The following is a 113195-nucleotide window of genomic DNA, read 5'->3' on the forward strand; positions in this document are numbered from 1 at the left end:
GGAGCGAAAAGCTTAACATTAACGAATATTTTAAAAGAGGCTAGTCGAAACAAAGGTATTCATATGGTAGGTGTCATCGATAGCCACGCTCCAGCCGTACAAGAAGAAATAAAACAATTAATCACTGAGGGCAAGGCAGAAGAATTAAAAGATGGTGGAATTCGCTTTGAAAAGGTAACGCTATTATTAGGATCGGAAATTGAGGTATACGATGAATACTGCAAAGGGCCAATTCATGTTCTGGCGTTTTTTCCAACTCTTCGGAAGATAGGTGCTTTTTCTGAATGGTTAACAACGAAGATGAAAAATATTACGCTGAGCTCCCAGCGCTATTATGGGACTGGGAAAGAGCTTCAGTACAAGGTAAAGGAATTGTCAGGCATATTTATTCCTGCACATGTGTTCACACCATTTAAAAGTATGTATGGTAAGGGTGTTAACCAGTCGTTGACAGAAGTGTTTGATCCTGACTTAATTGATGGGATCGAGCTTGGATTAAGTTCGGACACTCAAATGGCTGATCAGATAGAAGAGCTTCATGATTTCACGTTTGTATCAAATTCTGATGCACATTCTTTAGCGAAAATTGCACGTGAATACCAGGAAATTCGTATGGAGGAAGCCTCTTTTAAGGAATTTTATTGGGCATTGCACCATGTGAATGGTCGGGAGATAGTACAAAACTTTGGCATGAACCCGCAATTAGGAAAATACCATACAACGGTCTGCAGCAACTGTTTAGAACCGGTAGCTTATAAAACGAAGCAATGTCCAAGCTGTGGTTCTAAGAAAATTATCAATGGCGTGTTTGATCGAATCCAAGAATTAGCAAATGCCACCACAACAAGGAAGCGGCCACCCTATCTATACCAGGTTCCTTTAGAGTATCTACCATCACTTGGTCCAAAAACGTTTCAAAAATTACTGGAGCGTTTTCAAACAGAAATGAATGTCATACATTATGCTTCACTTGAAGAATTAAAACAAGCAGTACCTGAAAAACTAGCAATAGCTATTACGGAAATGAGAGAAGGAAAATTGACGATTAAAGCAGGTGGCGGAGGAAAGTATGGAAGTATTACACATGCAGATTAATTGTTTTTTCTAAAGGAAATATAATCCCTATTAAAAAATAAACATTTTGGTATTTTTAATTGGAATTCTTCATAGTTTTTAATAATAGATCATCTTTAGTTGAATGGAGGATTCCGATGTACCAAAAAAGAACTCTAGTATTTAATCATGTAAAAGAACATGCAGCAATTTATATTTTTATGATCATACTGTTTTTAACAGGTGTAATTTTTGGTGCAATAATAGTTAACAGCATGAATCCCGTACAGAAGCTGGATTTATTTTTTTATTTGGAACGATTCTTTGGTCAAATCGCTGATAACCAACAAATTGAGAATAGTGAGATATTGAAAAGCAGTTTTTTTTATCATGCTAAATATCTACTATTACTATTTATCCTTGGTTTATCTGTGATCGGCTTGCCAATTGTTTGGATATTAATATTTTTGAAGGGATTAGTAGTTGGATTTTCAGTGGGATTTATTGTTAACCAGCTTGGACTGCAGGGGCTATTCCTAGCATCATTATCGATTGCACCACAAAATATTATAATAATTCCAATCTATATATTGGCAGGCAGTTTATCGATGATTTTCTCATTAACGTTACTCGGTAAATTATTTTCACACAAATTTACACAGCCAATTTTGCAGCCGTTTGGCAGATATATTACGATGTTTGCCCTATTACTGGCAGGTTCGTTGATTGCTGCTGGTCTGGAGGCATTTGTGGCGAATGAAGCAATGGAAACTCTAATTCAATCCCTTTATAAATAATAATAATTATTATATAATATATAATATCGAATTTAGATTATAATAATTATACTTTGACATGTTTTTCAAGTGTGCATATAATGAAGATGGGGATATGAGGGAGGAGACTTGCCATGGAACATCGAATTGAGCGAATAAAGAAGCATCTCCATGCACAAAGCTACAAGCTGACTCCACAACGGGAAGCGACGGTTAGAGTTTTACTAGAGCGTGAAGAAGATCATTTAAGTGCAGAGGATGTATACTTACTTGTAAAAGAAAAAGCACCGGAAATTGGACTTGCAACCGTTTATCGCACATTAGAATTATTATCGGAATTGAAAATTGTAGATAAAATAAACTTCGGTGATGGTGTTTCAAGGTATGACCTGCGTAAAGAGGGCGCTGAGCATTTTCACCATCATTTGGTCTGCATTGAATGCGGATCCGTCGAAGAAATTGTTGATGATTTATTAGGAGATGTTGAGAAGATTGTTGAAAATGATTGGGGTTTTCAGGTAAAAGACCACCGCTTGACATTTCATGGAATCTGCAAACAATGTCAAAAAGTAGCTGTCAAAACCACATGATGCCTAAAGCATTAAGTTGCCTTTTTTCGATTGAGGAAGAAAGGCTTTTTTATTTTCTTTATTTGTTAACTAATTAATAAACTAGTATAAAATAGCCTTATTTAATTCATTTACAAATGGATGAATATGGGTTATTTTGATGATGGAGACTTTTTAAGATAAAGTTGTCCATATTTATGTATATTGTTACTCTTTTTTGGCATATCTTTTAATAGTGTTGGGAAATGGAAAGGGGATATGCCGAATGAGAAGGATGGTATGGGACACCATAAAGGTTTTTATAATTTTTGTAGCATGTACATTTTTATTTTATTTCGGGTTGCGCATCATGCATAACGAGTATGAACAATATCATCGTTATGATTCACCTGAGGGTCCTTCTGTAAAAGTTTTTAATGCAGATCAAAGTTTTATAGATCGATTGAACTTATTTTTTCGATTGGGAGAGTAATAACCATGCTGAAGCCTGCATTGACAGATTTTCTTCATTACTTGCAAGTAGAAAGAGGATTGTCTGATAATACATTAAAGTCGTATAATAGGGACTTAAGTAAATACCTGAACTATATAGAAAAGGTAATACAAAAAACAACATGGAACAATGTCGTCCGAAGTGATATTATCGGTTTTTTATTTATGTTAAAAGACGATGGAAAGGCTGCAGCTACAATCGCACGCACAATTTCATCCATTCGGTTATTCCATCGATTTTTAATCAATGAGCAATTGGTTGATCGGGATGCTAGTCTACATATAGAAACACCCAAAAAGGAAAGAAAATTGCCTGATACACTATCAACGAAAGATGTGGAATCGTTATTAGCAATTAGCGGAAATTCACCGCTTCATATTCGAAATAAGGCAATGCTTGAACTATTATATGCTACTGGCCTGCGAGTAACAGAATTAATTTCTTTAAAAGTTAGTGATCTGCATTTGACGATGGGATTTATCCGATGTTTTGGAAAGGGTTCTAAGGAGCGGATTGTTCCCTTGGGAGATGTAGCCAAAAAGGCAGTAGAGGATTATTTGCAGTATGCCCGGGAGAATTTACTTAAAAATGGAGCAGAAGATACATTGTTTGTAAATCGGCATGGCACAGCACTAACAAGACAAGGCTTTTGGAAAATTCTTAAATTAATTGCAAAAGATGCCGGGATTAAGAAAAGAATAACACCACATACATTAAGACATTCTTTTGCAACGCATTTGCTGGAAAATGGAGCTGATTTGCGCTCAGTTCAGGAAATGCTTGGACATTCCGACATATCTACAACACAAATATATACACATGTATCTAAAACTAGATTGAAAGATGTTTATACGTCATTTCATCCGAGGGCATAGTATATTTATATTTTTAGTTGTCTGACATCATACAACATAGTAAGATAGACATATTACAGTAAGAAATAGGAAATATAAATACGGGAGGTATTAGCAATGAAAAAATTTAAACGAGTATTTTTAGTTGTCATGGATTCTGTTGGAATTGGTGAAGCACCAGATGCAGAGAAATTTAATGATAAAGGTGCAGATACATTAGGGCATATTGCAGAACACATGAATGGTCTTGACATGCCAAATATGGCTAAGCTCGGATTAAGCAATATCAGACAAATTAAAGGTGTTGAAAAGCAATCCAAACCAATGGCTTATTATACTAAAATGCAAGAAGCATCAAATGGTAAAGATACAATGACGGGTCATTGGGAGATTATGGGCTTAAACATTCAGCAGCCATTCAGAACATTTCCAGATGGTTTTCCAAATGAATTAATCGATGAGTTAGAAGCAAAAACCGGCCGAAAAATAATTGGTAATAAACCAGCTTCAGGTACAGCGATACTTGATGAGCTAGGTGAGGAGCATATGAAAACGGGAGCGTTAATCGTTTACACATCTGCGGATTCCGTGCTGCAAATCGCTGCACACGAGGAAGTTGTACCAATTGAAGAATTGTACCAAATCTGCGAGACAGCACGTAAGCTTACTTTAGATGAAAAATACATGGTGGGCCGTGTAATTGCCAGACCGTTTGTAGGAAAACCTGATGCATTCGAACGTACTGCGAACAGACATGACTATGCATTAAAGCCTTTTGGCCGCACTGTAATGAATGAGTTAAAAGATGCAAATTATGACGTTATTGCCTTAGGTAAAATTTCTGATATATATGATGGTGAAGGTGTTACAAAAGCCATACGTACAAAGGATAACGAAGATGGAATGACAAAACTAGCAGACAGTATGGAAAAAGACTTTCAAGGAATTAGCTTTTTAAATTTAGTTGATTTTGATGCGAAATATGGCCATCGCCGTGATCCAGAAGGGTATGGTAAAGCATTAGAAACTTATGATGCCAGGCTTCCAGAAGTCTTAAACAAATTAACTGATGATGATTTATTAATTATTACAGCAGATCATGGAAATGACCCAATCCATTATGGGACAGATCATACAAGAGAGTATGTGCCACTTCTTGTATACCACACGAACATAGATGAAGGCAGTCAGCTGGAAATTAGAGAGACATTTGCAGATATAGGGGCAACTATTGCGGATAACTTTGACGTAAATATGCCCGAACATGGGAAAAGCTTTTTAAATGAAATTAGTTAAGAGAGGATGAATATATGATGCAAACAGAAATAAGAGAAGCAAGTACATTTATACAGGATAAAATAACAACTTCTCCGGCAATTGGTTTAATCCTTGGGTCGGGGCTCGGGGTATTGGCAGAAAAAATAGAGGACCCAGTTACGATTTCCTATAAGGAAATACCGCATTTTCCTGTTTCGACTGTCTCTGGTCATAAGGGGCAGCTTGTTGCAGGTAAGCTTGAAGGAAAACAGGTTATTGCAATGCAAGGACGTTTTCATTTTTATGAAGGATATTCAATGAAGCAGGTTACCTTTCCTGTTCGTGTCATGAAAGAACTTGGGGCGGAGTCTATTATTGTGACGAATGCGGCAGGTGGAATAAACAAAGACTTTAACCCGGGAGACCTAATGCTCATTACTGATCACATTAACAACATGGGAACAAATCCGTTAATTGGACCAAATGATGCGGAATTAGGCGTCCGTTTTCCAGATATGTCACAAGTATATAATGCTTCCTATACTGACCATGCTGAAAAATGTGCAAAAGATTTAGGTATTACGATTCAAAAAGGCGTGTATGTTGGGAACACGGGTCCTACATATGAAACTCCAGCAGAAATTAAAATGCTGCGGACTTTAGGCGGGGATGCTGTAGGTATGTCGACAGTACCTGAAGTGACAGTCGCTGGCCATGCAGGTCTTAAAGTGTTGGGAATTTCCTGTATCTCGAATATGGCTGCAGGTATTCTCGATCAACCATTAACACATACCGAAGTAATAGAAACAACCGAAAAAGTTAAAGAAGACTTTCTAAAATTTGTAAAGGAAATTATCAGAACGCTACCACAATAGAGAAAAAAAGGTGATAAAAATGAGAATGTACGACATCATTGAAAAAAAACGTGATGGATTAGAATTGACGAAAGAGGAAATTACGTACTTTATAAACGGATATACTTCAGGCGATATACCCGATTATCAAGTCAGTTCATTATTAATGGCAATTTACTTTCAGGATATGACAGAGGAAGAACGTGCATTATTAACAACATCAATGGTGAATTCAGGGGATACTATTGATCTTTCCGCCATTTCAGGAATTAAGGTTGATAAGCACTCAACAGGTGGTGTAGGTGATACAACAACATTAATTCTTGCGCCGCTTGTAGCGTCATTAGGAGTTCCCGTTGCAAAAATGAGCGGAAGGGGTCTTGGCCATACTGGTGGAACAATAGATAAATTAGAAGCTGTCCCAGGATTCCACGTTGAAATAACAAGTAATGAATTTATGGATTTAGTAAACAAAAATAAAGTCGCTGTTATCGGACAAACAGGTAATTTAACACCTGCGGATAAAAAACTGTATAGTTTACGAGATGTTACGGCAACGGTAAGCTCGATTCCATTAATTGCTAGTTCTATCATGAGTAAGAAAATCGCTGCAGGTGCTGATGCAATTGTTTTGGATGTCAAGACAGGAGCAGGAGCATTCATGAAAGATTTAGATGACGCTAAAAAATTAGCTAATGCGATGGTATCTATCGGCAATCGGGTTGGCAGAAATACAATGGCCGTTATCTCTGACATGAGTCAGCCACTGGGAAATGCAATTGGGAATGCATTAGAGGTAAGGGAAGCTATTGACACGTTACAAGGAAAAGGACCAGAGGATTTAACAGAACTTTGTTTAACATTGGGAAGCCAAATGGTTGTCTTGGCAAATAAGGCAGATAGCATTGACGAAGCAAGAAACAAATTAAAGGAAAATTTGACGAACGGCAAGGCATTTGAACAATTTAAGATTTTCCTTGAATCACAGGGAGGCGATTCAAGTGTGGCAGATAAGCCTGAATCACTGCCACAGGCAAAATATAAAGTAGAACTTAAAGCTAAGCAATCAGGAACAATCGCAGAAATTGTTGCTGATGATGTAGGAACTGCAGCTATGATGTTAGGTGCTGGGAGAGCTACTAAAGAATCTGTGATTGACCTTGCAGTAGGAATTGTTCTTCATAAAAAAATTGGTGATCATGTAAATGAAGGAGAAACATTACTTACGATACATGCAAATCAGGATTCCATAGAAGAAGTAAAAGATAAATTGTATGCTAGTATAACGATATCAGATGAGCAGGTTACCGCTCCACCGTTAATATACGATACAGTTACAAAATAGAATAGATTGACCAAAAAGGCGCACAATTATGTGTGCCTTTTTTACAGGTAATTTTTGTTATAAAAATAAGCGAAATGGTAATCCTAAAGTTATATTGACTTTTGGAGGTAAGGGTATGAAAAAATACGTATTAATTTTCAGCATGGTTTTATCTTTACTATTCGTTACAGCAATCCCTGTGTTAGGTGATGAAAAAAATGAGGGTGATGCTAATCAATTAAATCTTGCACCGAATGCAAAATCAGCGATACTTATTGAACGTGATACCGGAAAGCTGTTATATGATAAAAATGCTCACGAAAAACTTCCCCCGGCAAGCATGACTAAAATTATGACACTGCTATTGATTATGGAAGCAATTGACCAAGGTAATTTAAAACTAGATGAGAAAATTCGTGTTAGTGAACGTGCTGCATCTATGGGAGGGTCCCAAATATTTCTTGAAGCTGGAGAAGAAATGACAGTAGATGATTTGTTAAAGGGTGTTGCTATTGCCTCAGGAAATGATGCAAGCGTTGCCTTGGCTGAAAGAATAGCTGGAAGCGAAGAAGCCTTTGTTAAAAAAATGAATGATAAAGCAAAAGAATTAAAACTTAAAAATACACACTTTCAAAATACGACAGGCCTGCCTGCTGAAGATCACTACAGTACCGCATATGACATGGCAATTATGGCCAAAGAATTATTAAAATACGAAACTATAACTAATTACACATCAAAATATGAAGATTATTTAAGAAAAGGAACAGAAGACGAATTTTGGCTGGTCAATACAAATAAATTAGTCAAATTTTATCCCGGTGTTGATGGATTAAAAACAGGGTACACAAATGAAGCAAAATATTGTTTGACAGCAACAGCGGAAAAAGAAAATATGCGGGTTGTTGCAGTAGTAATGGGGGCAAAAACACCAAAGGAACGAAATGCAATGGTTAGCCAAATGTTAGATTACGCCTACAACCATTTTGCAACCAAAAAGTTGTTTGTAAAAGGACAGAAAATAACAAAGTTAAAGCTGTTAAAAGCTGAAAATAACAATGTGAATGTTGTGGCATCAGAATCAATTAGTACCCTTTTTAAGAAAGGTGATCCACCTAAAAATATTACCACATCAATTGAGCTTAAAGAGAATATGACTCTTCCTATGAAGAAGGGAGATGAGGTTGGAGTTCTTATCGTTAGGAAAGGAGGAAATGTTCTGTCAAAAACACCGTTAACAATTGATAAGGATATGACACAAGCATCTTTTTTCACATTATTTAAGCGTACAATTCAAGATATGGTGAAATATCACTAATTTGAACAAGTTTAGTCGAATTTTTTCTTCTTTTGTCAGGCGAGCAGGAATTGGCCTCTTAAATCAAGAATTAATCACATACACCGAATTGCGAGGAGGAGTATAAATGGGTCTTTCAGCTTTGTTTGATGTTAAAGAAGATGTCCTGATTGTAAGGCTGTCTGGCGAGTTAGATCATCATGAGTCAGAGGCATTACGTAATGAATGGAAAGAAAAGATGTATAGAAACCCTGTAAAGAATGTTGTGCTGAACCTTGAAGCTGTATCTTTTATGGATAGTTCCGGTTTAGGTGTCATATTAGGAAGGTATAAAGAAGTGCTGCAATTAGGCGGAGAGCTGGTGGTCTGTTCTGTTTCACCACCAGTAAACCGTTTATTTGAAATGTCAGGGTTATTTAAAATTGTTCGTCTGGAGGAGAATGAACATTATGCATTAGTTACTTTGGGGGTGGCTTCATGAAAAATGAAATGTCCGTGGAATTTTCTAGTGTCAGTGAGAATGAATCGTTTGCAAGAGTGACAGTAGCGGCTTTTGTTACACAATTAGATCCAACCATGGATGAGCTAACTGAGATTAAAACTGTTGTTTCAGAAGCAGTTACAAACGCTATTATACATGGTTACAACAATGAGCCCAACCACAGGGTCACAATCAAATGCACCATCCAGGATGAAGATTTTGAATTAACGATAAAAGATACAGGTATTGGAATAGGTAATGTTGAAGAAGCACGACAACCGTTGTATACATCTAAACCAGAATTGGAAAGGTCTGGAATGGGCTTCACTATTATTGAAAATTTTATGGATTCCGTTAATGTTATCTCATCACCCAATGCTGGAACAACGGTACACATGACAAAACAATTGACGAAAAATAAAACGGTTTGTAAGTAGAGGGATGCCTATGGATGTAAATGTAAAGCATCTCAACCGAAAGAAACCCTTAACCGATGAGCAGGTAAAAGAATTTATCTATAAAAGTCAACAGGGTGATAAAGAAGCCCGTGACTTTTTAGTTGAAAAAAATATTCGTCTTGTTTGGTCTGTTGTTCAACGATTTATAAACCGTGGGTATGACCCGGATGACTTGTTTCAAATAGGTAGTATTGGGTTAATAAAATCAATCGATAAATTTGATCTATCGTATGATGTTCGTTTTTCTACGTACGCTGTACCAATGATCATTGGCGAAATCCAAAGATTTATTCGGGACGACGGGAGTATAAAGGTCAGTCGTTCTTTAAAAGAAATCGGGAATAAAATACGAAAGAAAAAGGATGAATTAACGAAACAGCTTGGAAGATCTCCAACAATTAATGAAATAGCAGATGGCTTGGAGATCTCACCTGAGGAAGTAGTCCTTGCGCAAGAAGCCTCCAAATCACCACATTCAATTCATGAAACTGTTTTTGAAAATGATGGTGACCCAATAACTTTGTTAGACCAGATTGCCGATCAGGATACCAGATGGTTCGATAAAATAACATTACAGGAGGCTATCAGAGACTTAAGCGAGAGAGAAAGGCTAATCGTATATTTACGCTATTACAAGGATAAAACACAATCTGAGGTGGCAGAGAGACTTGGTATATCACAAGTACAGGTATCCCGTCTTGAGAAAAAAATTTTACATGATATGAAAGAAAAAATGGATACGTAAAGCCAATAGTGCTTGTTAAATCATCACATTATAGTGATGATTTTTGTTTTTTTCGTGATAAAAAATAATATAAAACAAATACTAATTAATGAAAGTCATAGGAGAGGATGTGATCCACATGAGTGAGATTGTTTATTTGCGAATGAAGAAAAATGTGGAATTGACCGGATTGCAGACAGTCCAGCTCCGACACATTGCCCTACTATCAACCATTTCAAACCATAAGCATGACTTAGAAAAAATTACGTTATATCGTATTTCTAAAGAAGATCGGAATATTGTAATTATCGACAGCTTTTTGGTAATTGATCATTTAAATCGCTTATACCCCGATTTAGAGTTTCAGCTATTAGGGCCAAACCAAACAATCATACGGATTACAAAGCAAAAGAAGGCACCATCGATAATAATAGTATCATTTGTTTGGCTTCTATTATTTATTGGTACCGCAATGACCATTATGAACTTCCATTATGATGTTAGTATGCAGGAAGTACAGCAAAAACTGCATTATTTATTAACAGGTGAATATGATGAATATCCATTGTGGATTCAAATACCATATTCATTTGGTCTGGGAATAGGGATGCTGTTATTTTTCAACCATTGGTTTAAAAAGCGATTCAACGAGGAACCAAGCCCACTTGAAGTTGAGATCTTCAATTACCAGCAGGATCTTGACCAATATGTCAGCTATTATGAGAATAAATTAAATGATAACAAACCTATTCATTAATCTGGCCGAATTTATTATAGGGTTTGCAGGAGGACTTGCTGTCGGGGGCGGTTTTGTAGCTTTTTTAACAGTTTTAGGAATCATCCCCAGATTAATTCAATTAAGCAAAACACATCGTTTGCTTCACGTTTATGGAGCATGTGTCATTGTTGGTTCAATATTTGGAACATATATTTCATTTACAAATATAACCTGGAATCAGCCTATTGTAATTTTAATACTATGGGGTGGTCTGCACGGAATATTTAACGGTATGCTTGCAGCGGCATTAACAGAGATTTTAAATGTATTTCCATTATTATCTAAACGCATTGGATTAGATGGACACTTATTGTGGTTATTAATGGCGATATTTTTTGGGAAAATAGCTGGATCGTTGTTTCAATGGATGTATTTTGTAAAGTGATCAGGGTTTAGACTGGAGTGAAAGATATTGAAAACAAAAGATAAAAGTCCAATTTCACCTAATATAAATGAAACAGAAGCATATATGAAAGAAAGGGTCGGGGTTAATACATCATTTGATCTCGGTTTTCGGGAAATCATAATTTTAAAAAATAAGGTTCAACTGTATTATTTGACGGGTCTGTGTGATTCATCCATTATTCTGCAAATATTAAAGGTACTAGTAGAAATAAATGATAATGAGAGAAATAAAAATAAGATTCCGGAGATTATCGAAAACAGGCTGATTCATCAGCAGGTAAACCGTATAAAATCAATGGATGAAGCGGTTGATCAAATGCTCTCAGGGCTAATTGTCGTATTTGTAAATGGAGAAAGAGAAGCGTTTGTCATCGATGTCCGTCATTATCCTGGCAGAACACCAGAAGAACCTGATACGGAACACGTTGTGCGTGGATCCAGAGATGGCTACACGGAAAATATTATTGAAAATACAGCACTGACGAGAAGAAGGATACGTGATGCAAGATTACGTCATGAAATGTTAAAGGTTGGGGAGCGTTCCAAAACAGATGTATGTGTATGCTATCTGCAAGATGTGGTTGATGAAGGTCTAGTTAAGTTAATTAAGAAAAAAATAAGAGAAGTAGAGATTGACGGCATCACGATGACGGATAAAACACTTGAAGAATTTATGATTAAGCGAAAATGGAACCCATATCCAATGGTAAGGTACACGGAAAGACCAGACGTTGCTGCTCATCATATTTTAGAGGGACACGTACTAATTATTGTTGATACATCACCAAGTGTTATCATTTTGCCAACAACTTTTTTTCATCATGTTCAACATGCAGAGGAATATCGACAGGCACCTTCAATTGGAACATTTATTCGCTGGACACGTTTTTTAGCGATATTAGCGTCAATATTTTTATTGCCCTTTTGGCTTTTGTTCGCAATGGATCCTAGTCTTTTACCGAAGGAACTTTCCTTTATTGGTCCAAATGACGAAGGGAATATTCCGATATTTATTCAGATTATATTAGGGGACCTCGGTGTTGAATTTTTAAGGATGGCAGCTATTCATACCCCTACTCCATTATCAACGGCGATGGGATTAATTGCTGCCGTATTAATTGGTCAGATCGCAATTGATGTGGGAATGCTTAGTCCAGAAGTGATTTTGTATGTATCCATAAGTGCAATTGGTTCTTATGTAACACCAAGTTATGAATTAAGTGTTGCGAATAAATTAATTCGGCTCATTTTAATATTGCTGACAGCAGCATTTGGATTATACGGTTTTGCGATTGGGTTTACATTGTATATTTTATTTCTGGCGAATTTAAAATCGTTAAGAACACCATATCTATGGCCGTTTATTCCATTTAATGGGAAAGCAATTCTGCATATACTGTGTCGAATTCCAGTACCATATTCTAATACCCGTCCAAGTATAGTACACCCTAAAAATGACTATCGTCAGCCAATTAAGAAATAATTACATTGGGACAAACTCGTATTTAGAGTTTGTCCTTTCGTTTTTTGTCACATTATGATAGAGTATTTTTAATTATTCGATATAGAGAGTTGGAACCAACAATGATCATAAATAATCATCCTTTTCAAGTAAACCAGAGGGGTCATTTAGAAATAGGCGGTATAGATACAATTGACCTGGCAAAGAAATACGGTACCCCATTGTATGTATATGACGTTTCTATCATTCGTGACAACTGTAAATCGTTTGTTAATACATTTAACGAACTAGATGTTCAAGCACAAGTTGCGTATGCGAGCAAGGCTTTTTCTTCGATTGCTATGCTGCAAGTAGTTAATCAGGAAGGCTTAAGTTTGGATGTTGTATCCGAAGGTGAATTATTTACAGCCCTGCAGGCAAATTTCCCACCTGAGAAGATTCATGTTCACGGAAATAACAAAAGTGTTCAGGAACTATCGATGGCAATCGAAAGCAATGTTGGGTGTATTGTTGTTGACAATTTTTATGAGATTGAATTGTTAGATCGTCTATTGAGAAGCTATAACAAGAAAATAGATGTCCTAATGCGGGTAACTCCGGGTATTGTGTCTAAAACGCATCAATATATTATGACAGGTAACGAGGATTCAAAATTTGGCTTTAATTTACAAAATGGACAAGCTGATAAAGCATTCGAACTATTGCACAACCATGAGCATATTCGGTTCAAAGGGCTGCACTGCCATATTGGTTCGCAAATTTTTGAGACGGATCGTTTCAAGACAGCAACTGACATGCTGTTTAAGCAACTGTCGAAATGGAAAAGTCTAGATAACTATGTACCGGAAGTTCTTAATTTAGGCGGAGGTTTTGGTATACGCTATACAGTAAATGATAAGCCTTTACAATTAAAAAATTATGTTGAAGCTTTGGTGTCTGCAGTTAAGCTGCATGCAGACGAACTCCATATACCAATGCCAGAGATCTGGATTGAACCAGGCCGTTCGATAGCGGGTAATGCGGGGATAACGCTATACACGGTTGGATCGATGAAGAAAATTCCGGGAATACGGGATTATATTTCTGTTGATGGAGGTATGACAGATAATTTAAGGCCCGCATTGTATCAGGCAAAATATGAAGGGGTAATTGCGAATAAAGCTAATCAGGCTGCTATACAAACTGTATCTGTTGCGGGGAAATGCTGTGAATCAGGAGATATGCTAATCAAGGACTTACCAGTACCTGATGTTGAAAATGGAGATATTTTTGCTGTGTTTTCTACAGGTGCTTATGGGTATTCTATGGCGAATCATTATAACCGATTTCCCAATCCAGCGGTTGTATTTGCGGAAAATGGCAAAGACAAATTAGTCGTTCGCAGGGAAACCTATCATGATGTAGTCAAAAATGATTTGTCCTATGAATAAATAGTTGAAAACGTATCTAGTTCTTTTAATAAACTTAAGAAAATGGTAAGATAAAATGGAACTTCTTCAGTATGATCCCTTTGATGCGGGTTTATTGCCCAAGGGACTAACTGGGATTTAACAAAAATTAAAAGGGGTCCTGAATTATGACAAAAAAAGGATACATTGTAATGGAGAATGGAAATAAAATTGAATTTGATCTTTACCCAGAAGCAGCACCTAATACAGTTGATAACTTTGAAAAACTGGCAAATGATAATTTTTATGACGGTCTAACATTTCATCGGGTAATTGACGGTTTTGTTAGTCAAGGTGGTTGTCCAAATGGAAATGGTACTGGTTCAGCAGGGTATACAATTAAATGCGAAACGGATGGGAACCCGCACAAGCATGTAGAGGGTACATTATCAATGGCACACGCGGGTAAAGACACTGGAAGCTGTCAATTTTTCATCGTTCATGAACCGCAGCCGCACTTAAATGGAGTTCATACAGTATTTGGACAAGTTACATCAGGTATGGACTATGTCAAAGCAATGCATAACGGAGACGTTATGAAAGAATTAAAAGTTTTTGAAGCATAATACTATACCAATTGCTTTGGGACGTGTTTTATGGATACATATTTAATAGCATATCTTATACTATTGATAGCACCTGTCAGTACAGTTATTCATGAACTCGGACATATAATTGGAGCAAAATTGGTAAAAGCAGATTCCGTAACTCTTTCGATTGGTTCAGGAAAAAGTGTCTGTAAGTTTAACATTAAACGGCTTCATATTAGGCTGCATGCTTTATACTTTATAGGTGGCATTGCATATAGTGAAAGAAGTATCCCATATAAAACTGGGGAAATTATTTGGATAACATTATGTGGGCCAGTGTTTAATGGGATTTTTGCAATGCTCGTGTCTGTTTTATTCGATTTAACAAACGGATTCTATCAGTTGCTTGTTTTATTTAATTGCTGGCTGGCAATTGTAAATATTATTCCATTTAGACTAAAGGAAAAGCAGTCTGACGGATATACAATTATCCAAACAATCTCCAAGAGAAAAATAAAGAACAAACAGTAGTATGACATGTGCAAAGTCTGTTAATGCTGATAAAGGATGAAAAAGTTTTGAGCCAACGTAAAAAAAATTGGATATTATTTACCATATTACTTATTGCAGGGATAACATGGGGAATTATATATTGGAATGTATTTGTTTTTGATTAAACCGATTTGACAAATGTGGCGTGATAGGGCATAAATATATATACAACTCTCACGGGGATAAATTTATAAATGGTACAATGGTAAGACAAAATATTGGTTAATAGTTGTTGGATGTATCTTTCTTTTATCCATGGTTGGTAAGCTATTTTCTTAATGAGGGGTATCTATGTTAATTCGTTATAAAAAGAATCTGGAAAAAATTGCAATGGGATTATTATCTTTTATGCCTGAAGAAAAAGATGTAAAAAAGTTGCAGCAAACAATAAAAGAATATGAAACAAATCCTGACTGGCATCTCTATTTGTGGAAAGATGACGACATATTAGGTGCAATCGGATTACGAATAGAAGATGGCATTAATGCAGTAATTCAACATATATCTGTTAATCCATCACACCGAAACTCGGGGATTGGCAAAAAAATGGTTGGTGAAGTCAACAGGCTTTATAATGATAAATATGCTGTCTGTGCTGACGATATAACCCAGCAGTTTTACAGTAAGTGTGATGAAAATGAAGATAAAGATTAATAAACAAAAGTCCAGCCCTATTAACTAAAGGGCTGGTTTTTTGTGAAAAATGCGGATAGTTTTCCATCAATTTCAAATCATTGCCGCCGCTTACAAAACTACATCCAAGCAGCACCAACGATAATGAGAAGAATAAACAATACGACGATTAACGCAAATCCACCGCCATAATTACCACCCATAATGAAATTCCTCCTTTTCATCTTTACGAATAAATGTTTAGTAACATTTATCTTACGTTAATAACTTATGTTGAAAATGTCTATAATGTATAGGCGATTATGACAAGGAATTTATTTTTTAAATTTATTTGTTTCTATTTGATGGTAATGTGAATGGGAGTATATATTTTTTGAAGGGAAGAAATGAAAATGAATCAAGCCTATCATGTAAAAATAGATTCTTTTGAGGGACCGCTTGATTTATTATTGCATTTAATCAACCGATATGAAATTGATATTTATGACATCCCTGTCGCTCAAATTACAGAACAGTATATGCAATATATACATACAATGCAACACTTAGAGTTGAACATAGCAAGTGAATATCTTGTAATGGCAGCTACATTACTCGCAATTAAAAGTCAGATGCTGCTCCCAAAGCAAGAAATTGACGAAGAATTCGATGACTATGATGAGGATCCAAGGGAAGAACTAATGCATCGCTTAATTGAATACCGAAAATATAAGGAAGCAGCAGATCATTTAAAGGAAAAGGAAAATGATGCGAATCAAATTTTTACAAGACCTCCAGTTGTTTTTGACGAAATCGAAATGAAGCATCCAGTAATACAGGGGGATATTTCGATTTATGATATGCTTGGGGCTCTAGGGAAAATGCTTGAGCGAAAAAAATGGACACAACCACTGGATACCAAAATCAAACGAGTGGAAGTATCGATTGAACAGCGGATGTCTGAAGTTGTGAAAATTGTCAAAGCATCTAAACAGGGGATAACGTTTGACCGGCTTTTTTCAGAACGAACACGCTCTCATATCGTAGTCACCTTCATGGCATTACTAGAATTGATGAAGGATGCTCAGGTATACTGTAAACAAGAAAAACATTTTGAGGAATTATACGTATTTTATTTGGAGGATTAGAAGTGAGAATTACAGAGCTAAAAGCTGTTGTTGAAGGATTATTGTTTGCTAGCGGGGATGAAGGTATGACAATCAAACAATTATCCCGTATTTTAGAAGCTAATGATTCAACGGTTGAACATTTATTGGATGAATTAAAGTATGATTATGAACATACGGAACGTGGTATTATGATCATGCAATCTCATCATGTATTTCATCTGACAACAAAACCGGAACATAGTAGCTATTTTAAAAAATTATTAGAAACACCGCAAACCACACGGATGTCTCAGGCTGCATTGGAAACACTAGCAATTATTGCCTATCAGCAGCCAATTACGAGGACGGAAATTGAAGATATACGGGGGGTTAAAAGTGATAGACCCGTACAAACACTAGTATCCAGATCATTAATAGAAGAAATTGGGAGAAGAGAAGGAGCGGGAAGACCAATCCTATTTGGAACCACTAGAGAGTTTTTAACATATTTTGGACTTACTTCATTGGAGGAATTACCGCCATTGCCTGAAAATATGGATAAAGATGACATTGAACAAGAAGCAGATTTGTTTTTTGAAAAATTTAATCAGATTGATAGTGATATAAAATAAGTAAGAGCCCTGCAAAATATTGCGGGCTTTTTAATTTGGGCTTTTTACAAATAATATGGATAGTAAAATGCGTCATAGACTTTTTATGATTTTCTTTGCACCGCAGTTCCGTATATACACACGCTGTCACTTACATAGGCATATGTTACATGGAGGTGATTTTATGGAAAAGAGTAAACAATCATATCTGCATGAGCTTGTTCGGTGGGGGGATGAGACTAAAAACACGTTAAAGAATTCCTCTACCTCAGAAGACGTTTGTGACTATTGGTCTAATGAACTTGAAAGCTGGCAAAGAGAGGTAAAAGCTTTTATAAATACGGAAGGAAACGAGGAAGGATTTTTATTATTACGTAATGATGGACAGCAGTTATATAATCAAATAAAAAACGTGATCAATTCAAGACAACAAAACAATAGCGTCGGATATGGACAGCATAAGCTACCGCCATTGCCTTACGATTATAGCGCTCTTGAACCATATATAAGCAAAGAAATAATGGAATTGCATCATAATGTCCATCATCAAGCATATGTTGATGGACTAAATAAAGCTGAAAAAGCACTTTACGATGCAAAAAATAATAAAGAAATGAAACATTGGTTAAGGGAACAAGCATTTAATGGTTCCGGTCATAACCTCCATACAATATTCTGGTACAACATGACACCAAACTCCGGTAAAAAGCCGATAGGAGAAATTGCTAAAAGAATAAACCAGGATTTTGGTTCTTGGAGATCGTTTAAGGATATGTTTACGAAAGCTGCTGCGTCGGTTGAGGGAGTAGGATGGGCGGTTTTAGCATGGAATCCAAGGAGTGGCAGATTAGTAATACAAACATTCGAGAAACACCAACAATTTCAATACGCAGACATTATTCCTCTTTTAGTATTAGATGTTTGGGAACATGCTTATTATCTGCAATATAAAACGGATAGAAATGCATATATAACAAATTGGTGGAACGTAGTAAATTGGAAGGATGTAAATAATAGATATGTAGAAGCTAAAAAAATTATTTGGCCACTCTATTAATAGATTACGTGTTGTTTAGGCTTCCTTTCGTATGAAACTTTTGCTTTGACAAAAATATAAATTCATATTGATAGTTGTCCCGCATAATATATACAGACACAATATCTGCGGGAGGAAGCCCACTATGCGTTTTTATGTAATTACTATGTTGGCAGTTTTACTGTTTAGTATTTTTCACCCAACAATTGGACATGCCAAGCCAAGTGTTTCAGCGAATAATGCTGTATTAATCGAACAATCTTCGGGAAGAGTACTGTTTGAAAAAAATGCCCATGAAAAACGTCCAATAGCCAGTATCACAAAAATAATGACAGCAATCATAGCGATTGAATCCGGAAAAATGAACGAGATGGTGACAACGAGTAAACGAGCAGTGTACGCTGGTGGGTCATCCATTTATTTAGAACAAGGTGAAAAAATGAAACTAAAAGACCTTGTTTACGGCTTAATGCTCCGTTCGGGAAATGATGCAGCCGTTTCCATTGCCGAACATGTTGGGGGAAGTGTTGAAGGATTTAATTATTTAATGAATGAAAAAGCTAAATGGTTAGGGATGTCAAACACACACTTTGACAATCCACATGGCTTAGATTCTGAACAGCATTATTCAACCGCATATGATATGGCACTATTAATGAAATATGCCATGACCAACAAGGTTTTTAAAAAAATTACCGGCACCTCTTCCTATAAAGCAGAGACAAGACAATATGCATGGCGAAATAAAAATAAACTTCTTACCACTTATTATGAGTATTGTACAGGAGGAAAAACAGGCTTTACAAAAATATCCGGAAGAACATTGGTTTCTACGGCGCATAAAAATAATATGAATCTTATAGCCGTAACCTTAAATGCTCCGGATGACTGGAATGATCATATCGGTATGTTTGAGTGGGGTTATGATAACTTTAAAATGACATCGGTATTGAAAAAAGGGGCAAAAACTTATCAGCTTAATGGTACAGACAAGACTGCGGTTGGATATATTCAACACAATTTTACCTATCCTCTGCAAAAAGATGAGTTAGGCACAATTGAAAAGAAAATATATATAGTGCAAAACAGTAGTCAATTAGATGATCCTATTATCGGTAAAACGATTTTCTATTTAAATGAAAATCCTATTAATGCGCTCCCTATTTTTAATCAAGAGCAGCAAGAACAAACGGATGGATTGTTTATGGAAATAATGTCGGTATTTAAAAAGATAATTGGGCTGAGTTAATATGGTTAATATTATTTGGGCATTAATGGCGATTATAGGTGTTATTTATGCAATGATTAATGGAACAATGGATCAGGTGAATAAGGCTTTATTTAAAAGTGCAGATGAGGCAGTAACCATCTCTATTGGATTAATCAGTATTCTCGTATTTTGGCTCGGTATTATGAAGGTAGCGGAAAAAGCAGGGATTTTACATATGCTAGCAAGAATATTTCGACCTGTTGTTTTAAAATTGTTCCCAGATATTCCAAAAGATCATCCGGCGATAGGGTATATACTGTCCAATTTTACCGCCAATATGTTTGGTTTAGGAAATGCAGCAACTCCGATGGGAATTAAGGCAATGGAACAAATGAAACAATTAAGTGGTACTGATACAGCATCAAGGTCGATGATAACCTTTTTGGCATTAAATACCTCCAGTTTAACAATTATTCCAACGACTGTTATTGCTATTCGAATGCATTATAATTCTGCATCACCAACTGAAATTGTAGGTACAACAATCGTAGCAACAGTTATTTCAACCTTGGGTGCAATCGTACTTGACAGATTCTTTCATTATAGAAGTCTTAGGAGGGAGTAAAGATGGCTGTAATTTCTTTAATCAGCACATGGTTAATACCGTGTTTTATATTACTCGTTCTTATTGTAGCTTCATGGAAACGTATACCCACATACGAAATATTTGTAGAAGGGGGGAAAGAAGGTGTCAAAATGGCATTTACTTTACTTCCCTTTTTAGTAGGTATGATTGTTTCCATATCTATATTGCGTGCATCGGGTGCTTTAGATGCTTTTGTTGGATTACTTTCTCCGTTATTGAGTTACTTCGGTGTACCTCCAGATATCGTACCACTTGCACTAGTAAGACCGATATCTGGAACCGCAGCATTGGGTGTTACGACTGAGATAATCGATTCATACGGACCAGACTCTTTTGTTGGAAGGTTAGCTTCAACCATGCAAGGAAGTACAGATACAACATTATACATTTTGACCGTTTATTTTGGGGCTGTCGGAATAAAGAAAATGAGGTATGCATTAAAGGTTGGACTATTAGCAGACTTAATTGGTATAATAGCCTCGATTGTAATAGTAACAATTATATTTGGACAATCGTAAAAGTAGCGTTAACGTTAGGTTAACGATTAAGAAGTGCAGAAACGGCTTTGAACATTGATATAATGCGATTTATAAAAATGTAAATTGGTTTAAAATCACACTAGTTTATGGTGGTAATACACAAGTAATAGACAAAATTGTCAAATTAAATCAACTGCTTTTAGTAATTCATTAATGTTTTTATGTGTGTAAACTTTATCTGTAATGTCTTGTGAGGAATGACCCATGATTTTCTTTATAGATAATTTGTTTGCCCCTGCATTATCCATTAATGTTGCAAATGTATGACGACAATCGTGGGCTTTATGTTCCATAGTTAAGGTTTTCATTAATGGCTTCCATCGATCTTTACGAAAGCTATTGTAAGTAATTTTATTTTTTCTGGAATTAACAAACAAATACTTATTATTTTTATCCATTCGTTTTTCTATAAGCGGAAGGATTTTTTTATTAATAGGGATTATCCTGTCTATACCGGCATCTGTTTTAATGCCTCCAGACATGTATCTCTCTGTTAAATTTATATTTTCGTTTTCAATCAAAATTAATTCTCCTGGCCGCAACCCTGTATAAATCATTATAAGAGCCATATCGGTGTTTTCTTGACTCTCTAGACTATTCCATAGTTTTTCAATTTGAATATCAGAGAATGGTTCCCTATCGCTTTCAGTATTATCTTTTGGTAACGTAACAAAATTTGCATAATTTTTATCAGTAATGTCATTCTCTAATGCAAACTTAAATAATTGGCCATAAAGAGTTTTTGTAATTGACTTAGTACTGTGAGATTTGTCCATATTGTCAATGATTGCTTGCATATGCGATTTTCTTATGTCGATAAATTTCATTCTATGTAGCGATTCTGATAGATTGAATCCAGATTTATATCCTCTCGTTACAGGTTTTTCTCTAAACTTATCTTTGCTCCATAACTCATATATTTCAGCAAAAGTAATTCTTTTAGAATCAATATCATATGGGTCTTTATTATAATCAGCGAGCGCAATCATTGCTTCAGGTCTTGATTTATAATATCCTATAGTCTTGTATTTCTGTTTTACCTTACCTGTTTTCTCATTAATTTCCCAACCAATTGTTACTCTAGCACCATATTGTTTTCTTCTTTTGCCAGATAATTTAAAAACCGATCCGTATCCATTCGGATTTTTCATTTATATCACCATCTTTATTTAATATCTTTATGAATTGATAAGGGATCTAAATATAAAACGTGATCATTGTCAATTCTCGCTTGAGTCCCATATTTATCTCGATAATACTTTAAACTTTCTTCAAGAAATTCTTCAGTAACATTATAATGTTTCAGCAATTTCAAACCTTGATCTACATCCTTTTTTAAAAGGATAAATAAAACTTCTTAATGGTACCAATCGTTTAAATGCCCACTGCCTAGCACGTTTTTCTTGTTTTCTATTTATTAAGTCTGACTGATCAATTATATCTCCAATCGTTGTAAGGTGGTGTCCAATTTCCTCAGCTAGAACGCATGCTTTTTCGGTTGATGATTTAATTCCTTTGTTGATCCATATGACATTATTTCCGTACAGCCCTTTAATTCTTTTTCTCATATTTTTTTCTTGCACCTCTATATTTAGTGCTGTTGCTTCAGACTGTAACCTTTCGTACATCTAATTGCCCCCTTAATAATTTATTAATTTCTTTTTGATTTTAAGTATTTCTTGAAATTCTCTATTTCCTCTAGTTCATCTTCTGTCCAGTCTTCACCATCGTGATGTGCTGCAATTGTTTCTATTTTTTCTAGGCCACCATCTTCAATAATTTGACTTTTTTTAAGTCCAAAATGATCAGCGATCTTCTGAATTGTCCCCATTCTAGGTTGCTTGGTACCCTTCTCCCATGTAGAAACGGCTTTATCTGAAACGCCTGCTATATCTGCTAACTCTTGTTGAGTTAAATCATGTCTTTCTCTTAAGATCTTTAAATTTTCACTAATTCCCATAATTTTCTCCCTCTATTTAATTTCTATTATAAGTAGATTATATTCCACATGTCGAAAAATTTCAACAACAAAAGTAGAATTTTTTCGAACTTTTGTTGTTGACATTCTACTTTTAGTAGATTATTATTGACGTACAAACTTAACTGCGAGGTGATAAAAACATGGGAATGACTCTTAAACAAGCTAGACATCTGACTGATTTGAGCCAAGAGAAACTAGCTGATTTACTTGGTGTTCATCGACATACCTATATGAAATGGGAAAGGAACCCTGATGAGATGACCATAGGTGAGGCAAAACATTTTTCAAAAGTTACAGGTATCCCAATAGATGATATAAATTTTTTTGATATCCACTCTACTTTAAGTAGAAGTATGAGGGGTGTTGCAAATGAGTCTTGATACAACTAGGGAAATTCAAAGCATAAAAGTATCTGAGGCAGCTAAGCTAATCGGTAAATCTGAACAGTTTGTGAGGATTGGATTGCAACAGAAAATTCTACCATTTGGAGTAGCAATTCAGATGTCATCTAAGTGGACATATCACATTTCACCAAAGTTACTTAATGAATACATAGGAGGTGAAACAAAATGAACGCAAATGAGGCAAGGGAGCTGTCCTATAAAAATGCAAGTAAAGCTGCAGAGAAAGATCTAGAACAAGCAATAGATTATGTCAATGATGCAGTAAAACAAGCTGCAATCGTTGGTGAATATGCTGCAAGTGTAACAATTATCGAAAACAACTTATGGGAAGATCATCACTTGATGATTCGATTGCGGAATCACTTTAGGGAAAAAGGATATATTGTTGAGTTTCGCAGAAATTTACGGGATGAAACAATTATCAATATTGCTTGGGATGCATTTTAGGAGGTGAAACAAATGCACTGCACACATGAAAATAGCGCGGCAATTGAAATTGGTGGAACAGATGAAGTAATAACGATCTGTCACGATTGCGGACAAGAGCTATAAGGAGGTGAAACCAAATGACACATGAAGAACTATCCAATGAAGAATTAATCCAATTATTTAAATATGCTGCACAAGAATTAATTACTAATGGCGGTGGACACGCAAGATCGTACTATTACGAAACTGAGGAAGCTGTATTGGAACGGATGAAGGAAGATGAATGACTTAATCAAGGAACTTAAGGTGATCAACCGCGAGTTACGCGAAGGTGAGGCTTCTGAAAATGTTGCTTATATCGAAGAACTCATGGAAGCAAAATGGCAGGTTGAAAGTCAAATTTTAGGGATGGTGGATTAAATGATCAAAGAAAAAATGGAACAAAAGCAGGAACAAAAATTAAAACAAAACGCTGCCTTTTTCAGAGCAAGCCATGCAGGTGTTGTACGTGAGATTGCATTAAATAGTGGTGGAACTGGTGATTTACGCAAAGAAATTTCTTCTGCAGAAGCAAAGCGTATGAAGCGTAAACGTAAGTTGGCGAAACAAAGTCGTCGGAGAAATCGATAGGGAGGGTGCTGATAAATGGTCGAAATCAACAAACGTAAAGCAGAGCATCATCAGGCTGTAGAAATAAGTAAACGAATTGTAGAATTGTTCGTCGAAAACAATCTTACAATCCGCCAAGCTAAAACAGCATTAAATGAAGCTAAAAAGTCCCTTGCAGATGTAACTATTCATCCTAAATAGATCCGTCAATTTTGATAGTTAAGACAGGAGGGATGCAAAGTGGACGGTGAAAAAGAAACCTCCGGAATTTTCATTTCAGAAAAAGAATTAGATCGTCGTATAAAAACAACTAATAGAAACCTATATATTTCTTTAATTGCATTATTGTTTGCTGTTAGTGCTTTTATAGTTACAGTTATTTATTTTGTCAAATGTGTATAAATACTAAATCCAAGCGCTAACAGACTGATAAAAACGGCACACCATGAAATTATTTTCGTGTGTAAAAGTTCGGATTTACCCCACATTGCTTTTTTGCCGTAATTAGTAATTGTGTACCAATCACTGTATGTAGCAAATGGAAAACCATTAACTTCTGTCCAACCATTTTCTATTCGAAGTACATAATTATTTTCTACTATATAGTCCAGATGTTTATATTTTTCACTAATTTTCACTTTACCAAAGACGGAAGCAATCCAAAGTCTTATAAAGATTGAAAAACCCAAATTAGAACCTCCCTTCATCAATCATTCTAGCAGAAGGGAGAGAAAAAGGAGGAAGAAAATTGAATCAACTAGTTTTTATTCAGGACAAGCAGGTTGTAACTGATAGTTTGACAGTTGCAGAAGTATTCGAAAAAAACCATAAGGAAGTTTTAAGAGATATTCGGAACCTTGAATGCAGTGATGAATTTTCACAGCGCAATTTTGCGCCGTCAACTTATAAAAATGATCGTGGCCGAGAATATGAATGTTACGTAATGAAACAAGATGGCTTTTCATTTTTAGTTATGGGATACACCGGAAAAAAGGCAGCATACTTTAAAGAACAATACATCAACGAATTTAATCATATGCGTCAGCAATTAACGGGGACAAGGGTACTTAGTGAAAGAGAACAGCGTATAGAAAGCATGAAATTAACCTTAGATACAGCCCAACGTCAGGACAAAATGGATAGCCGATTAAATTCACTAGAATCGAAGATCGAGGAACAAATCACACTTGATCATGGCGAACAAAGACGATTTCAAAAAGGTGTAGCTAATCGAGTTTATAGCTTTACAGAGGATCAGGATGAAATCAGAAAATTATTTCGTGAATTATACCGGGACATTAAAGACCGGTTCGGTGTTTCTTCATACAAAGATGTTAAGCGTAAAGATTTACAAATTGCTCTTAAATATATCGAAAACTGGATCCCGAGGCAGGTGTCATAGATGAAGCTGCACAATCATTTTTTGAAAGATGATATAAGCAAAGCCAGTGAAGAATATTGGAGGGCAATGGAGGCACTTTCCAATACTATGACTCTTATGAACCAGGGTAGAATTTCAGAAGCTAAGCACGTGTCAATTGGCATAACAAAGGCTTTACATGAACAAGAAAAACTTACTGATAAGAAAAGACAATCGGTGAAAGAAAAAAATCTATCAAATATAGAATCATTGATTGAAGAATTAGAAGCTAAAGGAGTTCATATTCGGGTTGTTAGAGGATTACACCATGAACAGTAAAAGATTTCAAACGATAAAAATTAATGTTTTGTTCATCTTAACTATTATTTTTGTGCTATACGCCTTAATCACATCTGGAGGGAGGTCATGGTGAATGTACACCATAAAAGATTTTACTATGAATCTAATAGGTCCATTTATAGTAGTGTTGCCATTTGTCGTGATTTTATCGTAAAAAAAGTAGACCTGCTACATGGAAGCAGATCTACAGAAATTGTAAACAAACTAAGTTTATCTTATTTAACTGAATATAGCAAGGACTAGTTGGTCCCTGCTTAGTGAGTAGGAGCAGGTGTTTTATCCCCCCTTCAAAATTTTGCTTTCTTACTGTTCCTACTTACTAAGGGTGGATCAACACCCAATAACAGCGCGTTCGTCAAACCTGCTGGAATCGTGAGACAGAAAGGAGGGAGTACATATGCCGACAGGTCTTGTATTTCAAGAATACGGAGATCCAATTGCCACCGGTTGGAAGGGTTGGATTGAAAATGCTGCAGGTGCTGTTGTAGTTTTTGTGAAATTAGATGGTCGAGTGGTAAAGGATTGGTGATCTTAGAAATTAAAAGACCCACTGTTTAGCGGACAGTGGGTCAGTAAAGATAGTTTGGGACTTTTAAGAATTCAGTTACATTTTAATCCATTTTAATGAATGTGACAAGGAGGGGAGATATAGCCTTGGAGCAAACAGCAATTTACGACTACTTAGGTATTGAACAAGATCCACTCTATTTGAAGTTATCGCAATTGAATCAAAGGTAAAAGTATAAAAATTGGTGGGTTATATGTATGTCTAAATTACGCGGGCATTTACGAGGTTGTAACACAAACTTCTCATGATGGTTTTTATGAAATCGCAAGATGTTATGACTTTATTTGTAAATTACTATCCATTAGTCAAGGTGACAATTATGTTAAATAAACATCGTGTATTACTTCCAAAGTGGATTTTTACGGAATCCACTAATGATAAGGAATTAAATAAACTTGTTCTAAATTATATGTGTCGGTATCCAGATTATGTTTTTAGATATATTGAAAATGGATTTGCAATATGCGAAAGAATTGAAACAAAATAATCGGAGGTTTTTACATGAATAAAGACATTGAATACATTCACTCAGATAAATACGGTGAAGCACTAAAGGTAGCTAAAAAGTTTACTGGTAATGGGAATTTAAGACCATTGTTAACATTCGTGCAGCATAACAAAAATGGATCTATTGTAGCTACAGATTCAAGGAGAGCAATAAGGATTTCAAATATTCATGGTTTTGATGAAACACATTTAATACATCCCCACACAGTTGAGTTCGCAAAAGGTAAGTTTCCAGAAACAGCAAAGCTTTTTGATGATACCAAGGGTGAAACTACCATTCAATTAAATAGGTTTCAGATTAAAGTATGGCTGCAAATGCACAAGTCTATTAATCAATTAATCAAAAAAGCTTTTGGTAGATATTCAAATGTGTCTTTAGAGCTAGGTGAAGAAATTAATTTCAGAATTAAGGGAGAGAACGAAGTTGCTTTTAAACTTCCTTATGATCAATACAGTAAACCTAATCCAAAAAATAGCATATAACCAGGAGTATTTAAGGGACGCATTAGAAGCTCATGTAATCATGGAATCACAATACGTAAATATTGTAATAAAAAAAGAAAATGGTCCATTTTTGTTGGACAACGAAAATAACGTTGAGGTTATTGTTTTACCAATTAGAACTAAATGAGAATGGAGGTATAACAGTGGCTAGATATCGTCAAATACACATTGAATTTTGGCAAGATGGCTTTGTTTTGGACCTAACACCTGAGGAAAAGTATTTTTACTTGTACCTAATGACCAATAGCAAAACTACGCAATGCGGCATTTATGAATTACCAAAACGAATTATTCAAACAGAAACAGGTTACAACGGAGAAACAGTTGAAAAATTACTACAAAGATTCATTGAATATAGGAAGATAGATTATTGTGAATCAACAAGAGAAATCATGCTATTAAATTGGATTAAATTTAACTGGATTAACTCAGTAAAGGTTCTATCACTTATAGACAAAGAACTAAAAAATGTAAAAAATCATGATTTCATAAAAACGTTCATTAGCCTATGTAAAGAATATGAATACAGTATTGATACCCTATCCATACTTCAAGAACACAATTTTGAGGTGCAAAATAACAAACCTAGCAATAACAATGGTTCAATAAGGTATTCATACGGTATGGATAGTCTTTCTATAGACCTAGGGGAAGAAAGAGAAATAGAAAGAGAACTAGAAGTAGAAGAAGAAAGAGAAGAAGAAAGAGAACTAATACCTTTTGTCGAGATAATAAATTATCTCAACGATGCATCTGGGAAAAATTATCGTTCTTCTACCAAGAAAACAAAAAACTTAATTAAAGCGAGATGGAATGAAGGTTTTGCCTTTGATGATTTTAAAAAGGTCATTGATATTAAAATTTCTGAATGGAAATATGATCAAAATATGAGTAAATATATTCGACCTGAAACACTATTTGGAAATAAATTCGAAGGCTATTTGAACCAAAACACCAAAATAATTGACGAGTATGACAATTTGTTTTAGGAGGTCAGGACATTGCAAAACATAAAGGATATAGGCATATTAAAAAGCTTAAGAATTGAACATGTTGGTGAACGAATCTGTGAAACTTGTAATGCTCCTGTACCTATCTATCAAAAAGATGGTGAAGAAATTAGCAAGTGTATGAACTGCGAAAACATCAATCTTTCAACACGTGAAACAGAAGGATATGAACCACCTAAACGCAGGTCATTAGTGCAACGAGTGAAGGCAATTGAATATATACCAGATGAATTAGAAGACGTAACTTTTGAAGACTATGTACCCAAAACAGGATCTCAAAAACAAGCCAAACAATTAGTACTTGATTTCCTAAAAGGGGATTATAAGGCATTGCTTTTCCAAGGTGATCCCGGTACCGGTAAATCCCATTTATTCAGATGTGCTGCTAGGGAATTATCAAAGCAAAAAATTAACTGGGAAGAAAATGGGCGTATTTATCAAGTAAATAAAACAGTCTTATTTGCAAAAGTTCCCGAATTAATGAAGTTGATCCAAAGCACGTACAGAAATCGAAATGGACTAAATGAGAATACCATCCTAAAAACAATTACAAATGCTGACGTTCTCATACTCGATGAGATTGCTGGTGAACGCTCTAAGGCTGATTCAGTTGGATTTGAAACATGGAGTGGAGATATTCTTTATCAAATACTGGACCACCGGCAAGGAAAAGCGAATCTTTACAATCTCAATTATCAAAGTGCTGAAGTGAAAGAAAAATATGGCATAACACATGGAAAACGGATATTAAGCCGAATGTCATCACAGGCAAAAATATTAAAAGTCGAAGGACCAGATCATCGAATGCAAGGAGTGGATTAACATGTGGCGGGGAATGAAAAGTGTTATGGAATTTGACCCAAAAGATTCACAACAAAAGACAGAAAGCAAATGGCTGGAATGGAATCGGCACAAATCGGCTGTTGCAGATAAGGCTGTTCCAAATGCAGAGCAAACACAGGCTTATTTGAGAAAGTATGACATGGTGTGAACACATTAACCGGTAATGCGCCAATTCTGCCGCAAAAGAAAAGCAGGATATTATTCGATGATAAAGATATTGATTTCGGATTTCCGGTATGGCAAGAAAAACAAATCATTGAATTATGGAATCAGAATAAAAGCATTGTTTATATAGCAAAAACTGTCAGGCGCAATCCTCATGAAATATTCTTCGCACTCTATGAAGCGCAGATAGATGGAAAGGTATCGAACATTGGACGAGCATTTATGCAGAGCAGCACATTATTAGTTCCTGGAAAGGAGCAGTTGAATAAATGACTGAAAAACAAGCATACAGAGAGTTGGAACGGTGTTTAAATACCAACAAGACTATTAGCATACCAAAACTAAAGCATTTGTTAAAAATGCTAGAAATGGATATAAACGCCATCAAGAGTATTCATAATTTGCGATGTCAGAATAAGCGATTACGGGAGAAATTGAGGAGGTTGAAAGGATGAATAAATGCGTTGAATGTAAAAGTGCTATTGCAACTCATTGGAGCAATTACTTGTGTGAGGAATGTTTTCGTGAATTTCTTCGGGATGATAAAGAGAAGGTAGATGCTAACAAAATTGAAAGTAATAAGCTCTAATGGAATTTCTAGTAGTCATGTTACTGGTTGGGTTGTTTCTGGTATTGGCGTTGATTGATCAGTGAACATTAGAACAAAAAAGCGAAGTAAGGGAGGTAGGAAAATGCCAAATAAATATGGTGAAAAGGATTGGTTAGACACTGCATTGCCGTTGATAAATAGTTTGGAAATTGTAGATAAAGATGCTGATGGAGAAATACTTTATTACGCTCTAATTGAAGGTACAGAGGAAAACAAAGAAATATTGAGACGGGCAGGAGTAACGTTGCAAGAAATTGATGGTGCCACTGGCGATGAAGGACAAATAGATTTAACACATTTTATTTGGGAGTTTGCAGGATGGTTTAATGGCGAAAAATTTGTCAGAGAGAAACCATTTGATGATATGTGATTTATGTCGCATTTTGATTAAAATCCGTCATTAGGAGGTGTGGTAGTGATCAATCAAATACTTCAGGGTGATAGCTTAACAGTTTTAAAAACTCTTCCTGATCAATCAATTCAAACTTGTATAACAAGTCCACCCTATTATGGTCTACGTGATTACGGAGTAGACGGGCAGATTGGTTTAGAGAGAACTGTTACTGAATATGTCGAAAATCTAGTATTTCTTTTCAGGGAAGTAAAACGCTTATTAAAAGATGATGGTACCTTGTGGCTTAACCTAGGAGACAGTTATGCAGGGAGTGGAAAAGGTGCATGGAAAGAAAAAAATAAACAAAAACATCATTATGTTCCGGATCCTGAAAGTCCACAAGTCAAAATAAAACATGATGGGTTTAAACCAAAAGATTTAATTGGGATTCCGTGGAGAGTAGCTCTTGCATTACAAGAAGATGGTTGGTATTTAAGATCAGACATTATCTGGAATAAACCTAATGCAATGCCGGAAAGTGTAACAGATCGTCCTACCAAATCGCACGAATATATATTTTTATTAAGTAAATCGCCTAATTATAACTATGATCATGAATCTATAAAAGAATCTGCGATTTATGGAACACAAGATGTTAGAGGTTCTAATGGTGCATTTGGACCGCAACAGAATTACAGAAGGTCAGACAAGCCAAGAGGTTCATTTGATGGTAAGCATGGCAGTGAATCATTCAGAGCGATTAGGGATACAAGAAATAAAAGATCAGTTTGGACAGTAACAACGAAACCATTCAAACATGCACATTTTGCAACATTTCCTTTAGATTTGATTGAACCTAGTGTTTTAGCTGGATCTCGAGAGAATGACCTGATACTTGATCCATTCTTTGGTTCTGGAACAACAGGGCTTGCTGCATTAGAGCATAATAGAAATTTTGTGGGTATTGAGTTGAATCCAGAGTATATAAAGATAGCTAAGAAACGTTTGGCAGCAGTACAAATGAGTTTTATTTAACCATTTAAGAAAGGGGAGTTTACACATGAATGAACAAGAAAAAGCACAACTCAAATATGATGCTGCAATAGCCTTGAAAAACGGCAACCTTGATGAAAATACTTTGAATTATTTTATCGAAAAAGCTTATCACATTGGTCATAATGCTGGAGAAGTGAAAAAGATTGAACGTGTTGAGGAATTGACTAAAGAAAACTGTCGTTATAGTCAAACCTTGATAGATATAGAAGATAACTTGGACGAGGCATTAGAACTAGTTGATCCTGATGATAAGGACGATTGCATTCAAATTTCCGTAGATCTTATTCAGAAAATATGGGTATTGAAAGGAGAACCAGACAATAAGTGAACGGTTGGAACGTATAAAAAAGAAAAATGAAATTAAAAATCAGTTTGGAGTAAGGATAGGTCAGCGAGATATAGATTACCTTATCCAACAAGCAGAAAGAGCCGAAGAACGCCCAAGATTTAGAAGATATGGATAAGCAGTTGGCTAGTGAACAGAAACGTGTTGAGGAATTGGAAAACAACCTGCATATTACCAACGAATCATGGAAAGACGAAGTTTCCAAGAGGGTGCGTTTACGTGAAGCATTAGAATTTTATGCAGATACCAGAAGCTATGATCCTAGACCGCACATCAAATTCGATCGAGGTAAAATAGCACGTCAAGCATTGGAGGGTGACGAATGAGTAAATCTATCAATCAATTATGTATAATTTGCAAATAGTAGATTTATATGCTGCTAAGTATTATTCAGAACATCCGAGGGTTGAATTAAGGAAATATATTCGACTGGATATACGGAAATCTGATATATAGATAACCTAATTGAGCGTTTTATAAATAAATTAATAACTTTATAGTCAGCAGGATTAAAAAGCGCTTAGAAAGGCTTGAAATTGTATTTTTACATTGGGGGCTGAATAATGAGATTAAAACCCGTTCCAGTAGAAATAGAAAAGGGAAAAATTAACGTTGATATTGATCTTGAAGAAGGAAAAACCCCGTTTATTGTCGTATACTGTCAAGGAGAGGCAAAAATTACCTTTTTACCTGAACATGGGGAAACGAAAGTAGTTACTCACCAAGGAAAGGTGAAGCGGGTTAAGTTTGACGAGGGGGAAGATTTTTGATTTTTGATTACGAAGTAGAGGATATACTTAATATCCTCTTACTAATTTTAGTTATATCTAGTTTTGTTACCCATTCTATCCATTATGTTAGTTCAAAGGCAAGCAGACAAATTATGAATAATTCTAGAAAAACAATAGCACAAAAAACTTATTATTTTTTTTTACCAGCTTTTGAAACTGTTACTGTAGATCGAATGGATAAAATTAGAAAGTATATATCAGATAGCAATGAAAAAGAGGTAAAAAATTTTAAAGTAGGAGTAAATAGTGAATTAGATAGGATTACACATTTTGCCCCAATGGCCGTAATTATTACTTTGTTGATAACTGCATTTTTAGCAATATTTAGCAATATAATCCCAGTTGCGAACACTTGGACTAACAGTATTCTTAATCATGCTATTAATATAAAAGTTAGCGAACTAGAAATTGAGGGAAATTCTAAAAGTGAAATATCCGATTCCTTATTGAACTCTGAAGAATTCAAACTTGCACCTGAATTCGGAGAGCGAGTTTCTAATGTTATTGAGAGGATGATTAAAAACACTTTAGGCATTAACTTTGAAATGTTTTTATTTCTAGCAATGGTACTTGGTTTATATTGGATTGTACATCAATTCAGGCTATCTAAATTATTAAAAATAAAGTATATATTGAATGAATTTAAGTTTGATGAGGGGGAAGATTTTGAAGAAAATAGAAGAAAGTTTAGATAAACTTGGGTTGGTCATACAAAAACACGAGGAAGTTTTTGACATAATAATCGAGGATCAAAAGAGTAAACATAAAATAATACCAGATGAAACATTTATTACTCTCATGATGTTTAGGAAAATTGCAGAAAGATTAGATGCGATATTTGTTTTATTGGAAAATAAGTCTGAAAATGCTGCTCGATCAATTAGCAGGAATTTAATAGAAAATTTTTTATATTTTATTTATGTGATAGATTCAAGGGATAGATATAAAACTAGAGCATTATCCTATTATTTTTCAAATTTAAAGGATCAAATTAATTTATCATATTTATTGTTATCAAAAGGTCAAAAGGGGAGGAAAATAAGGGACTATTTAAATACAGAAAACGGAGATAATGAAATTCTAATTAATAAGGCTAAGAGGGCAAAGGAGCATTATCAAAATTGCATAAATAGTGATAAGTATATAAATATAAAAGTTGAATGGAATAGATTTAATAAAAATGGAATTAAATATCCTAATTGGTATAGCTTATCAAACGGACCCAAAAATCTAAGAGAGCTAGCAGGTCGTTGCGGTTACGAAGTGGAATACGAACTTTTATACGGGATATATTCTCGACAAGTGCATTCTGCCAATGTAATGGATCAATTTGAAAACGTAAATGGTTTAGCAGGAATAAGAAACCTAAGAATGTATGTAAACCCTACACTTGAATTGATCTTTCCGTTGCGGTTAGGTATAGAATCTTTGAAAAGGTTCATTGAATTTTTTGAAATGGATGATGAAATAAATATAGAACAATGGGAAAAAAATTATATCTAATAGTTCTACCAGCCAACTGGAGGACACTGAATGACAGCGAAACAGCTGCCGTTTGGTGTCCTTTTTATATTCTAGGAGGGATTCAATTGATTATAGCTTTTCAAATCATTTTACTATTTATCGTATTTGTATCGTTTGCAGGGATTATAAGCGAACGGAATAACAAGAAATCACAAGACAATTTTTCGTTCATTTGTGCTATCAGTATTGCAGCATTTATCGCTAGCGTGTTGTGGTTGTGATGGCATGGACCGGACTAACCGAACGGGATATGAGAGAAGCTGCCGAATGGAAAGAGTACGCGAATAATCCGTAATCAGTTGAAGAAGATGAATTTTTAAGTAAAAAGCAAGTCTATCAAATGCGTTGGAAGGTTGATCAATATAGACAAGACAAAAGGACAGGCGTTATTCATCCAATAAACAGAAGTGACTACATGAAGCAATTATTTAAGGAAGCAGAACAAGTAAATAAAGAAAGGGTGTAGTTTATGCAAATGGCGTTTAAATTACCAGAGATTGATAGAGATGCAACACGGGCTGCAGTTGAGTCGGCATTGGAAACATATCAAATGTATCTGTTAATGGATCTGGAGGAACTTCAACCTAAGATAACTTCATCATTTAATCTTGTACCAGTTGTACCAAATAATCAGTTCCATTCCACCACAGAAGATATCGCTATCAAGAAAATGGATCAAGAGAAAAAGCGAAAAGAATATGTAAAGAAGATCCAGAAAGCTGTTAATCGATTAGGTTACCAGGAACGTTCAATTATCATTAATCGCTATTTAAAGAATGATGATGTATATGACTATGAGGTATATAATGACCTAGGGTTTAGTGAACGTAAATATTACCGGATTAAGGCTAGAGCATTTTACAAACTAGCGTTTATCTTACGTATAGAGATTTATAAGCAAGAAGGTGAAGCAAGTTGAATTTCGTACAACCGATTCGAGATCCCGAAGTCATTAGGGAAATAAAACGATATTTAAAGGAACAAAATGAACGGAATTATATGTTGTTTGTTACGGGGATTAATTCAGGGCTACGAATATCAGACATTCTTCCGTTAAGAGTGTCTGATGCGAAAAAGTCTTATTTCAAAATCACGGAAAGGAAAACTAAAAAGGATAAGTACTTAGACATGACTCCACAGTTACAAAGAGAATTTAAACAATATATTATTGGTAAAGAAGACCATGAACACCTATTCAAAAGTAGAGAAGGGATTAACAAACCAATTGGTAGAAGTATGGCATACAAGATACTACGTAAAACAGCAGCTCATGTAAATTTAATTGATATTGGTACACATACATTAAGAAAAACATTTGGCTATCACATGTATAAACAAACAGGAGATGTGGCTTTACTCCAAAAGATACTTAATCATTCAGATCCTTCATTTACACTTCGGTATATCGGAATCGACCAAGATGCCATGAACAAGGCTATAAAAGACTTTAAAATATAAGCTCATCCATTCCTGGAGGGCTTTTTTATTTTTCATTATTTCTATAAGTTATCCATAATAAATATACGTGTAACTCATTTTAGTAGAATGTGGTAAAATTAGTAGCAGCAAAGGGTTTAGCCTTTCGGCTAATTCACCAGTATATAAGATATGGATAATTGATTAAAAATAGAGAGGGGTTGGTTAAGTAATGGAAGATAATCTAAGAAAACAATATTCCAATCTAAAAGGAGATTATCAACTACTTTGTGAAGAAATAATAAAACAGCTAAAGGAACTAATTAGGGAATCCGACCAAAAAGTTAATATTGCGGTTCCGATTGAATATAGAGTCAAACAATGGGATTCTGTTATTGGGAAAATTGAAAAATATCAATTAGATATAGATGATATAGCGGATATTAATGATCTTGCTGGAATTAGGATTACTGTTCTTTTTAGAAGAGATGTTGTGTCGGCAGAAAATATTATCGATGAGAATTTTGTAATACATAGAAAAGAAGATACAGAAAAAAGGTTATCAGAGAACCAGTTTGGATATGGATCAATCCATTATGAAGTATCTTTACCTGAGGAATGGACGGAGCTGCCCTCGTTAAATAAATTAAAAGGAAAAAAGGTAGAAATTCAATTACGTACTGTATCTCAACATACATGGGCAGCATCATCACACATATTGCAATATAAAAAGGAACAAGATGTTCCAATTCCCTTAAGACGGTCTATAAATAGGGTAGCGGCGTTATTGGAGACAGTAGATTTAGAATTTGAACGTTTATTAGTTGAAAGAGAAGATTATAAACAGGATATGGTTGATGACGTAAAAGCCAAATTGAATGTAGAATCATTAAGGAATGCATTATTATCAGAGTTTCCAAGAAATGAAGACTCTAATGAGCCTTATTCCGAGCTTTTAGAACTACTATCTAATTTTAATATTAATAATTTGGAAGAATTAAATAGTCTAATAACCAATTACAAAGAAGAAGTTTTGGCAAAAGAGTTGCATCAGTTAACAAGCAGAAAGAAAGCTTTAGATAATGGAGAGGAAGTAGTTGGAACTACCGTAGAAAGAACAAAAAAAGGTGTATTTTTTACTTATCTAGGTCTTGTGAGGAATTTGTTAGAAGAAAAATTTGGAGATAATGCGGTCGGTAAAGCTGTAAATAATATTGAGGGCTTAACAAATTTTAATAGGAGAAAAAAAATGGCAGACAAATGACAGAAATAAAGCAGAGCATAAATATATATATAAGTTACTATGGTATTAATAGGAAATGTAAAAAAAAGCAACCACCATCACTGGCTGCTTTTTTAATTCCCGAAATTTTTTAGTGCATCCCAATTTAAGAATGAATTAATATTAAAGGTATCCATATTGGGGAACACAAAAAGTAATAAATATAAAAATAATGATATAAGAGTAATTTCAATTAATTTCCCTAAAGCTTTTTCTTTCATAGATATTTCCTCCTTATTTACTATATTCGATATTAATCTTGTAAATTCCTGTTACTTTTGCAGGAAATTGGTATTATGCGTCGAATATAGTTATAAAAAGATAAGGAGGATGGTTTATGGGTTCATATAAAATTGATGAGGATATCTTAGAACTTTTAAAAAACAATAGGGAAGTATGGTCAGATAGGCACGACTATACACTTAAAAAAATTCTCGAAAGATACTTCGAAAAAATTGATTTTCTCTATCCTAAGCAATATATAAACAATGAAGGTGGCAATTCAGCTACAATTTTTTATATATTCGTAGATAAAAAGCTGTTTACAGTTGTCGGAAATCAAGGGAGTTTCGCTTTGGATTATATCGGCGAAAATTTAAAGGGCATTCAATTTAGAGAAAGTAGACATCATGAGAAATTTGAACTTGAGTTAAAATTTGAGGAAACAACTATTAATCTAAGTAGCGAGGACTGTAACGGAAGTTGGGCAGAAGACTTTAAAGGGCTTGCACAAAATATTTTTAAATATTTGACTGCTGCTTAATATGTGATTAGTTTACTCTAAGACATCTCACTGAGGTGTCTTTTTTATGTAATATAATTTTGTTTAATTAGAAGAAAGGATAGGGGATTTTACCCTAAGTTTTCCTCGATGTTTTTTCTATGTGGTTTAATATTTTGAAACAACAACTAACACAATGATCAATATCAATATGTTAAACATTAACAATCACCTTCTTTCTGGGTGATTGTTTTATTGTATTCACATTGTAATGAAAAGGTGACTACATGGAACTCCAACGAATAAAAGAATTAATTAGAGAAGATAACCTGGTTAAATTTTATCAGTGTCCTGCTTGGTATGGAAATAATGGGATAAGGCAGCAGGCTTTAGAACGTGATAACTATGAATGTCAAGAATGCAAAAGACAGGGGAAGGTTAGTCCAGCACAAAACGTGCATCACTTAAAAGAAGTGAAAGACTTTCCGGAATTAGCGCTAGTACTTGATAACACTGAGTCTGTTTGCATTAACTGTCACAACAAAGAACACAAACGCTTGGAGAAATACATTCGTAAAAAGAAACCTAAGTTCTGGAATGATGAGAGGTGGTGATTGGGTTTGGAGATATGGAAACCAATTGAAGGACATAACTATGAGATATCTAACCATGGTAGAGTGAGGAATAAGGATAACAAAGTAATTGTCCGTGGTGAAGTCACTGAAAAAGGATATCTAAGAGTACTAATGAATAAGAAACATTACAAAGTCCACCGATTGGTTGGGCTATTTTTTATACCTAATTTAGATAACAAATCAGAGATCAATCACAAAGATGGAAACAAGTTGAACAATCACGTTGACAATTTGGAATGGGTGACATCTGATGAAAACATAACTCATGCTGTTAAACAAGGATTAATACTTTCAACAGACAACAGAATAGTAATGGGTATTTATTTGGATTTTAATAAAGGAATAAATAAACATGAATTAATTAAGAAATATAATGTTTCAAGACAAATGATTGATAACATTGTTTCTAAACGTAGACATAAAAAGATTACTGATAAACTTGATCAAAAAATAATATCATAACACCCCCCCGGTCAAAACTTTGGGCTTTTTAGGGAGAACCTTGAAACGGGGAGTGGGAGATGAGAGAAAACATTTTTTGAATTTTCGCGTATGAGAGGGGGGTACCAGATGCCAAGAGTTTCAAAAAGTACAAGAAGAATGCAAGTTCGCAGTGATTTGATTAATCATTTAAAACAAAATAAAATGACCACGGCATATTGGTATGACCTCGTTGAAGACTACATGAAGTTTTGGGATTTAAAAGAAGAACTCCAAACTTCAATCCGAACAAAAGGCGCAATGATATGGGTTGAAAATGGGAATCAGAAATTTTATAAAAAGAATGATGCTGTGGTTGAACTTCCAAAAATCTCAAAACGAATGGGGGAAATATTAGATAAACTGGATATAGCTTGGCGAGTTGAAAACGAGGGTAAGGATGAGGGAGATGACGTATAATTCCCATCCCTACATTGATGAATATTTTCATCTTATCGAATCTGGTGAAATACCAGCTTGTAAAGAACAGTTCCAGTTAATAAAATATCTCAAAAAAATATTATCCCGTGATGATGTGTATATTGACCATAAAATGGTTGAGGATAGTGTAAATATACCTGCCCGTTATTTTCCATATGAACTCTATCCATGGCAAAAGTTTTCTAATGTATTTATTTTTGGATTGCGCTGGAAAGAAGACCATTCACTTGTATTTGATCGGTACTTTTTTTATATGGGTCGTGGTGGCGGTAAGAATGGTTTCTTTTCATATGATTCTTTCTTTATGATGACAAAGCAGCATGGCATACAAAACTATGACATTGACATTGTAGCGACTAGTGAGGACCAAGCGAAACGATCATTTAAAGATGTTTATACAGTTTTAGAAATGCCCGATAATGAGAAAAAACTCAAAAAGGCTTTTTATAAATCAAAGGTACTTATAAAAAATAACTCCACTAAAAGTGAAATGATCTATAATACATCAAACGCAAGAACAAAGGATAGTAAGCGTACTGGATGTATTTTGTTCGATGAGGAACATGAATATGAAAACTATGATGCTATTAAAGTTTTTACATCTGGTGGAGGTAAAGTTCAAGATTATCGGGAATTCCATATGTCTACAGATGGAAATATCAGAGGGGGTCCTTTAGATGATTTAAAAGAAGAGGCTAAGCTTATATTAAACGGTGAAATTGAAGATATATCCTTGTTCCCTTTCCTATGCAAGCTTGATAATCCGGATGAAGCTGAAAATCCAGATAATTGGACAAAGGCGAATCCATCTTTGCCATATAATAAAGTATTAAAAAGAAAAATGCTTAAAGAATTTAAATTGGGAAAACGCAAGTCTGCAATCATGATGGAATTCATGACTAAGCGAATGAATAGTCCACAAGAGGACACCCGCAAAGAGGTTGCAACGTATGAAGATAGATTAGCAACCGATAAACAACTTCCAGAAGGCCTAGAAGGTGTAGAGGCAATAGGTGGAGTTGACTTTGCAGATGTTAGGGACTTTTGTTCTGTTGGTTTGCTATTTAAAAAGGGTGGAAAAAGATATTGGATTCATCATACATTTATCCATCACTTAGCTTTAAAATTACAGGATATTAATCCTGATATTATTGCTGAGGCAAAAAAAAGGAATTTATGTACGATTATTCACAACGAGAAATCAATTGATCCTGATAGAGTGGTTAATTGGTTTATAGAAAAATTAAAAACCTTTGAAATCAAGAAGATATCAATGGATAAGTACAGAGCAACCATTTTAAAGCCAAAACTTGAAGAGGCAGGTTTCGAGGTTGAAATCGTCAGACGGGGTCCAGCAACTCATGCCATGTTATCGCCTTTAGTTGACGATATGTTCATTAACCAAACAATTGCCTTCCCAGATGACCCTATGATGCGATGGTATGTAGGGAATGTGTACAAGGAAGAAAAAGGCAATGGAAATATGGAATATTGCAAGATCGATAAGGAGAAGCGGAAAACGGATGGTTTTTTCGCTTTTTTACATGCGCTTGTTTTGGATGAAGAGTTAACGGATCAGGACGAGTTCTTTCTTACGGATATTGTTTTTTAGGGAGGTGAGTAAAAATAGGTTTCCTAGATTTATTTAAACGTAATAGTGAACTAGAGCAGATGTATGATGAGGACTTGATAGAAAACACATCAGAACGAATTCAGATGAAGCAGCTAGCCATACAAATTTGTGTAAATATGATAGCCCGAACAATAAGCCAATCTGAATTCCGGGTAAAGAAGAACAGGGAAGTCCTAAAGGATGAGATGTATTACAGGTTGAATGTTAGACCTAACCCTAATATGTCTGCATCACACTTTTGGCAAACAGTAATCTACAAACTTATTCATGACAACGAGTGTTTAATTATTAAATCGGATTCAGATGATTTATTAATTGCTGATGATTTCACACGAATAGAATATGGCCTTGTTGAGGATTTATTCCAAGGTGTAACAGTCAAAAATTTTACCTTTCAACGTACTTTCAGGATGGGTGAAGTAGTTTATCTGGAATATGACAATGAAAGGCTATCTAAGTTAATAGATGGCTTATTTACCGATTATGGATCATTAATTGGCAGATTGTTCGAATTTCAAAAACACAAAAATCAAATAAGGGCAACTGTGGATATGGAAGGGGTAAACGCGAAAGACCCAAGGACACAAGAGAGATTGCAAAATTTTATTAACCGTATGTACCAATCGATAAAAGAAAAAGCATTCGCTATTGTTCCCCAACAAAAGGGATTTACTTATAACGAACAATCATTATCAACACAAGGTGCAAGTGTGGAGGAAATCAATAAAATTACAAACGGATTTCTTGATCAAGTTGCAAGAGCACTAGGTATACCAATTGCTTTAGTTCACGGGGAAATGGCAGATGTTGAAAAGGCTACACGAAACTTCATGACATTTTGCATTGACCCATTCCTGAAAAAAATAAAAGACGAACTTGATGGTAAGTTTATCGCAAAGAAAGATTATCTAGCCGGTACAAAGGTAGATATTAGACGTATCTCATATAGCAATTTATTTGACTTGGCTACCGCGATAGACAAGTTAGTATCTTCTGGAACATTCACAAGAAACGAAGTACGGGAGGAGGCTGGTCATGAACGATCAGATGATCCAAATCTTGATAAATTCATCATCACGAAAAACTACCAAAAAGCAAACGAACTTGAAGGGGGTGAGAATGAGTGAAGCATAAAATTACAGGAGACATATTTAGGTGGAATTCTAGTATTTGGGATTTCAATCGGCTAATGAGATCAGTGAAACCGGATGAAGAAATTGACTTGACCATAAACAGTATGGGCGGTGATGCATTTACTGGGATAGACATCATGAATACATTACGCTCTCACAAAGGAACCGTTACGGTCACAATTTCCGGAATAGCTGCAAGCGCCGCAAGTGTAATGTGTATGGGGGCTGATAAAGTTAAAGCCTATAGTAATACGCAGATGATGTTACACTTTGCATCTAGTGGTATTTTTGGGAATGCGAAGGCGCTTCGAAAGAGAGCTGATGATCTTGAAAGTATTGATGAATCAGTCTTAGCGTCATATACTCATAGGGTGGACGAAGGCGAAGCAAAAAAAATGTTAGAAAAAGAAACATACCTTTCAGCTAAAAAAGCACTAGAAATCGGCTTGATTGATGAAATTGTTGACGCTAAACCTGAAAAGGTTGAATCAGAAGTGTTTGAAAACAAAGCAAAAGAATTTAATAACAAATTATCTAATGAACCAGTTGCATCTTCAACGAGTATCGATGAAGAAACATTAAAGGAGATGTTTGCAGAGTTCAAAAATGAAATTCGAAATGAATTACAACAGAATAACGAACCACCAGAACCAAAGCCTACTCCTGCTGAAACTAAGCAGAATCTGAGTAAGCTTTTTTTAAATTACAAAAACGAGGGAGAGTAAAACATGCCAATTACATTTAATAATTTTGAGGAAAAGAAGTTAGCTTTTGCTAAAGCTACGCAAGAAGGTACGGAAGAGCAGCAAACAGAGGCATTAAACGAAATGCTTGAGGCACTTGCTAAAGATGTACAAGGTGATATTTTAAACAATGTGAATACGCAAATGGCTGATAATGCTGTTATGCAAGCACGCGGATTAAACGTTTTAACTAGTGAAGAGCATAAATTCTTTAATGCTGTTGTGGAGGATGGTGGTTTCAAAGAAACAGAAACACTTCCGAAAACCACCCAAGAACGCATATTTGAAGAATTAAAAAAGGAACATCCACTTATGCAACATCTTGGATTACAAAACTTAGGCGCAGTTACTGAATTCATTTTCTCGGATCCAAGTGGTGCAGCTGTGTGGGGACCATTGTTTGATGGGATTAAAGGGCAATTAAATGCAGCATTCCGGAAAGAGTCTATTACCCAACTTAAATTAACTGCATTTATTCCACTTGCGAATGACATGCTAAAACTTGGTCCGGCTTGGGTAGAACGTTATGTACGTACTATTATCAAAGAAGCAATGGCTGTAGGTCTTGAAAAAGGGTTTGTTGCAGGTACCGGTAAAAATCAACCGATTGGCTTATTGAAGGACCCAGCAGGTAGTGTAGTAGATGGTGTTTATCCAGATAAAACCTCTGCAGGTACTTTAACTTTTGAACCAGGTCGTAAAACAATCAATGAAATGAGAGACGTTATGAAGCTTCTTGCTAAGAAGTTAAAAGGCGACGGAAAAACAAATGCTGATGAACCTAAAAAAATCGCTGGAAAAGTAATTATGGTTACGAATCCATTTGATACATTCGATGTTCAGGCTAATGCTACCATTCAAAATGCAAACGGTGCTTATGTAACGAACTTACCGTTTAACCCGATTACTTCTGAATCAATCTTTGTTCCAGAAAAAAAGGTTCTTTTCTTTGTTAAAGGTGATAATACTGCTGCACTTGGTGGAAGTGAACCAATAAAAAAATATGATCAAACAATGGCTCTAGAGGATGCTACTTTGTTCATTCAAAAGCAGTATGCAACTGGTAAACCAAAAGACAAGTATTCAGCTCAAGTCTATGATTTAGACTTATGGACAGAAACTACACCCTAATGCGCCCGTAAATCTTGTGGCATCTAGTGTTACGGATACAACATTATCGTTAACATGGGATGCCGTTACGTATGAGGCGGGAATCGCAAATTATGAAGTGTTCCGGGATGGTGTAAGTGTTGGAACAAGTGCAACTAACAGCTTTGATGAAAGTGGCTTAACTGCTGATACTGAATATGTGTACCAGGTAAAAGCTATCGGTTCTGATGGTAAAGAATCTACATTAAGTGCTGAATTATCTGTAACAACAGCATCTGCAGTATAAAAAAGGAGGAAATTTTGATCATGCCATACGAAGTAGTGAATTTAATGAGAGATACAGAAGATCCAAAAGATAGTGATGATAATAAAGTGATATATGAACCGGGTGATCCCTATCCAAGAGAAGGCGATTATGAACCGGGTGAAAAACGGATTAAAGAATTATCAACTAAGCATAAAAAGTACAAGCGTGTTTTCATCAAAAAGGTGGAACCGGAGGCTGGAAGAAAAGCAGATGTTTTAACGGCATCTGAAATCAAAAAAATGAATAAAGGACCTCAAAAAGAATTAATAAAGAAACTTGGTGGGGATCCTGAAAAAGCCAAAAATGAAGATGAGCGAATCGCTCTCCTATTGGAATTACAATCTAAAGAACCATCTCCGGAATAGGAGGTGGTTCTTTTGGCATTAACGGATGAACAATTAAATGGTTTAAGGGATGAATTAAAAAGTTATTTACACATCACATGGAATGATGAAGATAAAGACTTATTGAAGTATGTAAAGGACGGCATAGACTATCTAGATGAAACAGCTGGTACAGACGTTGATTATACAACCGATTCGAAGGCTAGACGTTTACTAATGGATTATGGGCGTTATGTATATAACCATTCACTCGAATTGTTTGAAATTAACTTTGAAAGAGAACTTTTCAAATTCTCATTACGAGAGGGGTTGAAAAGTTTTGAAACGCAAAATACAGAAACCAGTACATGAGGTTTTTAATGATGGCTTTCTAATCTATGGACGAACTAAAACTAAACGGGATTCATCCGGTAAACGTATTGGTGAAAAATTTAACGCTGAGGGAAAATTGGCATACAAGCTAATGAGTGCACGTGCAGAAGATCATGATATGGCAGGATCCATAGGTGCTAGTTTGGATAAAAAAGTAAAAACACGGTTCCCTCCAGGTTTCCGTAAAGTTAAAATGACAAGTCTGAAAGCGCGTATGGATACATTTGAATATGACGTGATTAATGTTGATTGGGATAGTGGCAAACGCTATCTCTATTTTTATCTGCAGGAAGTTGGTGAAATCAGTGAATGAGAAACAAAAGAAATACATGAAGGAACAAAAACAAGCGATTTATGATGATATATCAACTACGTTTAAATTGCCTGTTTTTGAAGATGAGTTTGCCGAAGACGAACGACCTACAGATAACCATTTTTTCTTAATTGTTTATGGGGATATGCGTAAAACCGATTCACCCAAAAAAGTGAGACAAGATATTTATGTTGTATATACGTCTGAAAACAATCCAGATGTGGACTCAAATACCTTGGATATCTTAACTGTTGTTTCAAAAGTTAAGGGTATCGATTTTGAGCGATCAATGAGAGAGCGAATTAAAAAAGGTGAAACGGATTATTATTATGATCGTGTCACTATAATTTTCAGCAGGTCACTCCAGAAAGAAGTGACCATATGAGCGTTGAATACGAGGTAGACTACCAAGCGATTGAACAGCTGGAAGAAAAGTTTAAAAAGGTACCGGGAAACATTGAAAATATAATTAATAGTTATCTGCATACCGATGGAGCAGCCAAAACGGTTAAACACATCACACACTTGATGCCTGTTTCTGTTCGCGATACTCCACGTCACGCCAAATACAGTAAATGGGCGAGAGTAGAAAAATTTAATTTAGGTTTTACTATAAAGCCAAAAGGTGGAGCTGCAAGTAATTTAAGTAGTTTCGGTTATTTAGTATTTCCAAACGAGGGACGTGGCCCACATAATCCACTAGAACAACGGTTTATGGAGGGCGGTTTAGAAAGTAGTATAAATGATATTTTATATGGCCGTAACAGTTTAAACGATCATATAGACCGATATTTAGAGGAGGAATTTTAATGCCAACAGTAGTAGAAACGTTTGATCCAGTCACGATTACGAACATGAGTGTACAAATGTTTGGAACAGATGGAACTAAGCAGGATGGAACAAAATTCGGTGCAGCCGGGTCAGTCGGTGGGGAAACAGTACTTCGTGAACTGATTAAACGAGTTGAAGGTTTTGAAGCTGCCAAAAGTTCTAAACCAGAAAAGATGACTTTGACTGTATCAGCACATATTAAAGTACAAGTAATGCGAGATTTCTTTGGTTTCTCTAATCAAGATTTAAAGCCAGGTATCTATTCCTACGGTACCAATTCGAAAGGAAAACGTTTTACGCTAACAGCGGATGTCATTGATGAGTTTGAAGATCAAACGAAATTAATTGCATTTGTTGACTGTGTATCAGCAACTGGTTTTGTATTTACTATTGAAAATGGTGCCGATGAAGTTGCCTTGATGGAGATAAGTTTAGAGGCTTACCCTGATGAATTCAAACAGATTTATTATGAAGCAATGGTTGCTGAACTAGATGATCCAACCGTTGCAGACACATGGCACACACAATTTGACCGTACACTAGTTGAAGCAGTTCCAACTCCCTAATGAGCCCGCTGACCTCACTGCTAGTAATGAGACTGCTACAACAGTTGATTTGAATTGGACAGCGGTCGAGGGTGCCAGTGGGTACAACGTTTATCAGGATGGAGTAAAAATCGATACCGTAACAACAAACAGTTATTCGGTGACAGGTTTAACAACTGCAACAACATATGATTTTTATGTAACTGCAACGAATGATACTGGTGAATCAGAACCAAGTAATACCGTTAATGTTACAACACTTTAGGAGTAGGTTAATCCCTACTCTTTTTCTGTTGTTTAGAGGAGTGAATTTAAATGGCCAATATTGAACTCATAAGAGTCGGAGAAAAACTATATCCAGCTGCAATAACCAATTATTCATTAAGTATGGGCGAAAAATACGGCATGCTACCTAGTTCTAATCTAGATATTATGGTTGAATCTGATCAACGCCTGTGGGTTATATATTTATCCGTTATCGGAATGAACAAGTACTTGGAACTATCCCCTATTGAATTTAGGCAACGTTACACACCGCAACAAGAAGAATTTGAACTGAATTATACAAATCTAATTATGAATTGCACTGATGTTAAAAAGAACAATTTTGCAAAAGGATTATCAGATAGCGTAAGCAAAAAAGTGGAACCAGGACAAAAGAAAATTAAATCCCCGAAATTGAACGTAGAATGCGTTGAGGATAGATATGTTTTGTACTGTTTAGCTGTCGGCATAGATAGTGATATATTTTGGCATTATCCTATCCCGGATGTTGAACGTATTTATCAAAGTAAACAGGCATGGGATAGTTGGAAGAACAATCCTAGGACTGTATAGGAGGTGAAATAATTTGGCTAGAAAAAAGAATGAAACCCAAGTAACCTTTAGTGTCTTTAATAAAGATTTTAATAAAGGCATGAACGAGATGCGTGATGAAAGTAAGCGTCTAAATAAAGAATTTAAACTGCAGCAAGCTCAAATGAGGGATACGGCTACTGCTACAGAAAAATTAGAGGCAAAGATTGAATATCTCGGAAAAGAGTATGACATCACTAGGCGCAAAATAAAGTCTACTGAAGAGCAATTGGAAAAAGCTAAGGAAACATATGGAGAAAACTCAAACGAAGCAAATAAGCTATCTAATAAGTTATTAGACTTGCGAATTTCTGAACAGAAGCTCGAAAACTCTATTAACTATTCTCGTAAAGAAATAGATAAGCAAGGTCAAGAAATGGTAGAGACCAGCGAAGGTGCGGATAAATTAAAACGTTCCCTTCAAGATATTTCAGAAACGGCTAGTGATGTTGGCGACAAATTAAACACCGGTGTCACACTTCCTTTAGCTGGATTAGGTGCGGCAGGTGGAGCAGCAGCTATTAGCATGGATGATGCTATTCAATTAATGATCGGGTCGCTAGGAGCTGTTGGCGATGAAGCAAAACAGCTAGAAACTGATATGCGTACTGTTTGGGAGGACGGCTTTGGAGATAATCCGGAACAAGTTGCACGATCGATTGCGTTAATCAAACAAAATATCCAAGGTATTGATGATGGTGAGGAGCTTCAAAAAGTAACCAAAAACATGTTGATTCTTTCTAAAACAACCGAATCGGATATGTCAGAAGCTACCCGCGGTGTTAACCAACTAATGCATAACTTTGGCATTACTTCTCAAGAAGCCTTGGATTTGTTTACGAAAGGGCAACAGGAAGGTATTAATTATTCTCAAGAAATGTTCGACAACGTTTCCGAATATGCACCTTTATTCAAACAAATGGGATTTACTGCAGAAGAATATTTCTCCATCCTAGCAAACGGAACTAAAAACGGTGCTTATAATCTAGATTATATTAACGATCTGATGAAAGAATTTAATATCCGGGTCCAAGATGGTTCTGATACAACCGCAGATGCATTCAAGGGGATGTCTAAGGAAACACAAAACCTGTTTAAAGAATTTGAGAACGGTGAGGCAACTGCAGAGGATTTATTCAAACAGGTTATTCCGGAACTTGAAAATATGGATGATCAAGTCAAAGCTAACCAAATTGGAGTCGAGCTTTTTGGAACGAAATTTGAGGACCTTGAAAAGACAACCGTTTATTCCCTTGATAACGTTAATGATGCCTTTAAAGACACGGAAGGCGCTATGGATGACCTTGCTAAAACGCAAGAAGAGGCTATAGGTGTTAAAGCGCAAAGAGCTTGGAGAAATTTACAAAAAGCAGTTGAACCAATTGGTGAAGAATTACTAGACATCTTAGAAGATATTACACCAAAAATTGAGGACTTAGCCGAATGGTTTGTAAATTTGGATGATGAAACAAGAGATTATTTATTAACGTTAGGTGGAACTGCTGCAGCTGCTGGACCTGCATTAAAAACCTTCTCTGCCCTTTCAAGGTTAGTAGGTGGTCTACACGGTGGATTTGGAAAAGCAGGTGCTGCCGCTGGTAAAAAAGGATTTGGCGGAACACTGCTAAGGGTTATAAGTAAAGCGGGTCCTGTTGGCTTAGCTGTTGGTGTTATTGGCGGATTAAGCGTTGCGATTAATAACCTAATATCTGATGAAGAGGAATTAAATAAGGTATCTTTTAAAAAATATGATTCTTTGATGAAGCAGCACGAATCGAACGCAAAAATGATTGAACAATATGATATGCTTCGAAATCAATCTAAATTAACTGCTGACGAGTTTGAGAGATATGTAGACCTGCAAAGCGAATTACAAGAAGCAACGGATCCGGAAGTCATTAAAGCTATAAAAGATGAAATGGCAGAATTAGAAGAGAAGTCTGGATTCACAAATGGAGAACTAGACACCATGGTTGGCTTAAATGATGATCTAGTTGACGCATTACCAGGTGCATCCGGCGAAATCACAGACCAAGGAAAAGCTGTAGCAGGGACAACAGGTGAACTAAAAAAATATAACTCCGAAATTAGTAAAATGGCTACTCTTGAATTAGAGGGGCAATATCTAGATGCTTTGGAAAATCAAAGTAAATTACTTAAAGATAGAACCGAACAGCAAAACAAATTTAACATGTTAAAAGACCATGAATCTATAGTTGCTCAAGTACTGGATAATTATAATCAACAATCGGTTGATTCAGCTCTTACAAAACTTGAGACTCAAGGTAAAGAGCTTCGCAATTTGATCAATAGCGGACAATTAAGAGGCGAAGAACTCGAACTAGCCAAGCAACAAGAAAAAGTAAATGCTAATATCCGTCAAGCATTGAGTGAAGGTGAATCTGAATTAAACAAGCAATTAAGGACCCTCAAACAGCAAAAAAACGAGCAAGAAATTAAGATATTAAATACAGATAAAGAAATAGCAAAACTCGGCCAAGTATTTCAGAAATTACAAACCAATTACTTAGTTAGTGCTGGTATAACCGAAGAAAAAGCATATCAAGCTTATCAAGACGGTAAGGCACTTGAAGTTTTAGATAATAAAATCTCAAAATTACAGGAAGAAAAACAAAAGCTAAAGGAAAACACACCTGCAGCACAACGTAATACAGAAGAATATAGGGATCAGGTCAGTGAAATTGATGATCAAATTGATAAATTAAATACTGCTAAAGGTAAAATCAAGGATTTATCTAAAGATGCTGAGGACTATACAGATGAACTTGGCGAAGACGTCACCAAGAATGTCATAGCGAACCTTAGCCCATCTGCTGACGCAATTGATAAAAGGTTGCAAAAAGCAGTTTCAAAAAAGGTAGGCGTTTATACGGATTATATTCGAGGTAATGCACCTTCCTTTTTTGGAGATAGTAATGCGGATGGAACAAATTTCTTTAATCACCCAAGTGGGCGTTCCTGGTTAGGTGAAAAAGGTACTGAATTAATTAATGAGGGCAACAAATGGTGGCTAGCGGATTTTGGATTATACAACCTAAAGCAAGGAGCTAAAGTCTTCACAGCCGAACAAACGGATAAAATTTTTAGTGGATTAAGTAAATTACCTGGTTATGCAACCGGTAAAGGTGTAAGCCCGGAAATGAGTAGAAACCTAGATAGAATGAGTTCTGCGCTAACTATGAGTAATAATATTAATAATCAATTAAATGTTCAGATTGGTGTTGGAGATGTCATTATAAATGATCGCATAGCTGGACAAATATTATGGAGGCCCATAAAAGAAAACATCGATTTTCACGAACGCAGAAATGAAACCTTTAGGAGGTGAGAAGATTGAAAAGTGAGTTAAACTTTAAGGTTAAATACAATAATATCTCAACAGACATGCACGATATTGGTCTTTGGGTTGAATCTTTTCATATTTTCTCCCCAAATGCAGAACGAACTAAATTAACGGTACCGGGAATGGCGGGATCCCATCAATCCAATTATAGAATGGGCGAAAGAAAGGTTCATATTGCTTTGCAGATAGAATCAGATACTATGATTGAATATGATGAAATTAAACATAAAATCTATGAACTATTTTATACAGAAAAAGAGTTTTCTATAATTCGAGACTTAACTCCCGATAAAGAAATATTTGTTATTCAGGAAGGCGACTATGATATTGAAAATATTACACAATCAGATGGGGAATTCAGTCTTACATTAACGATGTTAGACCCGTATCTTTACGGACCCGAGCTAACACCACCTTTCCCATCTGATGTCGCAATCGTAACTAATAATGGTACGGCTGATGCAGACCCCATAATTGAATTAGAAGTCATGGCACCTATAACCTTTGCTATGGTTCAAAATCAAAATGACGAATACATGATGATAGGGCGTCCGGCACCTGTAGAACAAGAACCGGTTGAAGAATATACCAAACTGATTAACGATAATATGAGTACCTTAGTGGGGTGGGGGGATGCAGTAACTGTCACCGATGGCTATTTAGGTGGAGAAATTGAATCAGATGGAATTAGGTTTTTTCCAAGGTCTTTTGGTACAGCTGTTGCACCTTTACGTTGGCAAGGTCCGGGTCTTGTAAAATCATTACCCGAAGAAGTGCAAGACTTTGAAATGAATGTCACCGTTCGAAATGAGAATGTCGGATGGGAAACCGGTATGGTTGAAGCCTATTTGCTGGATAGCTTAGATAGGCAGATTGTTAGAATTCATTTATCCGATTCATGGAAGGAATCAGCTAACATAAACGGTCGAGTGCAATTAGGGCATGATGAATATCAACGCTTTCCATTCATGACAAGTGCACCTGATAATCATCGTGATTGGAATAATTTTTATGGCATTATGAAGCTGCAAAGGCGTGGCAACCGCTGGTGGTTTTATTTTGCAAGGATAAGCGATGATAAACGTGTCCAAATTTCTCACAAGCATTACATTCCACCGATTGAAGGGATATTCCAAGAGAAAGTTGCTAAGGTACAGATTGTTTTTCGTAAATGGCCCAATACGGAAACAACCCGAATGGGCGTTTATCATTTAAACTTTTGGAAGATTAATGATCTATCTCCAGATGAAGTACCGATTATAGCTGATGTTGGCGATATTATCACGTTTGACCATGTGAACGAGGAATTATTGATCAATGGTGAAGATAAAAAGTCCCTAAAGGATTTTGGCGGAAGCTATTTCGGATTAAAACCCGGTGAAAATCAGTTGATTGTACACCCTAGCAATGCATTTAATACAAACATTCGATTTCGTGAGCGGTTTAAGTAGGAGGTGATGACGTGATACACATTTTAGACGGGCAAACAGATGAAATACTAGCTGATATTACAGCAAAAAATCTATTATCAAACAATCACCGTAAATCATTAAAAGATACCCTTGAAACGTTTGATTTTGAAACATTTGCGGATAAGGCATTTTCAAATCATTTAATTGGACAAAACCGTGTAATCATCCCGAAAGAAGACAATGGTTATATTGAATTTGTTATTAATGAGGTTGGTAAATATCATGATGAAAGCGGATTGAAAACAGAAGTATATTCATCAGCTGGTTATCTTATGCTTAAAAAGGCAACCGTTATTAGTCCTACAACATTAAATGGTACAGCTGAGCAACATGTTACAACGGCAGTTGCGGGTACTGAATTTAAAGCAGGAGATATAGCCTATGCAGGTGTTGAAGAAATCGTAATAGAGAATCACACGAACCCGTATAGTTTACTGAAGCGTATTGCCAAGACTTTCAATTTAGAGCTAGATTTCCGTATCGAAATTGAAAACGGAAAAATTGTTCGTTATGTTGATATGCTAGAACGAATTGGAGAATGGCGCGGGCGTGAGGTTACGTTTGGAAAAGATTTAATTGGAATACGAAGGCGCGAGCGAACGGATAAGATTGTTACTGCATTAAAAGGGCTTGGTCCTATTCGTGAAGATGGTACCAGGTTAGAAGTTATTGTTGAGGATAAGGAAGCTTTGACGCGTTGGGGGCGTAATGGAAGGCACATAATTGAACCGTATGAGCCTCAATCAACTGACCAGGATATGACCTTAGAGCGATTAACCACGTTGACTGAAAATGAATTAGAAAAGCGCGTAAATGCGATTGTAGAATATGAGACGACCATTGCTGATTTAGAAAATGTTCCGGGTATGGAAAATAAAAAGATACGATTTGGCGACACAATAAAAATTAAAGATACTACGTTTAATCCGCCTCTTTATCTTGAAGCACGTGTCCATACGATGGATAGATCAATAACGGATAAATCTAAAAAACCGGTCATCCTGGGCGATTATATTGAGTATACGGAGGATGAAGTTAAAGCGATTTGGAAGTCACTGCAGGCTGAAATTCAACGGAAATTGGCAAGAATGATTACAACATCCGTTCTGTCAAGCTCCGGAGATGTTTTTAAAAATGGTGTTGGTTCTACTGAATTAACGGCTAGTGTGTTTTTATCTGGTGCTGAGGTCGATGCAGATGGAACGTTTTATTCTTATTATTGGACAAAACGGGATAAGCGCGGCATACCCGTTTCCGGTTGGAATAAGACTGGTAAGGTGTTAACTGTAGATGCATCTGAAATAGAAGAAAAGGCAACGTACCAGGTTGAAATTATTCAAGATCAAGTTATGTCGATTGGTAGAATTACCATCAGTAATGTATATGACGGAGCGGATGGAGAACAAGGACCAAAAGGTGAAACTGGTGCAACAGGTCCGCAAGGCGATCCGGGTCCGCAGGGCATACCAGGCCCACCCGGAGAAGACGGTCAATCGCTATATACATGGGTGAAATTCGCGGATAGCCCTACGTCAGGTATGAGTGATAGTCCGTTGAATAAAGAATATATCGGACTTGCCTATAACAAAACGACACCGACAGAAAGCGCGAATTATGCAGATTATACGTGGGCAAAAACGAAGGGAGAACAGGGTGTACCAGGACAACCCGGTGCTGACGGTACAGAGCGCTTCACTTGGGTTAAATATGCGGATGACGAAAACGGAAATGGAATGAGCGATAGTCCTGAGGGAAAACGGTATTTGGGATTGGCTCATAATAAGACGATTGCCAGTGAGAGTAATAATCCAAGTGATTATAATTGGAGTCCGTTGTATGACAATGTGGTGGTTGGTGGTCGTAATTACTTTGTAGTTAAGGATGCAAAAGAGGATACATTGTTAATATGGGCATCAGGTAATGAAGGTGGAGAAACAGGTGCCTTAGCAAGTGGTTTTATTCCTGTTGAGCCTACTGATAGGTTTATGGTCTCTCCTAAAAGGACTAGCCAGTTATTCTACTATGATGCTGATAAGGCTTTCATAGATGATTACTACAATCAGTCTGGAGGCTCAGTTATAAACATTCCTGATGACAATAGGATTGCTTATATGAGGGTTACATTTAGGAGTAACTTTTTGAATGGAAGAACCAAAGAAGAAGTATTCGTAATGATTGAAAAAGGCAATATAGTCACTGACTGGACTCCTGCACCTGAAGACCAACGAGCACATGCCACTGAAGTTTCTGAAGCTGCCTACCTTGATGCCATTCACGATGCAGAGGATTACATGCAAGCAAACGGCATCATGCAGGGTGCGGATTATAACGGTGTAAGTATCACCCCCCAAGAAGGCTTTATCACTGCAAGAGGTGATGGTCTTGTTCGAACAGTGATGAATAGTACGCTTGGTTATGTAATTCAACGCAGAGCAAGTACATCAAGCCAGTGGAAAGATGTTCTTTATTTTGATACAAACGGTAATGCAAAGTACGCGGGCAATCTGGAAGGTGTTAGTGGTACGTTTGGTGAAGTGTCTGTAAAGGGTGGCGACTTTTTGCTTGAGGATCCCATAACCGGAATGAAATATACAGCTTCACCGAAGCGAAACATGCTAAAAGATCATTCGTTCGAATTAGTTAAATTCAATGGTGATGCATTTAATCCGGATAGTATAACGTATAATTGGCTTCCGATGGCAGATGCAAGCATGTTCGAGGACACACCATGGGAACGTGTGAGGGACCCATATGTTGCTACTGTATTTGCACCGGATGCAGATGCAGCCATGCCTATTTTCGGTGAACAGTCTTTAGTTGTTAAAAATGCGAACTACACGAGGCAGTATGTTTATGACGGTGTTTCTGCAGGCACCACGTACACACTTTCCGGGCATTTCAAGCGTCATTGGAAGCAAGCGGGAGGAGGAAGACCGTTACTTGAGGTTTGGCACGTCGATGGTACAAGTACTCGTTTGTCACAATTAGTTAGTGATGGAAAGCAGCCTGTAGCAAGTGATTACACTGTAGGAAGGCAATCAGCCACATTCACAGTACCATCAAATTTCGCAGATGCACATTCACTGGAAGTTATATTTTCGTGTCAGGATGACTTGTGGATTGATGTAGACGGCGTTCAATTAGTTGAAGGTGATGTAGCAGCAGTTTACCAAGTGGAGGATTCAATTTGGGAGATTTCAAAGGGGAATTATCGCCCTATAAAAGATATGCCGGTTCTTTGGGCTGGAACTGCATATCCAACCGATACACAGCCGGTATATCCTGATTTAAAATTGAATGAATGTATAACGGGCTGGGTATTGGAATGGCATGCTTACAATATAGGAGATGGCTTTATAAACACACATTATCAGTATACCTTCATTCCAAAAGTGCACGCAGAATTTAATTCAGGTTATGCTATGCGCGTGGCATTACGCAGGGATGCTGCAGATGATGTTTTAAAATATATATATGTCGATAATGATCATTTAGTCGGTCATGCTGTCAATAACGATGGCGATAACAACCGAATGGCATTAAGCGCAGTCTATGAGTTTTAGGAGGGATTGCATGCGCACTGTTTATTTCACATTAGATGAAAACAATCGATTAACTATATTGTCATCTACTTCAACACGAAATCCTAACGAGATCTGTATTGACGTACCAGATGGTCATGATGTCTTATCGAACTATGAGGTTTATAAGTACGTAAACGGGGAGCTAATAAAAGATATCGATTACCAACAAAAACTGGTTGATGAAAGGCAAGAGGCACAGAATAAACCAACTGATGAAGAAATGAATGCCATTGCGATAATGGAATTAACAAGTATGCTTTTAGGAGGTGAGTAAATGTTGGCTATGTTATTTGCGACTTATATCATAAGAGGGAAATGGGCTTATAAAGATGTTCCGGATATTTTGAAGGCAGATGTTGATAAAATATTGATTGCGGAAGGCAGAGAAGACTTAATCACAACTTAAGTAAACGCCAAGTAAGGCGTTATTTTTATGGGTTGAAAGGATAATCCCCCTTTATGTCGAATTTAGTAGACAAAAGGGGGTGTATCAAATGCAAGTTAAATACAATTTCAAAGATGGTAGACAATTTTCCCAAGAAATACCTGATGATGAACTTGCCGTTGGTGAACTTTTTAAGTTAGTTGTAAGGGGGAAGCATGAAAATGCTGATATCGCCACTAATAGTGAAAATCTAAAATACGAAGATGTGCATTCAGTTGAATTAATTTTATAACTAAAAGGAAAGTCGGCCGACGGGTGGGCTTTTTATATTGGAGGTGATAGCATGTTGAACATTGGTAATCTTTATATAGATGAAAAAGGAAACGTCATTTTTAGAGGTGACATAACATCAACAAACGCCGAATAAGGGCGTTATTTTTATGCAATAAAACGGGGTAGTCTGCTACTACCCCTGGGCGCACTACAGGGAGATAGTGCGCTTATTTAATTTATACGTATTTATGTCGCAAGGTTAGGGGGTCAAGAATGGCAGAGGAGATGGAAAGTATGGATGTATGGAAAGAGAAGGTGCAGCAGGATATAAACGATCTAAAGCAGGGTCAGAGACAATTGAAAAATGATATCGATAATCTGAAACTGAACGATATCAAACAAGATGAAAAAATTATATCCTTACAAACAACTCTTACATCAATTCAGGACGATACAAAATGGATAAGACGCATGATAACAAAAGCGATCGTTTCAGCCATAATCACAGGATTAATTGGCGGTGCGATTGCTTTATTTTTTACTAAATTTTAAAAGGAGGTGTTTAAGTTATGTATATATGGGTTAAATATGCTGACGATATACAGGGTAATGGAATGGGTGATGCTTCTAATGGAAAAAGGTATATTGGTTTAGCTGAAAATAAAACGTCTTCCAATGACTCCGTAAACCCTAATGATTATGTTTGGAGTCCCGTTAAAGAGTAGAGGATAGCTCCCACTATCCTCTTTTGGTTTTATTAATTCGGCAATTTAAACGTTAAATTACTGCAATTATTGCATTTGAAAACAAGCGCATGAGTTGGTTCAGATTTGCCTTCATTTGCAATAGCGAATGTAGTCGCACCCATTAGCTTTATATCGGTTGCTTCACATTCCGAACATTTTTCTGGATTCTTTACGGCCATATTATATGCCTCCCTTCTAACTACCAATATTCGACAGGAAGGGAGGAAATTCCTACAAGGAGGACGAAAGTATGAAAAACAAAATCAAAGACATATCAATTTTAATCGTTGGCTTTTTATCTGCAGGAATGGGGTTCTTAGCTACACTCAATATCAAATTCGAATGGCTCACAACGGAAAGCATCAATGCATTTGGTGCTTTTTTTGTTGCAGCAGGAATGTTGGTAGCTGGTTTTTATGCAACTTGGAAAAACACTCATAAAGAAGGTTTACGTGAAATTGCATTGAAAGCACAGAAGTCTAGGAAGAATAAGAAAGGATTGAAATAATATGGCCATAAAAAATAAATACAAAATTGAACGAAAATATATCAATAATTCATACGCACGTAGTCGAGAATTTATTGACGATGTGCGTTTTTTGGTGGCTCATGAGACTGACAATGACACAGCTGATGCAGATGACCACTACAGATATTTTAATGGCATTAATTTTTATGCAAGTGCACATACATTCATTGATGATGATAAAATACTTGAGATTATACCGTTAAATGAAAAGGCATGGCACGTTAATTATGATAAGCCAAAAGACAATCAATTGTATGGTGATGATGCTAATGATTGTGCTATCGGTACAGAATTATGTCGTACAGGTAATTTTAAAAAGTCATATGACCGTTATGTATGGTACTTTGCTTATCTGTGCCATAAGTTTGGATTAAATCCACAGCATAATATTGTGTCTCATAAAGTATTGGATCCTGGTAGGCGCTTTGACCCGCAAAGTTGGTTAGAACCTAACGGTGTATCATGGAATGAATTTATTAATGACGTGCAGCGTTATTATGATAATTGGAATGGTAAGGTTGTAGATCGTGACGAGCAGGTAAAATCAGAGGAAATTGTCTGGTACCTATCACGCGGAGACCATAACAGGCTTGTAGGTGATCTGCAGCGTAAACTGAAAAAACTTGGTTATTATGATGGCAAGATAGATAATAATTTTGGTCCAAAAACAGAATCTGCAGTAAAAGCATTTCAAAAACATGAAGGATTAATTCAAGATGGTTCTTATGGTCCTAAGACTCAAGCAGTTATGAAAAATGCTAAATCTAAAAAGAAAAACAAAATTGGTCCATCTGTAATACCCTATCCTGGTTATCATTTTGAATTGCGATCGCCACAAATGCATGACGATAATGTTGGTAGGATTCAGAGAGCACTAAATAATGCAGCTGGTCATAAGGTTGTTGAAGTTGATAACTATTACGGACCTAACACAGCTAATGAAGTTGGTGAGTACCAGGAACGACATGATTTGGAACCTGATAAAATGGTTGGTCCAATTACGTGGAGTACTTTGTTTTAATAAATAAAAAAACATGCGTAACAAAAGAAGGTAATGCTGAATATATTGCAATATGAAATGTACTTTCACCAAGGTTATTTCATAAGAAAAGGCCCTTACCGTTTGGCAGGGGCTTTTTTGTATTAATAATAAAGTATGATTCAGGATTTTTGTTTATCACCGATAATAAAGGAAAGAGAGTGATAAAAATGTCTTTTTGATGAAATTTTCATCAAAATGTATACAAAACGCACCTATTGTATTATACTAAATTAAGAAGAACATATTTTTTGTTTTTTCTGATAATTAAAGGAGGGTGAACAAGATGACTAGGTCAGCTTTTGACTTTGCCCAAAAGTATATAAGAGATGGATTAGATAATCCTCGGAATACCAAAAAGGGAAATATGAAGTTACAAAAGTTATTGTATTTCTCTCAATTGGTACATCATGCCGAATATGGAGTACCTTTATTTAAAGATAAAATCTATGCCTACGAAAATGGATGTGTGGTTGAAAGTGTAATGAAACAATATCATCTTAGACATGATGAATTAGTTTCAGCTTCTCATTTAGCAAGTCAAACATTTTCCCTAGAAGAAAAATTTACAATTGATTTGGTGGAATCAGTTTTTGGGGAACTATCAGCTGGTGAGTTGTCGGATTTAAATCATGAACATTCATGTTGGAAATTAGCATACGGTAGATCTTATATTGATGAGAATTACAGAAATAAACATTTAAGTGAAATAAGTGACCAGGAAGTTTATGAACATGATTTAGAAGGTATTAAGAAGATTGTAGATGGATATAAAAGTTCAAATGATAGTTTGACAGAAGCAATGATTACAATTGGGGGAACTGAATTTTATTTTAATCCTCAAGAGATAATTATTGATGAACAATTAAGGTCCTATTTGGATAATTTTGTAGGTGAAGATGAAGTTTTTACTATATATAAAGATAGGTCTCAAGGGGTTATTGTTTATTAATCCGGGGCATGCATTACATTTCCAATTACCTTTTGGAGATGGTGATTTACCTAAGTATCCACGTCCTTATTTGGTAGTCAATGTTAAACCTGAATATCTATATCTATTGAACGTATCTTCTATAAAGAAAAAAATATGGAAATTAGAAAAACCAAGCAATAAACAAATAGATAATCATTACCATTATCCACCTTTTCCATATCCATCTTTTGTAAAAATGGACTTTGTTTACAGAATACCCAATAAAGAATATCTGAAACAATATTTGATGGATAATGGGTCTTGTTTACATAAATTCGCATTAGATGAAATAGTACATGCGCTTTTGGAATTTCAAGAAAAACAATTACATATTATAAGCGAACAGCAATTATTCCAACTTAATACAGTTCACTAATCTCTCTCATTAAGAGGGATTTTTTATTTTTTAAACAACAACCTTTCCAGGCATTTCCATACACCTATCTAACAATCCTATACTTCTGAAATCTTCTTTCCACCAATCCTTTATCGATTAATCGATTTAGATAGTGTTGTATTTGACTCATTTTCATATCTATAATATAAACCGACTCAAATTTAGGGTAATACTTATCCAATTCAAATAATATGCAGCATTCAATGATACTTAAACGGTTTTCTTTAATTATCTCCTCAACACTTTTCAATTTAGTCACATCAATTCTGTAAAGTTATATTTACAAAAATGTTATCATAATTTTTACCCCAATAGGTGTGATGAAAATCTCACCTATGATATTTTGTATGTAATAACTTCCCATAAACATCCCCATAAATACGATCACAATCCTCCCAATCAGGCATATCATCGTAAGCACTCCACAACCTCACAGTCATACCCGCATCCGTAAATTCTCCATAGTAATCATCCTCCAAATGCTGCATATCAATCACTGATCCAAATCCAACTAAATGATTTTTAATTATTTTTTCCATAAGAATTCCCCTCCTACATCTATAATCGAAAAAAGTATGCTGGAAGGTGTCGTCTTACAAGAAAAAATTTCTAACAAAAAATGCGTATACACGTTCGTGTTTTGTGATATAATAAGAACAGTTGTTCTGAAAAGGTGGTCTTATGATGAATGGATTACTAACGCGTTCAATTGAAAACAAAGAAAAAATTGAAATGATTTACCTTGCTGCAGATAATCATATTTCGCAACGGATTATTCGTGTTCTTAAAATTAATGAGGATATGATCTTGGCTTACTGTTATCAGAAAAAGAAGGTGCGTACATTTAAATTAGATAATATCTTGTCCGTTGGACCAATCAGAAAGCGAATGGGGGCATAGTAATGAATAAACTCACGCCTGGAAGTAATATGATGTGGGAATCAAGTCGGATGATGCTGCCGGAACATGTGCAGCGGATCCGTGAACATCAAAAAGAAATGTTAAAGAAGACAAAACCTATTCTTGATGAGCAGCAGAAATTAGATATAGGTTTTAAACTACAATGTGCACTGCACAATGATTTAACTGTTGAAATCAAACATTTTGATGATGGCCATTATTTAACCGCAAAGGGTAAATTGATAAAATTAGATACGAATAAAATAAACCTAGATATTGGCAAGGAAGTTAAATTAGATAATGTGCTGGATGTATATATAGATTAAAACCCCAACAAATGGGTTTATTTTTATAATGACCAAATTAAACTTTTATTAGAGGAAAACCGACATATTATGTAGAATAATGTTAGTGAAAAGGGGGAATTTATTAAGATGAACAGAATAGCGGGGCCATTATTTATTATCGGCTGGTTTTGTATAGCAAGTGGTATTATTTTAGGAATTGTTAACTTAGATCAGGTTGTCGGATACGAAGAAAATTATCTTGGTGAAACAGAAGAAATAACCGAAACATCTTGGGTATCATTTGTTAATTTTGTAGTCGCTGGTGTCATAACGGGCTGCATAATGTTTGGTTTTGCGGAGATCGTGAATTTGTTAGATCGGGGCAATAAACTAAAAGAAGAAAGCAATCGTATTATGCAAAAGTCAACATCAATTGCGATAAACGAGAGTAACAAAACCAAACAACCAGTGGAGAACGGAATTACTAGTTTAAACAGAGCAAAAGAATTATCTATCGAACAGGAACTTAAAGAAGTAGACAATGATAAAAGTTTGAGTCATGGGATGAAAGAGGCTATGAAAGCATCGATCAAACGAAGAGAAGGTATTGAATGAGAGGGGGGAATCACCCCCTTCTTTTTTTTTGGACAACAACATGGTTTCAAATTATTTATTAACAATAATATATGGTACAATTGGTCTGAATTTGTATAAATCTCTATAAGTAATATACCGGTAATAGACAAAACCAAGCTAAAAGCCTTTATTTATAAGCTTTGAAGTTAACGTTAGGTTAACGCTATTATTATGTTGTAAAGCATGAATATGGAAGCGCCTGGATTGTTAGGATTCAAAAAATATGAAAAGAACTGGTGATAGAATGACAAACACACTAGAACGGCTACAGAAAGTAATTGCAAAGAGCGGAATTACTTCAAGACGAAAAGCGGAGCAATTAATTGTTGATGGAAAGGTAAAGGTAAATGGAAAATTAACGACCGAACTGGGTACTAAAGTATCAGCAAATGATGAAGTTGAGGTAAACGGAGTTCCCTTAACAAAAGAGGTACCGGTTTATTTTATGTTATATAAGCCAAGAGGGGTTATATCAAGTGTTAAAGATGACAAAAATAGAAAGGTAGTAACTGATTTTTTTCAAGAGGTCCCCGAACGCATCTTTCCAATAGGACGTCTTGATTATGATACATCTGGTATTCTTCTGCTGACGAATGATGGAGAATTTGCAAATCTGTTAATGCATCCTAAGCATGAAGTCAATAAGGTGTATGTGGCAAAATTAAAGGGTATACCACATAAAAATGAATTAAATACACTTAGAAAAGGCGTAAAGGTGGAAAAGGACCTTCTAAAAGCTGTTGGTTACAAAATATTGTCCACTGATAAAAAAAGTCAGACGTCAATAGTTGAAATTACATTACACGAGGGAAAAAATCGGCATATTAGACGTATGATGGACCACATTGGTTACCCGGTGATCAAATTGAAACGTGAAAAATATGGGATTCTGACGTTAAACGGTCTCAAGCCTGGTGACTTTCGAGCATTAACCCCTCATGAGGTTAAAAAAATTCGCCATTCAGCAAGTGAAATTGTTGAATAATAGTCAAATTTACCATTGTCGTTACATGGTATAATGACGTGGGGAGTGAGCAATTTGAGTAAGGAACAAATTGGTAATAACAAAAAAAAGAAAAAAAAGAAACGTTTACTATTTAGATCCATTGTACTTGCAGTTTTATTAGTCGCTTTAGTTTATGCATTAGTATCCAATTTATCGCAAGAAGATACGAATGTTGATGTTGGTGATCAAGCTCCTGACTTTGAACTAAAACAGGTAAATAAAAATAATGAACTGGAAACAGTTAAATTAAGTGATTTAAAGGGTAAGGGTGTCATGCTTAATTTCTGGGCAACATACTGCCCTCCATGCGAAGCGGAAATGCCTTATATGGAAAAGCTGTATCCTGAGTATAAAGAAAAAGGTGTAGAAATTGTTGCGGTAAGTTTGGATAGCACCGAGCTTGTTATTAACCGATTTATTGAAAAATATAATTTGACATTCCCCACTCCACATGATAAAAGCGGGCAGGTAATGGAGCAATATGGTGTTGGGCCAATCCCAAGCACATTTTTTATTAATCCAGAAGGGGAAATAGTTGAAGTTGTTAGTGGTGCACTGACATTAGAAAAGCTGGAAGGCTATTTGAAACAAATTCAGCCAGAGTAATGAAGAAAGCAATTATTGTGAGGGATTCGTATGAACAAAATAAAGTGTGATTGCGGGCATGTCAACCCGGAAGGAACAGTACTGTGTGAGGCATGCGGAAAACCAATAGAAGAAAATCAGCACATAGACGGAAACGATAAACGGAAATTATTAAATATGCGTTATGACGGAAGTGCCCGCAGATCGCAAACGTACAATAAATCTATAGTTGATAAAATCTGGAGTTTTTTCTCTTCGGTTAAAGTGGGAGTCTGGCTTATTGTTATTGCCTTGCTTGCATCTGCAATCGGCACAATCTTTCCGCAAGAAATGTACATACCTGCCAATGCAGTCTCGCGTGATCCGGCAGTTTATTATGAAGCTACATATGGTGTTTTTGGACAAATTTATTATCAGCTGGGCTTTCATAACTTGTATAGCTCCTGGTGGTATATGATATTAATTGCACTTATTGGAATTTCATTAGTTATTTGCAGTATTGATCGATTTGTACCATTATATAAAGCATTAAAAAAGCAAAAAGCGAAGCGGCACGAATCGTTCTTAAACAGACAGCGCCTTTATAGCGAAACAGAAAATGTTACTGATGAAGAAAAAGATAAAATAGCCGATGCATTAAAAAAACTACGCTACAATGTTCGTAATGAAGATGGTCACATATTAGCAGAAAAAGGCAGATTCTCGCGTTGGGGTCCATATGTAAATCACATTGGCCTTATTATCGTATTAATTGCTGCTATTTTAAGAATGACACCATTTATGTATTTAGATGATTATGTTTGGGTTCGAGAGGGACAGAGAACTGTTATACCTTCTACGGACGGGAAATATTACATTGAAAATAAGGAATTTATTTTGGAAACATATGATGAAAATGATGAACGTTTTCAAAAAGCAATTGAAAAAGAAGGCATGGTTGCTAAAAACTTTCAAACAAATGCGATAATTTACAAAGAAACTGCACCAAGTGTTGCAGGTTCAGAACCAGAACTAAAAAAAATTGCAGAAGAACAAATAAAAATGAACCATCCGTTAAAATTTGATGGATATACATTGTATCAGGCTGGTTATCAGTTAAACGAATTTAAGAGTATGACATTTAAGGTTCATGAAACGGATGATCCTGATGAAAAAGCACTTGGGACATTTACGATCGACTTAACATCCCCAGAATCAGAATACCAACTTGATAATGGATTCCGTGTAGTTGTTGATCAATACTATCCAGATTACAGTTTAGAAAATGGTGAACCACGATCGGAATCAAAATATCCCAAAAATCCTGCTTTTGTATTTTTTGTGTATCCACCAAAAAGTGATCAAGCAGAGGTTAGTTTTGTTGGTATTGGAAGGAATATTGACGCAACAGGAGAAAATCAGTACAAACTTGGCGTAGAGGATTTTAAGTTACGTGATGTTAGTGGCCTGACTGTACGAAAAGATTATACCTTGCCATTTTTCATTGTTGGTGCAATCATCTTCATGCTTGGTGTTATTCAAGGAATGTACTGGCAGCATAGAAGAATCTGGATTCATCCAAAAGGAAATGGTTTATTAGTAGCAGCTCATACAAATAAAAATTGGTATGGTGTTAAGAAAGATATAGAAAAAGTTATTTCTGATACAAACGTAAAAATGGTTGTAGATCAACAAGAATTGGATGAATAAATCGTTTGTTTTAAACGAGGAGGAAAATCATGGATAATTTAATTGATGTCAGCAGCACCATGTTATACACTGCTTTTATCCTATATTTGATTGCCACATGTTTTTTCGGGGCGACAATTAAAGAAAAGAAGGATAATGGTAAAAAGGGTGTTGCAGGAAAAATTGCTATCACGTTAACAATAATTGGTTTTATCGCACAAATTGTGTACTTTATTACAAGGTGGATGGCAAGTGGACATGCCCCGGTAAGTAATCTTTTTGAATTTATGACATTTTTTGGAATGGGGCTAGTATTCGCATTTATTATCATATTCTTTATATACCGTTTAAGTGTTTTAGGTTTATTCGCCTTACCTATAGCATTGATTGTGATTGCGTATGCGAGTATGTTTCCAACCGAAATTTCTCCACTTGTACCATCACTGCAAAGTCATTGGCTATATATTCACGTGACAACAGTGTCACTTGGGGAAGCAATCTTATCAATAAGTTTCGTAGCAGGCTTGATCTATTTAATTCGTCAAATAGATCAAACAGTAAAAAGCAAACGCACAACATGGCTTGAAGTTATATTATTTTCATTGTTCGTCTTTATAGGCTTCAGTGTTATATCTGCTGTTTTTAATGTGGCTGATTATCATGCGCAATTTGAATATGAAGAGAATGGTAACATGTTAACGACAGACTATCAATTACCAGCAATTGCTGGACCAAATGATGGGAAATCTTTAACAGAAAATGCGATGAAGCCATTATTTGAAGCACCATCCTGGATGCATGGCGCTGAGGCTCCAAGAAAATTTAATACACTTATTTGGTCAATATTAACAGGACTTGTGCTCTACGTATTAGCACGATTAATTTTCAGGAAAAGAATTGGAGCTGCAATCCAGCCGTTATTGCTTAAAGTAAAACCAGATTTACTAGACGAGATTTCTTACCGCGCCGTAGCGATTGGGTTCCCGGTTTTTACACTTGGCGGATTAATATTTGCTTCAATTTGGGCACAAATTGCCTGGGATCGTTTTTGGGGCTGGGATCCAAAAGAGGTATGGGCGCTTGTAACATGGTTTTTCTATGCCGCCTTCCTGCATTTACGCTTATCAAGAGGCTGGCATGGTGAAAAGTCTGCATGGCTGGCAGCAGGTGGATTTGCAATTATTATGTTCAATTTGATCGCAGTTAACCTGATCCTAGCGGGACTTCACTCTTACGCATAATTAATTTTTATTGTATATGATGTAAAATTATTAAAAGGGGGAGTTTAAATGGATGCAAATGCAAAAGTGTTGGTTGTAGACGACGAAGAACGAATCAGACGATTAATTCGAATGTACCTGGAACGTGAAGACTTTATTGTTGAGGAAGCTGACAATGGAAAAGATGCATTAGATATGGCCCTAACTAATGATTATGACGTTATTTTGTTAGATATTATGATGCCTGAAATGGATGGCATTGAGGTCTGTGAACAAATTAGAAAAGAAAAGAATACTCCAGTAATCATGTTGACTGCAAAAGGTGAAGAGGCAAACCGGGTGCAAGGATTTGAAGTTGGGACAGATGACTATATTGTAAAACCTTTTAGTCCCAGGGAAGTTGTTTTGCGGGTGAAAGCATTGTTAAGACGCGTATCGCAAACAAATTTTAAAGATGATGATACTAGTTCGAAGGAATTACTGGTCTTTCCGCATTTAACAATCGATCATGATGCACATAGAGTGACCGCAGACGGAAAAGAAATAAGCTTGACTCCAAAAGAGTATGAACTGCTTTGCTTTCTAGCAAGTGCCCCAGATAAAGTATTTAACAGGGAACTATTATTAAAAGAGGTATGGCAATACGAATTTTTCGGAGATTTAAGAACGGTTGACACCCATGTCAAACGTTTGCGTGAAAAGCTTAATAATGTATCCAAAGATGCATCCAAAATGATCGTTACCGTATGGGGCGTTGGATACAAATTTGAGGTAGATGATGTATAATGTTTTGGCGTAGTGTTGTAGGGAAACTAGCAGTAACCATTTTATTGCTAGTTTCTTTTATATTATTTATATTGACAATATTGCTATTGGAATTCTTTGAAAACTTTCATATAGAAGAAGCAGAACAGGATTTAATGCAGACTGCAACAAAGGTATCTGTTATGGTAGAGCAATATGATAACAAGGAATTAATTCATGAAACTACCGAGCGTGTAAAAGATCCTTCAAGCAGAGTGGTTATTGTCTTTGATGATGGTCAATTTTGGAATTCAAATAGCAGAAATAAAAAGTTAACAGAGATAAAAGACGATTGGCTAAAAAAAGATGATGATTTACAAGCAGTATTAACAATGCAGAAAGATGTAAAAAAACAAACTGTATTAGCAGGTACAGATACTGAAGTACTAATGGTAGGAACACCGGTAAAAGGCAAAAACGGTGCCGTATTTGTTTACCAGTCGTTAGACGTTGTTGACCAAACAAAAGCAGAAACAACCAAAAGAATATTTCTTGCGGCTGGAATTGCAATTATTTTGACAACGATTTTTGCATTCTTTTTATCAACCAGGATTACTTCACCACTGATCAAAATGAGGGAAGCAGCATTTGACCTGACCAGGGGTGAATTTAATACAAAGGTGCCAATCCTGACACATGATGAGATCGGTGAACTGGCAATGGCGTTTAACCGAATGGGCAGACAGTTAAAATTTCATATTAATGCACTAAGACAGGAAAAAGAGCAATTATCCAGCATTGTTAGTTCTATGGCAGATGGTGTCATTACATTAAATAGAAATGGTGATATGATTGTAATTAACCCTCCGGCAGAAAGGTTTATTGAAGATTGGTATTTTGAACATAATCAAACAATAGATCAAGAAAATAGACAGCTCCCGCAAGAACTGAATATGATTTTGCAAAACGTAATTCAAGAAGAAAAAGAAGTGCTACAGGAAATAAGTGTACAAGGACGTAATTGGGTTATGATAATGACACCTTTGTACGATCAGAAGTATGTCCGTGGGGCTGTAGCGGTAATCCGTGATATGACTGAGGAAAGACGCTTGGATAAGCTGAGAAAAGACTTTATTGCGAATGTCTCACATGAACTCAGAACCCCAATATCCATGATGCAAGGCTACAGTGAAGCGATCGTTGATGATATTGCCGAAAGTAAAGAAGAAAAAAATGATCTCGCTCAAATTATTCATGAAGAATCTCTGAGAATGGGGCGACTGGTTAATGAACTATTGGATATAGCCAGGATGGAAGCTGGACATATTCAATTAAATATTGAAACTGTTCCTGTTGATAATTTTGTCGAAAGGATTATTAAAAAGTTTAAGGGATTGGCTGACGAAAACAAAATCTCATTGCATCTTATAAAAGACATAACAAAACAGACTGCAGGCTTTGATCCGGATCGAATTGAACAGGTATTTACAAATTTAATTGATAATGCCATAAGACATACAGATGAAAAAGGATTTGTAAATGTAACTGTTTCAGTAAATAATAAAGAATTTTACGTAACAATTGAAGATAGCGGAAGTGGAATACCCGAAGAGGATTTGCCATTCGTGTTTGAACGGTTTTACAAAGCTGATAAATCAAGAATGAGAAGTAACAAGAAAAAGGGTACAGGTTTAGGATTAGCCATTGCTAAAAATATTGTAGAGGCACATCAAGGTACAATCACCGTTAAAAGTAAAGTAAATAAAGGTACTACTTTTATCGTTAAATTTCCAAGTAATCTGAAATAAGCTGTTCAACTTAGTTTGTTTGTGATAAAATTTACAGTGTTAGTTAATTTAATAGTATTTTGAATTTGGTGTTATTCGCTTAAAAGGGAATCCAGTGAAAAGCTGGAACTGTCCTCGCAACTGTATGTGAAGTACGAAATAAGTATAACCACTGTATGCATGCCATATGGGAAGGACTTAAAGTAGGATTAAACTCACAAGTCAGTAGACCTGCCAATATTCAACTGTTTCAATGCTTCGAGGGTATGAGCAATTGGGACAACCGATACATAATTGAACTTTTTTCGTGTTTCGATTGTCTTTTTAAGCTAGCTCATTTGAAGAGTTAGCTTTTATTTTGTTCAGATGACCCTCCAATACATTTCTGGAGGTTTTTAAAATGAGAAAACTATTGTTAATGGTGGGAGCTTTATTGTTGATTACCGGGCTGTTAGCAGGATGTGGCGCGGATGATGGAAGTGATTCGGAATCTGCTGCTAGCGGTCAAACAGAACAAAGCAGTGACAATCAAGGCAGCAGTGAGGAAAATGAAGAGGTTGTTACAATAACAATTTCCAAAGATAAAGAAGCTGAAATGATTACAGAAGAAAAGATAGCTGTTGAAGAAGGCGATATACTAATGGATGTTATGGAGGATAACTTTGAAATAGAAACCGATTTTGATGGTGGATTCATTACATCTATTAACGGAGTGGCACCGAAAGACGGTGAGCAAAAATCATGGATGTTTTTTGTAAATGGGGAAATGCCGACAAAAGGAGCCAAGGAAATTGAATTATCGCCTGGGGACAAGATTAGCTTCGATTTGCAAGCATGGGAATGATGTAAGTGAATACATATAAACTAACTCTGCTTGCTTTACTTGCAGCACTTGCCGTTGTAGGAAGATTTGCATTTGCATTTCTTCCAAATGTACAGCCAGTTACATCGATTATTATTATTTGCGGCTTAATTTTAGGTCCAGTAGCATCCATAATATTAGCTTTATTAACGACATTTCTGTCAAATATGCTGTTAGGAATGGGGATCTGGACAATCTGGCAGGTAGTTTCATGGGGATTGATTGGAATTTTCAGTGGTTTGTTAGGAAAATATCTAAAAAAAGTTCCACTGTACATAATTGTAATTTTCGCTGTATTTAGCGGGTACTTTTATGGTTTTATTATTTCGTTAACTACCTATTCAATAGCAAGAGGGAATTTTTTCGCTTATTATTTCGCTGGATTGCCGTTTGATACCTATCATGCAGTAGGAAATGGGCTATTTATGATTATGCTGTATCCAGTCATATCTCATTTCTTCAAAAAATATGCAAATAACCGATTTACTATACAAAATACCAACTAAATTAGGTTGGTATTTTGTATTTTTTCTTTTATAGTAATGATATAGTGTAACATTTTAACGTAAGCAAACGACAATATAGGTGAACGGAGGATCTTTATGAAGGTCGTTTTTGAAAGGCTATATGACAGCTATCATCATGAATTATTTCAATTTATATTTTATATGGTTAAAAATAGACAGGTTGCTGAGGATCTAGTTCAGGAAGTTTATATAAAGGTTTTAAAATCGTTGGATACGTTTAAAGGTGACAGCAGTGAAAAGACATGGATTTTTTCAATTGCCCGCTATACAACTATAGATTATTTCCGTTCACAAAAAAGAAAAAGGAGCAGGATTGCGGAATTTTTTGATTGGCATGAAAAAGGGGATTCACTATATGACCAAAGCCCTCTTCCAGACGAACTTACTGTCAAAAATGAAGAGATGAAATTAATTTACAGAAATCTGGATAAATGTACTATAGATCAGAAAAGTGTTTTAATATTGCGTTACATACAATCATTTTCAATTCAGGAAACTGCAGATGTATTGGGGTTTAGTCTTAGTAAGGTAAAAACAACACAGCACAGGGGATTAAAAACATTGAGAAAGCTTTTAACAGAAAATCAGGAAAAGGAGGGAGATGCGTAATGAAATCCCACTACAATGATGATAACGATAAGCAAATGCCAGAATTGCTAAAGAATATGCCACAGGTAAATGACCATCTGGATAAGAACGAATTATTTCAGCGTATCTCTCAGGAAATGGGAAAAAGCAAACCATTGAAACAAAAAAAATCCCATTTACTACCTATTCTTAGTACTATCCTGACAGCAGTTATTATATTGGCTATTATACCTGTATTATTTAATAATACGATGTTTCAATCCCACGAGGAGCAATCATCTAATAATGCTGCTGATTCTAAACTGGCAATTGAAGAGTATAGTTCAAGAATGGAAGAGGACTCGGGACAATCAGATGATGGTAACCCAGAATTTAGTTTATTTGGTAAGAAGTCTGAAGATCTTGTTCTTAACGAGATCGATGACCAATCTGATGTTGTCCATGCCGCAGTGACCGATTTACAAGGGCAATACGTAATACCTTTATCATTTATAAAACAAAAAACGGAAAAATTAACAGGTTACTATAATGACTTGGAGAATTATATTAACAATGAAAAATGGGGGGTATCAGACTTTTTGTTCAAAGGAGCATCTTTTAAAATCGACTATACAAACAATTTAGTTATGGTAAACCTTCCAGAAGGATTTTCATTAAATCCTGGATCCGCAAATGCAAATGTGTTCCAGGAACTATTATCTAATATGTTTGGTCAATTAGGACTTAATAAAGTCATTTTTGAAACAATTCATAATCAAGGAGTGAACCTTGGACCAATTGGAATTGTTAAAGAACTGCCTATTAGAGCTAGACAAAAATCCAGTTACAAAGTATACCAGGCTTCACCACAAAAACGTAAATTTTTAATACCGGTGCCACAAACTGGTCAAATGGATATTGAGGCTGCTTTTGATGAAATGAAACAAAACGAGGAAGCATTTAATGTATTTCGAACGATTCCAAATGACATTAGATTTGATATAAATAAATCTGGAGAACAGCTAGCCGTTACATTTTCAGATGGAATTTTAACGGACACGTCCATAACACCTCAGAAAAAAAATACGATGATTGAGGCGATGTTAATGACCGCAAAAAGTTATGGATATAAATCAGTTAAATTTAATAATGCTGGAATTAAAAAAATTGGAAAATATAATTTAGCAAAGGCGATAAAGGTACCATTGGCGGTAAATCCAATAATGCATGAACAGTAATGGCAAAGCGTAAAATTCACATGTAATTAATGCATGTGAATTTTATATATGCTTACTTTTGACTTTTCGTATAAAGCGAATTACTATTATAGAAAGGGATTCTGTTATCTATATAGTGGGAATGATGTCAAAATGGATCAGGAATTAATAATAAGTTCACTATCTGCAAAAATGAAATTGGTACGCGTAGAGAACAATTATACTCAAGATACAATGGCATCTGTTTTAGGAATTTCCAAAAAAACACTTGTACAAATAGAAAAAAATCGACTATGTGCAAATTGGACTACAATTGTAGCATTATGCGCACTATTTCGTGACAGCGAAATTATTCGGAATACATTAGGTGGCAACGTATTGGAAGTAGTCAAAAATGCCGCACATAAAAAAGCTGACTCCATGTAATCATGAAACCAGTTTTTTCGTTATTCTTCTTCAAATTTTAACGGGTCGCCGTCAAATGGCTGATCGGAAATTTTAATAGAATCACTTGGACAACCTTCATAAGCGTCCAATAAATCCTCTTCCAACACTTCAGGAATTTCAGCCGTTCCTTTATTATCATCAATTGCATTATAGGCAATACCCTCATCATCGTAATCATATATATCAGGCGCTGAAGCACCGCAAGCCCCACACGCAATACATGTTTCTTTATCTACAATTGTGTATTTTGGCATGCTACGACCTCCCTTAAATTATGCCTAAAAATTTCATTGCAATAAACAGCTAATTTTATTGTAATGCCGATTTTAATACATTTCAACACAACATTGCCGTTGACTGAAGTGTTCTTGCAAAAAGCTTCACAGATTGGTCATAAAACAGACACAATTTGCTTGCCATGAAAGGAGTAAATTACAATTGTTACTTGAAGGAATTTTGTTAAAATGCTGCTATAATTTCCAAAATGAACGAACCCCCTCAGCTGTCTATCATCTATTAAATGGAAAAAAATCAATACAAACTGTTCAAGACTCCCATATTTACGATTTAAAAAGTTTTTATGGTATTTATAAGCAAATCTCGAAAAGAATGATTGATGAAAAACTGAATCTGCTGGTTAAGCATCATTTATTAACAAAGGAATTTATCCCTACTGCTGATGGAGTAAAGTGGCTTCTTAAAAATGATGATTTATTATTGTTTGAAGGGTTTAATGGTATTAAATATCATACAATTGCGCCTGTTTTTTCAGACCGTTTATTATTGTTAATTCAAACACTTACAAATAGTAAAATGCAGCATTTATCGTTTATACCAATTATAGACACTCCCCCTGTCTTGTATTGGATGAAAAACTATTATAGGAAAATAAGGTCATATGAAACAGCATATCTAAAAGGGATATATGAAGAATTAAAGCAATTACTTGGTGATTTTTCCGAACAGGATGCGAATTTATTTGTTGATCGGTTATCGGGTTATAGAACATATGGGAAAACCAGTCACCAACTATCTGAATCATACCAGATAAATCTTTCGGACGTGCCTCTTGTTTGGATTAGGATGATTCATCATATATTATCAGTTGTATACTCTAATTGCATGAATTATCCTGCACTGCATTCTATTATTAGTGATATTAAAAACAAAATATTGATTACGCACTCTGCACAGCAAACGTTTAACTTACTGCATAAAAATTATTCTGCAGAAGAAATTGCACATATAAGAAATCTAAAATTAAATACAATTTATGATCATATGGTAGAAATTGCATTATTCGATCAATCATTTCCAACCACTATGTATGTTTCGAAAGAGCAGCAGGATGAAATAATCTGCACAATTAAAAGAATGAAGACTTCGGCATTAAAGCAAATAAAAGAAAATGTAAATGAAAAGATTAGTTATTTTCAAATTCGATTAGTTTTAGCTACTGTATACAATTCTAAACAACATAGGTGATGCAAATGAACAAGCAAAAAACTCTGGAGTCTGCTTTGTATAAGCATTTTGGATATAAAACATTTCGGACTGGGCAAAAGAAAATTATTCAGGATATTATCAAGGGAAATGATGTATTAGGCGTGCTTCCAACAGGTACAGGCAAATCACTATGCTATCAGCTTCCAGCGAAACTTTTACAAGGAGCAACAATTGTTGTTTCTCCACTAATTTCACTCATGATTGACCAGGTAAAACAATTAAAAGCAAGCCAATTTAAGCAGGTAATTGCATTAAATAGTTTTATGGATCCAATAGAAAGAAAGAATGTTTATTTACAATTACATACTTATAAATTAATCTATGTATCTCCAGAACTTCTGCAGCAGAATGATTTGATTGTACAATTAAAAAAGATTCAAGTAAGTTTATTTGTGATAGATGAAGCACATTGCATATCTCAATGGGGTCATGAATTCAGACCAGATTATTTAAAATTAGGTGAAATTATACAAACTTTACATAATCCTACTATACTGGCTTTAAGTGCTACAGCAAATCACGATGTTCAGAATGATATCGTAACCTTTATTGGGCGTCCAAAAATGATTAAACATATATATCCAATGGACCGTACCAATATTACATTTTCAATTAAAGAAATCACCAATGATAGGGAAAAAGTAGAGGTCCTGGAAAAACTTTTTAATCGTTATCATTTTCCTGCATTAATCTATTTTTCTAGTCGACAATCTACCGAAACGATATCCTCGATACTAAAAAGCAAACTGCCGAATCAAAGAATAGCCTTTTATCATGGTGGGATGGAACAGGTTGATCGAATAGCTATCCAGCAGCAATTTATGAACAATCAATTGGACATTATCTGCTGTACAAGTGCGTTCGGTATGGGTATTAATAAGAAAAATATTCGCTTAGTGGTACATTTTCATTTCCCTCCGCAAATTGAATCCTATATACAAGAGATTGGAAGGGCGGGGAGAGATGGGAAGTCCAGTGTAGCCATACTGCTATATTCGAAAAAAGATGATTTTTTGCCAACTAAGTTAATAAAAAAAGAGCTTCCAGCTACAGAGCATTTACACTATGTGTTTCGTAAACTACAGCAGCTGTATAGGGAGGGCGAGCAGATCCCCAAAACTATTGAACAGCTGGAAAACATCTTTCAACTGGGAGAAATTCAATGGCGATTTTTACGGTATCAATTAGAAAAACATGCTATTATAGAGGGAAATAAAATTTATTTTAATGAGGACAATTGGAAAGTTTCCTTTAAATTGATTCAGGATTTCATCGATGAACGTATTTCTATTAAAGAAAGAAAGCTCCATGAAATGATTGATTGGATCAATGAAAAGAACTGTTTAAGAAAAAGTCTATACAAGAGCTTTCAGGATTCTATTAATGAACCCATATATGAATGCTGCAGTAACTGCGGTTTTTCTTTTATTGACTGGAAACCGGAAAATACAGAATCGGATAAATCATTTGGTACATGGCAAGAAAAATTGCAAACTTTATTATTAATAGGTGACAGTAATGACTAAGCAGCAACGTGAGATGATTGAACAAATGACAGATAAAGAGATTAAAATGCAGCTAATCCTTTCACAAATGTTGTTATTTGCACTAAGTATGTTGTTAAGTATTTTTTTGTTTGAACATATGTCACAATGGTTTTACTATTTCAGCCTTAATATAGAGCAAATAGTCTATTATGGAATTATTCCCGGTCTGATAATAGTTGTATTGGATCTGCTGTTAATCTATGTTTTCCCTAAACGTTACTATGATGATGGTGGGATCAATGTTAAACTGTTTAAAAATCGATCAGTTTTGGATATTTGTTTTATAGCATTGATTGTGGCTGTGTCGGAAGAACTTTTATTCAGAGGGGTTTTGCAGACAAGCTTCGGTTACATAGCAGCCAGCGTTGTATTTACGCTAGTTCATATCAGGTATTTAACAAAGCCGGTTTTACTAATCTCTGTTTTATTTGTTAGTTTTTATATCGGTTATATGTTTGAGCTAACTGGGAATTTAATTTGTTCAGTTGCTTCCCATTTTATTGTTGATTTTTTATTAGGATTGGTAATCCGTTTTCAAAAATGAGGTGCTGTAAATAATGAGTAATGAAACAAAAGAAATTGAAGACCAGGCTGCAGAATTAAGAAAATTAGTTGATGAAGTACAACAGAAAGATGTCAAGGATTCAGAGGTAAATATTGGGGGAATAATGGATGGAGAAAGGGAAGTTGACATTTTAAATCTGCCGCCAAGGAAGGAAGTGCATAGTAAAAAGAATACACGTACCCATTTAAAGATGAGCAGACCATTTCTTAGGCTGGTGTTTGTTATTGTGATTATTCTGGCTGTGCTATTCGGCATCTATTATGTATGGGGAGATGAGATAGTTAACGTATTTTAAAGTATAATCCTGCAAAAGCCATTCAGCACATGTGTTGAATGGCTTTTTAGTATGAGGGATTGTCTCAAATTTAAAAATAGTCGCTGTTAAATTCTTTTAAACATTTTAAAATTATTTTCTATTTCATATCACAAATATACGTGACGATATAGACTTTGGAATTAATATACCTGATGAGAGACAGCTAGAAAGGAGAATTTTAATTGCGACGATTACTATTCATAATTCTGATTGTTTTATTAAGTGCCTGCTCTTCAGTGGAGACAACACAGACAGAGGATGTTTTTAGTGTTGGTTTGCTTCTTTCTGATAGTGGGTTAGGTGATGGTTCATTTAATGATTCAGCTTTCCGCGGTTTAGAAAAAACACGTGATGAACTGGGAATTATATTTGATTATCGGGAGCCAGTAGATCAGAATTTTAACGGCAAATTAGAGGAATTAATCAAAGATGACCATGATTTAGTTATTGGCATTGGCTTCACCGCCGCTCCTGCTGTTAATGAATTAGCAGATAAATATCCAAAACAACAATTTGCCCTTGTAGATGCAGTATCGGATAAAAAGAATGTTATATCGATAACATTCAAAGAGGAAGAGGGCAGCTATCTAATTGGATTAATAGCCGGACTGAAAACGAAGACTAATGTTGTCGGCTTTATTGGTGGTGAAGATGTTCCTTTAATCCACAATTTTGAACAAGGATTTAAAGATGGCGTTAAAGCTGTAAATAAGGATGCTACCGTATTAACAGAATATGCAGGTACCTTTGGGGATGATCAGATAGGTGCAAAAATTGCCAGTAAGCAAATCGAAAAAGATGCAGATTTCATATTCCCAGCTGCAGGATTCACGGGAATTGGTGTATTAAAAGAGGCGCAAAAAGAAGGTATTTATGCATTTGGTGTTGACAGTGATCAATTTTACATAGCGGAAAAGGCAGTTGTTACATCCATGTTAAAAAACGTCGATGTTGCCCTGTATGATGTTGTCAAAAAATTGATCAACGAAGAAGGTTTAACCGGTGAACAGTTAGAATTGGGAGTAAAGGATAACGGAATTGACCTGACCCCTATTCGGCTGATCCAGCTGTCTAATAAGGAACAATCAATTATTGATAAAGCCATGGATAAAGGAGAGTGATTCAATGTCAATTAAAAAAAGGCTTTTTATTTTTACATTAATCCCGTTTCTCCTAAGTCTAGCTTTAATCTTATTTATTATTATTCAGATGGATAATTTACAAAAATCATCGAACAACGATGTACAATTATTATTAGAGGTAAAGGAACTTAACGGTGAATTTATTACCGCGAAACAGGCATTAAGCAATTATGCATTTAATCCCTCTGAAGGTACAGGTGCTGAAATTACAACAAATCTGACGTTAATCAGTAATAAATTATCAAATGTTAAAGAGGAATTAAAAACAAATATGCAGGAACACTGGTTTAAACGGATTCAAGGAAAGTATGAGCAATTAATACCAGTAATTGAAAAGGCACTTCTTGAATCAGATACGAATGAAATTAAACGGCAATCCGCAAAAACAGCTGGAGTCTTAAATGATGTATATATGCTGCAGCGCGGTGCCAATCTTTGGTATGAAAGTACGGTAGATCAGCGAAGTGAAATGATTAAAAATATCATTCATTTCACCATTATCGCCAGTCTTGTACTGATCGCAGCAACTGTATTTTCCATCATACGTTTAACAGTGAAAACGGCTAAGCCAATTCGGCAATTAGCTGGTTATGCGGAACAGGTAGCGAAAGGGGATTTGACGGTTACCATAGACAGTGCGGAAAAAGGAAAGAATGAAATAGGGTTGTTAACTAATTCATTCATACAAATGATAGAAAATTTAAAGACAACAATTCTGACTGTCAATTATATTGGTAAAGAGGTAAAAACATTTAGCGCAGATTTGTCTAGAAACATGAACGTTCTAACCGATAGCGCTAATCAGGTTTCCACATCCACAGAAGAGTTATCGAAAGGAAGTCAATCTGTTTCAGAAGACATTCAAGATGTATCCTTTCATATGGAAAAATTGGATACAAAGTTTGTGGAAAATGTTCATAGCAGTAATAATTCCACCCAGGCAAGTGAAGCGAGTCTTCAATTAGTGGACGAAGGGCAGCAATTTATTAAGCAACAACGCTCCACTATGGAAAAAAGTATAGTGTCAACGCAACGAATTAAGGATTCTGTTCAATCATTTGTAGGATATGCAACTAATATTGAAGATACTGCAAAACTCGTTAATGAAATTGCTGAGCAAACAAATTTGCTTGCCTTAAATGCGGCAATAGAAGCTGCAAGAGCTGGTGAGCATGGAAAAGGATTTGCTGTAGTTGCACAGGAAGTTCGTAAGCTTGCAGATGAATCAGCGAATGCTACAACGCAAATCTTTAAGATGATTGAACAAATTCATGCTGGCATAAGAAATATTGAAGAAGTAACGGAACAAACGAGCTTACTGTCTGAAGAACAATCTGAATCAATGGGTCATACAGAGCAGTCGTTTTCAGCGATTTATGAAAATGTAACAGCTATAGCAAATCAGCTAAAACAGCTGTCAGAGGATATGGCCACTTCCGGTGAAATGAGTTCATCCATAGTAGCATCTATTCAGAATATAAGTGCCGTAACAGAAGAGACTGCGGCCGGAACAGAAGAAATATCAGCATCAGTAGAAGATCAACAGCAGTCATTTATACATGTGAATAAACAAGTAAATCAATTAGAGAAAATGATAGAGGAATTAGATCAGCAATTGATGAATTTCACACTTTAAACAAAGAGGCTGGGACAAAAGTGTTTTAACCAAAATAAAATCCGAACATAGTTGGTGCGTACATACCGCTGCGGAAATACACTACGCTTTCCGCGGGCTGCCCTGAGCCTACTCCGAGCTATCGCTCTACGTAGTCTCACCTAGGCTTTTCATCCCGCAGGAGTCTCCGTGTATTTCCTTCGCTAGTATGGTACAATGTTCGGCTTTGGGTTAAACAATTTTGTTATTTCCCAGCCTCTTTTAACATTAAAAAAATACTTTCTTATCCCTTTCTTCTTTCAAAATTTCAGCAGCTTCTCTAAATCGCAACGAGTGGACTACTTCCCGTTCACGAAGGAATTTTAATCCATCGTTTATATCTGGATCATCAGACATGTTTATTAACCATTGGTACGTTGCTCGAGCCTTCTCTTCAGCAGCAATATCCTCATATATATCTGCTATTGGATCTCCTTTAGCTTGAAAATATGTTGCTGTAAAAGGTGCACCTGCTGCGTTATGGAAAAATAAAGCTTTGTCATGATCTGCATAATGTGCACCTAGACCGGCTTCTTTCATTTGCTCAGGTGTTGCATCTTTTGTTAACTTATAAACCATAGTTGCAATCATTTCGAGATGTGCAAATTCTTCTGTGCCGATATCATTTAATAGCCCAGCTACCTTATCCGGAATTGTATATCGTTGGTTTAAATAGCGTAAAGCGGCAGCTAATTCACCATCAGCTCCACCATATTGCTCAATTAAAAATTTTGCAAGCATTGGATTACATTGACTGACTCTAACTGGATATTGGAGCTTTTTTTCGTAATACCACACAAAAATTATCCTCCCATCTATTTGTTAATCATTGCAAAAGAACGAATTAGACTTGCCATGGCCATGGGGCCTCTTTCCAATCCCAAGGGTAATTTGAAAAGCTTCTGCCAAAATTCATAAGAGGACCGTACTTTTTCTCAAAAACAATTTTTAATTCTTTGCTTTTTTTTGTGAATGTATTAAATTGCTCGATTGCATCATAATCATCTGGATGTGTATCTAAATATAAATTCAATTCGACTAAAACAAAATCTACTGCCTGGATTTCTTCAAGTAATTGATAATATTCTTGTGGAAGTTGTTTATTCATCCTGATCACCTCTTTTTTTAGGATCTGGATAAGGGCTGAATAAAGCTGGCCACAAAGTTCCACGATACAATGCTTCCATTGGTTTAAATTGCGGTAATCCTTTTGGCTGAAAGGGAATATATAGTTGTGGGGGGGTTGAATAACTCTTAATGCGCATTGGTGGGCAAGGATCAAATGGACTGATGTACGGCTCCCAGTATTTAAATTGTGTAAACATAAAATCCTCCTTTCTCAGTAGACATTCGCTCTCTTTTTATTTGTATGATTTAAAGAGGCAGTCCTATTCTAAGTTTAAAAAGAAAATCCCAAAAGCACGTTGGTATGTTTGGACTATAATAAATGTGGTATGATCGCAATACATAAGAAGGGAAGAATAAGAAAATGATTTATTTACTTATCCTAGCTATATGTATAGTCCTATTTATCTTGTATATGATATACAAAGCTCACCATGATATGATTGATTTTTTAACTATTGCAGATTGTAAATTGCCTGAAGGGTTCCATGATTTTCAAGTATTTTTTATTTCTGATATCCATCGTAGAAAAATTAATGAAAATACATTACAATCAATAGAGGAAAAAATTGATATAGTGATAATCGGCGGGGATCTTACTGAAAAGGGAGTCCCCATTAAACGAACGGAAAACAATATTAACAGGTTAAAACAATGGAATAAACCAATATTTTTTGTCTGGGGAAATAATGATTACGAGGCAGTTCCAGAAAAGATTTATAATTTATTATTACGGGAAAACATCGTAATCTTAGCGAATTCAAATAAGGATATCATTGCTGACAATGGTGATATCCTTAGCCTAATAGGATTAGATTGCTGTAAATATAAAGAGGCGCATTTGGATTTGGCATTACAAGGTGCTAAAGGTAGTTATAATCTTTTGCTGACACATGCTCCAAGTGCGTTTTTTGACTTAAATTTAGACGAGCAGCGACTTGTGCATACTGTTTTAGCCGGCCATACACATGGAGGGCAAATACGAATTTTGGGATTTGGTTTATATCGGCCTGGCGGATTCCAAATTTATCGTGGAATAAATGTTTTAATTAGCGAAGGATATGGATATACAAGGCTGCCGTTTCGTTTAGGTACAAAAGCGGAATGTCATGTGATAACGTTGAAAAGAACCGTATAGTCAGTTTTATTATTATATCACTGAGATTATATTCGGACAGTTCAACAATTAGCCATTAAGCATATAGTATAGAAAGGAAAAAATGAATGTTATTTGCCTTTAGGTTAATTCAAGATTATTTAGCTGTGTAAAGGAGGATGCTTACATGCGTATTGAACGTGTATCAATGAGTCAATTTACGATATTTCTTACGTTTGATGACCTAATTGAACGTGGTTTTACCAAAGAAGATTTGTGGCAGGATGTATCTAGTGTACGAAACCTATTTAGTGATATGATGTATGAAGCAAGCAGTGAATTGGGCATTGATTTAGAAGGAATGTTGCTTGTTCAAGTTCATTTGATGCAAGCGCAAGGTATGCATATCATTGTTACACAAAAAATTGAAAATATAAATTGGGATGAGGATTTTATTGAAATGAAAGTTACCTTGGATGAAAGCAAAGAGTTAATCTTTTCCTTTGATGAATTCGAGGATATTATACAAGTATCTTCATATTTAATGGCAGCAGAGATTGAAGGTGGGCAAATTTATTATATGAATCAGCGTTACTATATGCTATTGCAAGACATTGATCTAATTGATAAAAATAAAGAACACATTATTGCCATTATGTCTGAGTTTTCATCACCAAGCATTATCACATCAACACGGTTATTAGAATACGGAAAAGTTATTATGCCATCAAATGCAGTAAGAAAAATTATGGATGCATTTTATTGATATTGTACGGAAAAATGATACGATAAAATTGGCAAGTATTTATATTAATGGGGAGTGTACACAATTGAAAATAGCAGTACTATATGGGGGCATTTCCGGCGAGCGGGAAGTTTCATTATCATCGGGGAAGGGAATAATAAATGCGTTAAAACATAATGGTCATAATGTCATTGGTATTGATTTTAATCCAGACAAAATGGAGGAAATCCTTAATTTAGATGTTGACTTGGTTTTTATAGGATTACACGGTAAGTTTGGGGAAGATGGAAGAATTCAAGGATTATTGGATATGCTTGAAATTCCCTATGTTGGATCTGGAGTTTTAGCGTCGGCATTAGCAATGGATAAAGCAAAGGCAAAACAAATTTTTCAAACAAATAATATTCCGGTAGCTAAAAGCAATGCCTACAAGATAACGCAGCAAACAAATTTAAATGAAATAATTAAATCAATTGAATCATTATACAACACTCCATTTGTCATTAAACCAAATAGAGAAGGTTCCACATTGGGACTCACAATAGTGAATGATATTCAGGATATTGAACCCGCATTAAAAAACGCATTGACAAGCGATGATACCGTTCTAGTGGAAGATTTTATCAAAGGGAAAGAAGTGACTGTTCCTGTATTAGGTTCTTATGGAAAAGAAAAGGCGCTTCCTGTAATCGAAATTATTCCTAAGAATGGTTTTTATGATTATGAATCAAAATATGCACCCGGCGGGAGTGAACACATTATTCCAGCCACTGTATCAATGGAGGTTACAGAACAGCTTCAAACATATGCAGTGCTTGCACATCAATTACTAGGATGCAAGATATACTCACGAGTTGATTTTATCGTAACACCTGAAAATATTCCGGTAATTCTGGAAGTGAATACGCTGCCTGGAATGACACCAACAAGTCTATTTCCAGATGCTGCTAAAGCACAGGGGTGGACATATGAAGAGATGATCGAAATGTTTGTAAATCTTACAACAAAGTAAATAAGCGTAAACGTTTTCAATTTCTTATAAAATTAATTAATAAAATAGGTATATTTTATTGCATATTTATGATGAAGGTGTATACTAATCTCTGAGTAAAGCTATTATACAAAATATTTATGGATATTCTAGGAGGTAAATTCATGGTAGCCGATAAAGCAGCAGATTCTACCAAAGATGAAAGCAATAAATTGGATGTTTTAAGTTCAACACGAACTGTTGTCAAAAATGCGTTAGAGAGGTTGGGTTACCCTGATGAAGTATTTGAATTATTAAAAGAACCTATCCGTATGATGACGGTTAGAATTCCAGTTAGAATGGATGATGGTTCAATAAAAATCTTCACTGGTTATCGCGCACAGCATAATGATGCAGTCGGCCCTACAAAGGGTGGGGTTAGATTTCATCCGGATGTTACAGAAAAAGAAGTAAAAGCATTATCGATCTGGATGAGTTTGAAAGCAGGTATTGTTGACTTGCCTTACGGTGGAGGTAAGGGTGGAATTATATGTGACCCACGGGAAATGTCGTTTCGTGAATTGGAAGGTTTAAGCCGTGGTTATGTCCGCGCTATAAGTCAAATCGTTGGACCTAATAAAGACATTCCTGCTCCAGATGTATTTACAAATTCGCAAATTATGGCTTGGATGATGGATGAATATAGCCGCATTGATGAATTTAATAGTCCTGGTTTTATTACAGGGAAACCAATCGTACTTGGTGGTTCACATGGAAGAGAATCTGCAACTGCAAAAGGTGTTACAATCGTAATTAATGAGGCTGCAAAGAAAAAAGGAATTGATGTGAAAGGTGCAAGGGTGGTAGTACAAGGCTTTGGTAATGCAGGAAGCTTTTTATCTAAATTCTTACATGATGCCGGAGCAAAAGTAGTTGGAATTTCTGATGCATACGGGGCACTTCATGATCCGGACGGACTTGATATTGATTATTTGCTGGATAGAAGGGATAGTTTCGGTACAGTTACTAAACTATTTAATAACACTATTTCCAATAAAGAGTTACTTGAATTAGATTGTGATATCCTAGTACCTGCTGCAGTGGAAAATCAAATTACAGAGGATAATGCTCATAACATTAAAGCAAGCATTGTAGTGGAAGCGGCAAATGGCCCTACGACATTGGAGGCGACAAAAATACTAACCGAACGCGGTATTTTACTTGTTCCAGATGTTTTATCATCTGCCGGGGGTGTAACTGTTTCTTATTTTGAATGGGTACAAAATAATCAAGGTTATTATTGGCCTGAAGAGGAAATCGCAGAAAAATTGGAAACGATTATGGTTAAATCATTCAATGCAATTTACAACACGGCACAAACAAGGCGTGTGGATATGCGTCTTGCCGCATATATGGTCGGCGTTAGAAAGATGGCTGAAGCGGCAAGGTTCCGCGGTTGGGTGTAATAATTGGATGCGGTGAGGACTTGTTCAATGATTGCTGCTTAGTGTAACGGGCGGCAATCCGTCTGAACGCAGTGTTTCAGATGAATACCTCTTTGCCGAACTTAATTAAATGACGAAAAAACTCTTATCATGTATAGTTAGATAGGAGTTTTTCTTTTTGGTTAAACTAGTTAAAGTTTTTTGTAAGAAAGGAAAGTGCGGGTCATGCAAGTGGAACAAACGATCATTGTGGGTGGTGGACCGTGTGGTATGTCATGTGCCATCGAATTACAAAAGCTAGGTCATAACCCTCTAATTATTGAAAAAGGAAATGTAGTGAACACCATTTACAATTTCCCAACACACCAGATGTTTTTTAGCTCTAGTGAGAAATTGGAAATTGGTCAAATGCCTTTTATTACTGAGAAACAAAAGCCGGTTCGTAATCAAGCATTAGCCTATTATCGCACTGTTGCAAAACGGAAGGACTTGCGTATTCATTCATTTGAAAAAGCAGCAGCCATTAAAAAGGCAGATGATAAATTTTTGGTAAAGACGGAAAAACCCTCTGGTGAAACATTTCAATATCAAGCAAACCATGTAATCATTGCGACTGGTTATTATGACCAGCCGAATAAAATGAATGTACCTGGCGAAAATCTCAGCAAAGTTATGCATTATTTTAAAGAAGCACACCCATTTTTTAATAAAAATGTAGTCGTGATTGGTGGTAAAAACTCTGCTGTTGATGCAACGATGGAACTCCATAAAGCCGGTGCTTCCATAACTGTATTATATCGTGGTGACACCTATTCCAAAAGTATTAAACCTTGGATTTTGCCAGAATTTGATGCCTTGGTCAGAAAAGATATAGTCAAAATGGAATTTAATGCACATGTTACGGAAATTGCAAATGATCATATATCTTATACGAAAAATGGTTTGTCAAAGACAATACGTAACGACTTTGTATTCGCTATGACTGGGTATAGACCAGATCAGCAATTTCTGCAGCAAATTGGTATAAAGATCGATAAGGAGACTGGCCGTCCCCAATTTGATGATGCTACATTTGAAACAAACGTCCCTGGGATATACGTGGCAGGTGTAGTAGCTGCGGGATATAATAACAATGAAATTTTTATTGAAAATGGAAGGCATCACGGAGAATTTATTGCTAAATCAATAACAAAAGATAATTAATGCTGGGCAGTCTTCTTATATGAAGACTGCCTCTTTTATCTCACTTATTCAAAGATTTTTGTTAGTGAATTAAAGTCCTCAGTCTGTTCCAGGGCAATGAGTAATTTCAATCTTGCTTTTTGCCCTGTCAGACCATTAGCAAAAATAACTCCGATATCTTTTAACTGTTTTCCACCACCATCGTATCCATAAGTGGGCTGTACAATTCCCTGGTAACATCTAGAAACAAGAACGACTGGAATGTCAGTCTTAATCATTTTTTGGATAGGTTTTACCGTGGTTTTCGGCAAATTACCTTGACCAAGCCCCTCTATAACCAGACCATCAGGCTTTGCTTGGTAAATGGCGTTAATTATATGATCATCCATACCGGCAAACGCTTTTAACAAAAATACATTCTTTGTAATTTTATTGACCGAAAAATTTGATCTTGCTACTATCGTATGATGAAATATTATAGAATCCTTCGTAATTATGCCAATTGGTCCGTATTGCGGGCTTTGAAATGTAGCAACGTTACTAGTTGATGTTTTCGTTACATTATTGGCGGTATGTATTTCATCATTCATTACAACGAGTACACCTTTATTCTTGGCATCATCGTTTACTGCAACACGTAATGAGCTTATTAAGTTGTAAAGGGCATCAGAGCCAATTTCATTACTTGAACGCATCGCTCCTGTTAGGATAACTGGCTTATCCGTGTTGATGACTAAATCAAGAAAATATGCAGTTTCCTCTAATGTGTCTGTTCCATGTGTAATTACGATCCCATCATAAGAATTATATTTCTCCTCAATTATTTCAGCTAAATTCAGCATCTCTATTGGTGTTATTTGAGGTGATGGAAGACTGAATGCGATAATTTCATCTACATTTGCATACGTATTATATAAATAGGATAACTCTGTCAACGGATGTTTATTTGTAGTCGTAACCTCTCCAGTTTGCTTGTTTTCCAACATGGATATAGTCCCGCCAGTATGAATAAGTAGTATATTTTTCAAATGTCTCACCTGCCATTATTAATTGCTATTTCCAATCTTGCTACTTAATGATACGATAAAACTAACCAATTTGGAAAGAGGTCTATGGCTATGTTTGCTATTTTATCCGCGGGTATAGCTCCTACACTTGCTTTGATGGCGTTCTTTTATTTAAAGGACCGTATTGCTGAACCATTACCCTTAATCATAAAAATGTTTATATTTGGCGGGTTGCTTGTATTCCCTATAATGTTTATTCAGTATGCCTTTAATGCTGAGGAGATTGCTCAAAATAATTTTATTCAGTCTTTTTTTCTGATTGCACTGATCGAGGAATTTTTTAAATGGTTTATCTTTATATACATTATCTATCATCATACTGAATTCGATGCACATTATGATGGCATTGTTTACGCAGTGGCAATCAGTTTGGGATTTGCAACGGTTGAAAATATATTGTATTTAATAACAAATGGAATTGAATACGCATTTACCAGGGCATTATTTCCAGTATCCTCTCACGCCATATTCGGGGTAATCATGGGGTATTATTTTGGCAAGTCAAAAATGAATCAAGCCAATAATAGAAAAAATATAATTCTTGCCCTGTGTATTCCTTTTCTGCTGCATGGATTGTATAATTATATTTTAAAAACCGTAACAAGCGAATGGTTATTTTTATTAATTCCATTTATGATCCTGTTATGGATGTATGGTCTGCGTAAAGTCAAACTAGCTAATCAATCAAAAGCAAAGGTAGTTATCCATAATGAAAAACAACGTGCATAAGTTCCTCTTCAGTCAGAAACTGAGGAGGAATTTTTTTATGCTGTAAAGCTGTTGCTAATACTCTTCCAAGATTAATGAATAAAAAGGAGATTTAATCAAAAAATAGACATCAATAAGAGATTGGAAAAGTAGGAGGAAAAAGTATGAACTATAAAAAGATGTTCCTTTTCTTTATCATTATATGTTTTACAACGATAGGGCTACAAGCTTCCAAAACACCTGGAACCGTATATGCTTTTAGTCCTCAAGTCATTCAACATGGTGCTGAAGGGGATGATGTAATTGAATTACAAGCAAGATTACAATACTTGGGTTTTTATAACGGAAATATTGATGGTGTATTTGGTTGGGGAACATATTGGGCATTACGTAACTTTCAGTATGAATTTGGGATGAAAGTAGATGGTCTTGCTGGTGAAACAACAAAACAAAAGCTAGTAGATGCAAGTAAATACGATAAACAATTTGTAAAAGAACAGATTAGAAAGGGCAGGGATTTTACCTATTACGGGGGTATTGATAAAGAAAAACAAACTGCACCAAGTAAAACCCAAGGTAATAATACAAATAAAACAAATAACACAAATGCCGAACCTACTCCAACGGCTGTAAATGTACCACAAGGGTTTTCCCAAAATGATATTCAATTAATGGCAAATGCTGTTCATGGTGAGTCTCGCGGGGAACCATATGTTGGTCAAGTTGCAGTAGCGGCAGTAATATTAAATAGGGTTGAAAGTCCTACGTTTCCAAACACAGTTGCTGGTGTCATTTTTGAACCTAGAGCATTTACAGCGGTTGCTGATGGACAAATATGGCTAGAACCCAATGAAACATCCAAACAAGCAGTATTAGACGCAATTAATGGATGGGATCCGACAGGTAATGCAATCTATTACTTTAATCCAAAAACCGCGACATCTGACTGGATCTGGTCGAGGCCGCAAATTAAACAAATTGGAAAACATATATTCTGTAAATAGAAAGGTGTGATAAGAATGATACGCTGGATATTAATTACAATACTTGCAATTGGGCTTGCCGGAGTCGCCTTTTGGGGATACCAGGAGCATCAGGAAAAAAACGCAATTTTAATTCAAGCAGAGAACACATATCAACGTTCGTTTCATGAGCTTTCTTATCGAATGGATATGCTGAATGACAAAATCGGTACATCTCTTGCAATGAATTCTAAACAAAGCCTGTCACCACAACTTGTAGAGATATGGCGACTAACATCGGAGGCACTGTCAGATGTTGGGCAGCTGCCATTATCATTATTGCCTTTTAACAAAACCGAGGAATTTCTTTCGAATATTGGAGATTTTACGTATCGAACTGCTGTAAGGGATTTGGAAAAGGAACCGCTTACGAATGAGGAAACAAAAACCCTGGAAAATCTATATGAACAATCCGGTGACATCAAAAAAGAACTCAGACAAGTACAACATGTTGTTTTAGATAATAATTTACGATGGATGGATGTTCAGCTTGCAATTGCAAGTACAGATAAACAATCGGACAATACCATTATTGACGGGTTGAAAACTGTTGAGAAAAAAGTAGAAGGGTATACAGAGAGTAATGTGAATTCTGGATTAATCGGGACCTCTTCTGAAGAACATTCCTATCAATTTTTAGATGGAGATATGATTAGCAAAGATGAGGCATTGGAAAAAAGTAAAAAACTGTTTGAAATTAAAAATAATGCAGATGTAACTATTACTGAAAGTGGCAAAGGAGCAGACATCCCACTGTATAGTGTTTCCTACCGTAATGGTGAAAAAAATGCTTATTTAGATATGTCAAAACAAGGCGGTAAACCAATTTCGCTTTTGGTGAATAGACCTATTGGCAAAGAAAAGATCAGTTTAAATGAAGGCCAGAAAAAAGCGGAGGCTTTCTTGAAGAAACATCAATTGGATAACATGGCAATTTTCCAAAGTAATGAATTCAATAATGTTGGTGTCTACTCATTTTTATATAACGAAGATGGTGTAAGGGTTTATTCTGATGCTGTTGAAGTGAAGGTTGCATTAGATAATGGTGACATATTAGGTTTCACAGCTAGAAATTACTATATGAATCATTCTAAAAGGGATATCCCTGAACCAAAGCTTTCTGTAAAAGAAGCTAAGGACAAGGTAAATCCGGATGTTAAAATTAATGAACAATTTTTATCAGTGATAGATAATGATATTGGGGATGAAGTTCTAACTTATGAATTTTTAGGTGTATTAGGAAATGAAACGTATCGAATTTTTATTAATGCAATGGATGGTACAGAAGAGAAAGTTGAAAAATTAGGAGGCACTGAAATTAATTTTGCAGCAAATTTTTAAGTTTTAAAGGGATTGGCAAAAGCCTTTCCCTTTTTTTACTTTTCTGTAATAATAGGTATAAAGTAATAAAATGTAAACGCTGGGGGCTGTGAATATGAAGATTGGGACTATTCTCACGCTAGAGGTTAGACAACTCGGTAATAATATACAAAAATACCGCTGTAAAGTTATAGAAAAGAATGAAAACTATTTATTTATTGATTATCCCGTAAATGAACAGACTAAAAAATCAGCCATTTTACCTAAAGAAACCTATTTCCTTGCCACCTATATAGGAAATGATCAATCGGTATATTCGTTCCGCTCTCATATAGTTACAAAAATAAATTTAAATATCCCTGCTTTAGCGATTAGTCTACCAGAGAAAAATAAAATAACACGAATTCAACGAAGACAATTTGTAAGGGTAGATACAGCTGTAGACGTATCTATACATAGTACGGAAAAATTATTTACTCCATTTGCAACTGTCACAGCGGATATTAGCGGTGGTGGTTTATCTGTGATTTTACCTAATACTGCAAAGCTATCTGTGGGTAGTATATTGGATTTATGGTTAGTACTGCCTATGCAATTAAAGGATTATCAATATGTATTTGCACAAACTGAAATAATTAGAATAAATGTTTCGGAAACATCGGTGAGTACAGCTTCATTAAAGTTTGTTTCAATCACTAGACAAGCACGACAGCATATTATTCAATATTGTTTCGAAAAACAAAGGGAAGCACGGAAAAAGGAAATGTCATGAACATACATGTGAAAACGAATGGACCAAATTTTTGCTGGTGTGTTATTATTTTAATAGGATTAATTTAACTAAACTTGGCATTTTGCCAAGTTTTTTAAACTACTACTTCAGGAAAATGAGAGGAATGACAAGCACCAATGATGAATGAAACAATTAGAATAGCAATTGATGGACCTGCTGCGGCAGGGAAAAGTACGGTTGCAAAGATTGTGGCAAAGAAACTATCTTATATTTATATAGATACTGGCGCAATGTATCGATCCCTTACATTAAAAGCACTAAACAAAAATATAGATTTGGAAGATGATGAAAAACTAACTGATTTATTAGTACACACAGACATTGAACTTAAACAAGGTGAAAGAGGCCAGAATGTATTAGTAGATGGTAAAGATGTATCGCTAGAAATACGTTCTAACATAGTTACAAATAACGTTTCCCACGTTGCTAAACATTCAAGTGTCAGAAGAGATATGGTGAAACGGCAGCAATTATTAGCTGAGGAAAAAAGTGTAGTAATGGACGGCAGGGATATCGGAACTCACGTATTACCTGATGCAGAAGTGAAAATATTTTTAATAGCAACGGTAGAAGAACGGGCAAAGCGCAGATATGAAGAAAATCTGAAAAAGGGCTTTGCATCTAATTTAGAGGAATTAAAAGAAGAGATAAAACAACGGGATCAAATTGATTCAAAACGTGAAGCTGCACCATTAATGAAAGCGGATGATGCAATTGAAATTGACACGACATCACTATCTATCGATGATGTAGCAAATCGTATTTTACAAGAGGTCAATAAATTAATGGATTAAAGGGAGATTTTTATGAGTCTTTATAAAATTGCAAGAACAGTTGTTGCCATAATCTTCTTTCCTCTTTATCGAATTGAAGTAAAAGGAAAAGAAAATGTGCCAAATGAAGGTCCGGTAATTATTTGTTCTAATCATATTTCAAATCTGGACCCGCCAGTAGTTGGGATAACATCTCCCCGGGATATTTATTTTATGGCAAAAGGAGAATTATTTGAAAAACCTTTATTAGGTAAATTATTGCTGGGAATCCATGCCTTTCCAGTAAAAAGAGGAATGCGGGACCGTAACGCACTACGTAAGGGTTTAGCAATTCTTGATGAAGGCAAGACTTTGGGATTGTTTCCTGAAGGTACCCGAAGCAAAACAGGCAAATTAGGTAAAGCTCTAGCAGGTGCAGGATTTTTCGCTTTGCGCTCGAGTGCAACAATTGTTCCTTGTGCGATTATAGGATCGTATAAACCATTTAAAAAGCTTACCGTGATATATGGCGAACCAATGGATATGGATTATTATCGGACAACCAGATCTTCTGCACAAGATGCAGCAGATGCCATTATGTCAGAAATTGAAAAATTGAAGAAAAACTATCAATCTGAATATTCTTCACTTGACAAATAATTGTAATTATTAGAAGTTATAAAAAAGAGTATTTTTGTTGTTTGTATTTTAAGGAGGGTTTTGCTCATGGGTGAAAATAGTAATGAAATATCAGAGTTAAAAGCAGGAGCTACAGTGACAGGGAATGTTGTTAAAATAGAAGATAAGCAGGTTCTTGTCGACATTGGATATAAAACGGAAGGAATTGTTCCGATAAGTGAACTATCAAATCTTCACATAGAATCACCTGGCGATATGGTTAAAGAGGGTGACGAACTATCCCTAAAGGTTACAAAAATTGATGATGATGAGGTAGTACTTTCCAAAAAAGCAATTGATTCAGATAAAGCGTGGGATGATTTGGAGAAAGCTTATGAAAATAATGAAGTTTTTAATACAGAGGTAAAAGAAATTGTTAAGGGCGGATTAGTTGCCGACGTTGGTTTACGTGGTTTTATTCCTGCTTCGCTAGTTGAAACATTTTTTGTGGAAGATTTTACTGATTATAAAGGAAGAACATTAAGCGTAAAAATAGTTGATTTAAATAAAGAGCATAACCGCGTGATATTATCACATCGGGCAGTCGTTGAAGAACAGGCTGCTAAACAAAAACAACAGGTAATTCAATCTCTGGAACAGGGTCAAATAGTAGATGGTGTTGTACAGCGGATTACGAGTTTTGGTGTATTCGTTGATATTGGAGGAATTGATGGTCTTGTTCATATTTCGCAGCTTGCACACAAGCATGTGGAAAAAGCATCAGATGTTGTATCAGTTGGTCAAACAATAAAAGTGGAAGTATTATCTGTTGACCGTGACAATGAGCGTATTTCCCTCTCACATAAGAAAACAATTCCCGGTCCGTGGGAAAATGTTCGGGAACAGTTTTCCAGAGGTGATATTGTAGAAGGAACTGTGAAGCGTCTCGTTAATTTTGGAGCGTTTGTTGAAGTCGCCCCCGGTGTAGAAGGGTTAGTTCACATTTCACAAATAGCTAACCGCCATGTTGGTACACCAAATGAAGTTTTAGAAGCGGGACAATCAATAAAGGTTAAGGTATTAGATGTAAATGAAGCTGAAGAACGTATGTCATTAAGCATCAAAGAAATTGAGCAGGAACAAGAAGCTGCAGAATTTAAACAATATGAAAAAGACGAAGATCAGACAGGATTTCAACTGGGTGACTTTATTGGTGATAAGCTAAACAAATATAAATAGGAGATCATTCAAATTTGGTTCCTCTTTCTTCACAAAGAGGAACCTTTTTTTCATAAAAGCATTTTCGCCGCTAATTCACCTCATATAGTTAGACGGCAGAATTGAATTATAAATAATTTGTGTCAAAATTTTACTGATTTTGCGTAAATACAATATAACAATCATTTTTCAATTCACAGATGTCTCGTTTAAAACATACTATTAGTAGTTATAATGCTAATGGCAGGTGATGAATGTGACAAGCGGCATTATTTTTTATTGGATTGGATGGATTTTCTGGGTTATCGTTACATTTTTTATGAAAAAGGGTCGACAAAGAACATTTTATGCGTGTTGGATTTTATTCATCATATTAAGTTCCTCTGTATCTATTCAAGTTAGTAAGTATCAAATCGGTTTGTCATTTATAATTTTATTAATTGGTTCCATATATTTTCATTCTATTGCAAAGTCACTCTATCTTTTATTTTCCGCCTTTACCATTTCTCTAGGATATATAGCGATTCTGTTTTGGGAAAGAATTACCCCTGTATGGATATTTTTACCGCGTACGGTTTTAATTCCACTTATTATGACATTCTTAATCGTGCTATTGACAGATTCGTTACATGATAAACTTGCTGTAGGGTTATTAGGATTAACGAGTGGTGAGATCTTCCATAGTATTATTTTATCTAGCTATAGACTTTATGAAACAATTGGCGGACTAGCATTTTTGGATAGTTTTTTTATGATGGCAATGTTTGTCGTTTTTATCGATTCACTACTTAAAGTGAAAGCTAAATTATACGCAGCCGTACGTGAATACAAACAATTGCTGCGATGGAAAACGAATCAGCACTAAAAACGATTGTTAATATCAGTTTCTTTTGCTAGAATTAAAACTTGAATCGACTTGTGTTAAATAAGTTGTTAGAAAGAATAGAAAGGATGTTCCTTTCATGAGGAAATCTGTTGTAGCAATTGTCGGGAGACCGAACGTAGGAAAGTCAACAATTTTTAATAGACTGGTTGGAGAGAGGATATCAATTGTAGAGGATATACCTGGTGTAACTAGGGATCGTATCTATGCACAAGGTGAATGGCTGACATCTACTTTTAACATAATAGATACTGGAGGAATTGAGATTGGCGACGAGCCATTATTAATGTTAATGCGCCAGCAGGCTGAACTAGCAATTGATGAAGCTGATGTAATCATTTTTATGGTAAATGGCAGAGAAGGGATTACAGCGGCTGATGAAGAGGTTGCAAAGATTTTGTTTAAATCGAACAAACCTGTTGTACTTGGTGTTAATAAAATTGATAATCCGGAAATGCAAGATAAAATCTATGAGTTTTATTCGTTAGGTTTTGGTGAACCATACCCAATCTCGGGATCACACGGTCTTGGATTAGGAGATCTTCTTGATGAAGTGGTAAAGCATTTCCCTGAAAATGATGCAGAAGACAAAGACGATGATACGATTTATTTTAGTTTAATTGGCAGGCCAAATGTGGGTAAATCATCATTGGTTAATGCATTATTAAATGAAGAACGCGTAATCGTAAGTGAGATTGAGGGCACTACAAGAGACGCCATTGATACGCATTTACACAAGGATGATCAAGATTTCGTAATCATTGATACAGCTGGGATGCGCAAACGAGGAAAGGTTTATGAAACAACCGAGAAATACAGTGTATTGCGCGCGTTAAAGGCAATTGAACGTTCCGATGTCGTTTTAGTGTTAATCGATGCTGAAACGGGTATAAGGGAACAGGACAAAAAAATTGCAGGTTATGCACATGATGCAGGACGGGCGATTGTAATAGTCGTGAACAAATGGGATACAATACAATCGGATGAGAAAGCTATGAAAGAATTTGAAACCAAAGTAAGATCCCATTTTCAATTTTTGGATTATGCACCGATTGTATTCTTATCTGCTAAGACAAAGAAACGATTGCATACGTTAATGCCAATGATCAAAATGGCTAGTGAAAATCATGAAAAACGTATACCAACAAACGTGTTAAACGATGTGATTATGGATGCACTAGCAATGAATCCAACCCCAACAATGAAAGGGAAACGTTTGAAAGTTTTGTATGCAACACAGGTATCAATCAAACCACCTAGCTTTGTTGTTTTCGTTAATGACCCCGAACTAATGCATTTTTCATATGAAAGATTTTTGGAAAATAAAATTAGGGATGCATTTGGATTTGTTGGTACACCTATAAAAATATTTGCACGAAGAAGACAATAAGGAGGAACATACTGTGGCTAAAGTAGCAGTATTAGGAGCTGGGAGCTGGGGGACAGCCTTAAGCATCGTGTTAGCTGATAATAACCATGATGTCAGACTGTGGACCCACCGTCAGGACCAAGCTGAAATTATAAACACAACACATAAAAATGAAAAATATCTTGAAATAATGATTCCCGAAAAAATAAGGGCATATTATGATCTTCAAGAGGCAATACAGGATGTTTCCGCAATAGTAATAGTCGTTCCAACAAAGGCTATTCGTGATGTTTGCCAGCAGCTGAACGAAATTCTTCATCACAATGCAACAATTATTCATGCTTCAAAGGGTATTGAACCAGAAACATTAAAACGAGTATCTGAAATGATTAGTGAAGAAATGGATCATTACAATTATGATGATATTGTCGTTCTATCTGGTCCAAGTCATGCTGAAGAGGTTGGAAAAAGACAACCGACTACAGTTACTGTTTCATCGTTAAATGATATTAATGCGGAAATTGCCCAGGATCTGTTTATCAATGAAGCATTTAGGGTTTATACTAGCCCGGATGTGGTAGGCGTTGAGCTAGGCGGTGCGCTGAAAAACATCATTGCATTGGGTGCAGGAATATCCGATGGTTTGGGATATGGTGATAATGCTAAAGCAGCTCTCATAACTCGTGGTTTAGCAGAAATTGCAAGGTTAGGCACATCATTGGGTGCAAATCCACTTACATTTTTAGGTCTTCCCGGAGTTGGGGATCTAATTGTAACATGTACAAGTGTGCACAGCAGAAACTGGCGCGCTGGAAACCTATTAGGTAAAGGAAAGAAGCTGGACCAGGTTTTAGACCAAATGGGAATGGTTGTAGAGGGAGTAAGAACGGCCAAAGCAGCACATCAATTCGCCTCCCAGCAGCAAATTGAAATGCCAATAACAAATGGTATTTACAAAATATTATTTGATGAGGCAAAACCAAAAGATGTTGTTGACCAATTAATGAATAGAACGAAACGCGAAGAAATGGATGATATAGCAACGCTTCTTACAGAAAGATATTCGCAATAGCCCTTTTGAAACACACTTAATCCGCCCCTTTGCATATACTAGTGTTGAACTAACAATGCAAGGAGGCGAGCCTGTGAGCGGTTTTCAAAAAAAAGCTTTTGACAAAATTCAACAAAAAGCGAATATTGATCCCAGTGAAATTTATAAAGTAGCAGATTCTGTTAAAAATGCTGATTTTTCCGATGAGCAAACAGTAAGGAAATTAGTGCGGCAGTTAGCAAGAATGGCAAATAAACCGATTTCAAAAGAAAAGGAAGATAAAATTGTTCAATCCATTGCGAAGAACAATATGCCAATGGATATGCAATCGTTGAATCAATTTTTTAAAAAGTAATCTGAACTGGGCAAGTGAGGATACAAAAATGTATCAGCTCGCATAATATAAATCGCACAAGCATTCATGGAGAGAGTTGTAGTGGGTGTTATTTAGTCAAATCGAGGTGGAGAAGGCCCCCTCCATCTCGGTTTTTATTTTTTGCAGGCATCAATAATGAATGCAGCCAACCTTTAATATTAATTAAAGGTTTTTTAAAGGTAGAAATGTATAATAATCGGATGGAATTTACAAAACGGGATTGTCGGGAACCCGCAATTTCTTCTTGTCTGGTTTATACTGCTAATTTTAGAAAATAGGACGTGCATATGTATTTTTCTGATGTAATTTTTTCTATATGATATAATACGTGTGCATATATAAGGTTAATATTTAGGGGTGAGATAAATGTCACAGTCAATGCTAAAAATGTGGATTTCTTTTGCAGGTATAATACTATTATTATTAGCAATTGGTTTAATACTTCTTAGCAGATATAAATTAAAAGGATGGCTAGCAGGAATAGTAACACTGCTTGCATATATTTGTTTGATTATTGGTAGCATTATTATATTTTATATTGTCTTTAGTGGACCAACTATGTAAAAAGTTTAGGAGGCTTTTTATGAATCGTACATATACTCGTGCCTTCGGTGTGCTGTTACTTATGATTTTGCTAAGTGGTTGTCTCTATCCAGATAACGAGTTAGCTAAAAATCAGGTTCCAAACGAAGCGCAGCTAGAATTAGTACAAGCAGCTGTTGATAATTACCGTGAAGAAACTAATGGACTAGTTCCGATCAAAACAAAGCCAATGGATACGCCTATTTTCCAAAAGTACTTAATCGACTTTAGTGCATTAAAGGAAAAACATCAGCTAGCAGAAATACCTGGTAATGCATATGAAAATGGCGGTGTATATCAATATACTTTAATAACACCAGAAGATAACCCCCGCGTGAAATTAATTGACTTACGGATAACCGAAGCAATACGCGAAGTGAGTGTAAAATTACAAATTTACCGTAATGAGCATTTGTACCCGCCGTTTGGAGATCCAATAGTGAAAGGTATTTATAAATTAAATTATAAAGAGTTAGGTTTAGAACATGAACCATATGTAGTCAGCCCATATTCCGGTGATAATTTGCCAATCATCATGACTACAGATGGTGAACTGTACGTTGATTATCGAAATGATCTTTATGATGCAATAAAGGATTATGATCATAACTACAAAAAGGGGGATGATATTCGGTATTTATTGGCCGAAAATACACCGTTTGTTCCAGTCTACTCCTTACCCTATACAATCCGCGATGGTGAACCGGTTTTTTTGAATAAGAATAAATAAATATATCATAATAAATCCCTTGTAACATATATTGGTTGCAAGGGATTATTTGTATATCTTTATCATACCAATTCCATAACAAAACAGTCTGGATAACAAATTAGTATGCTTCACGGTCCTTTCTGAATGTACAGCGCAGCAAAATTATACCAGTAATTCCTAGTAAGGTTAAAATATTCATCTTTTTTTAATCTTTACAAACATTTAAGTCATATTTTGATAGGACAACATCATAGACTTGTAATGTCAATTATTCGTAGTTTGTTCAACACTATTTGGTAAAGGAGATCGGGAGGGGATCGTTTGGAGAGAATTGATATTTTTAAAGATATTTCGAAGCGGACGAATGGAGATATTTATTTAGGTATTGTTGGTGCGGTTCGGACGGGTAAATCAACTTTTATTAAAAAGTTTATGGAATTAGTTGTTTTACCCGATATTGAAGATGAAAGTGATCGGTCCAGAGCACTTGACGAATTGCCGCAAAGCGCAGCCGGGAAAACTATTATGACTACAGAACCTAAATTTGTCCCTAATCAGGCGGTAAAGGTTAATGTTGACGATGGTTTAGATGTGAATGTTCGATTAGTTGATTGTGTAGGCTACGCAGTTGATGGTGCAAAAGGATTTGAAGATGAAAATGGTCCAAGAATGATTCACACACCATGGTATGAAGAACCAATTCCATTTCATGACGCTGCTGAAATTGGAACGCGTAAAGTGATTCAGGAACATTCAACAATTGGAGTTGTGGTAACGACTGACGGCACAATTGGAGAGATTCCGCGTAATGATTATGTTGATGCTGAATCAAAGGTCGTAGAAGAACTTAAAGAGGTAGGAAAACCATTTATCATGGTTGTTAACTCGGTACGGCCGACAAGTCAGGAAACCGAGTTATTGCGCCAGGATTTATCCGAGAAATATGACATACCGGTTCTTGCAATGAGCATAGAATCGATGACAGAGCATGATGTACACAATGTTTTACGAGAAGCTTTATACGAATTTCCGGTACTTGAGGTTAATGTCAACCTCCCTAGCTGGGTAATGGTGCTAAACGAAGAACATTGGCTTAGAGAGAACTATCAAGAAGCTATTCAAACTACAGTCAAGGATATTAAGCGACTAAGGGATGTAGATCAGATTGTAGGACACTTCGCAGACTATGATTATATTGATAGGGCAAACCTGGCAGGCATGGAAATGGGCGAAGGTGTTGCCGAGATTGATTTACATGCACCTGATAACTTATATGATCAAATATTAAAAGAAATTGTAGGAGAAGAAATCCGTGGTAAAGACCACTTGCTGGAGCTTATGCAGGATTTTGCGCATGCTAAACGGGAATATGATCAAGTTGCAGGTGCACTTCAAATGGTAAAACAAACCGGATATGGGATTGCAGCACCTACTTTAGAAGACATGGTGCTTGATGAACCAGAAATTATCAGGCAGGGATCAAGATTTGGTGTCAGGCTCAAGGCTGTAGCGCCATCAATTCATATGATAAAAGTTGAGGTAGAATCAGAATTTGCTCCAATTATTGGTACCGAAAAACAAAGTGAAGAACTGGTTCGCTACCTCATGCAAGATTTTGAAGAAGATCCGTTGTCAATTTGGGAATCAGATATTTTCGGCAGATCATTAAGTTCCATTGTACGAGAAGGCATTCAAGCAAAAATTGCATTGATGCCAGAAAACGCAAGATATAAATTAAAGGATACCCTTGAACGAATTATAAATGAAGGGTCAGGCGGTCTTATCGCCATAATATTATAGCAGCCAACCAGAGCTGCTATTTTTTTTTGCTTTTTTTAATAATTTTTTAATAAACAGCAGGAAAACAAAAATTTTTGTCGTATATATATTAATGAATCAAGGCTCTATCATGGTTGCTGCCTCTTTTCCATTAGTTGGAAATTCCGTGTAAAAAAAGGCTAAAATTCAATTAAATAATAAAAAATATGAACTAATTGTTGAATTTTGTAGCAATCTCGGTTAATATAAGCCTTGTCATCCTTGAAAAAGATGGCATATAAGTATAATTGATGGCAAATTGGTTAACAAATGTAATTAATTAGTTATTTGTTCCAATGTCGATTGATAATTTTTGGGAGGAGGTGAATGTCATGAATAAAACAGACTTAGTAAATGCAGTTGCTGAAAAAGGCGAACTTTCTAAGAAGGATGCTACAAAAGCTGTTGACGCAGTTTTTGAATCTGTCATGGATTCACTTAAAAATGGTGAAAAAGTGCAATTGATTGGATTCGGGAATTTTGAAGTACGTGAGCGTTCAGCTCGTAAAGGTCGTAATCCTCAAACTGGAGAAGAGATCGAAATTCCTGCAAGCAAAGTTCCTGCGTTTAAGCCAGGGAAAGCCCTAAAAGAAAGCGTAAAATAATAGTTTTACATAGGGCGAAAAAGGGTGCGTATTCACGCGCCCTTTTTCTTTTTGAAATGATAACATGTAAAAAGTCAAAGGATGTCAGGGTTATGGAATCAGATGCTGCACCAAATTCATGAAAAAGCATTTGGCATAACACTAAAGGGAGAGCTGTCTTTAATTTATCTTAATTGACAACAATAGATGTTATAGGCGATAGTTAGTAAAAGAAATAATGGAATGGTAGGAGGATACAAATGGAAAAACTAAGTTCACAATTCAAGTCCGATTTTTTTGTTATAAAAGCTTTGGAAGATGGGGTTAATGTTATCGGATTAACAAGAGGTTCAGATACTAGGTTTCACCACTCTGAAAAATTAGATAAGGATGAGGTTATGATTGCACAGTTTACGGAGCATACTTCTGCAGTAAAGGTAAGAGGGAAGGCTATCATTCAAACCAGTCATGGACAAATAGATAACAATTAAAATCAGGGTACATTCTAATCAACTATATTCTGTTTATGAATTTGCACAGAACTTATGCTATAATGTCAAATAGAATTACGAATGGTAGAAAGGGCTTAGGTGATTGCTGTGCAAACCCCTAGTTTAGAAATTAAAAATCTTAAAGCATCGATTGAGGAAACAATCCATCATACATATCTAGAGAAGTATTTACAAAAGCCTGTTATAGACGACGAAAAGCTTTTTATATTAGCTTCCACTATTTCAAATGCATCATTAACGTTATCTGAGAAAAAGCAATATATCATAACAACTATGTTAGTTCAAATTGCATTAGATACACATGATTTAGTTACGAAAAATACGGATATTGACGAAAGCAAAAATCTAAAAAAGAAAAGACAACTCACTGTGTTAGCTGGTGACTATTATAGCGGCCTTTATTATTTGCTTCTTTCTGAAATTGAAGACTATAAAATGATTCATGTTCTAGCTTCCGCCATCAAGGAAATCAACGAATATAAAATGCGAATATACTACAGGGAAGCAGATACCTTTTTAGAATATATTGATCTAATTAAAAAGGTTGAATCATTGTTGATATTACGCGTGGCAGACCATGTTCAAATGTCAGCATTAAAATCTGTTACAGAAGAATGGCTGTTGACTAATAAATTATTACAGGCAAAAAGGCAATTTTTAAATAAGAAGGGCTCTCCATTATTTGATAAATGGCTGGGTCAATCTACATTCCATACATATTCAAGTTTGGTTAGCGGAGTTGAAGCAATTTTTCAAGAGAAATTATCATCCGTGGAAAAGGAAATCTCAAAATTACCTTCCCGTCAATCGGATTTAAAGATACATGTTTCAAATAAGCTAAAATACTTATTATATAATGACCTAAAAGCGGAAGAAGGGTAAACGATGCACGAAGAGTCCAAAGAGGAACGTGTTCATCATGTTTTCGAAAAAATATATAACAACTATGATTCCATGAACTCAGTCATATCTTTTCAGAGACACAAGGCTTGGCGTAAAGATGTAATGAAGCAAATGCACGTTGAAAAAGGTAAAAAGGCACTAGATGTTTGTTGTGGAACTGGCGACTGGTCGATTTCGATGGCAGACGCTATTGGAACTGATGGAGAAGTGATTGGACTCGATTTCAGTGAAAATATGCTATCGGTAGCTAAAGAGAAAAACAAACACCTAAATATGAAATACCTCAGCTTTATTCATGGAAATGCAATGGAACTTCCATTTGAAGACAATTCGTTTGACTATGTTACAATTGGCTTTGGATTACGCAATGTTCCGGATTATATGACAGTATTAAAAGAAATGTATAGGGTAACGAAACCAAATGGAAAAGTTGTTTGTCTAGAAACATCTCAGCCCACTATGATTGGCTTTAGGCAGGGCTATTATTTTTACTTTCGGTTTATTATGCCTCTTATCGGACGATTGTTAGCTAAAAGCTATAAAGAATATGCATGGTTACATGAATCAGCGAAAAGCTTTCCTGACAAGAAAGAGCTTAAGCAAATGTTCCTTCATGCTGGTTTTTCACATGTAAAAGTGAAAAGCTATACTGGAGGGGTTGCTGCTATGCATATGGGTTTTAAACAATAAGATTAATACAAAACAGTTTGAGAACTAAAAGGTGACCTGCATGAAAATTGCTAAAACATATGGATATTTAAAAAAAGACTTAGATTTAATTGAAGATGCTTTAATGAAAGTTATTCAAGCTGAGCATCCTGTCTTACGAGAAGCATCAACACAATTGCTGCGTGCGGGTGGAAAAAGAATTCGACCTGTTTTTGTCTTGTTATCCGGCCAATTTGGGGATTTTGACATTGATCGTATAAAAACAGTTGCTGTTTCACTTGAATTAATACACATGGCATCGCTTGTGCATGATGATGTTATAGATGATGCAGCATTACGAAGAGGAAAACCAACGATCAAACAGCTTTATGATAATCGTGTGGCAATGTATACAGGTGATTATATTTTAGCGAGATCCCTGGAAAGTATAACAAAGCTGCAAAAACCAAATGCTCATAAAGTGTTATCAAAAACAATTGTAGAAGTTTGTATTGGTGAGTTTGAACAAATAAAGGACAAGTATGTTTGGGATCAGCATATCCGTGATTACCTCCGGAGAATTAAGCGGAAAACAGCATTGTTAATTGCAACAAGCTGTAAATTGGGTGCGATTGCGGCAGATGTTCCAGTGGAGTTTGCAAATAAACTTTATAAATATGGATATTTCATTGGCATGTCTTATCAAATAATTGATGATATTTTAGATTTTACATCATCGGCAAGTGAATTAGGAAAGCCTGCTGGAAATGATTTGATTCAGGGAAACGTAACCTTGCCAGTGTTATTTGCTATGAAGGATTCAGCATTTAATCAGTTACTAAGAGATACGTTCAGAAATCCCGACGTTGTTTCAGAAAATGATATGAGCAAGCTTATACGTGCCCTACATAAAACAAATGCAATAGAATGCTCTTATAAAATAAGTAATTTATATTTAGAAAAGGCATTAAAGATGTTAGAACAGCTTCCGAATATAAAGGCAAGGCACACATTACAGGACATCGCGAAATACATAGGCAAAAGACGATCCTAAGCATATTGTTATTTTATTCAAAATCTGATAAAATTTTTATCGGCAGAAATATTAGTACAAACATACATAGAAGAGGTGTAGAAATGGAAAAAACATTTTTAATGGTAAAACCAGATGGAGTTCAGCGTAATCTAATAGGCGATATTGTTAATCGCTTTGAGAAAAAAGGATTTAAACTTGTCGGAGCTAAATTAATGAATATTCCGACTGAATTAGCAGAAAACCATTATGGCGAGCATAAAGAACGCCCGTTTTTCGGCGAACTAGTTGATTTCATTACATCTGGACCAGTTTTTGCAATGGTTTGGGAAGGCGAAAACGTAATCACAACTGCACGAGATATGATGGGTAAAACAAATCCCAAAGAGGCTGCTTCAGGAACTGTTCGTGGAGATTATGGCATGACTGTCGGGAAAAATATTATTCACGGTTCAGATTCAAGTGAGAGTGCTGAGAGAGAAATTGGTTTATTCTTCAGCGAAAATGAATTAGTTTCTTATTCAAAACAAGATAGCAGCTGGATTTACTAAGCAATAGAACCTCCGTTATTAACGGAGGTTTTCTTATAAAAATAGAGGAGTAATAAAATGTCGGTGGAGTACATAGATTTTATTTCACATATCAAAAGAAAACTGGGTATTGATTTAACATTGTACAAAGAAGCCCAAATGAAAAGGCGACTTACATCTTTAAGAAATAAACGGGGATTTGCTTCATTTATTGATTATATGAAAGCATTAGACAAAGATGATGTGTTACTACAAGAATTTGTCGATCGACTCACAATTAATGTTTCTGAGTTTTACCGAAACCCCAAGAGATGGGCAAAATTACAAGATAATATTATCCCTGATTTGCTTAACAGTTCAAACAAACTAACCATTTGGAGTGCGGCTTGTTCAACGGGGGAAGAACCGTATAGTATTGCAATCATGATTAAAGAGTATTTTCCCCGCTGTGATATCCGCATAGTAGCAACAGATATAGACGAAAAGGTAATAGAAAAGGCGAAACAAGGAATTTATCAGGAACAGGCATTAAAAGAATTGCCATATGAATTGAAAGATAAGTACTTTCAATATGAAAATGGATTGTATTATATAGATAAACGTATTAAGCATATGGTGATATTTAAAAAACATAATTTGCTGGCTGATCGTTATCCGCGAGATGTAGATTTAATTGTTTGCCGAAATGTATTAATTTATTTTACTGATCAGGCAAAGGAAATTATCTATAAAAATTTTAGTAATGCACTAGTAGAAAATGGTGTTTTATTTGTAGGCAGTACGGAACAAATATTTAGCCCTAATCAATATAATTTAAGCTTACTGGATACATTTTTCTATACTAAAAAATGAAGTATTCAATATACTCTTAGCAAACATTCGTTAAGAGTATTTTTTATTGTTTAAAAAAATTGCATTCATAATCATATCAATTTATAATTACAAATTATACATTAAATTCGAAATAATTTTTTTGTATTGTACCTATTATCGTTCGTGTTATGGTATAGTAATACAAATTACGAAGATGGAGGAATTTAAATGCGCTACTTAACTGCAGGAGAGTCACATGGAAAACAATTAACAACAATTATTGAGGGTGTTCCTTCAAATATGCCAATAGTTAAAGAAGATATTAATGCCTCACTACTTCGAAGGCAAAAAGGGCACGGACGGGGCAAACGGATGCAAATTGAAAAGGATTTAGTTGAAATCACCAGTGGTATACGGCATGGTTATACATTGGGTTCACCAATTTCCTTAGTTATACATAATGATGACTTTAAGCATTGGTTAGATGTAATGGGAGAAGACCCAATAGAAGAAGGCACGAAAATCAGGAGAACAGTATCAAGACCTAGACCTGGCCACGCTGATCTGAATGGTGCATTAAAATATGGACATCGTGATATGCGAAATGTTCTTGAGCGCTCTTCAGCTAGAGAAACGGCCGCCCGAGTGGCAGCGGGAGCGGTAGCTAAAACACTATTGGAACAGCTGGGAATTGAAATTACGGCATATGTAAAAGAAATTGCGGGAATCGTAGCCAGTGATGATAGTTCGCTATCTATGGAAGAACGAATAACGATTGCCGAGGAGTCACCAGTACGAACCCTTGATAAAAATGTTGAAAAACCTATGATGGATGCAATAGATCAAGCCAAAAAAGAAGGAGACTCTATCGGTGGAGTAGTTGAGGTTTATGTGGAAGGTATGCCCGCTGGTGTTGGTTCATATGTACATTATGATCGTAAGCTTGATTCGAGAATTGCAGGCAGTGTTATAAGTATCAATGCATTTAAGGGTGTTGAGTTTGGAATTGGATTTGAAGCAGCAAGAAAAAATGGCAGCGAGGTTCATGATGAAATAGCTTGGAACAAACAAGAGGGATATTACCGAAAAACGAATCGCCTGGGTGGTTTTGAAGGTGGAATGACGACAGGAATGCCTATCGTAGTAAAAGGTGTTATGAAGCCAATTCCAACGTTATATAAACCATTACAGAGCGTTGATATTGAAACAAAAGAACCATTTAATGCAAGTGTTGAGCGTTCCGATTCATGTGCAGTACCCGCTGCATCTGTTGTTATGGAGCACATTGTAGCATTTGAATTAGCCCGTGCGATTACAGAACAATTCCCAAGTGATCAATTTCCTGTATTACAAAAGGCTGTTAAGGATTACCGTGAAGAAATAAGGTGTTTTTAGTGAAACAAATAACGATCAAAACGAGCACCCACTCGTACAATATTTATACGGGCAAGAATATAAGATTTAATGTAAAGGAATTCTTACCGAAGAAATACTCTTCTATATTAATTATTTCAGATGATACAGTCAATGGTCTGTATTTAGATGATGTTAAAGGAAGCTTTTCAGCGGATGAACAGGTTTTTCATTCTGTGATTCCATCTGGAGAAAGTTCTAAAAGCATCCATACGTATTATCAGCTGCAAACGGACGCGATTAAATTTGGTTTAGATAGGCAATCACTTATTATTGCACTTGGAGGTGGGGTCGTAGGAGATATTGCCGGATTTGCAGCATCTACTTATATGCGCGGCATTGATTATATCCAGATGCCGACGACAATTTTGGCACATGACAGCAGTGTCGGCGGGAAAGTAGCAATTAACCATGATTTAGGGAAAAACATGATTGGCAGTTTTTATCCCCCTGTGGCCGTTGTATACGATGTTCATACATTGCAATCACTAAGCGAACGGGAAATACGATCTGGTTATGCAGAACTCATAAAAGAGGCATTTATAGCAGACGAAGCATTTTTTCATACATTAATGTCAACAAAATTACATGAAATATCCGCTGAACAGCTGGAGATGCATTTACTAGAAGGAATAAAAATAAAAGCATCTATCGTTGAAAATGATGAAAAGGAAACTGGGATTCGAAAATATTTAAATTTTGGCCATACACTTGGTCATGCATTAGAAACGGAAAAGGGATATGGCACGCTAACACACGGGGAAGCGGTAGCCATTGGTACATTATTTGCGTTAAGGGTAAGCGAATCTGTTTTTACGAGCAATCTTCCATATGATATTTATTATGAATGGCTTAAAAATAACCACTATCCATTACATTTAGATCATTTAAATATCGAAAAAATTATTAAAATGATGAAGTCTGACAAAAAAGCAGTTAATAAACAAGTTCAGATGGTTTTGTTGCGAAATATTACTGAGCCAACTGTTGTTGAAGTGGATGATCAGGATCTTAAACAATTATTAGATATCTTTTTAAGAGAGTTGGTGAAAAATTGATACGTGGTTTAAGGGGAGCAACAACGGTTACGAAAAACGAAGAAAAGGAAATTCATACAAATACAAGATTACTTGTTGAAGAAATGGTGAGAAAAAATAACGTTGAAGTTGAATCAATATCCCACGTATTTATTTCTGTTACAAAAGATTTAAATGCCGGTTTTCCAGCTAAATCACTGCGGCAAATTGATGGGTGGACATATGTACCAGTTATGTGCATGACAGAGATAGATGTTCCGAACAGCCTTGCAATGTGTATCAGGGTCATGATGATTGTTAATACAGAAATAGAACAACAAGAAATTAAACACGTATTCCAGAACGGTGCAGTTAGTTTACGACCAGATTTAGTAAAATAAAGAGGTGAGTGAATTGAAAGGAAAACGTATTCTAAGTGAAATGACCCCGTACAAACAGGGAATGCAAATTGAGGAAGTAAAAAAAGAATATGGATTAAAGCGAATTGTGAAATTAGCCTCAAACGAAAATCCGTTTGGTTACTCTCGAAAGTTACAAGAACAATTACCAAACATGCTGCATGATTTTGAGATTTATCCTGATGGTCATACGGCTGAACTGAGAACAGCATTAGCTGAAAAATTACGAGTAAATGAAAATCAGCTTGTTTTTGGCAGTGGATCTGACGAGCTCGTACAATTAACCTGCAGGGCATTTTTGTATCCAGGTGTTAATACCGTAATGGCTAATCCTACTTTTCCTCAATATAAGCATAATGCGAAAATAGAGGGTGCGGAAATCAGAGAAATTCCGAATCACAATGGATATCACGATCTTGAAGCCATTTTCAATGCTATAGATGAAAACACGAGGGTTGTTTGGCTATGTTCACCTAATAATCCCACAGGTTGTCTGATTCCTAGGAGTGATTTTTATTCATTTATGGATAAATGTCCAAAAGACGTATTGGTTGTTTTGGACGAAGCGTATTACGAATATATAGAACCTGGTTTAGATCCGGATGCTATTAATAACATTAGCAATTATCCAAATCTATTAATACTTAGAACGTTTTCAAAGGCATACGGGTTGGCTGGATTGCGTATTGGCTACGGTGTTGGGTCCGAGCGATTAATTGCTAAGCTAAATGTTGTCAGAGGACCTTTTAATACGACATCCTATACTCAAAAAGCAGCATTGATTGCATTGCACGATGATTTATTTATTCAGGAAACGTATCAACAAAATAAGGTCATCAGAGAATCGTTTCAGCGTTTTTTGGATAACTTGGGTCTTTCTTATTACGATTCACATACTAACTTTTTGTGCGTGAAATTACCGGTATCTGGAAATGAAATGTTTGGCTATTTACTAAAGAACGGCTATATCGTAAGACCCGGGGAAGGAATAGGCTGCCCCAATTCTGTTCGAATAACCATTGGGAATAAAGAAGATATGATTAAGCTTCAGTCTATTATTCATGAATTTATAACGTCGTAGGTGATTTTATGGGGAAACGAAAAATATTAATGATTGGACTCGGTCTGATTGGTGGATCATTAGCAAAAAATCTAGCACAATCAGACAAAAATTATATTATTGGATACGATACAGACAAAAAAGCAATAGATTATGCCAAAATGAACGGGATAGTAGACGAGGTTAGTACGTCGTATAGTGAAGCAATTAAACAGTCAGATTTTGTGATACTTGGAACACCAATCTCTCAAACAATCGAAATTATGAAGAAAATAGATGGGGTTCGGATTGATCATAATGTGATCGTTACAGATGTTTCTTCCGTTAAAGAACCGATAATGGAAGCTGCAAAATCGTTATCGAATCACAACATAACATTTGTCGGCGGCCATCCAATGGCGGGTTCACATAAAAGAGGAATTACCGCTGCTAAAGGGCATTTATTTGAAAATGCTATATTTGTTTTAACACCATTGCTGAATTGTTCAAGCAAGCACTTAGAATCTCTGCAACAGTTATTAGAGAATACCAAGAGTCATTTTGTTATTTTACATCCAGATGAACACGATGAAATGACAGGTGTTGTTTCACATTTTCCACATTTAATTGCATCTTCACTTGTTCATCAAGCAAAAAAGTGGGAACATACTCACGCATATCTTCCAAAACTCGCAGCAGGAGGATTTCGCGATATAACCCGAATTGCTTCAAGCAATCCAGTGATGTGGCAGGATATTTTTTACCATAATAGAAGTAAAATGTCACAATTGCTGACAGATTGGATAGCAGAAATGAGTGAGTTAAAAAGGCTCCTTGAAAATAATGATAAAAATCGGATTATCAGCTACTTAGAGCAAGCAAAAGAATATAGAGACGGACTTGGGAAAAAAGAAAAAGGCGCCATACCTGCTTTTCATGATTTATACGTTGATATTCGAGACCAGTCAGGGGCAATAGCTACAGTTGTGCAATTGATTGCGACAGAGAACATAAGTATCAATAACATTGAAATACTGGAGATACGTGACGGAATAACTGGTGTTTTACGGTTAAGTTTTCCTACTAAGGATGCACAATTACAAAGCTATACCTTACTTGGGAAGCATGGATATGAATTGATGATAGATGAATAATGAATAGTCATAATAGGAAGAAGTGATACTTTATGAAGAATAAGGAACTATTTCCTAGTCCTAATCCCCTGTCCGGTGTGGTGAATGTACCTGGGGACAAATCAATATCCCATCGCGCGGTTATGTTTGGGTCGATGGCAACCGGTATAACACGGGTAGACAATTTTCTAGATGGGGAAGACTGTATGAGAACAGTGAATGCATTTCGATCATTAGGAGTTAGGATAAATAAAGAGGAATCAACTTTAATTATTCATGGAAATGGTGCCTCATCACTAGCGGAACCACTAACTCCACTATATTTTGGAAATTCGGGTACAACGGCGAGGCTAATGTTAGGTGTATTAGCTGCATTACCATTTTTTACTGCTGCGTATGGGGACAAATCGTTAACTAAACGCCCCATGGATAGGGTTGTAGATCCCTTGACACAAATGGGGGCATCCTTCGAAGGACGAAATAATGGATGCAACCTTCCATTAGCATTTCGGGGTGGCGGCCTCAAAGGTATCTGCTACACGCTTCCCGTTAAAAGTGCTCAAGTAAAATCTGCGGTCTTATTAGCTGGTCTATTTGCTGAAGGTGAGACGAAAGTGATTGAGAAAACCACAACAAGGGATCACACCGAGAATATGCTGCATGCTTTTGGTGCGGATATTACGAGAAATAAGAATCAAACTGTTATTACAAATAAAAAATCCTTAAAATCAGTTGATGTGTTTGTCCCGGGCGATATTTCATCTGCGGCTTTTTTTCTGGCTGCTGCTACAATTGTACCTGAAAGTACGATTACATTAAGAAATGTTGGGCTGAACGAAACTAGAACCGGGATTATTGATGTTATGGGAAATATGGGTGCAAAGCTTGAAATTACGAATGAACAAACTGTAAGTGGTGAACGGATTGGTGATATTACCGTTTCATACGGTGAGTTAAACGGTATTGTAATTGATGGAGACATTATACCTAGATTAATAGACGAAATTCCTGTTATTGCTCTTTTAGCAACACAGGCGGAAGGTACTACAATAATTCGGGATGCCAGTGAATTAAGATTTAAGGAAACGGATAGAATTGCAGCAGTTGTTGATGTATTATCCGCACTAGGAGCAAAAATAGAAGCCACCGATGACGGGATGATTATTCATGGTAAAACCAAATTAACGGGTGGACATGCTGCATCATATGATGATCACCGTATCGCCATGATGATTGCAATTGCCTCATTGATTACAGAGGGTAAAGTTATTTTGGATGATGAAGCATGTATTGCAATTTCATATCCCGATTTCTTTGACGATTTAAATTCGGTTATAGGCTGAAAATAGAAGAATCTGCATGGTGCGGATTCTTTTTTCTTTTTATGATATGTATGATAAAATCTATCATACAGTTTCAGTGTACGGTAGAGAGGGTGTTTCAAATGGAAACAATTATGAAGGCAGTAAATTTAATGGAGGCAAAAAAAACGAACGAAGCAATTGCGCTTTTAGAAGGTTTTTTGCCAATAGCAGATGAGGAAGAAAGATTTACAATTGCAGAATTATATATACAATGGGGGTTTCTCCAAGAAGCAAGTGTTATTTTAGATGAAATGCTGCAGCAGTATCCAAACGAAAGTGAATTAAAAGTTATGTTAGCTGATATATATATAGAGTTAGATAATGACGAACAAGCTATTAATTTACTAAATGATATTAGTGAAGATGACGAAGCATATTTACAAGCATTAATTCAGCTTGCTGATTTATATCAAGCACAGGGATTGTTTGAAGTAGCTGAACAGAAATTGTTAACTGCAAAACAAATGAACCCAAATGAACCAATCATCGATTTTGCTCTCGGGGAATTGCTATTCTCAACAGGGGATTATAAAAAGGCAATTACGTATTATGAAAAAATTATCGTGAAAACAAATGAAATAGCAAATGTTTCTATCAATGATCGTTTAGCAGAAGCATACGCAGCAACTGGCGAATATGAAAAAGCATTGGAAATTTTCCAAAGTATTGATAGTGAAAATTCCGATACATTATTTAAATATGGATTTACAGCCTCACAAGCTGGAAGACTCGATATTGCTATCAAGGCCTGGGAACAAGTTATCACACTTGATCCATATTATCATACCGTTTATTACCAATTGGCCAAAGCATATGAGGAAGAAGAATTACCTAAAGAAGCATATAATACAGCAAAAAAAGGATTACATGTAGATGAATTCAATAAAGAGTTATTTTTTTATGCAGGAACACTTGCACACCAACTGGATCACAATGAAGAAAGTGAAGAGTGGATTCGGCAGGCAGTAGCATTAGAACCTGATTATAAAGAAGCCGTTTTATTTTTAATTGAACTCTTAAAAGTTAGGGACAACCATGAAGGCATTATAGAGCTTATAAATGAAATTAAGCAGTACGGAGCAGAAGATGCACTTTATGAATGGGAAATTGCACGAGCGTATAATGAAATTGAGTCGTATAATAATGCATTAAATCATTACAAAGAAGCATATAATAATCTAAATCAAGATAGTGAATTTTTAAAAGAATTTGCATATTTCCTAACCGAAGAAGGGAGGACCAATGAGGCATTACCGATATTTAAAGCATATTTAAAACTACAGCCAGAGGACTTTGATACTGAGGAATTTTATAATCGATTAATTCAGTAAATCGATTGTAAATGCGAATA

At 35.7% G+C, this 113195-nt stretch carries 150 protein-coding genes, 2 pseudogenes and 1 riboswitch (1 of these 153 only partly in view); of the genes and pseudogenes, 139 read left to right on the forward strand and 13 right to left on the reverse strand.

Annotated elements, in window-relative coordinates; translation table 11 throughout:
* From IEV74_RS02385 to IEV74_RS02475, 19 genes are all read left to right on the forward strand, one after another.
* Positions 1-1095, forward strand: partial view of an endonuclease Q family protein gene (locus tag IEV74_RS02385; RefSeq protein WP_188453732.1) — the 3' portion only. The gene continues 72 nt to the left of window position 1, outside the view; the window shows 1095 of its 1167 coding nt (coding positions 73-1167); its start codon lies off the left edge, out of view; its stop codon occupies positions 1093-1095.
* 116 nt (positions 1096-1211) lie between these two features.
* On the forward strand, positions 1212-1850 hold the full coding sequence (gene spoIIM / locus IEV74_RS02390; protein ID WP_188453733.1) for a stage II sporulation protein M: 639 nt from the start codon (positions 1212-1214) through the stop codon (positions 1848-1850).
* 113 nt (positions 1851-1963) lie between these two features.
* Positions 1964-2419 carry a ferric iron uptake transcriptional regulator gene (gene fur / locus IEV74_RS02395; protein WP_188453734.1) on the forward strand — a complete coding sequence of 152 codons (456 nt, stop codon included), beginning with the start codon at positions 1964-1966 and terminating at the stop codon, positions 2417-2419.
* Between the two features lie 244 nt (positions 2420-2663).
* The gene (locus IEV74_RS02400; RefSeq protein ID WP_188453735.1) at positions 2664-2870 is read left to right on the forward strand and encodes a YqzK family protein; all 207 of its coding nucleotides are present in this window, start codon (positions 2664-2666) and stop codon (positions 2868-2870) included.
* Positions 2871-2875: 5 nt separating this feature from the next.
* Positions 2876-3766 (forward strand): site-specific tyrosine recombinase XerD, encoded by an 891-nt coding sequence (gene xerD, locus IEV74_RS02405; RefSeq protein ID WP_188453736.1) that lies wholly within the window; start codon positions 2876-2878, stop codon positions 3764-3766.
* 96 nt (positions 3767-3862) lie between these two features.
* A complete protein-coding gene (deoB, locus tag IEV74_RS02410) occupies positions 3863-5041 on the forward strand; it encodes a phosphopentomutase (RefSeq protein WP_188453737.1) in 1179 nt (392 codons plus the stop codon).
* 14 nt (positions 5042-5055) lie between these two features.
* Entirely contained in the window at positions 5056-5877 is an 822-nt protein-coding gene (locus tag IEV74_RS02415) for a purine-nucleoside phosphorylase (protein WP_188453738.1), read from the forward strand.
* A 19-nt stretch (positions 5878-5896) separates the two neighbouring features.
* Positions 5897-7201, forward strand: coding sequence for a pyrimidine-nucleoside phosphorylase (locus IEV74_RS02420; RefSeq protein WP_188453739.1), 1305 nt, complete (start codon positions 5897-5899; stop codon positions 7199-7201).
* Positions 7202-7316: 115 nt separating this feature from the next.
* The gene (locus tag IEV74_RS02425; protein WP_188453740.1) at positions 7317-8498 is read left to right on the forward strand and encodes a D-alanyl-D-alanine carboxypeptidase family protein; all 1182 of its coding nucleotides are present in this window, start codon (positions 7317-7319) and stop codon (positions 8496-8498) included.
* 106 nt (positions 8499-8604) lie between these two features.
* Positions 8605-8958, forward strand: coding sequence for an anti-sigma F factor antagonist (spoIIAA, locus tag IEV74_RS02430; RefSeq protein ID WP_188453741.1), 354 nt, complete (start codon positions 8605-8607; stop codon positions 8956-8958).
* A complete protein-coding gene (gene spoIIAB / locus IEV74_RS02435; RefSeq protein ID WP_188453742.1) occupies positions 8955-9395 on the forward strand; it encodes an anti-sigma F factor in 441 nt (146 codons plus the stop codon). The genes spoIIAA and spoIIAB overlap by 4 nt, the downstream gene beginning before the upstream one ends.
* A gap of 10 nt (positions 9396-9405) precedes the next feature.
* Positions 9406-10161: an RNA polymerase sporulation sigma factor SigF gene (gene sigF, locus IEV74_RS02440; RefSeq protein WP_188453743.1), complete on the forward strand. Its 756-nt coding sequence runs from the start codon at positions 9406-9408 to the stop codon at positions 10159-10161.
* Between the two features lie 118 nt (positions 10162-10279).
* Positions 10280-10897 (forward strand): stage V sporulation protein AA, encoded by a 618-nt coding sequence (locus IEV74_RS02445; protein WP_188453744.1) that lies wholly within the window; start codon positions 10280-10282, stop codon positions 10895-10897.
* Complete coding sequence (locus IEV74_RS02450; RefSeq protein WP_188453745.1) at positions 10875-11303, forward strand: stage V sporulation protein AB; 429 nt, start codon at positions 10875-10877, stop codon at positions 11301-11303. The genes IEV74_RS02445 and IEV74_RS02450 overlap by 23 nt, the downstream gene beginning before the upstream one ends.
* Positions 11304-11387: 84 nt before the next feature.
* A complete protein-coding gene (locus tag IEV74_RS02455; protein WP_188453962.1) occupies positions 11388-12806 on the forward strand; it encodes a spore germination protein in 1419 nt (472 codons plus the stop codon).
* 101 nt (positions 12807-12907) lie between these two features.
* Positions 12908-14215 (forward strand): diaminopimelate decarboxylase, encoded by a 1308-nt coding sequence (gene lysA, locus IEV74_RS02460; protein ID WP_188453746.1) that lies wholly within the window; start codon positions 12908-12910, stop codon positions 14213-14215.
* Positions 14216-14361: 146 nt separating this feature from the next.
* A complete protein-coding gene (locus IEV74_RS02465) occupies positions 14362-14799 on the forward strand; it encodes a peptidylprolyl isomerase (protein ID WP_188453747.1) in 438 nt (145 codons plus the stop codon).
* A 30-nt stretch (positions 14800-14829) separates the two neighbouring features.
* The gene (locus IEV74_RS02470) at positions 14830-15294 is read left to right on the forward strand and encodes a site-2 protease family protein (protein ID WP_188453748.1); all 465 of its coding nucleotides are present in this window, start codon (positions 14830-14832) and stop codon (positions 15292-15294) included.
* A gap of 312 nt (positions 15295-15606) precedes the next feature.
* Positions 15607-15969 carry a GNAT family N-acetyltransferase gene (locus IEV74_RS02475; protein ID WP_188453749.1) on the forward strand — a complete coding sequence of 121 codons (363 nt, stop codon included), beginning with the start codon at positions 15607-15609 and terminating at the stop codon, positions 15967-15969.
* A 98-nt stretch (positions 15970-16067) separates the two neighbouring features.
* On the opposite strand, the gene IEV74_RS02480 is transcribed toward IEV74_RS02475, so the two are convergent.
* A complete protein-coding gene (locus IEV74_RS02480; RefSeq protein WP_099158412.1) occupies positions 16068-16151 on the reverse strand; it encodes a YjcZ family sporulation protein in 84 nt (27 codons plus the stop codon).
* Positions 16152-16340: 189 nt separating this feature from the next.
* Here IEV74_RS02480 and IEV74_RS02485 point away from each other — a divergent pair, with 189 nt between their 5' ends.
* The 6 genes from IEV74_RS02485 (at position 16341) to IEV74_RS02510 (ending at position 21057) form a co-directional block, all read left to right on the forward strand.
* Positions 16341-17075, forward strand: coding sequence for a segregation/condensation protein A (locus IEV74_RS02485; RefSeq protein ID WP_188453963.1), 735 nt, complete (start codon positions 16341-16343; stop codon positions 17073-17075).
* A 2-nt stretch (positions 17076-17077) separates the two neighbouring features.
* Complete coding sequence (gene scpB, locus IEV74_RS02490; RefSeq protein WP_188453750.1) at positions 17078-17668, forward strand: SMC-Scp complex subunit ScpB; 591 nt, start codon at positions 17078-17080, stop codon at positions 17666-17668.
* A 163-nt stretch (positions 17669-17831) separates the two neighbouring features.
* Positions 17832-18704 (forward strand): superoxide dismutase, encoded by an 873-nt coding sequence (locus tag IEV74_RS02495; protein ID WP_188453751.1) that lies wholly within the window; start codon positions 17832-17834, stop codon positions 18702-18704.
* A gap of 124 nt (positions 18705-18828) precedes the next feature.
* Positions 18829-19932: a D-alanyl-D-alanine carboxypeptidase family protein gene (locus IEV74_RS02500; RefSeq protein ID WP_188453752.1), complete on the forward strand. Its 1104-nt coding sequence runs from the start codon at positions 18829-18831 to the stop codon at positions 19930-19932.
* A 1-nt stretch (position 19933) separates the two neighbouring features.
* The gene (locus IEV74_RS02505) at positions 19934-20518 is read left to right on the forward strand and encodes a nucleoside recognition domain-containing protein (RefSeq protein WP_188453753.1); all 585 of its coding nucleotides are present in this window, start codon (positions 19934-19936) and stop codon (positions 20516-20518) included.
* Between the two features lie 2 nt (positions 20519-20520).
* Positions 20521-21057 carry a spore maturation protein gene (locus IEV74_RS02510; RefSeq protein ID WP_188453754.1) on the forward strand — a complete coding sequence of 179 codons (537 nt, stop codon included), beginning with the start codon at positions 20521-20523 and terminating at the stop codon, positions 21055-21057.
* Between the two features lie 140 nt (positions 21058-21197).
* On the opposite strand, the gene IEV74_RS02515 is transcribed toward IEV74_RS02510, so the two are convergent.
* The 3 genes from IEV74_RS02515 to IEV74_RS02525 all read right to left on the reverse strand — a co-directional run bounded on the left by IEV74_RS02515 (position 21198) and on the right by IEV74_RS02525 (position 23038).
* A complete protein-coding gene (locus IEV74_RS02515) occupies positions 21198-22229 on the reverse strand; it encodes a tyrosine-type recombinase/integrase (RefSeq protein WP_188453755.1) in 1032 nt (343 codons plus the stop codon).
* Positions 22230-22370: 141 nt separating this feature from the next.
* Entirely contained in the window at positions 22371-22706 is a 336-nt protein-coding gene (locus IEV74_RS02520; RefSeq protein ID WP_229683037.1) for an ImmA/IrrE family metallo-endopeptidase, read from the reverse strand.
* A gap of 23 nt (positions 22707-22729) precedes the next feature.
* A complete protein-coding gene (locus IEV74_RS02525; protein ID WP_188453756.1) occupies positions 22730-23038 on the reverse strand; it encodes a helix-turn-helix transcriptional regulator in 309 nt (102 codons plus the stop codon).
* A gap of 161 nt (positions 23039-23199) precedes the next feature.
* Here IEV74_RS02525 and IEV74_RS02530 point away from each other — a divergent pair, with 161 nt between their 5' ends.
* The 8 genes from IEV74_RS02530 (at position 23200) to IEV74_RS02565 (ending at position 24903) form a co-directional block, all read left to right on the forward strand.
* Positions 23200-23439, forward strand: coding sequence for a helix-turn-helix transcriptional regulator (locus IEV74_RS02530; RefSeq protein ID WP_188453757.1), 240 nt, complete (start codon positions 23200-23202; stop codon positions 23437-23439).
* Positions 23429-23632 carry a hypothetical protein gene (locus IEV74_RS02535; protein WP_188453758.1) on the forward strand — a complete coding sequence of 68 codons (204 nt, stop codon included), beginning with the start codon at positions 23429-23431 and terminating at the stop codon, positions 23630-23632. The genes IEV74_RS02530 and IEV74_RS02535 overlap by 11 nt, the downstream gene beginning before the upstream one ends.
* Positions 23629-23910 carry a hypothetical protein gene (locus IEV74_RS02540; protein ID WP_188453759.1) on the forward strand — a complete coding sequence of 94 codons (282 nt, stop codon included), beginning with the start codon at positions 23629-23631 and terminating at the stop codon, positions 23908-23910. The genes IEV74_RS02535 and IEV74_RS02540 overlap by 4 nt, the downstream gene beginning before the upstream one ends.
* 119 nt (positions 23911-24029) lie before the next feature.
* Positions 24030-24179 (forward strand): hypothetical protein, encoded by a 150-nt coding sequence (locus IEV74_RS02545; RefSeq protein ID WP_188453760.1) that lies wholly within the window; start codon positions 24030-24032, stop codon positions 24177-24179.
* Positions 24172-24312: a hypothetical protein gene (locus IEV74_RS02550; protein WP_188453761.1), complete on the forward strand. Its 141-nt coding sequence runs from the start codon at positions 24172-24174 to the stop codon at positions 24310-24312. Before IEV74_RS02545 ends, IEV74_RS02550 begins: the two co-directional genes overlap by 8 nt.
* 15 nt (positions 24313-24327) lie before the next feature.
* Positions 24328-24522, forward strand: coding sequence for a hypothetical protein (locus IEV74_RS02555; RefSeq protein WP_188453762.1), 195 nt, complete (start codon positions 24328-24330; stop codon positions 24520-24522).
* Positions 24523-24537: 15 nt separating this feature from the next.
* Positions 24538-24702, forward strand: a complete 165-nt coding sequence (locus IEV74_RS02560) for a hypothetical protein (RefSeq protein WP_188453763.1) — start codon at positions 24538-24540, stop codon at positions 24700-24702.
* Positions 24703-24741: 39 nt separating this feature from the next.
* Entirely contained in the window at positions 24742-24903 is a 162-nt protein-coding gene (locus tag IEV74_RS02565) for a hypothetical protein (protein ID WP_188453764.1), read from the forward strand.
* On the opposite strand, the gene IEV74_RS02570 is transcribed toward IEV74_RS02565, so the two are convergent.
* Positions 24882-25190, reverse strand: coding sequence for a hypothetical protein (locus IEV74_RS02570; RefSeq protein WP_188453765.1), 309 nt, complete (start codon positions 25188-25190; stop codon positions 24882-24884). The genes IEV74_RS02565 and IEV74_RS02570 overlap by 22 nt on opposite strands.
* 59 nt (positions 25191-25249) lie before the next feature.
* Here IEV74_RS02570 and IEV74_RS02575 point away from each other — a divergent pair, with 59 nt between their 5' ends.
* The 23 genes from IEV74_RS02575 (at position 25250) to IEV74_RS02670 (ending at position 37159) form a co-directional block, all read left to right on the forward strand.
* Complete coding sequence (locus tag IEV74_RS02575; RefSeq protein WP_188453766.1) at positions 25250-25903, forward strand: Rha family transcriptional regulator; 654 nt, start codon at positions 25250-25252, stop codon at positions 25901-25903.
* The gene (locus tag IEV74_RS02580) at positions 25904-26200 is read left to right on the forward strand and encodes a hypothetical protein (RefSeq protein WP_188453767.1); all 297 of its coding nucleotides are present in this window, start codon (positions 25904-25906) and stop codon (positions 26198-26200) included.
* A 418-nt stretch (positions 26201-26618) separates the two neighbouring features.
* Complete coding sequence (locus tag IEV74_RS19830) at positions 26619-26750, forward strand: hypothetical protein (RefSeq protein WP_268233824.1); 132 nt, start codon at positions 26619-26621, stop codon at positions 26748-26750.
* A gap of 295 nt (positions 26751-27045) precedes the next feature.
* Entirely contained in the window at positions 27046-27276 is a 231-nt protein-coding gene (locus IEV74_RS02585) for a hypothetical protein (protein WP_188453969.1), read from the forward strand.
* A gap of 14 nt (positions 27277-27290) precedes the next feature.
* Positions 27291-27779, forward strand: a complete 489-nt coding sequence (locus tag IEV74_RS02590) for a hypothetical protein (protein ID WP_188453768.1) — start codon at positions 27291-27293, stop codon at positions 27777-27779.
* Positions 27780-27943: 164 nt separating this feature from the next.
* Positions 27944-28789 carry a conserved phage C-terminal domain-containing protein gene (locus tag IEV74_RS02595; RefSeq protein ID WP_188453769.1) on the forward strand — a complete coding sequence of 282 codons (846 nt, stop codon included), beginning with the start codon at positions 27944-27946 and terminating at the stop codon, positions 28787-28789.
* A 12-nt stretch (positions 28790-28801) separates the two neighbouring features.
* On the forward strand, positions 28802-29632 hold the full coding sequence (locus IEV74_RS02600) for an AAA family ATPase (RefSeq protein ID WP_188453770.1): 831 nt from the start codon (positions 28802-28804) through the stop codon (positions 29630-29632).
* Between the two features lies 1 nt (position 29633).
* Positions 29634-29801, forward strand: a complete 168-nt coding sequence (locus IEV74_RS02605; protein WP_188453771.1) for a hypothetical protein — start codon at positions 29634-29636, stop codon at positions 29799-29801.
* Complete coding sequence (locus tag IEV74_RS02610) at positions 29798-30091, forward strand: hypothetical protein (RefSeq protein ID WP_188453772.1); 294 nt, start codon at positions 29798-29800, stop codon at positions 30089-30091. Before IEV74_RS02605 ends, IEV74_RS02610 begins: the two co-directional genes overlap by 4 nt.
* 178 nt (positions 30092-30269) lie before the next feature.
* Positions 30270-30407 (forward strand): hypothetical protein, encoded by a 138-nt coding sequence (locus IEV74_RS02615; RefSeq protein WP_188453773.1) that lies wholly within the window; start codon positions 30270-30272, stop codon positions 30405-30407.
* A gap of 103 nt (positions 30408-30510) precedes the next feature.
* Positions 30511-30798, forward strand: a complete 288-nt coding sequence (locus IEV74_RS02620) for a hypothetical protein (RefSeq protein ID WP_188453774.1) — start codon at positions 30511-30513, stop codon at positions 30796-30798.
* A gap of 108 nt (positions 30799-30906) precedes the next feature.
* Positions 30907-31797: a DNA-methyltransferase gene (locus IEV74_RS02625; protein ID WP_373284298.1), complete on the forward strand. Its 891-nt coding sequence runs from the start codon at positions 30907-30909 to the stop codon at positions 31795-31797.
* A gap of 25 nt (positions 31798-31822) precedes the next feature.
* Positions 31823-32146 carry a hypothetical protein gene (locus IEV74_RS02630; RefSeq protein ID WP_188453775.1) on the forward strand — a complete coding sequence of 108 codons (324 nt, stop codon included), beginning with the start codon at positions 31823-31825 and terminating at the stop codon, positions 32144-32146.
* 4 nt (positions 32147-32150) lie between these two features.
* Positions 32151-32282 carry a hypothetical protein gene (locus IEV74_RS19835; protein ID WP_268233825.1) on the forward strand — a complete coding sequence of 44 codons (132 nt, stop codon included), beginning with the start codon at positions 32151-32153 and terminating at the stop codon, positions 32280-32282.
* Positions 32275-32490: a hypothetical protein gene (locus tag IEV74_RS02635; protein WP_188453776.1), complete on the forward strand. Its 216-nt coding sequence runs from the start codon at positions 32275-32277 to the stop codon at positions 32488-32490. Before IEV74_RS19835 ends, IEV74_RS02635 begins: the two co-directional genes overlap by 8 nt.
* A 237-nt stretch (positions 32491-32727) precedes the next feature.
* On the forward strand, positions 32728-32934 hold the full coding sequence (locus IEV74_RS02640) for an XtrA/YqaO family protein (RefSeq protein ID WP_188453777.1): 207 nt from the start codon (positions 32728-32730) through the stop codon (positions 32932-32934).
* Positions 32931-33650, forward strand: a complete 720-nt coding sequence (locus IEV74_RS02645; RefSeq protein ID WP_188453778.1) for a hypothetical protein — start codon at positions 32931-32933, stop codon at positions 33648-33650. Before IEV74_RS02640 ends, IEV74_RS02645 begins: the two co-directional genes overlap by 4 nt.
* Positions 33622-34458 carry a DUF5677 domain-containing protein gene (locus IEV74_RS02650; protein ID WP_188453779.1) on the forward strand — a complete coding sequence of 279 codons (837 nt, stop codon included), beginning with the start codon at positions 33622-33624 and terminating at the stop codon, positions 34456-34458. The genes IEV74_RS02645 and IEV74_RS02650 overlap by 29 nt, the downstream gene beginning before the upstream one ends.
* 86 nt (positions 34459-34544) lie before the next feature.
* Complete coding sequence (locus IEV74_RS02655; protein WP_188453780.1) at positions 34545-34700, forward strand: hypothetical protein; 156 nt, start codon at positions 34545-34547, stop codon at positions 34698-34700.
* Positions 34701-34819: 119 nt separating this feature from the next.
* A complete protein-coding gene (locus tag IEV74_RS19840) occupies positions 34820-34945 on the forward strand; it encodes a hypothetical protein (RefSeq protein ID WP_268233826.1) in 126 nt (41 codons plus the stop codon).
* Positions 34946-34954: 9 nt separating this feature from the next.
* A complete protein-coding gene (locus IEV74_RS02660; RefSeq protein WP_308418964.1) occupies positions 34955-35398 on the forward strand; it encodes an ArpU family phage packaging/lysis transcriptional regulator in 444 nt (147 codons plus the stop codon).
* The gene (locus tag IEV74_RS02665; protein ID WP_188453782.1) at positions 35395-35937 is read left to right on the forward strand and encodes a site-specific integrase; all 543 of its coding nucleotides are present in this window, start codon (positions 35395-35397) and stop codon (positions 35935-35937) included. The genes IEV74_RS02660 and IEV74_RS02665 overlap by 4 nt, the downstream gene beginning before the upstream one ends.
* 190 nt (positions 35938-36127) lie before the next feature.
* Entirely contained in the window at positions 36128-37159 is a 1032-nt protein-coding gene (locus IEV74_RS02670) for a GTP pyrophosphokinase (RefSeq protein WP_188453783.1), read from the forward strand.
* A 92-nt stretch (positions 37160-37251) separates the two neighbouring features.
* Here IEV74_RS02670 and IEV74_RS02675 read toward each other — a convergent pair whose 3' ends face one another.
* Positions 37252-37398 (reverse strand): hypothetical protein, encoded by a 147-nt coding sequence (locus tag IEV74_RS02675; protein WP_188453784.1) that lies wholly within the window; start codon positions 37396-37398, stop codon positions 37252-37254.
* 116 nt (positions 37399-37514) lie between these two features.
* Between IEV74_RS02675 and IEV74_RS02680 the strand changes: the two genes are divergently transcribed.
* The 25 genes and pseudogenes from IEV74_RS02680 (at position 37515) to IEV74_RS02795 (ending at position 57443) form a co-directional block, all read left to right on the forward strand.
* Positions 37515-37940: a hypothetical protein gene (locus IEV74_RS02680; RefSeq protein WP_188453785.1), complete on the forward strand. Its 426-nt coding sequence runs from the start codon at positions 37515-37517 to the stop codon at positions 37938-37940.
* A 245-nt stretch (positions 37941-38185) separates the two neighbouring features.
* Positions 38186-38512 (forward strand): HNH endonuclease signature motif containing protein, encoded by a 327-nt coding sequence (locus IEV74_RS02685; protein WP_188453786.1) that lies wholly within the window; start codon positions 38186-38188, stop codon positions 38510-38512.
* 6 nt (positions 38513-38518) lie between these two features.
* Positions 38519-38995, forward strand: coding sequence for an HNH endonuclease (locus IEV74_RS02690; protein WP_229683039.1), 477 nt, complete (start codon positions 38519-38521; stop codon positions 38993-38995).
* A gap of 108 nt (positions 38996-39103) precedes the next feature.
* Positions 39104-39433, forward strand: coding sequence for a P27 family phage terminase small subunit (locus IEV74_RS02695; RefSeq protein ID WP_188453788.1), 330 nt, complete (start codon positions 39104-39106; stop codon positions 39431-39433).
* Positions 39423-41066, forward strand: a complete 1644-nt coding sequence (locus IEV74_RS02700) for a terminase TerL endonuclease subunit (RefSeq protein WP_188453789.1) — start codon at positions 39423-39425, stop codon at positions 41064-41066. Before IEV74_RS02695 ends, IEV74_RS02700 begins: the two co-directional genes overlap by 11 nt.
* Positions 41067-41125: 59 nt before the next feature.
* A complete protein-coding gene (locus tag IEV74_RS02705) occupies positions 41126-42214 on the forward strand; it encodes a phage portal protein (RefSeq protein WP_188453790.1) in 1089 nt (362 codons plus the stop codon).
* Positions 42211-42945: a head maturation protease, ClpP-related gene (locus IEV74_RS02710; protein ID WP_188453791.1), complete on the forward strand. Its 735-nt coding sequence runs from the start codon at positions 42211-42213 to the stop codon at positions 42943-42945. Before IEV74_RS02705 ends, IEV74_RS02710 begins: the two co-directional genes overlap by 4 nt.
* Positions 42946-42948: 3 nt before the next feature.
* Complete coding sequence (locus tag IEV74_RS02715; protein ID WP_188453792.1) at positions 42949-44094, forward strand: phage major capsid protein; 1146 nt, start codon at positions 42949-42951, stop codon at positions 44092-44094.
* 13 nt (positions 44095-44107) lie between these two features.
* Positions 44108-44359: pseudogene (locus IEV74_RS02720) on the forward strand (fibronectin type III domain-containing protein); the annotation flags it as partial.
* Between the two features lie 20 nt (positions 44360-44379).
* Complete coding sequence (locus tag IEV74_RS02725) at positions 44380-44745, forward strand: hypothetical protein (RefSeq protein WP_188453794.1); 366 nt, start codon at positions 44380-44382, stop codon at positions 44743-44745.
* Positions 44746-44757: 12 nt separating this feature from the next.
* Entirely contained in the window at positions 44758-45075 is a 318-nt protein-coding gene (locus IEV74_RS02730) for a hypothetical protein (protein ID WP_188453795.1), read from the forward strand.
* A complete protein-coding gene (locus tag IEV74_RS02735; RefSeq protein ID WP_229683040.1) occupies positions 45044-45409 on the forward strand; it encodes a phage head-tail adapter protein in 366 nt (121 codons plus the stop codon). The genes IEV74_RS02730 and IEV74_RS02735 overlap by 32 nt, the downstream gene beginning before the upstream one ends.
* A complete protein-coding gene (locus IEV74_RS02740) occupies positions 45393-45794 on the forward strand; it encodes a hypothetical protein (RefSeq protein ID WP_188453796.1) in 402 nt (133 codons plus the stop codon). The genes IEV74_RS02735 and IEV74_RS02740 overlap by 17 nt, the downstream gene beginning before the upstream one ends.
* Positions 45791-46219: a hypothetical protein gene (locus IEV74_RS02745; RefSeq protein ID WP_188453797.1), complete on the forward strand. Its 429-nt coding sequence runs from the start codon at positions 45791-45793 to the stop codon at positions 46217-46219. The genes IEV74_RS02740 and IEV74_RS02745 overlap by 4 nt, the downstream gene beginning before the upstream one ends.
* Complete coding sequence (locus IEV74_RS02750; RefSeq protein ID WP_188453798.1) at positions 46219-46806, forward strand: phage tail protein; 588 nt, start codon at positions 46219-46221, stop codon at positions 46804-46806. Before IEV74_RS02745 ends, IEV74_RS02750 begins: the two co-directional genes overlap by 1 nt.
* On the forward strand, positions 46784-47050 hold the full coding sequence (locus IEV74_RS02755) for a fibronectin type III domain-containing protein (RefSeq protein ID WP_188453799.1): 267 nt from the start codon (positions 46784-46786) through the stop codon (positions 47048-47050). Before IEV74_RS02750 ends, IEV74_RS02755 begins: the two co-directional genes overlap by 23 nt.
* A gap of 50 nt (positions 47051-47100) precedes the next feature.
* The gene (locus IEV74_RS02760) at positions 47101-47622 is read left to right on the forward strand and encodes a hypothetical protein (protein WP_188453800.1); all 522 of its coding nucleotides are present in this window, start codon (positions 47101-47103) and stop codon (positions 47620-47622) included.
* A gap of 13 nt (positions 47623-47635) precedes the next feature.
* Entirely contained in the window at positions 47636-50989 is a 3354-nt protein-coding gene (locus tag IEV74_RS02765) for a phage tail tape measure protein (RefSeq protein WP_188453801.1), read from the forward strand.
* 5 nt (positions 50990-50994) lie between these two features.
* Positions 50995-52455, forward strand: coding sequence for a phage tail domain-containing protein (locus tag IEV74_RS02770; RefSeq protein WP_188453802.1), 1461 nt, complete (start codon positions 50995-50997; stop codon positions 52453-52455).
* Between the two features lie 11 nt (positions 52456-52466).
* Complete coding sequence (locus IEV74_RS02775; protein WP_188453803.1) at positions 52467-56039, forward strand: phage tail spike protein; 3573 nt, start codon at positions 52467-52469, stop codon at positions 56037-56039.
* Positions 56040-56049: 10 nt separating this feature from the next.
* Positions 56050-56334: a hypothetical protein gene (locus IEV74_RS02780; protein WP_188453804.1), complete on the forward strand. Its 285-nt coding sequence runs from the start codon at positions 56050-56052 to the stop codon at positions 56332-56334.
* Positions 56335-56466, forward strand: coding sequence for a CD1375 family protein (locus IEV74_RS19845; protein WP_268233827.1), 132 nt, complete (start codon positions 56335-56337; stop codon positions 56464-56466).
* 88 nt (positions 56467-56554) lie between these two features.
* The gene (locus tag IEV74_RS02785) at positions 56555-56737 is read left to right on the forward strand and encodes a hypothetical protein (RefSeq protein ID WP_188453805.1); all 183 of its coding nucleotides are present in this window, start codon (positions 56555-56557) and stop codon (positions 56735-56737) included.
* A 254-nt stretch (positions 56738-56991) separates the two neighbouring features.
* A complete protein-coding gene (locus IEV74_RS02790) occupies positions 56992-57270 on the forward strand; it encodes a hemolysin XhlA family protein (protein ID WP_188453806.1) in 279 nt (92 codons plus the stop codon).
* 17 nt (positions 57271-57287) lie between these two features.
* Entirely contained in the window at positions 57288-57443 is a 156-nt protein-coding gene (locus tag IEV74_RS02795; RefSeq protein WP_188453807.1) for a hypothetical protein, read from the forward strand.
* A 32-nt stretch (positions 57444-57475) separates the two neighbouring features.
* On the opposite strand, the gene IEV74_RS02800 is transcribed toward IEV74_RS02795, so the two are convergent.
* Positions 57476-57643 carry a hypothetical protein gene (locus IEV74_RS02800; RefSeq protein WP_188453808.1) on the reverse strand — a complete coding sequence of 56 codons (168 nt, stop codon included), beginning with the start codon at positions 57641-57643 and terminating at the stop codon, positions 57476-57478.
* Positions 57644-57714: 71 nt separating this feature from the next.
* Between IEV74_RS02800 and IEV74_RS02805 the strand changes: the two genes are divergently transcribed.
* The 5 genes and pseudogenes from IEV74_RS02805 to IEV74_RS02820 all read left to right on the forward strand — a co-directional run bounded on the left by IEV74_RS02805 (position 57715) and on the right by IEV74_RS02820 (position 60381).
* Complete coding sequence (locus IEV74_RS02805) at positions 57715-57972, forward strand: hypothetical protein (protein ID WP_188453809.1); 258 nt, start codon at positions 57715-57717, stop codon at positions 57970-57972.
* A gap of 1 nt (position 57973) precedes the next feature.
* Positions 57974-58492 (forward strand): annotated as a pseudogene (locus IEV74_RS19635) (peptidoglycan recognition protein family protein); the annotation flags it as partial.
* A complete protein-coding gene (locus IEV74_RS19640; RefSeq protein ID WP_229683047.1) occupies positions 58478-59014 on the forward strand; it encodes a peptidoglycan-binding domain-containing protein in 537 nt (178 codons plus the stop codon). The pseudogene IEV74_RS19635 and the gene IEV74_RS19640, both read left to right, overlap by 15 nt.
* Positions 59015-59318: 304 nt before the next feature.
* The gene (locus tag IEV74_RS02815) at positions 59319-59984 is read left to right on the forward strand and encodes a Panacea domain-containing protein (protein WP_188453811.1); all 666 of its coding nucleotides are present in this window, start codon (positions 59319-59321) and stop codon (positions 59982-59984) included.
* The gene (locus tag IEV74_RS02820) at positions 59974-60381 is read left to right on the forward strand and encodes a hypothetical protein (protein WP_188453812.1); all 408 of its coding nucleotides are present in this window, start codon (positions 59974-59976) and stop codon (positions 60379-60381) included. Before IEV74_RS02815 ends, IEV74_RS02820 begins: the two co-directional genes overlap by 11 nt.
* A gap of 350 nt (positions 60382-60731) precedes the next feature.
* Here the strand turns inward: IEV74_RS02820 and IEV74_RS02825 are convergent, their stop codons facing one another.
* Positions 60732-60941 (reverse strand): hypothetical protein, encoded by a 210-nt coding sequence (locus tag IEV74_RS02825; RefSeq protein ID WP_188453813.1) that lies wholly within the window; start codon positions 60939-60941, stop codon positions 60732-60734.
* A gap of 145 nt (positions 60942-61086) precedes the next feature.
* Between IEV74_RS02825 and IEV74_RS02830 the strand changes: the two genes are divergently transcribed.
* From IEV74_RS02830 to IEV74_RS02895, 14 genes are all read left to right on the forward strand, one after another.
* On the forward strand, positions 61087-61302 hold the full coding sequence (locus tag IEV74_RS02830; RefSeq protein ID WP_188453814.1) for a hypothetical protein: 216 nt from the start codon (positions 61087-61089) through the stop codon (positions 61300-61302).
* Positions 61303-61304: 2 nt separating this feature from the next.
* Complete coding sequence (locus IEV74_RS02835; RefSeq protein WP_188453815.1) at positions 61305-61628, forward strand: YolD-like family protein; 324 nt, start codon at positions 61305-61307, stop codon at positions 61626-61628.
* Positions 61629-61736: 108 nt separating this feature from the next.
* Positions 61737-62204 carry a hypothetical protein gene (locus IEV74_RS02840; RefSeq protein ID WP_188453816.1) on the forward strand — a complete coding sequence of 156 codons (468 nt, stop codon included), beginning with the start codon at positions 61737-61739 and terminating at the stop codon, positions 62202-62204.
* 265 nt (positions 62205-62469) lie between these two features.
* Positions 62470-63210 (forward strand): pseudouridine synthase, encoded by a 741-nt coding sequence (locus IEV74_RS02845; RefSeq protein ID WP_188453966.1) that lies wholly within the window; start codon positions 62470-62472, stop codon positions 63208-63210.
* Positions 63211-63264: 54 nt separating this feature from the next.
* The gene (resA, locus tag IEV74_RS02850) at positions 63265-63837 is read left to right on the forward strand and encodes a thiol-disulfide oxidoreductase ResA (protein ID WP_229683041.1); all 573 of its coding nucleotides are present in this window, start codon (positions 63265-63267) and stop codon (positions 63835-63837) included.
* Positions 63838-63867: 30 nt separating this feature from the next.
* Positions 63868-65505 (forward strand): cytochrome c biogenesis protein ResB, encoded by a 1638-nt coding sequence (gene resB / locus IEV74_RS02855; protein WP_188453818.1) that lies wholly within the window; start codon positions 63868-63870, stop codon positions 65503-65505.
* Between the two features lie 29 nt (positions 65506-65534).
* Positions 65535-66725: a c-type cytochrome biogenesis protein CcsB gene (ccsB, locus tag IEV74_RS02860; RefSeq protein WP_188453819.1), complete on the forward strand. Its 1191-nt coding sequence runs from the start codon at positions 65535-65537 to the stop codon at positions 66723-66725.
* A 48-nt stretch (positions 66726-66773) separates the two neighbouring features.
* Positions 66774-67490: a response regulator transcription factor gene (locus IEV74_RS02865; protein ID WP_188453820.1), complete on the forward strand. Its 717-nt coding sequence runs from the start codon at positions 66774-66776 to the stop codon at positions 67488-67490.
* Positions 67490-69256 (forward strand): ATP-binding protein, encoded by a 1767-nt coding sequence (locus IEV74_RS02870; RefSeq protein ID WP_188453821.1) that lies wholly within the window; start codon positions 67490-67492, stop codon positions 69254-69256. Before IEV74_RS02865 ends, IEV74_RS02870 begins: the two co-directional genes overlap by 1 nt.
* Positions 69257-69305: 49 nt before the next feature.
* A riboswitch (cobalamin riboswitch) is annotated at positions 69306-69488 on the forward strand.
* A 147-nt stretch (positions 69489-69635) separates the two neighbouring features.
* Entirely contained in the window at positions 69636-70079 is a 444-nt protein-coding gene (locus IEV74_RS02875; protein ID WP_188453822.1) for a DUF4430 domain-containing protein, read from the forward strand.
* 5 nt (positions 70080-70084) lie between these two features.
* The gene (locus tag IEV74_RS02880) at positions 70085-70603 is read left to right on the forward strand and encodes an ECF transporter S component (protein WP_188453823.1); all 519 of its coding nucleotides are present in this window, start codon (positions 70085-70087) and stop codon (positions 70601-70603) included.
* Positions 70604-70699: 96 nt separating this feature from the next.
* Complete coding sequence (locus tag IEV74_RS02885; RefSeq protein ID WP_188453824.1) at positions 70700-71233, forward strand: RNA polymerase sigma factor SigX; 534 nt, start codon at positions 70700-70702, stop codon at positions 71231-71233.
* Positions 71233-72429: an RsiX family anti-sigma factor gene (locus tag IEV74_RS02890; protein WP_188453825.1), complete on the forward strand. Its 1197-nt coding sequence runs from the start codon at positions 71233-71235 to the stop codon at positions 72427-72429. The genes IEV74_RS02885 and IEV74_RS02890 overlap by 1 nt, the downstream gene beginning before the upstream one ends.
* Positions 72430-72561: 132 nt before the next feature.
* On the forward strand, positions 72562-72834 hold the full coding sequence (locus IEV74_RS02895) for a helix-turn-helix transcriptional regulator (protein ID WP_188453826.1): 273 nt from the start codon (positions 72562-72564) through the stop codon (positions 72832-72834).
* 20 nt (positions 72835-72854) lie between these two features.
* On the opposite strand, the gene IEV74_RS02900 is transcribed toward IEV74_RS02895, so the two are convergent.
* The gene (locus IEV74_RS02900; RefSeq protein ID WP_188453827.1) at positions 72855-73109 is read right to left on the reverse strand and encodes a ferredoxin; all 255 of its coding nucleotides are present in this window, start codon (positions 73107-73109) and stop codon (positions 72855-72857) included.
* A gap of 184 nt (positions 73110-73293) precedes the next feature.
* Between IEV74_RS02900 and IEV74_RS02905 the strand changes: the two genes are divergently transcribed.
* From IEV74_RS02905 to IEV74_RS02930, 6 genes are all read left to right on the forward strand, one after another.
* Positions 73294-74340: a YpbB family protein gene (locus IEV74_RS02905; RefSeq protein WP_188453828.1), complete on the forward strand. Its 1047-nt coding sequence runs from the start codon at positions 73294-73296 to the stop codon at positions 74338-74340.
* A gap of 5 nt (positions 74341-74345) precedes the next feature.
* A complete protein-coding gene (locus IEV74_RS02910) occupies positions 74346-75887 on the forward strand; it encodes a RecQ family ATP-dependent DNA helicase (RefSeq protein WP_188453829.1) in 1542 nt (513 codons plus the stop codon).
* Entirely contained in the window at positions 75880-76452 is a 573-nt protein-coding gene (locus IEV74_RS02915) for a CPBP family intramembrane glutamic endopeptidase (RefSeq protein WP_188453830.1), read from the forward strand. The genes IEV74_RS02910 and IEV74_RS02915 overlap by 8 nt, the downstream gene beginning before the upstream one ends.
* Before the next feature lie 13 nt (positions 76453-76465).
* Positions 76466-76768, forward strand: coding sequence for a hypothetical protein (locus tag IEV74_RS02920; protein ID WP_188453831.1), 303 nt, complete (start codon positions 76466-76468; stop codon positions 76766-76768).
* Positions 76769-76971: 203 nt separating this feature from the next.
* Entirely contained in the window at positions 76972-77910 is a 939-nt protein-coding gene (locus IEV74_RS02925) for a BMP family lipoprotein (RefSeq protein WP_188453832.1), read from the forward strand.
* A gap of 4 nt (positions 77911-77914) precedes the next feature.
* Positions 77915-79567: a methyl-accepting chemotaxis protein gene (locus IEV74_RS02930; protein ID WP_188453833.1), complete on the forward strand. Its 1653-nt coding sequence runs from the start codon at positions 77915-77917 to the stop codon at positions 79565-79567.
* A 246-nt stretch (positions 79568-79813) separates the two neighbouring features.
* On the opposite strand, the gene IEV74_RS02935 is transcribed toward IEV74_RS02930, so the two are convergent.
* Genes IEV74_RS02935 through IEV74_RS02945 form a run of 3 tightly spaced genes read right to left on the reverse strand, consistent with a single transcriptional unit; the run spans position 79814 to position 80910 of the window.
* Positions 79814-80383: a manganese catalase family protein gene (locus IEV74_RS02935; protein WP_188453834.1), complete on the reverse strand. Its 570-nt coding sequence runs from the start codon at positions 80381-80383 to the stop codon at positions 79814-79816.
* A gap of 46 nt (positions 80384-80429) precedes the next feature.
* The gene (locus tag IEV74_RS02940; protein WP_188453835.1) at positions 80430-80693 is read right to left on the reverse strand and encodes a spore coat protein CotJB; all 264 of its coding nucleotides are present in this window, start codon (positions 80691-80693) and stop codon (positions 80430-80432) included.
* Positions 80686-80910 (reverse strand): spore coat associated protein CotJA, encoded by a 225-nt coding sequence (locus IEV74_RS02945; protein WP_099158386.1) that lies wholly within the window; start codon positions 80908-80910, stop codon positions 80686-80688. The genes IEV74_RS02940 and IEV74_RS02945 overlap by 8 nt, the downstream gene beginning before the upstream one ends.
* Before the next feature lie 215 nt (positions 80911-81125).
* Here IEV74_RS02945 and IEV74_RS02950 point away from each other — a divergent pair, with 215 nt between their 5' ends.
* From IEV74_RS02950 to IEV74_RS02970, 5 genes are all read left to right on the forward strand, one after another.
* The gene (locus tag IEV74_RS02950; protein ID WP_188453836.1) at positions 81126-81848 is read left to right on the forward strand and encodes a metallophosphoesterase; all 723 of its coding nucleotides are present in this window, start codon (positions 81126-81128) and stop codon (positions 81846-81848) included.
* Between the two features lie 145 nt (positions 81849-81993).
* Positions 81994-82572, forward strand: coding sequence for a genetic competence negative regulator (locus tag IEV74_RS02955; RefSeq protein WP_188453837.1), 579 nt, complete (start codon positions 81994-81996; stop codon positions 82570-82572).
* 64 nt (positions 82573-82636) lie between these two features.
* Positions 82637-83563 (forward strand): D-alanine--D-alanine ligase, encoded by a 927-nt coding sequence (locus tag IEV74_RS02960; protein WP_188453838.1) that lies wholly within the window; start codon positions 82637-82639, stop codon positions 83561-83563.
* A gap of 143 nt (positions 83564-83706) precedes the next feature.
* Positions 83707-84987, forward strand: coding sequence for a Glu/Leu/Phe/Val family dehydrogenase (locus IEV74_RS02965; RefSeq protein WP_188453839.1), 1281 nt, complete (start codon positions 83707-83709; stop codon positions 84985-84987).
* A 204-nt stretch (positions 84988-85191) separates the two neighbouring features.
* Positions 85192-86169, forward strand: a complete 978-nt coding sequence (locus IEV74_RS02970) for a YpdA family putative bacillithiol disulfide reductase (RefSeq protein ID WP_188453840.1) — start codon at positions 85192-85194, stop codon at positions 86167-86169.
* 44 nt (positions 86170-86213) lie between these two features.
* On the opposite strand, the gene IEV74_RS02975 is transcribed toward IEV74_RS02970, so the two are convergent.
* Positions 86214-87176 carry an asparaginase gene (locus IEV74_RS02975; RefSeq protein WP_188453841.1) on the reverse strand — a complete coding sequence of 321 codons (963 nt, stop codon included), beginning with the start codon at positions 87174-87176 and terminating at the stop codon, positions 86214-86216.
* Positions 87177-87266: 90 nt separating this feature from the next.
* On the opposite strand from IEV74_RS02975, the gene prsW reads away from it, so the two are divergent.
* The 28 genes from prsW to IEV74_RS03115 all read left to right on the forward strand — a co-directional run bounded on the left by prsW (position 87267) and on the right by IEV74_RS03115 (position 113175).
* The gene (prsW, locus tag IEV74_RS02980) at positions 87267-87944 is read left to right on the forward strand and encodes a glutamic-type intramembrane protease PrsW (protein WP_188453842.1); all 678 of its coding nucleotides are present in this window, start codon (positions 87267-87269) and stop codon (positions 87942-87944) included.
* 143 nt (positions 87945-88087) lie between these two features.
* A complete protein-coding gene (gene sleB, locus IEV74_RS02985; RefSeq protein ID WP_188453843.1) occupies positions 88088-88927 on the forward strand; it encodes a spore cortex-lytic enzyme in 840 nt (279 codons plus the stop codon).
* 15 nt (positions 88928-88942) lie between these two features.
* Positions 88943-90286: a germination protein YpeB gene (ypeB, locus tag IEV74_RS02990; RefSeq protein ID WP_188453844.1), complete on the forward strand. Its 1344-nt coding sequence runs from the start codon at positions 88943-88945 to the stop codon at positions 90284-90286.
* A 94-nt stretch (positions 90287-90380) separates the two neighbouring features.
* A complete protein-coding gene (locus IEV74_RS02995; RefSeq protein ID WP_188453845.1) occupies positions 90381-91037 on the forward strand; it encodes a flagellar brake protein in 657 nt (218 codons plus the stop codon).
* A 140-nt stretch (positions 91038-91177) separates the two neighbouring features.
* Positions 91178-91852, forward strand: a complete 675-nt coding sequence (cmk, locus tag IEV74_RS03000) for a (d)CMP kinase (protein WP_188453846.1) — start codon at positions 91178-91180, stop codon at positions 91850-91852.
* A gap of 12 nt (positions 91853-91864) precedes the next feature.
* The gene (locus IEV74_RS03005; protein WP_188453847.1) at positions 91865-92470 is read left to right on the forward strand and encodes a lysophospholipid acyltransferase family protein; all 606 of its coding nucleotides are present in this window, start codon (positions 91865-91867) and stop codon (positions 92468-92470) included.
* A gap of 66 nt (positions 92471-92536) precedes the next feature.
* Positions 92537-93667: a 30S ribosomal protein S1 gene (gene rpsA, locus IEV74_RS03010; RefSeq protein ID WP_188453848.1), complete on the forward strand. Its 1131-nt coding sequence runs from the start codon at positions 92537-92539 to the stop codon at positions 93665-93667.
* Between the two features lie 229 nt (positions 93668-93896).
* Positions 93897-94511, forward strand: a complete 615-nt coding sequence (locus IEV74_RS03015; protein WP_444545756.1) for a YphA family membrane protein — start codon at positions 93897-93899, stop codon at positions 94509-94511.
* 97 nt (positions 94512-94608) lie between these two features.
* Positions 94609-95919 (forward strand): ribosome biogenesis GTPase Der, encoded by a 1311-nt coding sequence (der, locus tag IEV74_RS03020; RefSeq protein ID WP_188453850.1) that lies wholly within the window; start codon positions 94609-94611, stop codon positions 95917-95919.
* 13 nt (positions 95920-95932) lie between these two features.
* Positions 95933-96970: an NAD(P)H-dependent glycerol-3-phosphate dehydrogenase gene (locus IEV74_RS03025; RefSeq protein ID WP_188453851.1), complete on the forward strand. Its 1038-nt coding sequence runs from the start codon at positions 95933-95935 to the stop codon at positions 96968-96970.
* A gap of 73 nt (positions 96971-97043) precedes the next feature.
* Positions 97044-97304, forward strand: coding sequence for a stage VI sporulation protein F (locus IEV74_RS03030; RefSeq protein ID WP_188453852.1), 261 nt, complete (start codon positions 97044-97046; stop codon positions 97302-97304).
* 387 nt (positions 97305-97691) lie between these two features.
* On the forward strand, positions 97692-97889 hold the full coding sequence (locus IEV74_RS03035; RefSeq protein WP_188453853.1) for a DUF2768 family protein: 198 nt from the start codon (positions 97692-97694) through the stop codon (positions 97887-97889).
* A gap of 19 nt (positions 97890-97908) precedes the next feature.
* Positions 97909-98637 (forward strand): YphF family lipoprotein, encoded by a 729-nt coding sequence (locus IEV74_RS03040; RefSeq protein ID WP_188453854.1) that lies wholly within the window; start codon positions 97909-97911, stop codon positions 98635-98637.
* A gap of 303 nt (positions 98638-98940) precedes the next feature.
* Positions 98941-100419 (forward strand): stage IV sporulation protein A, encoded by a 1479-nt coding sequence (gene spoIVA, locus IEV74_RS03045; protein ID WP_188453855.1) that lies wholly within the window; start codon positions 98941-98943, stop codon positions 100417-100419.
* Between the two features lie 350 nt (positions 100420-100769).
* Positions 100770-101042 (forward strand): non-specific DNA-binding protein Hbs, encoded by a 273-nt coding sequence (gene hbs / locus IEV74_RS03050; RefSeq protein WP_099158366.1) that lies wholly within the window; start codon positions 100770-100772, stop codon positions 101040-101042.
* A 239-nt stretch (positions 101043-101281) separates the two neighbouring features.
* On the forward strand, positions 101282-101512 hold the full coding sequence (gene mtrB / locus IEV74_RS03055) for a trp RNA-binding attenuation protein MtrB (RefSeq protein ID WP_188453856.1): 231 nt from the start codon (positions 101282-101284) through the stop codon (positions 101510-101512).
* A 99-nt stretch (positions 101513-101611) separates the two neighbouring features.
* Positions 101612-102415 carry a heptaprenyl diphosphate synthase component 1 gene (locus IEV74_RS03060; RefSeq protein WP_188453857.1) on the forward strand — a complete coding sequence of 268 codons (804 nt, stop codon included), beginning with the start codon at positions 101612-101614 and terminating at the stop codon, positions 102413-102415.
* A 3-nt stretch (positions 102416-102418) separates the two neighbouring features.
* Positions 102419-103126: a demethylmenaquinone methyltransferase gene (locus tag IEV74_RS03065; protein WP_188453858.1), complete on the forward strand. Its 708-nt coding sequence runs from the start codon at positions 102419-102421 to the stop codon at positions 103124-103126.
* A gap of 40 nt (positions 103127-103166) precedes the next feature.
* Positions 103167-104138, forward strand: coding sequence for a heptaprenyl diphosphate synthase component II (gene hepT / locus IEV74_RS03070; protein ID WP_188453859.1), 972 nt, complete (start codon positions 103167-103169; stop codon positions 104136-104138).
* 83 nt (positions 104139-104221) lie between these two features.
* Positions 104222-104668 (forward strand): nucleoside-diphosphate kinase, encoded by a 447-nt coding sequence (gene ndk, locus IEV74_RS03075; RefSeq protein ID WP_188453860.1) that lies wholly within the window; start codon positions 104222-104224, stop codon positions 104666-104668.
* 57 nt (positions 104669-104725) lie between these two features.
* Positions 104726-105499, forward strand: a complete 774-nt coding sequence (locus tag IEV74_RS03080) for a CheR family methyltransferase (RefSeq protein ID WP_188453861.1) — start codon at positions 104726-104728, stop codon at positions 105497-105499.
* Positions 105500-105688: 189 nt separating this feature from the next.
* On the forward strand, positions 105689-106855 hold the full coding sequence (gene aroC, locus IEV74_RS03085) for a chorismate synthase (RefSeq protein WP_188453862.1): 1167 nt from the start codon (positions 105689-105691) through the stop codon (positions 106853-106855).
* A complete protein-coding gene (gene aroB / locus IEV74_RS03090; protein ID WP_188453863.1) occupies positions 106855-107931 on the forward strand; it encodes a 3-dehydroquinate synthase in 1077 nt (358 codons plus the stop codon). The genes aroC and aroB overlap by 1 nt, the downstream gene beginning before the upstream one ends.
* Positions 107928-108290 carry a chorismate mutase gene (gene aroH / locus IEV74_RS03095; protein ID WP_188453864.1) on the forward strand — a complete coding sequence of 121 codons (363 nt, stop codon included), beginning with the start codon at positions 107928-107930 and terminating at the stop codon, positions 108288-108290. Before aroB ends, aroH begins: the two co-directional genes overlap by 4 nt.
* A 13-nt stretch (positions 108291-108303) precedes the next feature.
* Positions 108304-109389 carry a histidinol-phosphate transaminase gene (gene hisC, locus IEV74_RS03100; RefSeq protein WP_188453865.1) on the forward strand — a complete coding sequence of 362 codons (1086 nt, stop codon included), beginning with the start codon at positions 108304-108306 and terminating at the stop codon, positions 109387-109389.
* 8 nt (positions 109390-109397) lie between these two features.
* Positions 109398-110501: a prephenate dehydrogenase gene (locus IEV74_RS03105; protein ID WP_188453866.1), complete on the forward strand. Its 1104-nt coding sequence runs from the start codon at positions 109398-109400 to the stop codon at positions 110499-110501.
* 32 nt (positions 110502-110533) lie between these two features.
* Complete coding sequence (gene aroA / locus IEV74_RS03110; protein ID WP_188453867.1) at positions 110534-111823, forward strand: 3-phosphoshikimate 1-carboxyvinyltransferase; 1290 nt, start codon at positions 110534-110536, stop codon at positions 111821-111823.
* A gap of 101 nt (positions 111824-111924) precedes the next feature.
* Positions 111925-113175, forward strand: coding sequence for a tetratricopeptide repeat protein (locus IEV74_RS03115; protein WP_188453868.1), 1251 nt, complete (start codon positions 111925-111927; stop codon positions 113173-113175).
* Positions 113176-113195: the final 20 nt, after the last annotated feature.

The organism is Virgibacillus oceani (genome assembly GCF_014638995.1).
Taxonomy (GTDB): Bacteria; Bacillota; Bacilli; order Bacillales; family Amphibacillaceae; genus Virgibacillus_E; species Virgibacillus_E oceani.

What these genes read in the sequence shown, in the direction of transcription:
- spoIIM (WP_188453733.1), top strand. Translation starts at nt 1,212, where the DNA reads ATGTACCAAAAAAGAACTCTAGTATTTAATCATGTAAAAGAACATGCA.
- fur (WP_188453734.1), top strand. Translation starts at nt 1,964, where the DNA reads ATGGAACATCGAATTGAGCGAATAAAGAAGCATCTCCATGCACAAAGC.
- IEV74_RS02400 (WP_188453735.1), top strand. Translation starts at nt 2,664, where the DNA reads ATGAGAAGGATGGTATGGGACACCATAAAGGTTTTTATAATTTTTGTA.
- xerD (WP_188453736.1), top strand. Translation starts at nt 2,876, where the DNA reads ATGCTGAAGCCTGCATTGACAGATTTTCTTCATTACTTGCAAGTAGAA.
- deoB (WP_188453737.1), top strand. Translation starts at nt 3,863, where the DNA reads ATGAAAAAATTTAAACGAGTATTTTTAGTTGTCATGGATTCTGTTGGA.
- IEV74_RS02415 (WP_188453738.1), top strand. Translation starts at nt 5,056, where the DNA reads ATGATGCAAACAGAAATAAGAGAAGCAAGTACATTTATACAGGATAAA.
- IEV74_RS02420 (WP_188453739.1), top strand. Translation starts at nt 5,897, where the DNA reads ATGAGAATGTACGACATCATTGAAAAAAAACGTGATGGATTAGAATTG.
- IEV74_RS02425 (WP_188453740.1), top strand. Translation starts at nt 7,317, where the DNA reads ATGAAAAAATACGTATTAATTTTCAGCATGGTTTTATCTTTACTATTC.
- spoIIAA (WP_188453741.1), top strand. Translation starts at nt 8,605, where the DNA reads ATGGGTCTTTCAGCTTTGTTTGATGTTAAAGAAGATGTCCTGATTGTA.
- spoIIAB (WP_188453742.1), top strand. Translation starts at nt 8,955, where the DNA reads ATGAAAAATGAAATGTCCGTGGAATTTTCTAGTGTCAGTGAGAATGAA.
- sigF (WP_188453743.1), top strand. Translation starts at nt 9,406, where the DNA reads ATGGATGTAAATGTAAAGCATCTCAACCGAAAGAAACCCTTAACCGAT.
- IEV74_RS02445 (WP_188453744.1), top strand. Translation starts at nt 10,280, where the DNA reads ATGAGTGAGATTGTTTATTTGCGAATGAAGAAAAATGTGGAATTGACC.
- IEV74_RS02450 (WP_188453745.1), top strand. Translation starts at nt 10,875, where the DNA reads ATGATAACAAACCTATTCATTAATCTGGCCGAATTTATTATAGGGTTT.
- IEV74_RS02455 (WP_188453962.1), top strand. Translation starts at nt 11,388, where the DNA reads ATGAAAGAAAGGGTCGGGGTTAATACATCATTTGATCTCGGTTTTCGG.
- lysA (WP_188453746.1), top strand. Translation starts at nt 12,908, where the DNA reads ATGATCATAAATAATCATCCTTTTCAAGTAAACCAGAGGGGTCATTTA.
- IEV74_RS02465 (WP_188453747.1), top strand. Translation starts at nt 14,362, where the DNA reads ATGACAAAAAAAGGATACATTGTAATGGAGAATGGAAATAAAATTGAA.
- IEV74_RS02470 (WP_188453748.1), top strand. Translation starts at nt 14,830, where the DNA reads ATGGATACATATTTAATAGCATATCTTATACTATTGATAGCACCTGTC.
- IEV74_RS02475 (WP_188453749.1), top strand. Translation starts at nt 15,607, where the DNA reads ATGTTAATTCGTTATAAAAAGAATCTGGAAAAAATTGCAATGGGATTA.
- IEV74_RS02480 (WP_099158412.1), bottom strand. Translation starts at nt 16,151, where the DNA reads ATGGGTGGTAATTATGGCGGTGGATTTGCGTTAATCGTCGTATTGTTT.
- IEV74_RS02485 (WP_188453963.1), top strand. Translation starts at nt 16,341, where the DNA reads ATGAATCAAGCCTATCATGTAAAAATAGATTCTTTTGAGGGACCGCTT.
- IEV74_RS02495 (WP_188453751.1), top strand. Translation starts at nt 17,832, where the DNA reads ATGGAAAAGAGTAAACAATCATATCTGCATGAGCTTGTTCGGTGGGGG.
- IEV74_RS02500 (WP_188453752.1), top strand. Translation starts at nt 18,829, where the DNA reads ATGCGTTTTTATGTAATTACTATGTTGGCAGTTTTACTGTTTAGTATT.
- IEV74_RS02505 (WP_188453753.1), top strand. Translation starts at nt 19,934, where the DNA reads ATGGTTAATATTATTTGGGCATTAATGGCGATTATAGGTGTTATTTAT.
- IEV74_RS02510 (WP_188453754.1), top strand. Translation starts at nt 20,521, where the DNA reads ATGGCTGTAATTTCTTTAATCAGCACATGGTTAATACCGTGTTTTATA.
- IEV74_RS02515 (WP_188453755.1), bottom strand. Translation starts at nt 22,229, where the DNA reads ATGAAAAATCCGAATGGATACGGATCGGTTTTTAAATTATCTGGCAAA.
- IEV74_RS02520 (WP_229683037.1), bottom strand. Translation starts at nt 22,706, where the DNA reads ATGTACGAAAGGTTACAGTCTGAAGCAACAGCACTAAATATAGAGGTG.
- IEV74_RS02525 (WP_188453756.1), bottom strand. Translation starts at nt 23,038, where the DNA reads ATGGGAATTAGTGAAAATTTAAAGATCTTAAGAGAAAGACATGATTTA.
- IEV74_RS02530 (WP_188453757.1), top strand. Translation starts at nt 23,200, where the DNA reads ATGGGAATGACTCTTAAACAAGCTAGACATCTGACTGATTTGAGCCAA.
- IEV74_RS02535 (WP_188453758.1), top strand. Translation starts at nt 23,429, where the DNA reads ATGAGTCTTGATACAACTAGGGAAATTCAAAGCATAAAAGTATCTGAG.
- IEV74_RS02540 (WP_188453759.1), top strand. Translation starts at nt 23,629, where the DNA reads ATGAACGCAAATGAGGCAAGGGAGCTGTCCTATAAAAATGCAAGTAAA.
- IEV74_RS02545 (WP_188453760.1), top strand. Translation starts at nt 24,030, where the DNA reads ATGACACATGAAGAACTATCCAATGAAGAATTAATCCAATTATTTAAA.
- IEV74_RS02550 (WP_188453761.1), top strand. Translation starts at nt 24,172, where the DNA reads ATGAATGACTTAATCAAGGAACTTAAGGTGATCAACCGCGAGTTACGC.
- IEV74_RS02555 (WP_188453762.1), top strand. Translation starts at nt 24,328, where the DNA reads ATGGAACAAAAGCAGGAACAAAAATTAAAACAAAACGCTGCCTTTTTC.
- IEV74_RS02560 (WP_188453763.1), top strand. Translation starts at nt 24,538, where the DNA reads ATGGTCGAAATCAACAAACGTAAAGCAGAGCATCATCAGGCTGTAGAA.
- IEV74_RS02580 (WP_188453767.1), top strand. Translation starts at nt 25,904, where the DNA reads ATGAAGCTGCACAATCATTTTTTGAAAGATGATATAAGCAAAGCCAGT.
- IEV74_RS19830 (WP_268233824.1), top strand. Translation starts at nt 26,619, where the DNA reads ATGCCGACAGGTCTTGTATTTCAAGAATACGGAGATCCAATTGCCACC.
- IEV74_RS02585 (WP_188453969.1), top strand. Translation starts at nt 27,046, where the DNA reads ATGAAATCGCAAGATGTTATGACTTTATTTGTAAATTACTATCCATTA.
- IEV74_RS02590 (WP_188453768.1), top strand. Translation starts at nt 27,291, where the DNA reads ATGAATAAAGACATTGAATACATTCACTCAGATAAATACGGTGAAGCA.
- IEV74_RS02605 (WP_188453771.1), top strand. Translation starts at nt 29,634, where the DNA reads ATGTGGCGGGGAATGAAAAGTGTTATGGAATTTGACCCAAAAGATTCA.
- IEV74_RS02615 (WP_188453773.1), top strand. Translation starts at nt 30,270, where the DNA reads ATGAATAAATGCGTTGAATGTAAAAGTGCTATTGCAACTCATTGGAGC.
- IEV74_RS02620 (WP_188453774.1), top strand. Translation starts at nt 30,511, where the DNA reads ATGCCAAATAAATATGGTGAAAAGGATTGGTTAGACACTGCATTGCCG.
- IEV74_RS02630 (WP_188453775.1), top strand. Translation starts at nt 31,823, where the DNA reads ATGAATGAACAAGAAAAAGCACAACTCAAATATGATGCTGCAATAGCC.
- IEV74_RS02635 (WP_188453776.1), top strand. Translation starts at nt 32,275, where the DNA reads ATGGATAAGCAGTTGGCTAGTGAACAGAAACGTGTTGAGGAATTGGAA.
- IEV74_RS02640 (WP_188453777.1), top strand. Translation starts at nt 32,728, where the DNA reads ATGAGATTAAAACCCGTTCCAGTAGAAATAGAAAAGGGAAAAATTAAC.
- IEV74_RS19840 (WP_268233826.1), top strand. Translation starts at nt 34,820, where the DNA reads ATGCGTTGGAAGGTTGATCAATATAGACAAGACAAAAGGACAGGCGTT.
- IEV74_RS02660 (WP_308418964.1), top strand. Translation starts at nt 34,955, where the DNA reads ATGGCGTTTAAATTACCAGAGATTGATAGAGATGCAACACGGGCTGCA.
- IEV74_RS02670 (WP_188453783.1), top strand. Translation starts at nt 36,128, where the DNA reads ATGGAAGATAATCTAAGAAAACAATATTCCAATCTAAAAGGAGATTAT.
- IEV74_RS02675 (WP_188453784.1), bottom strand. Translation starts at nt 37,398, where the DNA reads ATGAAAGAAAAAGCTTTAGGGAAATTAATTGAAATTACTCTTATATCA.
- IEV74_RS02680 (WP_188453785.1), top strand. Translation starts at nt 37,515, where the DNA reads ATGGGTTCATATAAAATTGATGAGGATATCTTAGAACTTTTAAAAAAC.
- IEV74_RS02685 (WP_188453786.1), top strand. Translation starts at nt 38,186, where the DNA reads ATGGAACTCCAACGAATAAAAGAATTAATTAGAGAAGATAACCTGGTT.
- IEV74_RS02695 (WP_188453788.1), top strand. Translation starts at nt 39,104, where the DNA reads ATGCCAAGAGTTTCAAAAAGTACAAGAAGAATGCAAGTTCGCAGTGAT.
- IEV74_RS02700 (WP_188453789.1), top strand. Translation starts at nt 39,423, where the DNA reads ATGACGTATAATTCCCATCCCTACATTGATGAATATTTTCATCTTATC.
- IEV74_RS02705 (WP_188453790.1), top strand. Translation starts at nt 41,126, where the DNA reads ATGTATGATGAGGACTTGATAGAAAACACATCAGAACGAATTCAGATG.
- IEV74_RS02715 (WP_188453792.1), top strand. Translation starts at nt 42,949, where the DNA reads ATGCCAATTACATTTAATAATTTTGAGGAAAAGAAGTTAGCTTTTGCT.
- IEV74_RS02725 (WP_188453794.1), top strand. Translation starts at nt 44,380, where the DNA reads ATGCCATACGAAGTAGTGAATTTAATGAGAGATACAGAAGATCCAAAA.
- IEV74_RS02745 (WP_188453797.1), top strand. Translation starts at nt 45,791, where the DNA reads ATGAGCGTTGAATACGAGGTAGACTACCAAGCGATTGAACAGCTGGAA.
- IEV74_RS02750 (WP_188453798.1), top strand. Translation starts at nt 46,219, where the DNA reads ATGCCAACAGTAGTAGAAACGTTTGATCCAGTCACGATTACGAACATG.
- IEV74_RS02760 (WP_188453800.1), top strand. Translation starts at nt 47,101, where the DNA reads ATGGCCAATATTGAACTCATAAGAGTCGGAGAAAAACTATATCCAGCT.
- IEV74_RS02780 (WP_188453804.1), top strand. Translation starts at nt 56,050, where the DNA reads ATGCGCACTGTTTATTTCACATTAGATGAAAACAATCGATTAACTATA.
- IEV74_RS19845 (WP_268233827.1), top strand. Translation starts at nt 56,335, where the DNA reads ATGTTGGCTATGTTATTTGCGACTTATATCATAAGAGGGAAATGGGCT.
- IEV74_RS02785 (WP_188453805.1), top strand. Translation starts at nt 56,555, where the DNA reads ATGCAAGTTAAATACAATTTCAAAGATGGTAGACAATTTTCCCAAGAA.
- IEV74_RS02790 (WP_188453806.1), top strand. Translation starts at nt 56,992, where the DNA reads ATGGCAGAGGAGATGGAAAGTATGGATGTATGGAAAGAGAAGGTGCAG.
- IEV74_RS02795 (WP_188453807.1), top strand. Translation starts at nt 57,288, where the DNA reads ATGTATATATGGGTTAAATATGCTGACGATATACAGGGTAATGGAATG.
- IEV74_RS02800 (WP_188453808.1), bottom strand. Translation starts at nt 57,643, where the DNA reads ATGGCCGTAAAGAATCCAGAAAAATGTTCGGAATGTGAAGCAACCGAT.
- IEV74_RS02805 (WP_188453809.1), top strand. Translation starts at nt 57,715, where the DNA reads ATGAAAAACAAAATCAAAGACATATCAATTTTAATCGTTGGCTTTTTA.
- IEV74_RS02815 (WP_188453811.1), top strand. Translation starts at nt 59,319, where the DNA reads ATGACTAGGTCAGCTTTTGACTTTGCCCAAAAGTATATAAGAGATGGA.
- IEV74_RS02825 (WP_188453813.1), bottom strand. Translation starts at nt 60,941, where the DNA reads ATGGAAAAAATAATTAAAAATCATTTAGTTGGATTTGGATCAGTGATT.
- IEV74_RS02830 (WP_188453814.1), top strand. Translation starts at nt 61,087, where the DNA reads ATGAATGGATTACTAACGCGTTCAATTGAAAACAAAGAAAAAATTGAA.
- IEV74_RS02835 (WP_188453815.1), top strand. Translation starts at nt 61,305, where the DNA reads ATGAATAAACTCACGCCTGGAAGTAATATGATGTGGGAATCAAGTCGG.
- IEV74_RS02840 (WP_188453816.1), top strand. Translation starts at nt 61,737, where the DNA reads ATGAACAGAATAGCGGGGCCATTATTTATTATCGGCTGGTTTTGTATA.
- IEV74_RS02845 (WP_188453966.1), top strand. Translation starts at nt 62,470, where the DNA reads ATGACAAACACACTAGAACGGCTACAGAAAGTAATTGCAAAGAGCGGA.
- resB (WP_188453818.1), top strand. Translation starts at nt 63,868, where the DNA reads ATGAACAAAATAAAGTGTGATTGCGGGCATGTCAACCCGGAAGGAACA.
- ccsB (WP_188453819.1), top strand. Translation starts at nt 65,535, where the DNA reads ATGGATAATTTAATTGATGTCAGCAGCACCATGTTATACACTGCTTTT.
- IEV74_RS02865 (WP_188453820.1), top strand. Translation starts at nt 66,774, where the DNA reads ATGGATGCAAATGCAAAAGTGTTGGTTGTAGACGACGAAGAACGAATC.
- IEV74_RS02870 (WP_188453821.1), top strand. Translation starts at nt 67,490, where the DNA reads ATGTTTTGGCGTAGTGTTGTAGGGAAACTAGCAGTAACCATTTTATTG.
- IEV74_RS02875 (WP_188453822.1), top strand. Translation starts at nt 69,636, where the DNA reads ATGAGAAAACTATTGTTAATGGTGGGAGCTTTATTGTTGATTACCGGG.
- IEV74_RS02885 (WP_188453824.1), top strand. Translation starts at nt 70,700, where the DNA reads ATGAAGGTCGTTTTTGAAAGGCTATATGACAGCTATCATCATGAATTA.
- IEV74_RS02890 (WP_188453825.1), top strand. Translation starts at nt 71,233, where the DNA reads ATGAAATCCCACTACAATGATGATAACGATAAGCAAATGCCAGAATTG.
- IEV74_RS02895 (WP_188453826.1), top strand. Translation starts at nt 72,562, where the DNA reads ATGGATCAGGAATTAATAATAAGTTCACTATCTGCAAAAATGAAATTG.
- IEV74_RS02900 (WP_188453827.1), bottom strand. Translation starts at nt 73,109, where the DNA reads ATGCCAAAATACACAATTGTAGATAAAGAAACATGTATTGCGTGTGGG.
- IEV74_RS02910 (WP_188453829.1), top strand. Translation starts at nt 74,346, where the DNA reads ATGAACAAGCAAAAAACTCTGGAGTCTGCTTTGTATAAGCATTTTGGA.
- IEV74_RS02915 (WP_188453830.1), top strand. Translation starts at nt 75,880, where the DNA reads ATGACTAAGCAGCAACGTGAGATGATTGAACAAATGACAGATAAAGAG.
- IEV74_RS02920 (WP_188453831.1), top strand. Translation starts at nt 76,466, where the DNA reads ATGAGTAATGAAACAAAAGAAATTGAAGACCAGGCTGCAGAATTAAGA.
- IEV74_RS02930 (WP_188453833.1), top strand. Translation starts at nt 77,915, where the DNA reads ATGTCAATTAAAAAAAGGCTTTTTATTTTTACATTAATCCCGTTTCTC.
- IEV74_RS02940 (WP_188453835.1), bottom strand. Translation starts at nt 80,693, where the DNA reads ATGAATAAACAACTTCCACAAGAATATTATCAATTACTTGAAGAAATC.
- IEV74_RS02945 (WP_099158386.1), bottom strand. Translation starts at nt 80,910, where the DNA reads ATGTTTACACAATTTAAATACTGGGAGCCGTACATCAGTCCATTTGAT.
- IEV74_RS02950 (WP_188453836.1), top strand. Translation starts at nt 81,126, where the DNA reads ATGATATACAAAGCTCACCATGATATGATTGATTTTTTAACTATTGCA.
- IEV74_RS02955 (WP_188453837.1), top strand. Translation starts at nt 81,994, where the DNA reads ATGCGTATTGAACGTGTATCAATGAGTCAATTTACGATATTTCTTACG.
- IEV74_RS02965 (WP_188453839.1), top strand. Translation starts at nt 83,707, where the DNA reads ATGGTAGCCGATAAAGCAGCAGATTCTACCAAAGATGAAAGCAATAAA.
- IEV74_RS02970 (WP_188453840.1), top strand. Translation starts at nt 85,192, where the DNA reads ATGCAAGTGGAACAAACGATCATTGTGGGTGGTGGACCGTGTGGTATG.
- prsW (WP_188453842.1), top strand. Translation starts at nt 87,267, where the DNA reads ATGTTTGCTATTTTATCCGCGGGTATAGCTCCTACACTTGCTTTGATG.
- sleB (WP_188453843.1), top strand. Translation starts at nt 88,088, where the DNA reads ATGAACTATAAAAAGATGTTCCTTTTCTTTATCATTATATGTTTTACA.
- ypeB (WP_188453844.1), top strand. Translation starts at nt 88,943, where the DNA reads ATGATACGCTGGATATTAATTACAATACTTGCAATTGGGCTTGCCGGA.
- IEV74_RS02995 (WP_188453845.1), top strand. Translation starts at nt 90,381, where the DNA reads ATGAAGATTGGGACTATTCTCACGCTAGAGGTTAGACAACTCGGTAAT.
- cmk (WP_188453846.1), top strand. Translation starts at nt 91,178, where the DNA reads ATGAATGAAACAATTAGAATAGCAATTGATGGACCTGCTGCGGCAGGG.
- IEV74_RS03005 (WP_188453847.1), top strand. Translation starts at nt 91,865, where the DNA reads ATGAGTCTTTATAAAATTGCAAGAACAGTTGTTGCCATAATCTTCTTT.
- rpsA (WP_188453848.1), top strand. Translation starts at nt 92,537, where the DNA reads ATGGGTGAAAATAGTAATGAAATATCAGAGTTAAAAGCAGGAGCTACA.
- IEV74_RS03015 (WP_444545756.1), top strand. Translation starts at nt 93,897, where the DNA reads ATGAATGTGACAAGCGGCATTATTTTTTATTGGATTGGATGGATTTTC.
- der (WP_188453850.1), top strand. Translation starts at nt 94,609, where the DNA reads ATGAGGAAATCTGTTGTAGCAATTGTCGGGAGACCGAACGTAGGAAAG.
- IEV74_RS03035 (WP_188453853.1), top strand. Translation starts at nt 97,692, where the DNA reads ATGTCACAGTCAATGCTAAAAATGTGGATTTCTTTTGCAGGTATAATA.
- IEV74_RS03040 (WP_188453854.1), top strand. Translation starts at nt 97,909, where the DNA reads ATGAATCGTACATATACTCGTGCCTTCGGTGTGCTGTTACTTATGATT.
- hbs (WP_099158366.1), top strand. Translation starts at nt 100,770, where the DNA reads ATGAATAAAACAGACTTAGTAAATGCAGTTGCTGAAAAAGGCGAACTT.
- mtrB (WP_188453856.1), top strand. Translation starts at nt 101,282, where the DNA reads ATGGAAAAACTAAGTTCACAATTCAAGTCCGATTTTTTTGTTATAAAA.
- IEV74_RS03065 (WP_188453858.1), top strand. Translation starts at nt 102,419, where the DNA reads ATGCACGAAGAGTCCAAAGAGGAACGTGTTCATCATGTTTTCGAAAAA.
- hepT (WP_188453859.1), top strand. Translation starts at nt 103,167, where the DNA reads ATGAAAATTGCTAAAACATATGGATATTTAAAAAAAGACTTAGATTTA.
- ndk (WP_188453860.1), top strand. Translation starts at nt 104,222, where the DNA reads ATGGAAAAAACATTTTTAATGGTAAAACCAGATGGAGTTCAGCGTAAT.
- IEV74_RS03080 (WP_188453861.1), top strand. Translation starts at nt 104,726, where the DNA reads ATGTCGGTGGAGTACATAGATTTTATTTCACATATCAAAAGAAAACTG.
- aroC (WP_188453862.1), top strand. Translation starts at nt 105,689, where the DNA reads ATGCGCTACTTAACTGCAGGAGAGTCACATGGAAAACAATTAACAACA.
- IEV74_RS03105 (WP_188453866.1), top strand. Translation starts at nt 109,398, where the DNA reads ATGGGGAAACGAAAAATATTAATGATTGGACTCGGTCTGATTGGTGGA.
- aroA (WP_188453867.1), top strand. Translation starts at nt 110,534, where the DNA reads ATGAAGAATAAGGAACTATTTCCTAGTCCTAATCCCCTGTCCGGTGTG.
- IEV74_RS03115 (WP_188453868.1), top strand. Translation starts at nt 111,925, where the DNA reads ATGGAAACAATTATGAAGGCAGTAAATTTAATGGAGGCAAAAAAAACG.